The following is a 115,343-nucleotide window of genomic DNA, read 5'->3' on the forward strand; positions in this document are numbered from 1 at the left end:
CCGCCGTCTGCGCCTCGCCGCTGCTGCTCCTGCTGATTCCGCCGCCCGCGCCCGAAGCGCCGTCGGTGCCGCTGGAGATCCCGCAGCCGCCGGCCGCGCCGCGGGCGCCCGTCATGGTCGTCCCGGCAGCCGTGCCCGCACCAGCCCCGGAGGTCGCGCCCGCCGCGCCCCCGCCTCCGCCGCCACCCGCGCCGGCCCCCGCTCCCATACTGGCCCAGCCGAATCCGGATGTGAAGCCGACCTCGAACAACACCCCGCTGCCGCCGTGGAAGCCACTGTCGGTGATCGGCGGGCTGATCGCCATGGCGCTGGCGGGCACCGGCTCGGGCGCGGTCAGCTTCCAGAGCGCGTCCGCGGCCCAGGCGCGCGTCGACGCCGCCCGCGCGGCTTTCTTCGGACCGAGGGTATGAGAGGACCGCGATGACCGGGAGCAAGGCGCATAGCATCGGGTCCTACCGCCGGGTGGCCGCCGCGGTGGACGCGGTGTGCGCGGTAGCGGCCGATTTCGACGCCACCGATCTGGAGGAGGTGGTGCTCGCCATCTCGGCGGAGCGCCGCCGCCCCATCGAGATCGCCAGTGCCCAACTGGGTCCGGGCGTGTGCGGCCAGCGCCGCAGCTATCCGGACCGGGACGTGATCGTGCTGGCGCAGGCGCTGCCCAGTCGCGAGCACACCCTCGCGCACGAGCTGGGGCATATCGTCTTCGACCATCCGGGCGAGGCGGCGACCGAGGTGGTACTGGAGGCCAGCGACGATCTCATCGCCTACATGCTCAGCCAGCGCGCGCATCAGAAGGCCGTCGATCTGGGCGACGACGAGCAATGCGAGTGGGAGGCGGAGACTTTCGCGAGCATGCTCATGACCCGGCTGCGGGTCTTCAACAGCCGGGGCGCGGGCGTCTCGGTCCTTCGATTCGACGAGGCGCTGGGATGACCGGGGCAGGCCCCGGAGGCGTCGCTCCTCCTCCCCGCGCTTGCTCGCGTAACCACGTGGGGGCTCTCGGTTGTCCCCGAAAGGATGCAGCATGACCTTCTGGGTGGTGGCCATGCTGGTGTGGATGGCTTCGGGTGCACGGGTCGGGCGCGTGCTGGTGAAACCGGCGACGACCGCGCGGGTCGCGATCGTGATCGCGGTCGCCGCGGTGGCGCTGGCGGTGACCGTCGGCGTGCCGGAAATCGGTCTGGCCGTTGACCATCTGGTTCCCGGCGGGGTGCACGGCCAGTGGCTGGGAGACCGGGTGGTGACCGCGGCGTGGATCATGTTCGCCACCGCCACCTCGGTGGTGGCGGCCGCGGCGTGGCCGGTGGTGTCGCGCCGCAATCTGCGGCAGATCGGCATGATGATCTACGCCGGGGGCGCGATCGCCATGATCCTGACGCTGGCCTGGTCGATCACCTTCGGCTGGGCGATCGTGCTGCTGGAGTGTGTGTTCATCGTGATCACCGGTGTGCGCAACCTGGATTGGACCACCCTGGGCCGCGGCATCGCGCTCTACACCACCGGTACCGCGGTGGTCGGCGCGCTGGCGGCGATGTCCATGCGCAGAGCGATGAGCGACGAGCCGATGCCGAATCCGGGTGACGAGGGCTGGTTCTGGCCGATGTGGCAGCTCGCGGCCATGCTGATCGCGATCGGCGCGGTGTGGATCGTGATCGAGCTGTGGTGGCGAGCGCGGGTGCTGCTCAAACAGATTCGCACCCTGCACCGGGTCCTGATCTCACGGTTCCCGGAGGTGGTGGCGCACGAGCAGACCGGTTCGGGCACCCAGCTCAAGGCATCCGATCAGGTCGCGCAGATCATGGACGCGCTCTACCTGCAGTCCGGTGGCGGGGTGGAGCTGGCCGCTGCGGGTGCGCCGCCGGTCTCGGTGGCCGAGCGCGCGCAGCGGGTGGCCGAGTGGGCGCGGAATCCGTTCGGGGAGTTCATGATCGACGGCCGCTGGATCTCGCCGCCGGCGGGGGTCAGTCCGCGTGGCTGGGTACAGGCCATCGCTCGCGCCTACGACGCGACGGCCGCGTCGCCGAGCGCGATCCGGGGTTCCGCGCGACGGTAGTCATTACTCTTCCATTACTATTCGAGAGCGCGGCGCATTACCCGTCGGCAGGCTCCTGAGTTGATCACGCGGAGATCACCGACCCAATTGCGATCTTGTCGCAAATGCGCAAGTCCCGCACTGCGCGTGATTGCCAAGGGCGTGGCATTCCGGCGGGCCCTGCACGATGAGACTTCGTATCCGAGGTTTCGTCTCATCGAACCCGTCGTGCGTAGTACGGGACTTTGCTTGTCAGTCGATGTTGTCACTCTTGCTTGTCGCGCTAGGTGCTTTGAGGCGAAACGCGCACCTCGCACAAAACGACATAGTGCACAAAACAACTCATTAGACGGGCCGGCTGCACCCGGTCGGCGTAATGCCAGGTTTGTGCACAGTGCACCAGCGCAGGGGTCTACGCCACATGGCCTCAGCGGGCTGAGACCGGTGCAACATCCATCGCTCGAACCGAATGGTCCGACAGGACACCGGCACTGCCCTGCAAGCAGTGCCGGTGACCCGCCTATGTCGAGTCCGGAGCGGGCCCTGTAACAAACCAACACAGTGCGGCCTCCGAGCCAGCCGCACTGTGTTGCTCTGTGGCAGGGCCTATTCCGTGCCGTCCGGAGGAATTTCGGGCAGCCCTTCGCTGGCCCGCAACTTCTCCGCCATAGAGGTGAGGAGGTTCTGAGATTCTTCGGAGAGGTCGAACGCCCTACTCGACAGACGACGAAGTCCGTAGCCCTGCAGCTGGGACAGCAGCTCGAGATCGTGATCGATCTTCGCCGCATAGATGTCGTTGAAGAAGTAGTCCGGCTTGACCTTGAAGAACTTTGCCAACGCTGCCACCGTCTCATCCGACGGGTTCGTGCGCTGTCCCGACCGCAACTGCGACAGATACGGTTTCGAGATCGGATGGCCGGAGGCCGTCAAGGCAGCCGCCACCTCTGCGTTCGTGTGCGGCTTACGCCCCGGGGGATGCACGGTTTCGAACAGCTTGTTCAGCCGCGCCGCGAAATCAGCCATTGTGAGCCGCCCAATTCCCTTCGCTGTACTAACAGTCGTTATCTCGGATACGTATCATTGATATTAGCGGCTCAGTAACTGAAAACCTACGCCTGATTCGCGATTTCCTTGAAGCTTCTAGGCGGTGATCCGCTTCACCCCGTGTGGCTTGGGCGTTTGCGGGCTCGCCCCACGGCTCTTGCCGAGGGCTTAAGAGCCCCGGTTCTGGCCCGTCGCGAGGGTCTTCCTGGACGGGCCTCGGGTAGCCAGAAGATAGCTGACATCTCATCCTCTCGTCTGTACCGGTGATTGTGTGGCGTACGCCACGTTTCACGGCCGGACGGATGAACGTTCAACCTGGCCGAAAATCATTGAGGGACTAGATCCGTTCGATGATCGTGCCCGTCGCGAGGGCGCCGCCGCAGCACATCAGGACCATGGCGGTGCTCTTGTCCGAGCGCTCCAACTCGTGCAAAGCCGTTGTGATCAAGCGGGATCCGGTGCTGCCGACCGGATGGCCGAGCGCGATCGCGCCGCCATTGACATTCACTCGATCGAAATCCGGCTTGTGCACCGAGGCCCACGACAGCACCACGGACGCGAAAGCCTCGTTGATCTCGAACAAGTCGATGTCGGAGATGCTCATACCGCTGCGCTCGAGCAGTCGCTCGCAGGCCTGAACGGGACCGTCCAGATGGAATTCGGGCTCGCCACCCACCAGGCACTGCGCCACGATGCGGGCGCGCGGGCGCAATCCCTCACGCTGCGCGGCCTTTTCGTCCATCAGGAGCACCGCGGCCGCGCCATCGGAGATCTGCGAGGAGGTGCCGGCGGTGTGAATTCCGCCCTCCACCACCGGCTTCAGCTTCGCCAGGCCCTCGCGGGTGGTCTCGCGCAGACCCTGATCGCGGCTGATGTCGGCGAACTCGCCGGTGAGGTTGCCCTCCTTGTCGACCTGCGGCGCGTTCTTGATGGTGAGCACCTCGCGGTCGAAGCGGCCCTCGGCCCACGCCTGCGCGGCCAGTCGCTGCGAGCGCACGCCCAGCTCCTCGACATCGTCGCGAGTGATGCCGCGCCGCTTGGCGATTCGCTCGGCGGCCTCGAACTGGTTGGGCATGTCGATGTCCCAGGACGCGGGCCGGCGCGGGCCGGCGTGCGTTCCGACGTTGGCGCCCAACGGAACATGGCTCATGGACTCGATGCCGCAGGCCATGCCGACCTCGATGGCGCCGGTGGAGATGAGCCCGGCAACCAGGCCCGCGGCCTGCTGCGCGGAACCACACTGGTTGTCGATGGTGACCGCACCGGTCTGCCACGGCAGCCCGGCGTGCAGCCAGGCGGTGCGGGTGACGTTGTTGCCCTGTTCGCCGACCTGCATGACGCAGCCGCCGACGACCTGTTCGACCAGCGCCGGATTCAGTTCCGCGCGCTCGAGCACGCCCTGCTGTGCCGCACCGAGCAGCTCGGCGGCGTGCAGGCCGGCCAGCCAGCCATTGCGCTTGCCGATCGGCGTGCGAGCGGCCTCGACGATGACGGGAGTACCCATATCTTTCCTTCCGGATTAGAACTGCAACGAGTTCGCAACCAGTAACGTAAGCCTGTTCCGGACTAATACCTAGTCCCTTCTCTTGTTTTACCTCCTGTGCTTCAATAGCGGTAGAACGTGTTTCAGTTGGTCAAAGGAGACTGCTGGTGGTTGACACTGCAGCCCGGCCCGATGTGCCGGATGGATTCGATGTCACCGACCCGGAAATGTGGGCGCACCGGGTCCCGGTCGAAGAACTCGCCGAACTGCGCCGCAGCGCCCCCATCTGGTGGAACCCGAAGTCACCGGAGGTCGGCGGCTTCACCGACGACGGCTTCTGGGTGCTCAGCAAGCATGCCGACGTCAAGACCGTCTCGCGCCGCGACGACGTGTTCTCCACCTATGAGAACACCGCGATCCCGCGGTTCCAGGACGACATCACGCGCGAGCAGATCGATCTGCAGCGCTTCGTCCTGCTGAACAAGGACGCCCCGGAGCACACCAAGCTCCGCAAGATCATCTCCAAGGGCTTCACCCCGCGCGTCATCAACGGCCTGCGCGCCGAGCTGACCGCCCGGGCCGAGGCCATCGTGAAGGCCGCCGCCGCGGCCGGCACCGGCGACTTCGTGGAGCAGGTGGCGGCCGAGTTGCCGCTGCAGGCCATTGCCGAACTGATCGGCGTGCCGCAGGAAGACCGCATGAAGCTGTTCAAGTGGTCCAACGACATGACCAGCTACGACGATCCGGACAGCGACGCCGATCCGGTGGTCGCCTCCACCGAGATCCTCGGCTACTCGTACCAGATGGCCGAGGCCCGCCGGGCCTGCCCGGCCGACGACATCGTCACCCAGCTCATCAATGCCGACATGGACGGCGAGGCGCTGCTGCCCGAGGAATTCGGCTTCTTCGTCATGATGCTGGCCGTCGCGGGCAATGAGACCACCCGCAACGCCACCACGCACGGCATGATCGCCTTCATGGAGAACCCGGACCAGTGGGAGCTCTTCAAGAAGGAGCGGCCCAAGACCGCCGCCGACGAGATCATCCGCTGGGCCACCCCGGTCAGCTCCTTCCAGCGCACGGCGCTCGAGGACGTGGAAGTCGGCGGCGTGCAGATCAAGAAGGGGCAGCGGGTCGTGCTGTCCTACCGCTCGGCCAACTTCGACGAGGAGGTGTTCGAGGATCCGTACACCTTCAACATCCTGCGTGATCCGAACCCGCACCTGTCCTTCGGCGGCACCGGCGCGCACTTCTGCATCGGCGCGAACCTGGCCCGGCTCGAAATCGAGATCATCTTCAATGCCATCGCCGACCACATGCCCGACATCTCCAAGCTCGGGGATCCGCGACGGCTGCAATCCGGCTGGCTCAACGGCATCAAGGAATTCCAGGTCGACTACAAGACCTGCCCCGTGAAGCACTGAGCCACAGATGATTTGATCCGCCCCGTCCTTCCCTCTCACTCCTCGGGGCGGAGAGAAGAGAAGCGGGCGACTGGATAATCCAGTCGCCCGCTTCGTCTTTCAGTTCTTGCCCGACCGCCACTGGTGTCCCGCCTGCGACGCAGACGGGACACCAGTGTTTCAGCGAGGCTTCAGAGTCGACATCGCACGCTCGGTCTCCCAGAAGGCGCGCAGGGCCAGGATCTTCCCGTCCTCGTCCACCTTGTAGGTGAAAACGCCTTCCGCGTCGACGATGTGGCCGCCCATGGTGGTGCGGATGCGCCCGGTGTAGGCCACCTCGCGCCCGCAGGCGAAGGAGTCGTCGAAGAGGAACTCGATCGACTCGGTGCCGGCAATCGCCTTGTCCCAGAAGGCCGCGATGGCCTCGGCGCCACGGTGCCCGACGCCCTCGGGGTCGAAGAAGGACGGCCCGATGGGGTCCTCCACGATCCCGTCGGCGGCGAACAGCGCCACCCAGGCGTCCTTGTTCTTGGCGCGGACCGCGGCCTGCGACGCCGCGCCCGCCACCCGGGCCGGATGTTCGGTCGTGGTGGTCACGGCTGCTCGCTCCCGACGACCCACATCGAGAAGTACTGCGAGCCACCGCCGTACGCGTGGCCGTAGGCCTTGCGGGCGTTCTCCACCTGGTAGTCGCCGGCTCGGCCCATGACCTGCTTGGCGGCCTCGGCGAAGCGGATCATGCCGGAGGCGCCGATCGGGTTGGAGGAGAGCACGCCGCCCGACGGGTTGACCGGCAGCTTTCCTCCGATGGCGGTCTCGCCGGCGTCGGTGAGCTTCCAGCCCTCGCCCTCGGGCATGAAGCCCAGGTTCTCCAGCCACATGGGCTCGAACCACGAGAAGGGGACGTAGATCTCGGCCGCGTCGATCTCCTCGAGCGGGTTGGTGATCCCGGCCTGCTTCCACAGCGCCTTGGCGGCTTCCTGACCGGCCTGGGGATTCACCTGGTCGCGGCCGGCGTAGGCGAGCGGCTCGGTGCGCATGGCGGTGCCGTGCACCCACGCCACCTTCTTGCCCTGCGCCTCCACGGCCTTGCCGGACGCCTCGTCGCCGATCACGATGGCGCAGGCGCCGTCCGAGGACGGGCAGGTCTCATCGAAACGGATAGGGTCCCAAAGCATTTGGGACGCCATCACCGATTCCAGGGTGATGTCGGGCTGGTGCAGGTGCGCGAACGGATTGCGCGCGCCGTTGCGGCGGTCCTTCACCGCGACCATGGCGCCCACGTGCAGCGGCGCGTTGGAGCGGCGGATATAGGCGCGCACGTGCGGGGCGAAGTAGCCGCCCGCGCCCGCGCCGACCGGCATGGTGAACGGCACCGGATTCGACAGCGCCCACATGGCGTTGGACTCCGACTGCTTCTCCCAGGCGATGGCCAGCACCTTGCCGTACACACCGGCCTGCACCTGGTTGGCCGCCACGATGGCGGTCGAGCCGCCGACCGAACCGGCGGTGTGCACCCGGAGCAGCGGTTTTCCGGTGGCGCCCAGGGCATCCGCGAGGAACAGCTCCGGCATCATGGAGCCCTCGAAGAAGTCGGGGGCCTTGCCGACCACCACGGCGTCGATATCGGCCATGGTCAGGCCGGAGTCCACCAGGGCGCGGTCGATGGCCTCGCGGACCATGCCCGCCATGGATACATCCGACCGTTTGGTCACGTGATGGGTCTGTCCGGTGCCGAGCACCGCGGCGGGGAGTGTCATCGTGCCTCCATGGTGGCAACCAGGTTCTGCTGCAGCGCGGGGCCAGAACTGGCATGTGCCAGTGCGCGATTCGCGGTGCCGTTGATGATTTCGGTGGCGGCGAAGCCGATGCGCTCGAGGCCCGCGGCGAACATCGGATTGCCCGACAGCGGACCGCCGGACGGATTGATCCGGGTGCCGCCGTTCAGGCCGATGGCCTGCTTCAGGATCAGTTCCTCGTGGCTGAACTGCGCGTGCAGCTCGGCGACATCGAAGCCGGTCGCGTCACCGCCGGTGACGGCGTCGGCCGCCTTCTTGGCCGAGGCCGAGACCGTCAGGTCGCGCGCGCCCAGCACCGGGGTGTCGATGTAGTGGGCCATGCCGGTCAGCCAGGCCGGACGCTCGCACAGCTCGCGGGCGCGATCGCCCACGGCCAGCACGATGGCGGCCGCGCCGTCGGTGATGGGGGCGATGTCATGGGCGCGGAACGGATCGGCGACCTTCGGTGCGGCCAAAAGCTTTTCGGCATCCGCGCCGGTGCTGCGAGCGGCCACCGCGGCCATCTCGGCCTCGGTCCAGCGGCCCGCGTCCAGGCCCGCGCGGGCCTGCAGCCCAGCGATGGACACCGAGTCCGGCCACAGCGGCGCGACCAGGTACGGGTCGGTCTGCAGGGTGAGGATCTGCCGCAGGGTGCCGGCCGAGGACTTGCCGAAGCCGTACACCAGCGCCGTCTCCGCCTGCCCGGAGCGCAGTTTCACCCACGCCTCGTACAGCGCCCACGCCGCGTCCATCTCCACGTGCGACTCGTTGATCGGCGGCACCGCGCCGATGGAGTCGATGGCCGAGATGAACGAGAAGGCGCGTCCGGCAAGGTAATCCGAGGAACCGGAGCACCAGAAGCCGATATCGGAGACCCCGATGCCGAGCTTGCCGTAGAGCTCCTGGAAGCAGGGCGCGAGCATCTCGACGCCATTGGTGGTGCCGAAGGTCTCCGGCACGTGCGGCGCGTGCGCGAAGCCCACCACCGCGATGTCGGTTGCTGTGTTACTCAAGGTATTTCAGCGCCTCTCTAGAGATGGTGCGCGAAGCTGTCGTAGTCGGCATCCGGTTCGCCGGTCGGCCGGAAGTGGTCGATATTGGCCATGGACAGGCCCCACTCCTCGCGCGGCTTCCACACCGCCTCGACCCGCATGCCCATCCGGACCTCGCTCGCCTCGACGCCGAGCACCAGGTGCAGGAAGGGGATGTCGGCGCCGTCGAGCAGCACGTAGGCCGCCACGTACGGGGGCTTGAGACGCTGGCCCATGAAGGGCACGTTCACGATGCAGAAGGTGGTCACGATGCCCTTGTCGGACACCTCGACATAGTCGTCGGTCGGCGAGCCGTCGCGCGGGTCGGCGCCACGCGGCGGGAAATACACCTTGCCGTCCATCCGCGCACGGGCGCCGAGCAGGCGGCCCTCCATGAGCGCCTTCAGGAAGACGGCTTCCTGCGGGGCGGCGGTGTGCTTGATGGAGAAGTCGATCGGGGTCACGATGCCGGTCACCGGTTCGGCTTCGCTCGTGGCATCGGCCGGGGCGGCAGAGGTCTCGCCCGGTTCGAAGGCCGCGATGTCGTGGATGTCGCCGGTGCGCTCGGCGGCCCAGCGCGCCCGCACCCGCAGGCCGGTGCTGATGTCGGCCGGTGAGGCCACATCCACCGCGTGCAGAATGGCGGTGTCCGCGCCGTCCAGCTTGATGAGGGCATAGGCGAAGGGCCGGTCGAAGGGCTGACCGGGCAGCGGATCGGCCACCCAGGACCAGGTCTGGACGGTGCCGACGTCGGACACGTCGACGAACTCCGACAGCGCCTCGCCGGTGGCCGGATCGAATTCCGCGGGCGGCACGATCACGCGCCCATCGGAACCCCGCACCCCGACGACCTTGCCGGATCGCAGTTCCGTGAGGAAGCGACCGATGATCGGACCGGTGGAGCGGGTGTAGTCGAATTTCATCCGCAGCGGTGCGGACAGTATTTCGGTGTTCCCCAGAGTCACGAGATCGAGTAGAACAGGTTCTAGTGACGGTGGCAAGAGTACGGGCTGCGGCCCTGACGACCAGCCCCGGATGTTCTAGGAAGGACATGGAAATGCGCTTCGGGTTGCAATTGGGATATTGGGGCGCGCAGCCGCCCGCGAATCACCGGGAACTGGTGCTGGCCGCGGAGGAGAACGGCTTCGACGCCGTCTTCAGCGCCGAGTCCTGGGGATCGGACGCCTTCACACCACTGGCGTGGTACGGCTCCGACACCAGCCGGGTCCGGCTGGGCACCTCCGTCGTGCAGATGTCGGCGCGCACGCCCACGGCCACCGCCATGGCCGCGCTGACCCTCGACCACCTCAGCGGCGGCCGGCACATCCTCGGCCTCGGGGTCTCCGGCCCGCAGGTCGTGGAGGGCTGGTACGGGCAGCCGTTCGCCAAGCCGCTCGCGCGCACCCGCGAGTACGTCTCGATCGTCCGGCAGGTGCTGGCCCGCGAGGGCAAGGTGACCAATGCCGGCCCGCACTACCCGCTGCCCTACTCCGGGCCCGGCGCCACCGGATTCGGCAAGCCGCTCAAGGCGATCACCCATCCGCTGCGCTCGGACCTGCCGATCTGGCTCGGCGCGGAAGGCCCCAAGAACGTCGCGCTGACCGCCGAGATCGCGGACGGCTGGCTGGCCATCTACTACACGCCGCGGCTGGCCGACATGTACAACGAGTGGCTCGACGAGGGCTTCTCGCGCCCGGGCGCGCGGCGCTCGCGCGAGGACTTCGAGATCGCCGCCACCGCGCAGGTGATCCTGACCGACGACGTCAAGGCCGAACTGGATCGGCTGCGCCCGTTCATGGCGCTCTACATCGGCGGCATGGGCGCGGAGGAGCTCAACTTCCACGCCGAGGTGTACCGGCGCATGGGCTACGGCGAGCAGGTCGACGAGATCACCCGGCTGTTCCGCACCGGCCGCAAGGACGAGGCCGCGGCGGTGGTGCCCGACGAGATGATCCTGGACACCACCATCATCGGCAACGAGGCGCAGGTGCGTGAGCAGCTGAAGGTGTGGGAGCAGGCCGGAGTCACCATGATGCTCGTCGGCGTCCGCGACGTGGCGCAGTTCGAGGCGCTGCGCCCGATCATCGAGTCGTAGGGGGACCGGCTGGGCAGGGCGCGCCCCATCGGGTGGGTCGCGCCCTTTCGCGGCTGTTCCCAATCCGCGTAAGTCGCCGTAGGGTGTGACAGGGGGCACATCCGGTCACTGGAACAAAGCCGAATCTGTGGCTTGTCACACACAAGAACACGTTCTATTTTGAACCAGTGAGCTACAACATTGCGGACCTTGTCGAGCACACCATCGACCTCATGCCGGAACGTGTCGCGCTGGTTGATGACACTCGTTCGGTGACCTATGCCGAATTGGAGGACCGGGCCAACCGGCTGGCGCACTACCTGCAGGATCAGGGTGTGCAGCCGGGGGACAAGGTCGGCGTGTACTCGCGCAACACCATCGAGGCCGTCGAGGCCATGGTCGCCATCTTCAAGGCGCGGGCAGTCATGATCAACGTGAACTACCGCTACGTCGAGAACGAGTTGCAATACATCTTCGAGAACTCGGATATGGTCGCGCTCATTCACGAGCGGCGGTACAGCGACAAGGTGGCCAATGTGCTGCCGAACGTGCCGAAGATCAGGGCCGTCATCACCGTCGAGGACGGCACCGATCTGCCGCTGCCCCCGGCCGCCGTGGAATACGAAGCGGCACTGGCAGGCTCGCGCGGCGAGCGTGACTTCGGCGAGCGCTCCTCCGACGACATCATGATGATCTACACCGGCGGCACCACCGGCATGCCCAAGGGCGTCATGTGGCGGCAGGAGGACTGGTGGCGCGTCCTCGGCGGTGGCATCAACTTCTACACCGGTGAGTTCATCCAGGACGAGTGGGAGCAGTCCAAGGGCGGTGCCAGCGGCAACTCGCCGATGGTGCGCTACCCGATCCCGCCGCTGATCCACGGTGGCGCGTTCACCGCGACCCTGCACAGCCTGTTCGACGGCGGCAAGGCCGTCATGCTGCCCGAGTTCTCCGGACACGGTGTGTGGCAGGCGATTCAGCGCCACGGGGTCAACATGATCTTCATTACCGGCGACGCCATGGCCCGTCCGATGCTGGACGCGGTGGCCCAGGGCCACCCGGAAACCGGTGAGCCGTACGAGTATTCGACCCTGTGGGTGCTGGCCAGCAGCGCGGCGCTGTTCTCGCCCGCGCTCAAGGACGACTTCATCGAGCGGTTCCCGAACGCGCTCATCACCGACTCCATCGGCTCCTCGGAGACCGGCTTCGGCGGTCTGGCCGTGGCGGCCAAGGGCGCCACGCACACCGGCGGCCCGCGCGTGAAGATCGACGGCTCCACCAAGGTGATCGACGAGGAGGGCAACGAGGTCGAGCCCGGCTCCGGTCAGGTCGGCATGCTGGCGCGGACCGGCAACATCCCGCTCGGCTACTACAACGACCCGGTCAAGACCGCCGAAACCTTCAAGGTGTTCAACGGCGTTCGCTACTCCATCCCCGGCGACTACGCCCGGGTGGAGGAGGACGGCACCGTCACCATGCTGGGCCGCGGCTCGGTGTCGATCAACTCCGGTGGCGAGAAGATCTACCCCGAAGAGGTCGAGGGCGCGCTCAAGGCGCACCCGGAGATCTTCGACGCGCTCGTGGTCGGCGTGCCGGACGAGCGCTGGGGCCAGCGCGTGGTCGCGGTCGTCCAGTGCCGCGGTGGGGCCCGCCCGACGCTGGAAGAGCTGCGCCCGACCCTGGTCAAGGAGATCTCCTCCTACAAGATGCCGCGCAGCCTGTGGTTCGTGGACGAGATCAAGCGCTCGCCCGCGGGCAAGCCGGACTACAAGTGGGCCAAGGCGCAGACCGAGGCCCGCGAGGCCGACGACCACGCCCAGGCCTCCAGCGCCAAGTAAGCGGCTCGGCTCTTCGAGGCTCCCGGTGCCCGCCTGCGATCGCAGGCGGGCACCAACCTTTTCGCGGCTGTTTCTTGTCGGTGGCCTGTGCGACGCTGTCTGCCATGAGCGAGAAGGTGGGCGGCACCGTTTCGGACGAGGTACTCCGGTCTTTCGAGGGGCATCGGCGGGAGCTGTGCGCCTACGCGTATCGAATGCTCGGGTCCTCCTTCGAAGCCGAGGACGCCGTGCAGGAGACCTTCACGCGGGCATGGAAGTCCTACGACTCGTTCGAGGGCCGGTCCAGCCTGCGGTCCTGGCTGTACAAGATCGCCACCAATGTCTGTCTGGACATGCTGGATGGTCCGCAGCGCCGGGCCAGGCCGATGGATCTCAACGGTCCCTCGACGCCCGATTCGCAGCTGCCCGCGCCGGAGCCGGATTACGTATGGGTGGAACCGATTCCGAACGCGCTCGCCTTCGGCGCCGACCCCGCCGAGGCGGCCAGCGCCAAGGACACGCTGCGCCTGGCCTTCGTGGCGGCGGTGCAGCATTTGCCGGCCAGCCAGCGCGCCATCCTGATCATGCGCGAGGTACTGCGCTTCTCGGCGGGCGAGACCGCCGACATGCTCAATGTCTCCCCGGCCTCGGTGAACAGCGCCCTGCAGCGCGCCCGCGCCACCATGTCGAAGGTGCAGGCGACGGCCACCGTGTCGGACCCCTTCGATGAGAACAATGCGCAGCAGCGCAAACTCGTCGACGATTTCGTCAAGGCCTTCGAGGCCTATGACATGGACGCCCTCACCGATCTGCTGAAAGCCGATGTGGCCCTGTCCATGCCGCCGTTCTCGCTGTGGATCTCCGGCCCCGAGAACGTGGCCGCGTTCATGCTGGGCACCGGCCATGCCTGCCGCGACTCCCGCATGGTCCCGTTGGCCGGCGCCAACGGGCTACCCGCCTTCGGCCACTACAAGCCGGGTGATGAGCCCGGCCGCTGGATCCCGTGGTCCATCACCACCCTCGAGCTGGACGGTGACCGCATCTCCGGTCTCACCTTCTTCCTCGACACCGAGAAGCTCTTCCCGCTGTTCGGCCTGCCCATGGAGCTGGGCTCGAACTAGGGCGGGCTCGTCACCGTCTGTCGCCGTACCCCATTGGTGTTCCGCGGGCCGGTCGACCTCCGTCCATACCTCATATGACGGTGGACTCCGGCCCGCGGACCGGCTTGGCGCGCAACCTCCGTCGAAGGACGGAGGACATCGGTGGCCGTCGCTGATCGCCGTTGATCGGAGGCTCCGCACGAACTAGCCGGTTCCTCTACCCTCACGGTCGGCGCCGCTACCGGTCAAGATCGGCGACTCACCCGTTTTGTGTGACACCCAGGTTGGGCGGCAACAGATTTCGTGTCGCCGGCTCAGCCCGCTGGGCAGTGATCGAAATATGCTCTCCCGCGGGTGTTCACGAGAGGTACGTGATGACGGTAGAGCTGCACGCGGATGAACTGTGGGCGGAGAATCTGCGCCGCATGCTGGTGGGGGTGCGGCACGAGGCCGTCATGGCCATCGCCCGTCCCGTCCGGCCGGAGACCGAATACGGTTCCGAGGATACGGTTTTCCGGCAGCTGCACGCCGCCGGTAAACAGGTTCGGCTGCTGCTGTCAGCCGCTTATGTGGGCACGCGCGGACGGCAGGCGGTGCTGCGGCAGTTCGCGGTCGGCTCGCGGATCCGGGTCACCGACACCGACTTCTGCAATGTGCTGATCGTCGATCGCGAGCGGGCCGCGCTGTGGTCGGCCCCGCCCGGGCAGCAACCGCGCGGCCTGCTGGTGGCCGAACCGGCGTTGCTCGGCGTGGTGCACCAATACGCCGTCCGCACCTGGCATTCCGCGCGTCAGCTCCGCGATCACCTGGAGTTGGGGGAGCGCGGACTGGACGCGGTGGCGCTGGCCGTGGTCGAGCAGCTGTACGCCGGGGCGAAGGACGAGACGGCGGCGCGAGCGCTGGGGGTGTCGCTGCGCACGTACCGCCGCTATGTCGCGCAGCTCATGGCGCGTTTCGAGGTCAGCACCCGATTCCAGCTCGGGGTGCGGGTGCGTGACCTCGGGCTGCCGAGCTGACCGCGCACCTCGGCGGTCAGCGGGGCGCGCGCATCCCGTCGGCGTGCTCGGCCGCGTACCGCCTGGCGGCCGGATAGTCGGCCTTGCCGCTGGGCTGCCGCATGACCTCGTCGACCAGCCAGTACCCCCGGGGCGCTTTGTATCCCGCGACCTTGGTCCGCAGGTGGGCATCGAGCTCGCCGAGCGCGAGCGCGGCGCCCGGCCGGGGCTGCACCACCGCCGCCACGGCCTGTCCGAAGCGGTCGTGCGGCGCGCCGATCACCAGGGCGTCGAAGACCTCGGGATGGGATTTGAGCGCGGTCTCGACCTCTTCCGGAACACCTTCTCGCCGCCGGTATTGATGCATTCCGAGCCGCGCCCGAGCAGGGTGACGGTGCCGTCGGCCTCGTAACGCGCGTAATCGCCGGGCGCCACATAGCGTTTGCCGTCCACCTCGGTGAAGATCGAACGCGTCTTCTCGGGATCCTTGTAGTACCCCAGCGGCACGTGACCGGTCCGCGCCATCCGGCCTACCGCGCCCGGCCGGGGTGCAACCAGGTTGCCGTCGTCGTCGAGCAGGGCGGCCTGCGCGCCGAAGGTCACCCGTGGGCCCTGCGTGTGGTCGGAATCCTTGGTGATCACGGACAATCCGGTGCTGCCACTCTCCGAGGAGCCGATCACGTCGGTGATGAACAGGTTCGGGAAGGTGTCGAGGTACTGCTGTTTGAGCGAGTGTGAGAACAGCGCGGCGTGGCTGCTGAACGCCCACAGCGACGAAACGTCGTAGTGCCCTTCGCGATAGGCCTCCAGCAGCGGTTTGGCCATGGCGTCACCGATGACGGTGAGCACATTGACCCGGTGCCGCTCCACCACCCGCCAGACTTCGTGCGCGTCGAACTGTGGCACGAAAACCACGGTGCCACCGGAGTTCAACGCGAGGAACGCGGCCCACTGCGCGGCGCCGTGGATGAGCGGCGAGAGCGGAGCCATGACGATCCCGGTCGGCGCGGACTTCGCGTTCTCCGCCAATTCCCATTCGTCCGAGACGTATTCGCCGGTCACGTGATTGATGCCGCCGCCGAGCGCGCGCCAGACGTCCTCGTGCCGCCACATCACGCCCTTGGGCATGCCGGTGGTGCCGCCGGTGTAGAGGATGTACAGGTCGTCGCCGCTGCGCGGGCCGAAATCGCGGGCCGGGGACTGCGCGGCCAGCGCCGCGTCGTAGTCGGGTCCGATCGCCAGCACCTCGGTCAGCGACGGGACGGCAGCCCGGACCTCGGCGACGATGTCGCCGTACTGCGCTTCGTGGACAAGCGCTTTCAGGTCGGCGTTGCCGGCGATGTAGCGCACTTCCTCGGCCACGTAGCGATAGTTCACGCACACCGACACCGCCCGCAGCTTGTAGGTCGCGAGCATCGTTTCCAGCGCCTCGGCCGAATTGCGTGCGTACACGCCGACGTGATCCCCCGCGCCGATGCCGCGGGCGGCCAGGTGATGGGCGAGCCGGTTGGCTCGCTCATCCAGTTCGCGATAGGTGAATCGGCGGTCGGCGCAGGTCAGCGCGATCCGCTCCGGGACCGCGTCGACCGCGTGCTCGAACAGGTCCGCAACATTGAAAGCCATGGATTCACCCTGATTCGGACCCGGGTGAACCGACAGTTCATCGCATGGCAGGAAGCTGCCGTCCGGGTCAGGTGGGGTAGGCCATGTGGAAGGGCTCCCACTGGTGGCCGTCGGGGTCGAGGAAGGTGCGGCTGTACATGCCTACCTCGGCTTCCTGGGCTCGGCGGTCGGGGTTGGATTCTTCGGTGCCGCCGGCTCGGCGGGCCGCTTCGACGAGGGCGTCGACTTCCTGGGGGCTGGGGAGGGCGAGGGCATAGAGGGCGTTGACGGTGCCTCGGGTGTCGCCGAGCGGGCGGGGGCTGAAGGTGGTGAAGAAGTCGTGGGTCAGGAGCATGACGCAGATGTTGTCGTCGACCACGATGCAGGCGGCATTGCCGTCGGTGAAGTCCTGATCGACCTTCCAGCCGACGGCCTCGTAGAAGCGCTTGGACCGGTCCAGGTCGGCGACGGGCAGATTGATGAAGACCATCTTGCTCGGCATGGTGGTTCGACCCCTCTCATTACGTTGTACTGATGGGGACGAAGCGGGTGCGGAAAACTCATCGGTCGTGCAAGAGTGACTGAGGGAGGTGCCCGATGACAGACAGCTACCTGGTCGCCCTCACCGGCAGCGGCGAAACGGTTCCGCCGGAGCTGGGGGTGGTGCGGCGGCTGGTACGGCGTGGCCATCGGGTGACCGTGCTCGCGGAGGAATCGCTGGCCGGCCCGGTCACGGCGACGGGCGCACGGCTGCGCCCCCGCGCGGGGGCCGGATTCGCCCGCGACACCGCCGACGAAATCGATGCCGAGCGGCCCGATCTGGTGCTGGCCTCCTTCTTCGCCTTCGGGGCCATGGTCGCCGCCCAGGCCTGCGAGGTGCCCTTCTCGGTGCTCATCCCCGGCATCTACCCGCTACCGGTGGAGGGCGGGCCGCCGCCGGGATCCGGCTTCGGCAAGGCGCACGGGCCGCTCGGCCGCCTGCGCGACCGGGTGGTGGGCTCGCTGATGCAGCGGCGCTGGGACGAGGAACTGCTGCCCAAGCTGAATGCCCTGCGCGCGGATTTCGGGCTGGAACGGTTGGCCCACTATCAGGATCAGGCGCAGCTGGGCCGCCGGCAGCTGGTGCTGTCCAGTGCCGCTTTCGATTTCCCGGGCCAGGGACCGGACGGGGTGCGCTGGGTCGGGCCGATCCTCGACGAGCCGGACTGGGCAACGGACATCGCCTGGATCCCGCACGACGGCGGCGACCCGCTGGTCCTGGCGGCGCTGTCCACCACGTTCCAGCACCAGACCGACTGCCTGCAGCGGGTCGCCGAGGCGCTGGGCGCGCTCCCGGTGCGCGGTGTCATCACCACGGGCCCGGCCATCGACCCGGCGGAGATCCGCGCACCCCGGAATGTGACGGTGCTGCGGGCCGCCCCGCACAGCGAGATCATGCGCCACGCCAGCCTGGTCATCACCCACGGCGGTCACGGCACCCTGATGAAGGCCTTCGCCGCCGACCTGCCGGTGGTGGTGCTCCCGCACGGCCGCGACAGCGCCGACAACGCGGCCCGCGTCCGCGCGCACCGCGCCGGAGTCACGGTGCCGCGCACCGCGACTCCGCAGCGCATCGCCCGCGCGGTCCGCCATGCCATGCGCACCCCGGCCTACTACCGCGCCGCCGCCGAGCTGGGCCGGGCCATCCGCCACGACGCGCGCGGCGAGTCGCTGCTCTACGAACTCGAACCCGACCTCGACCACCCCGGCCCGGCCGGGGTCCGGATTCTCTCGGTGCGCGAACTGGAATCGTGAAGCGCGCCGGAGGCCGTCCCCGGTTACCGTGAGCCTCATGAATTTCCTGGCCATTTTGCGCGAGAAGCTGAGCGAGTTCGGGGAGCTGATCACGCCCGGGGCCGATCTGAGCACGCCCGTCCCGAGCTGCGGGGACTGGAGCCTCTACGACCTGATCGACCATGTCGGGCAGGGGAATCTGTGGGTGGCCATGGCCGTCGCCGAGGGCCGCGGCGACTTCCAGGGCGAGCCCGCGCCCGTGGATCCGGCCGAACTGCGGGCCTGGTACGACGGCACCGCGAAGGCGATCGTGGCGGCGCTGTCGGTGGATCCCGAGACGCCGGCGTGGACCTTCACCTCGCAGCTGCCGCGCACCGTCGGCTTCTGGCAGCGTCGGCGGGCGCAGGAGACGCTCATGCATCTCTGGGACGCGCAGGACGCGCTCGGCACCGCCGAGGCGTTCGATCCGGAGCTCGCGGGCGACGGCATCACCGAGGTCTTCGAGCTGTTCGCGCCGCGCATGATCAAGCGGGGCCTGGCCACCGAACCGGGGGTCGCCCTACGGGTGCGCGCCACCGATACCGGCCAGAACTGGACCTACGGCCCGGGCACCCCGGTGGCCGAAATCGCCGGTACCGCTTCGAATCTGCTGCTGACGCTGTGGCAGCGCAAGCCCGCCGAGGACGCCGCTCTCGCCTGGCAGGGCAACTGGGCGGCGGGGACGCGGGTGCTCGCTGGTCCGCTGGTGCCGTAAACCGTTCCCGGGCACAGAAAAACGGCGAGGTGATGGCCGGTATGGAAGCCACCGCCTCGCCGTCGGCCGCAGTGCAGGGTTCGGCCGAGTTTCCGAGAGCTGTTCTCTCCGAGCGTGATTACTGCGCAGCGTCGGTCAGCAACGACCCGAGTGCGCGCAGGTGATCGGTCGCGCCGCCGAGCGCGAATTCGTTGTGCTTGGCGGCGGTGAAGTACTGGTTCACGATGTGGTCGCGGTCGATGCCGACGCCACCGTGCACGTGCACCACGGTGTGGGCGACGCGGTGGCCGGCTTCGGCGGCCCAGAACTTGGCGGTGTGCACCTCGGCCGCCGCGGGCAGGCCCTCGGCCAGTCGCCAGGCCGCCTGCTGCACGGCCAGGCGCACGCCCTGCACATCGATGTAGGCGTCGGCGAGGCGCTGGGCGACGGCCTGGAAGCTGCCGATCTTGCGGTTGAACTGCTCGCGCTCGCGGGCGTAGTCGGCGACCAGTTCCAGGCCCTTCTCGACCACGCCCAGCTGGGTGGCGGCCAGGCCGAGCCAGGCCCGCTCCAGCAGCCAGGTCAGGATCTCGGCGCCCTGGTCGACGGTGCCCACCAATTCGGCGGGGGTACCGGCGAATTCGACCTCGGCCTCGGGGGAGCGGTCGGTGACGATCTGGTCCTCGACGCGCACCGAGGCGTGCGACGGGTCGACCAGGAAGACGGCGGGGACGCCGTCGACGCTGGCGGACACCAGGATTCGCGCCGCCTGGCGGGCGAAGGGCACGGTGGTCTTGAGACCGGTCAGCTGCCAGCCGTCGCCGGCCATCGCGGTGGTGACCGGGCTCGCGAGCTCCCAGTTGCGCTCCTCGCTCAGCGCGGCGGTGAGGATGACCTCGCCGGTAGCGGCCTGGGCGGCCAGCTCGCGCTGGGCCGTGGACCCGAACCGCGCGAGCGCGCCCGCGCCCAGCACGATCGACCACAGGTACGGCACCGGCGCGACGGACTTGCCGATCTCGCGCAGGATGGCGGTCTGCTCCAGCACGCCGAAGTCGCTGCCGCCCACCGTCTCCGGCAGGGCCGCGGCCAGCACGCCGGTCTCGGCGAGCGAGTTCCACAGCGATTCGTCGAAGCGCACGGTCGGGTTGCCGGCCGCGTCGGTGTTCTTGTCGAGCTCACGCAGCCGGTCGGCGGTGACGAGCTTGCCGGTGACCTCGGCGGTGAGGCGGGCCAGATCCTGCTGCGCCTCGGTAAGGGTGAAATCCATGATGGGTACCTTGGTTTCGGTTAGCGCGCGGCGGCGGGCTGCTTGAGGGCGGTCATGGCGATGATGTCGCGCTGCACCTCGTTGGTGCCACCGCCGAAGGTGAGGATCAGGCACGCCCGGTGCATGCGCTCGAGACGGCCCCGCAGCTGCGAGCCGGCCGAGTCCTGGCGCAGATAGGCCTGCGGGCCGAGGATCTCCATCAGCGCGCGGTAGGCCTCGGTGGCCAGCTCGGTGCCGTAGACCTTGGTGGCGGAGGCGTCCCACGGGCGCGGCGCGGCGTCGCCGCCCTGGTCGGCGCGCGAGGCGATCTCCCAGTTGGTCAGCTTCAGGTACTCGACCTTGGCGTGGATGCGCGCCAGGCTGATCTGCACCCATTCCTGGTCGATGACCCGGGAGCCGTTGGCGGTCTTGGTGTTGCGAGCCCATTCGGTGACCTGGGCGACGGCCAGCGCCAGCGGCGCCGACGAGGTCAGCGCGACCCGCTCGTGGTTGAGCTGGTTGGTGACCAGCGCCCAGCCGCCGTTCTCCGGGCCCACCATGTCGGAGTGCTTGACCCGCACGTCCTGGTAGTAGGTGGCGGAGGTGTCGGGCCCGGCCATGGTGTGCACCGGCGTCCAGGAGAAGCCCTCGGCCGTGGTGGGCATGATGAACATCGAGATGCCCTTGTGCTTCTTGGCGCTCGGGTCGGTGCGGGCCGCCAGCCACACGTAGTCGGCGTAGGCGATGAGGGAGGTCCACATCTTCTGGCCGTTGATGATCCAGTCGTCGCCGTCGCGGACCGCGGAGGTGCGCAGCGAGGCCAGGTCGGTGCCGGCGCCCGGCTCCGAGTAGCCGATGGCGAAGTGCAGCTGACCGGCGGCGATCCTGGGCAGGAAGAACTTCTTCTGCTCCTCGGTGCCGTAGTGCATGATCGTCGGCGCCACCGAGTTGATGGTCAGGAACGGCACCGGGGCGCCGGCGATGGCGGCCTCGTCGGTGAAGATCAGCTGATCCATGGTGGATCGGTCCTGGCCGCCGTACTCCTTGGGCCAGCCGAGGGCGAGCCAGCCGTCGCGGCCCATCTCCTCGACCACCTCGCGGTAGACATTGCCCTCGCCGTACTCTCCGGTCTGCGCCGAAAGCGCTTGCCGCCGTTCGGGAGTGATGAGGCGGGTGAAATAGTCACGCAGCTCGGCACGCAGCTGTTCCTGTTGCGGCGTGTAGGCGATACGCATAGCAGTCCGTATCCTTTCTGCCGCGCCTGCGGCGCGGCGGGTTCGCGGCCCTGGAGGTCTCGTTCTTCCCTCCCTCCGCTCCTCCGCTTCGCTCCCCCGCTCCGCTCAGTCCAGAACGAGACGGGCCGCGAACCTTCGGGTATGGCCCGATCATGGCATATGAACTGGAACTTGTTCCAGTATGGCCGCTTTTTCGGTCGATGATGGCTGTCGAATGGCAAGTCTGCTTGTTAGGCTCGGGCAGAACCTGCGGTTAAGGAGAGAACTATGAAGGTCATCGTCGATTTCGACCAGTGCGAAGCAAATGGAATCTGCGTCGGAATCGCCCCTGACGTCTTCGATCTCGATGACGACGACAACCTGCACGTCAACGAGGCCGAGGTCACCGAGGCGAATCGCCGTGATATCGAGTCGGCCGTGGCGCAGTGCCCCAAGGCGGCGCTGAAGCTGGTCTGACGCCATGCTTGCCCGGCGGGTGGAACACGTTCTAGAGTCGGCCCGGTGAGCGATTCTGATGTAAGTCTTTCCGGCCGGGTTGCCATCGTCACCGGCGCGGGCGCCGGGCTGGGCCGGGCCGAAGCCCTCGAGCTGGCCCGGGCCGGCGCGTCGGTCATCGTCAACGACCTTGCCGAGAACGACGCGGTGAGCGCAACCCTCGCCGACATCCGGGCGCTGGGCGTGAAGGCGGAGTTCGTGGGCGGCAGCATCGCCGAGCGCGCGACCGCCGACGCGCTGATCCGCACCGCAGAGGAGACCTTCGGCGGGCTGGACATCGTGGTGAACAATGCCGGGATCACCCGGGACAAGATGTTGTTCAACATGTCCGACGAGGATTTCGACGCGGTTGTCGCGGTGCACCTGCGCGGGCATTTCCTTTTGACCCGCAATGCGGCCGCCTACTGGCGCGGTAAGTACAAGGAGACGGGTGCTCCCGTTTATGGGCGCATCATCAACACCTCCTCGGAGGCCGGTCTGCTCGGCCCGGCCGGGCAGGCGAATTACGGTGCGGCCAAGGCCGGCATCACCGCGCTGACGCTGTCGGCCGCGCGGGCGCTGGAATCGGTCGGTGTGCGCGCCAACGCCATCGCGCCGCGCGCCCGCACGGCCATGACGGAGAACGTCTTCTCCGCCGCTCCCGATCAGGGTCCGGACCCGCTCTCGCCCGATCACGTGGCGCGGCTGGTGGCCTATCTGGCCTCGCCGGCGGCCGAGTCGATCAGCGGTCAGCTGTTCGTCGTCTACGGCCCGATGGTGGCGCTGATGGCGGCTCCGGTGGTGGAGCGGCGCTTCGACGCCGAGGGTGAGTGGACCCGCGAGGGTCTGGCCGCGACCCTGGGCGGCTATTTCTCCGAACGTGGTTCGGACGCTACGTTTTCCGCCTCCTCGCTGAAGGACCTGGGCTGAGGTAGCCCGCGGTGTCCCTGCCCGGGGGTCGTGCGTTCCTGAAGACACGGTCCGGCCCCCGGGGCCTGTGGTTGATCACGAGATCGATCATTGGTAAGAAAAGGGATCGACTCTGTGTGTCGCCTCACACTGCGGCATACCTGCGGCGGTTAGGGTGACGTGAACCTGTTCTCAAAACTGGACGCCAGTTCAGAAAGAAGACCTGTTCAAAACCGTCGAAACCTTCCCGAACCGTATGAGAACGTGTTCTAATCTTCGAGCGGGACCGAGATCACATTCAGATCTCGGTTGCTATAGCTAGGCAGGGGCAGGAGGAAAAGCGGGAATGAATGAAGTCCTTGCCGTACCGCTGCGGGCGGTCGGAGGGTTCTTCGAACTCGCCGGTGCGGTCGCTCGCGCCGCGGTACGGCCCCCGTTCCAGCGACGGGAATTCATCGATCAGTCCTGGTTCATAGCCCGGGTATCCATCTTCCCCACCCTGATGGTGGCAATTCCGTTCACCGTTCTGGTGAGCTTCACCCTCAACATCCTGCTGCGCGAGATCGGCGCGGCCGACCTCTCCGGCGCGGGCGCGGCCTTCGGCACCATCACCCAGATCGGCCCGATGGTCACCGTGCTCATCGTCGCCGGCGCCGGCGCGACCGCCATCTGCGCGGACCTCGGCGCCCGCACCATCCGCGAAGAGATCGACGCCATGAAGGTCCTCGGCATCGATCCCATTCAGCGCCTGGTGGTTCCGCGTGTGCTCGCCTCGATGTTCGTGGCCTTCCTGCTCAACGGCCTGGTGTCCACCATCGGCATCCTGGGCGGGTTCCTGTTCTCGGTCTACCTGCAGGGTGTGAACCCCGGCGCCTTCGTCAACGGCCTCACGCTGCTGACCCACCTGCCGGAACTCGTCATCTCCGAGGTGAAGGCCATGCTGTTCGGACTCGTCGCCGGACTCGTCGCCTGCTATCTCGGCCTGAATGTGAAGGGCGGCCCCAAGAGTGTCGGCGACGCCGTCAACCAGACCGTCGTGTTCGCCTTCATGGCGTTGTTCGTCATCAACGTCGTGGTAACCGCCGTTGGCATCAAGTTCACGGCAAGGTGATCAGATGGCGTTCGTGATCCAATCTCGTTTTCCCAAGGTGTCCAAGCGTTTTCAGCGCTTCACGGAGTCCTTGGATGCGGTCGGCAAGCACGCGGTGTTCTACGCGCGCTCGATCGGCTCGGTGCCCAAGGCATTGGTGCACTACCGGACCGAGACCATCCGGCTGATCGCCGAGATCTCGATGGGCACAGGCGCTCTGGCGGTCATCGGCGGCACCGTCGTGATCGTCGGCTTCCTGACCCTGGCCGCCGGTGGCACCATCGCCGTGCAGGGCTACAGCTCGCTCGGCAATATCGGTGTCGAGGCCCTGACCGGCTTCTTCGCCGCCTTCATCAACGTTCGCATTGCGGCCCCGGTGATTTCGGGTATCGGCCTGGCAGCGACGCTGGGCGCGGGTACCACGGCACAGTTGGGAGCCATGCGCGTCTCCGAAGAGATCGACGCCCTCGAGGTGATGGCCATCCGGCCGGTCCCCTTCCTGGTGGGCACTCGCATGCTGGCGGGCATCATCGCCATCATCCCGTTGTACTCACTCGCGGTCATCGCCTCGTTCATCGCCTCGCGCTTCGCGACCGTGGTGATCTACGGCCAGTCGGCCGGTGTGTACGACCACTACTTCTCGACCTTCCTGATCCCCAGCGACATCCTCTGGTCCTTCGCGCAGGCGATCTTCATGGCCATGGCGGTCATGCTGATCCACACCTACTACGGCTATCACGCCGCGGGCGGACCGGTCGGCGTCGGCGTGGCGGTAGGTAATGCGGTGCGGGCCTCGCTGATCGCGGTCGTCATGGTGACGCTGCTGATGTCGCTGGCCATCTACGGCACCTCCGGCAATTTCCATCTCTCCGGGTAGGGGCGGGACGACATACATGGTCCAACAACAGCGCGGAATGGAGAGCCCGATCGGCTCTCCGTTCGTCGAGAAACCGAAGCCGAAACGCTATCTCGAACAGGGGTGGGTCATTCGGCTGGCCGGCGTGGGCATGGTGCTCGGCCTGGCCTCCGCCGTCGCGATCTGCCTGGTGATGTTCGCGGGCGGGTTCGACGACACGGTCAAGGTCACGGTCACCTCGCCGCGGGCAGGCCTGGTCATGGACAAGGACGCCAAGGTCAAGATCCGCGGGGTCGAGATCGGGCGGGTGAGCGACATCGTCGATACCGCCGACGGCGCCAGGATCGAGCTGGCCCTCGACCCGGCCAAGCTGAAGATGGTGCCGGCCAACGCCGGCGTCGACATCAACTCGACGACTGTCTTCGGCGCGAAGTACATCAACTTCCTCGAACCGCAGAACCCGTCGGCCGACTCGCTCCAGCCGGGGTCGGTGGTGGACGCGAGTTCGGTGACGGTCGAGTTCAATACGCTGTTCCAGCATCTCAACGACGTGCTCGCCAAGGTTCAGCCCGAGAAGCTGAACGCGACGCTGACCGCATTGGGGCAGGCTCTGGACGGACGAGGTGACAAGATCGGGCAGTTGCTGGTCAACAGTGACGAGTATCTGAGGAGCATCAACCCGAGCCTGCCGGATCTGAAGCGTGATCTGCAGACCTCGGTCGGCGTGACCAATCTGTACGCAGACACCGCGCCGGATCTGTTGCGTACCACCGGGAATGCCGGTGTCACCAGCGGCACCATCGTCGATGAGAAGGCCAACTTCGATCGGGTGCTGCTGAACCTCATCGGGCTGGCCGACGAAACCGGCGGCGTGCTGAAGGACAACGAGAAGCCTCTGGTGACCGCACTGGAACTGTTGCGCCCCACCACGGAACTCCTCAACGAGTACAACCCGGCGCTCTACTGCCTTGTGGTCGGCTCGGCCGACGCGCTCCCGGTCGGCAACCGCATGTTCGGCGGTGACGCCCCGTGGGTGGCGCTGAATGCCAGCTTCATGGGCGGCGGTACGCCATACGAGTACCCGAAGGACTTGCCGAAGGTGAATGCCACCGGTGGCCCGCACTGCGAGAACATTCTCGATCGTGTGCCTGGCAGCCACTCCAACTATCTCGTCACCGACATCACTCAGGGCGAGGTGTTCACACCGACGACGTCGACACACCTCAACGGCCCCAAGGTGTTCCAGATGCTGTTCGCCGGACTGCCGGGGGTGCCCAACCCATGAGGATCAAACCACATGCCACCACGGTGAAACTGGCGATCTTCACGCTGGTCATGGTGCTGGTCCTCGCCGGGCTGGGAGTCATCTTCAGCCAGATGCGCTTTTCCCGCTCGACCGGCTACCACGCGATCTTCACGAGTTCGTCCGGCATGCTGCCGGGTTCGAAGGTGCGGATCGCCGGTGTGCCGGTGGGTTCGGTCTCGCGCGTGTACGTGGGCAAGGACCACCTCGCCCATGTTGATTTCGATATCGACCACGAGTACCGGATCTACGGCAGTACCCAGGCCGCGGTGCGCTACGAGAACCTCGTCGGCGACCGCTATCTGGAGCTGATGGACGGACCGGGCAATGCGCAGCCCCTGAGCAAGGGTGCGACGATCCACGTCGAGCAGACCAAGCCCGCGCTCGACCTCGACATGCTGCTTGGCGGATTCAAGCCACTGCTGCGGGGACTGAACCCGGAGCAGGTGAACGATCTGACCGGTGCGCTGCTGCAGGTATTCCAGGGGCAGGGTGGCACGCTGGTCGCGCTGCTGAACAGCGGCGGCTCCTTCAGCAAGACCCTCGCCGACCGGGATGCCCTGATCGGCAGCGTGATCGAGAACCTGAAGACGGTGCTGGCCACCATCGACGATCACAACTCGGACTTCGCGACGACGCTCAACGAATTGCAGCGCCTCGTCAGCGGTTTGGCCGCGGACAAGGATCCGATCGGCGACGCCCTGCCCCGATTGGCCGGAGCCACCGGTGATCTCACCTCGCTGTTGCAGCAGGTGCGCCCAGACCTGAAGGCGAACGTCGAACAGCTCGGTCGTGTGTCGGGGAACCTGGACGACAAGAAGGACGATGTGCAGTACGTGCTGAATCTGCTGCCCGAGACCTATAAGAAGCTGATCCGCATCGGTTCGTACGGTTCGTTCCTGAACATGTTCGTCTGTGGTGCGAACTTCCTCGTCGACGGACCCGACGGCAAGACGCAGCAGATCAACTTCGTCGGTGCGCAGCACACGGGGAGGTGTTCCGACAAATGAGTGAACAACGCCCCCTGCTTGTCAACGTCGGCGTGATCGGCATCGTGCTGGCGGTGACCGTCTGCCTGTCCGCGCTGCAGTTCGACCGGCTGCCGTTCGTACGGTCCGGCGCCGAGTTCAGCGCCCTGTTCGCCGACGCCGGCGGATTGGTGCCCGGTGATCCCGTGCAGGTTGCCGGTGTTCGCTCCGGCCGGGTCGAGGAGGTCGAGCTCGACGGCGCGAAGGTGAAGGTGCGGTTCAGCCTGGACGAGTCGATCGTGCTGGGCGGCCGGACCTCCGCGGCCATCAAGACCAACACCCTGCTGGGCCGCAAGTCCCTCGAGGTGCTCCCCGCCGGGGACGGCGCACTCCACCGGAACGATGTGATTCCGCTGGACCGCACGACCTCGCCGTATTCGCTCAATGACGCACTCGGCGATCTGGCGACCACGGTCAAGGGGCTCGACACCGATCAGGTCAACAAGACCCTGGACACACTGTCGGACGCGTTCACCGATACGCCCGGGCCGTTGCGGTCGGCGCTGGACGGCGTCACCCAGCTCTCGCGCAGTCTGAACAAGCGGGACAAGGCGCTCACCGATCTGCTGTCGCACGCCCAGAACGTCACGAAGGTGCTGGGTGATCGCGCGACGCAGATCAATGCGCTGCTCCTGGACGGCAATTCGCTGCTCGGTGAGCTCGATGCCCGCCGGGCCGCGCTGAGTCAGCTCATCGTGTACATCAACGGGCTGGCCCAGCAGCTGTCCGGTTTCGTGAACGACAACGAGGCGCAGCTGAAGCCGACTCTGGACAAGCTCAATTCGGTGCTCAAACTGCTCACGGACAACAAGGACAACCTGAGCAAGGCGCTCGACGAGCTCGGCCCCTTCGCGGCCGCGCTGGGTGAGCAGGTCGGCAGCGGACCGTATTTCCAGGCCTACCTGTCCAATATCGATTCGCCGATGCTTCAGGTGCTGGTCGACGCGATGGTGTGGCCGCAGCACCTGCCCGATGCGCTCAACGCTTATTTGAATCCGCCGCTGTCGATCCAGCCCGCCGGACAGGAGCCGACGCGATGAACGCAATTCGCACGGTGCCCCGCTGGGCGCGCCTGGTCGCCGCGGCGCTCGTGGTGGTCGTCGCGGGCTGGCTGGTCTACGGTCTCGTCTCCGATATCGGTAAGAAGCACATCACCGCGTACTTCCCCTCGACCACCGGTCTGTACGCCGGTGACGAGGTGCGGGTTCTCGGCGTGCGGGTCGGCAAGATCGATTCGATCGAACCCGGCAAGGACCGGGTGACGGTGAAGCTCACCGTCGACCGCGGCATCGACCTGCCCGCCGACGCCAAGGCCGTGGTCATCTCCCCGTCGCTGGTCTCGGCGCGCTTCATTCAGCTCGCCCCCGCCTACACCGGCGGGGCGAAGATGGGCGATGGCGCATCGATTCCGGTGGAGCACACTGCGATTCCGGTCGAGTGGGACGACATCAAGGCCGAGCTGACCAAGCTGTCCAAGGCGCTCGGCCCGATCGGCGAGGACAAGCAGGGCTCCTTCGGCCGGGCCATCAACACCGCCTCCGACAACCTCGGCAACGGCAATGCCCAGGCCTTCCGGGACACCCTGAAAGAGTTGTCCGCCACGCTGACCACGCTCTCCGACGGCCGAACCGATCTCTTCGGCACCATTCGTAACCTGCAGCAGTTCGTCGACGTGCTGTCGAAGTCCAATGATCAGATCGTGCAGTTCGGCGGGCGCTTGGCATCGGTGTCGTCGGTGCTCGCGAACGTGTCCACCGATCTGGGTACCGGACTCGACAATCTCGACACCGCGATCGCGGACGTGAAGCGGTTCCTGGACGAGCGCAGCGGCGACCTCACCGAGGGCGTGCAGCGGCTGGCCGACGCCACCCAGATCCTGGCCGACAAGAAGCCCGAACTGGAGCGGATCATGCATTCCGGCCCGACTGCGCTGGGCAACTTCTATCAGCTCTACAAGCCCGCTCAGGGCACGCTGACCGGCTCGCTGTCGTTCCCGAACTTCGCCAACCCGATCGCCTTCCTGTGCGGTGCGGTGGAGGCCGTGGGCGCCAACCAGTCCGACAAGAGTGCCGATCTCTGCAAGCAGTATCTGGGACCGGTGCTCAACTCCCTGATGATGAATTACCCGCCGCTGCTGGTGAATCCGTTGACCCAACAGAACGCGTTCCCGCAGCAGCTCGTCTACAGCACGCCCGAGCTGGCGAATCAGGCCCCGGCGGCGGATCCGGTATCCGCCCCGTCCCCGCAGTCCCTGTCGGACCTGCTCGTTCCTGGAGGTGGGCGATGATGAGCCGCCGGCGAATTCGCGTCGCGGGCGTGGCGATCGGCCTGGTCGCACTGCTCGGCGTGAGCGGGTGTGACTGGGACGGACTCAACTCGGTCCCGATGCCAGGTGCTGTCGGCACCGGCGAGGGTTCTTGGCAGGTCCGCATCGAAATGCCGAACGTCACGATGCTGACCCGCAATTCACCCGTGAAGGTCAATGACGTGACGGTCGGCACCGTCACCGGAATTCAGGTCGAGGGCTGGCACGCGCTGGTCACCGTCGGTCTCGACAAGGGATTGGTGCTGCCCGCCAACGCCATCGCGCGCATCGGGCAGACCAGTCTGCTGGGGAGCAATCACCTGGAGCTGGCCGCGCCGAAAGATGTACCCGCGCAGGGCAAGCTGAAGGACGGGGACGTGATCCCGCTGGACCGGGCGGGCGCGTTCCCCACGACCGAGCAGACTCTCTCGTCGTTGTCCGTGGTGCTCAACGGCGGCGGTATCTCTCAGGTGGAGACCATCACTCGCGAGCTGGATGCCACGTTCAAGGGTCGGACCGACGCGATTCGTGATCTGCTGCCGCAGTTGAACCAGCTGACCTCGACGCTCGATCAGCAGACCGGCGACATCATCGCGGCGATGAGCGGGCTCGACCGGTTCGCGGGAGTGCTGGCGCAGCAGAAGGACGACCTCACGGCCGCCATCACTACCATCCACCCGGCCCTGACCGTGCTTGCCGACCGACGCGAGAACATCACCAAAGCCATTACCTCCCTCGGGGATCTGAGCGATGTGGTGCAGCGGATCATCAACCAGGGTGGCGACAATCTGAAGGCCGACCTCGCCAATCTCGAGCCGGCGCTCAAGTCGCTGGCCGATACCGGTGGGAAGCTGGCCGATTCGCTGCAGTGGCTGCTGACCTTCCCGTTCCCGATCAAGAACATCGACAAGGTCATCAAGGGCGACTACATGAACCTGTGGATGACGGTGGATCTCACCGGCGCCCGCCTGGATTCGAACTTCCTGACCGGTACACCGCTCGGCGGTTCGCTCGGTGGCGCTCAGGCGACGCTCGGGTACGGGATCCCGCCGTCGGCCCAGGGGAAGGGCGATCCGCTGTCCGACCCGCTCAAGCCGCCGGCCACCGCGACGCCGACCCCGACACCGACCATTCCCGGGTTGCCGTCGATTCCGGGTCTGCCCGCGATTCCAGGACTTACCGTGCCCAATTCGCAGCAGGGGGGCGGCCGATGAAGCTCACGAAATTCGTCAAGGTCCAGCTGGCCATCTTCACGGTGCTGACCGTGATCGGTTTGACGGTCATGGGCGGCAACTACGTGAAGCTGCCCGCCATGTTCGGCATCGGGCGATACGGCGTGACAGTCCAATTGACGGCGACCGGCGGTCTCTACCAGTCGGCGAACGTGGCCTACCGGGGCACCAATGTCGGCAAGGTGGAGGAGGTCAAGCTCACCCCCGGCGGGGTCGACGCCAAGCTCTCCATCGACAGCGACTTCAAGATCCCGAGTGACGTCGATGCCTACGTGAGGAGCGTCTCGGCGATCGGCGAGCAATACGTCGACCTGGTGCCCGCGGATTCGCCGAAAGGCGGGAATCTGCACGATGGTTCGGTGATCCCGGTCGAACGCACCAAACTGCCGCAGGACGTCGGTGACATGCTCGATCAGGCAGATCGGCTGTTGTCGACCGTCGCCGACACCAAGCTGGCCGAGGTCATCAACGCGGCCTTCGTGGCGTTCAATGGCGCCGGGCCCGATCTGCAGCGGTTCCTCGACTCGGCCTCGCTGCTGGTCCAGGAGGCCAAGGACAACACCGAGCCGACCAAGGATCTGCTGGACAAGCTCGGCCCGCTGCTCGACACCCAGAACCAGTCCGCGGACGACATCCGGGGCTGGACCAAGGACCTCGCGGCCGTCACTGATCAGCTGCGCCAGCATGATCCTTCGCTGCGGTCGGTCCTCCAGCACACGCCGTCCACGGTCCAGCGGGTGAACCAGACCTTCCAGGACTTGAAGCCGACGCTGCCGATTCTGCTCGCCAACATGATCAGCGTCGGACAGGTCGCTGTCACCTATCACTCGGGGTTGGAGCAGATCCTCGTGATCTACCCGCCGTTGCTCTCGGCGCTGCTCACGTCGATTCGCGGGCCCGTCCAGTACGGCGCCCTGGTCGACTTCATGCTCGGTCTCAATGACCCGCCGGGGTGTACCACCGGCTTCCTGCCCGCGGACCAGCGGCGCTCGCCGGCCGATCTCAGCCCGGCGGATACTCCTGACAACCTGTATTGCAAGGTCGCGCAGAATGCCAAGGAGGCCGTGCGCGGTATTCGCAACACCCCGTGTGCGGAAGTGCCGGGCAAGCGGGCGCCGACACCGGAGCTGTGCCGCGATCCGAACGGCTATGTGCCCGAAGGCGATAATCCGCCCATCGGTCCACCCCGACCCGTTGACAACAACGGCCAGCCGACGGATAAGCTGCTCGGTAACCAGAAGGCCCCATTCATTGGGCATTTGGACCCTAGCAGCGACACTTTCGTCGGACCTGACGGGCACGTGTACCGTCAAGGGGGCGTCAATGCAGATGGCTCAACCAAGGTGCCGTCGAGCTGGCAGGACTTGCTTCAGGAGCCCCCGCGATGAGCGAAAACACAGCAAATCGAAACCGCGCTCGGCGGCGCGTTGTCCGGCAGGCGGGCCCGCCCGTCGAAGGAGACGGCGCGGGCATCGAGGTGCAGACGCCGGCTGCCGGTGTCGCGCCCCCGGCCTCGGCCGACGTCGAGGCCGAGGCCGAGGCCGAGGCGGTCGAGTCGATCTCTGCCGCGAGCGTGGATTCCGATGCCGTTCCGGCAGACGGCACGGTGGACGCGGCATCCGCCGGTGATGACGCCGTCGGCTCGGCGTCTGTCGCCGAGCCGGATGTCGCGAAGGCGCCAGCGGCCGAGGATGATTCGTCCCAGGTCAACGACGCGGTCGTAGCGGATGATGCCGCGGAGTCCGACGCCGAAAGCGAGCCGAAGTCGAAGCTCCGGCGGCTGACCGGTGGGCTCGGACGGGTCGGCACCATCGCCGCAGTTGTCGCGCTGATCTCGACGCTCGTCCTGATCGGCTCGGGCGGTGTGTTCTTCTACCATCAGCACCGGGCCGACGCGCTGAGCCAGCGGCGTGCCGAATACCTTCAGGTCGCCAAGCAGGCATACATCAATATGGCGACGGTCAACAACGCGACCGCGGGCCAGGACATCGACCGGCTGCTCTCGGTCGCCGGCGGCAGTCTCAAGGACGAGTACAAAGAGAACCGCGACGCGTATCAGAAGATCTTCGAACAGCTGAAGGTGCAGTCCTCGGGCAAGGTCATCGCGGCCGCGATCGAGAGCGATACCGCCGATACCGCCAGCGTGCTGTTGCTGGCGCAGCAGACGGTGTCCAACACCGCCACGAATGGGCCGATGCAGCGGGACTATCGCGTCCGAGTACACCTGACCCGCAGCGGTGATAGCGTGACCGCCTCGTCCGTGGAGTTCGTGCCGTGAAAATCGATAAACGTCATCTACTCGTCGGCGTCTCGGCGATGCTGTTCGTCGCGGCCGCTGTTGTCGCTTCGCTGACCGGATACCGATTCTGGTCCGATCGCCAGGCGGAGCAGAACCGCACCTCGGCCGTCGCGGTGGCGCAGGACACCGTCGAGGAGTTGTTCTCCTACGATTACAACTCTGCCGACAAGGCTCTGCCGAAGGCCGCCGACAAACTGACCAGCGGCTATCGCGACTCCTATATGAAGGTCATCCAGGACCAGGCCATTCCCGCGGCAAAGGAGAAGAAGCTCTCCGTTCAGACCACGGTCCAGGCGACCGGAGTGATCTCCACGGCCGCCGATCACGCCACGGTCCTCGTCATCGCGAATCAGCGCTTCTCGAGCGCGGATTCGCCCCAGGACACCCTCATGAGTGACCGTCTGCAGGTGGAGCTCACCAAGCAGAGCGACCGCTGGCTCATCTCCGACATCAAGCCGATCTAACCCCGGAACCTACGCCGAATCAAAGGGCGCACAGCGAAAAGCTGTGCGCCCTTTGCTATTTCGGCCGGGCTTCGGCGAGCGCTCCCAGGTCTGTCCGTAGTCGGCGGGAGAGAGCAGGTTTCGGCGCCAACCTCCAAGTCTCACAGAGTATTCCCGCTGCTGTAATGAATCCGGCCTCGGAGTGATCCGAGGTGAAAGCTTGCTTCCGGTGCACCAGTCTGATGATTCCACAGCGAGGCAGTGGACCCAGATCTGTTTAGCTAGAACGTGTTTCAGATCTGTGATAGCGTCGCTGGGGTAAGGGTTGGGGGCCAACTAATCTGATTCGGATTTCTCTTATCGAGGGTCCATGCGAGTTCAGCCGGAGGGAGTTCGGCTGAAGTTGTCTCCGTCGCTGTTGATTCCGCTACGTAGCGGTCCGGCGTGATTTGGTATGCAAATCTTGGGAGGGAAAATGACCGATCAGTCATTCAATTCCGAAACCGGCGTCGATGCCGGATCCATTGCCATTACCGGGATCGGCTGCCGATTTCCTGGCGCGCCCACGGCGGCAGATCTGTGGCGCTTGCTGGTGAATGGGGGAGATTCGATCTCCGAGGTGCCGCTGGATCGGTTCGACATCGATGCTTTCTACAGCCCGATCGCGGGTGTTCCCGGCACCATAACCACGCGGTTCGGTGGCTTTTTGCCCGACGTAGCGCGGTTCGACAACACGTTCTTCTCACTGTCCCCCCGCGAATCCGCGCGAATGGATCCGCAGCATCGCCTCCTGCTCGAAGTCGCTTGGGAGGCATTGGAAGACGCAGGTGAATCTCCTGGTGACGATAGAGCCGGGCGCAAGGGTGTGTACATCGGCCTGATCAACAATGACTACAAAGACCTGCTGCTGCGACGGCCCGAATTTCTTGACGCGCATGCCAGCGCCGGCGTCGCCAACGCTATGGCCTCCGGACGTGTGTCCTTCGCACTGGGCTTCGAAGGTCCGAGTGTCACAGTCGACACCGCTTGTTCTTCTTCTCTGGTAGCTGTGCACTCTGCGTGCACGGACCTACTCACGGGGACCAGCGATCTGGCGGTCGCGGGTGGTGTGAATATCGTCCTGACTCCCGAACCCAGCATTTGTTTCGCCCAGTCCGGGATGTTGGCGGTCGACGGGCGGTGCAAGTTCGGTGATGCGTCGGCCGACGGCTTCGTGCGTAGCGAAGGCTGCGGCGTTGTCGTGCTCGAACGACTCGAGGACGCGGTGGCCGCAGGCAAACATATCTACGCGGTGATCACTGGCAGCGCGGTCAACAATGACGGCCGCAGTGGCGGTGGACTTCAGATGACACCTAGCAGCGCCGGCCAGGCCGCGGTAATCCGGGCCGCGTGTGCGAAAGCCGGAGTTGCACCGTCAGACCTGCAATACATCGAGGCCCACGGCACCGGTACCGCGGTCGGGGACCCGATCGAGATCGAGACTTTGGGCCGGGTGGTTTCGGATGAGCGGCGCTCCGGCGAGCCATGTCTGCTCGGTAGCGTCAAGACCAATATCGGGCACACCGAATCCGCTGCCGGTATCGCGGGACTCATCAAGGTGGCTCTGTCGATCCACCACCGCACGCTGCCCGCAAGCCTGCACCTACGGACACCCAATCCCGGAATCGCCTGGGACGACTATCCGGTTGAAATCAATGGCGTGGTACGGGATTGGCCGGAGCGCGACGGGCGGCTGCTCGCAGGAGTGAACTCGTTCGGGCTGTCGGGTACCAACGCACACGTAGTTCTGGCCGGGCCGCCGTCGATGCCGACCGCGGCCCCGGTGGACGAGTCCGTGCGGCCGATGCTGCTGCCGGTGACCGCACCCACCACTTCGGGTCTGCGCCGACAGTCCGAGCGACTGGCGCAGTGGCTGAGGTCCGAGGACGGCACCGATGCACCGGGGCTGGCTCGAACGCTCTCGCGTTATCGGACACACCATCCGCATCGGGCCGCAGTTGTCGGGCGCTCTGTCGAAGACTTGTGCCATGGGCTCGATCTGGCAGCTACGCGAACCACCCGTCCGAACGTCGCGCTCGGTGTCGCGGCCAAGCCCGGCAAAGTCGTTTTCGTCTTTCCTGGGCAGGGTTCGCAATGGGCCGGTATGGGTGCCGAGCTGTGGCAGCGTGACGCCGCCTTCCGCACGGCGATCAAGCGGTGCGACCGAGTTCTGAGGTCGGTGGCCGGCTGGTCGTTGATCGACGAGCTCACCAAGGATCCGGCTCAGGGGCTTCCCGATCGTATCGACATCGTCCAGCCGATGCTGTTCGCAGTCCAGGTCGCTCTTGCCGAGACCTGGCGGGCCTGGGGCATCCAACCCGACGCGGTGATCGGGCACAGCATGGGTGAGGTGGCCGCGGCCTATGTCGCCGGTCGGCTGAGCCTCGAGGACGCCACGCAGGTCATCTGTTTGCGCAGTCGGCTTGCCGCCCGGATCGCGGGTCGCGGTGCTATGGCGACCGTCGAGCTGTCCCGGCAGCAGGCCGCTGAACTGGTTGCGACGTATCCGGATCGACTGGCTGTCGCGGTGTGCAACAGCCCATCTCAGACCGTCATCTCCGGCGAGGCAGGCGCGATCGACGAGGTCCTGTGCCGACTCGAGGAGCGCGGCCTCCAGGGGTGGCGCATCGATGTCGATTTCGCGTCCCACTGCCCGCAGATCGATGAATTCGAACCGGAATTCGCAGCACAGCTGGCCGGGATCACGCCGCTGCCCGGACGACTCCGGTTCTACTCCACGGTGCTGGGACGCGTACTCGGCGACGAACAACTCGATGCCGGCTACTGGTTCGCCAATATGCGCTCGACGGTCCTGTTCTGGGATGGCGTCGAGCAACTGGTGGCCGATGGTTTTCACACATTGTTGGAGATCAGCCCCCACCCCGCACTGCTGGGTGCGGTGCAGCCGGCGCTCGATGACGCCGAACTCCTTGTCCAGGTGCTGCCTTCGGGCCGACGGGAGCGGGAACTGGAGTCGATGCTGTCCTCGGCCGGCACGCTCTTCACACAGGGCTGGGAACTGGACTGGTCCCGGCTGCAGCAGCCGGGCGCGCCGCTTCCGTTGTTGCCGACCTACGCTTGGGAGCCGAACCGGCACTGGCTGCCCGATGACACCGGTGCCGACCGGCGGGCCAGGGTGCCCAGACGTCACTCGTGGGCCGATAAATTCTCTGCTACAACCACTCTCGCCACCATGCCGGACGTTCGCATCGCCGGTGCGATCGTCGATCTCGGGGAGCTGTCTTATCTGACCGACCACCGGGTCGGGGAATCCGCGGTGCTCCCGGCCACCTGCTACCTCACCGCGGTGCTCGGTGCGGGCGGACCCGGAACCGAGCTGGCCGACGTCGACATCGCGAAGGCGCTGTTCCTCAACGAGGACCGGCCAGTCGACATGCAACTGATGATCCGCCGCCGGACCCCGGAAACGTCCGAATTCAGCTTCTGCAGCACGGAATCCGGGCACACGCCGGGCACGGTGACCTGGACCGAGCACTGCACCGGTTCGCTGCGGACTGCGAAACCCGATGCGGCGCTACCGCATCCGGCCGATCTGGCGGCGATTCGAGCGCGGATCGCCGACCCGGTCGTCGTCGGCGAATTCTATGCCGAGCTGGGCGGTTACGGCCTGAATTATGGGCCTGGATTCCAGGGCGTGGTGTCGGTGTATCGCGGTGTCGGCGAGGCATTCGGGCGGATCGAGGCCCCGGCCGGGATCGCCGACCGCGGGGAGATCATCCACCCGGCCGTGTTCGACGCGTGCCTGCAGGTGGTCGGCGTTTGCGAGCTGAGCGGGCAGGCAACGTCCGGACAGGTCTTCCTGCCGGTCGGAGTCGAACAGCTGCGGTACTTCGGTGGCCGCCGGGACGTTCTGTACTGCCATGTCGTGCGCCGGGCCGATTCCATCGCAGACAGCCCACGGATGGATGTCCGGGTGTACGACGAGGCAGGCGAGCCGGTGCTCGAAGCACTCGGGCTGCGGTTGCGCGAAATCGGTGGAACTCAGCAAGGGGGAAGCTGGCGGGTCGAAGACAGTTTACTCGAACTCACTTGGGCACCAAGCGAAGCGGCGCCGGAACCTCCGGAGCGGATAACGGACGGGGCGTGGGTGTTACTGACCGACGCGTCGGGTGCCGGACGCGAGCTGGCGGATCGCCTGAACAACCTCGGCGCGGTGGTGGCGACCGTCGAGCGCGGGAACGGTTTCGAGGTTGTCGAGCCGGGGCGCTGGTACCGGGTAGGCCCGCATTCGACCGACGATCTTGCGTCTGTCATCGCTGATTTCGGTCAGGCGCGCGGCCGCCCCGTCACCGATTTGGTGCACCTGTGGAATCTCGATGTGCTCCCGCCGGCCGATCTCGATGCCGAGGCACTCTCGTCGGCGGAGACCCTCGGGCCGATCAGCATGCTGCATATGGTGCACGCGCTCGGTGAGACCGCCCGGACGCGCATCACTGTCGTGACGCAGGGCGCTCACGCTCTCGACACGGACGCTGCGGTGGCGGTAGCTCAGGCACCGGCCTGGGGCCTCGGCCGGGTGATCGCTCGCGAACGCCCGGAATTCGATTGCACACTGGTCGATCTCGCGGCCGGTGAGGCTCCGGTGAAACAATTGGACGCGCTGGTCGCGGAGTTGCTGACCCGTGATGGCGAGCGGGAGATTGCTCTTCGCGGACTTGGACGGCATGTCGCACGTCTGGACCGGACCGATGGGTCCGGCGACCTCGACGTCGCCCGGACCGCGATTCCCTCTTCCGAACCGTTCCGGCTGGAAAACCGGACGCCGGGCATCCTGGATGGTCTGGTGCTGCGCAGCACCGCGCGCCTGGATCCGCAGCCCGGATTCGTCGAGATCAATGTGCGGGCTGCTGCCCTGAACTTCATCGACATCATGTCGGCGATGGGCGTGCTGCCCAACTACGGCCGGTTCGAAGGCCCGCTCGGCATCGAATGCTCGGGCGTGGTCACCGCGGTCGGCGCGGGTGTCGAGGACTTCGCCGTCGGCGACGAGGTTGTCGCCATGGCGCCCAACAGCATTGCCTCCTACGTGGTGACCAATGCCTACTGCGTCGCGCACAAGCCCGCGCAGATGACCTTCACCGAGGGATCGACCATCCCGGTGGCCTTCCTCACCGCGTGGTATTCGCTGATCACTCTGGGCCGGCTGGCCCCGGGGGAGCGGGTGTTGATCCACTCGGCGGCCGGCGGTGTCGGCCTTGCCGCCATCGAGATCTGCCGGATGGTCGGCGCCGAGGTGCTCGCGACAGTCGGAACCGAGGAGAAGCGCGAGTTCCTCCGGGCCCGCGGTGTGCGGCACATCATGGACTCGCATTCGCTGGACTGGGCTGCCGAGACGATGCGCATCACCGATGGCGCCGGCGTCGATATCGTGCTCAATTCGCTGGCCGGAGAGGCTATTCCGCTCGGCATCGGGGTACTGGCTCCGTACGGGCGGTTCATCGAGATCGGTAAGCGCGACATCTACGACAACAAGGAGATCGGGCTGTACCCGTTCCGGGCCAACCTGAGCTTCTACGCTGTGGACCTGGACCGGATCACCCGCGAGCGTCCGGAGATCTGGGGCGGTGTGCAGCGCGAGATCATGCCCAAGTTCGCGGATGGCACCTTCTCCCTGCTGCCGTTCCGGCAGTACGACTCCGATGCCATCCACGACGCCTTCCGCTTCATGGCTCGTGGTCAGCACATCGGCAAGGTCGTCATCGACCTGGACTGCCCGGAAGTCATGGTGGCGGGCACCGCCCAGGGAGCGCTGCTACGCGCCGACGGCACGTACCTGATCACCGGCGGCCTCGGCGGACTGGGTTTGCTGACCGCCGAGTGGCTGGCCGAACGCGGTGTCGGACGCCTGGTGCTGATGGGTCGCAGTGCACCGTCTGAGCAGACGCGGGCCAAACTGCGGGAGATCGAGGTGATGGGAACGCAGGTCGAAGTGGCCCGCGTCGACGTCACGGTCGAAGCCGAGGTGATCGAACTGCTCGCCCGGATCCGGGAGACTGGGGCGCCGCTGCGCGGAATCCTGCACTGCGCCATGGTGCTCGACGACGGCGTGCTCGCCGAACTCGACGCGGACCGGATGCGCACCGCCATGGCGCCGAAGGTGCAGGGCATCTGGAACCTGCACACGCACACCGCGTCCGATCCGCTCGCGCTGTTCGTTCTGTTCTCCTCCGCGGCCTCGCTGCTGGGCTCGCCAGGTCAGGGTAACTATGCCGCCGGCAATGCCTTCCTCGATGCGCTGGCGCACCACCGGCGCTCTCTCGGTCTGCCGGCGACCAGTATCAACTGGGGTGCGTGGGCGGAGATCGGCCAGGCCGCTCAGGATGGCCGCGACAGCCGGCTGGGTAACCGCGGCATCGGGAGCATGACACCCGCGCAGGGCCTGGAAGCCCTCGAAGCGGTGATCATGGCCGATCCCGTGCAGGTCGCGGTGCTGAATCTCGACGTGGCGCGCTGGGCACAGCTGTATCCATCGGCGGCCACCTCGCCCTTCTACAGCCGATTGATGAACGACATGCCGCAGTCCGACGGCGACGGTACCGGCACGCTGATCCGCCGCGCCCTGCGGTCGGGAGACCGGGCCGAGGCCACCGCGGCGCTTGCGGAGTTCCTGCGCGAGGCCGTGGCGAGAGTCATCGGTATCCAGCCGGCCGAGCTGTCCGTGGACACCGAGCTCACCAGGCTCGGAATCGATTCCCTGATGGCGGTCGAACTGCGCAACAAGATCACCGCCGAATTGCGGGTAGAACTCCTGCCGACCGCACTGCTCAAGGGCCCCACCGTGGTTCAGCTGGAGCAACAGATCGTGGCGCTACTGGATCAGGAGATCGCGGACAGCGGCATGGCCGAGGTCATCGAGCCGGAGACTTCGCTCGACCCGGCACGGGCTCAGGATCTACTGGAACGTATCGACGAGCTGTCCGACACCGAAGTGGAGGCTCTGCTCGCCGATCTCGCCGCCGCGGGCGAGGCCACGGAATGACCGGCGCGCAGGCCGCCGATCCCGCGGCGATGCAACGAGAACGATTGCGGGAGTTGCTGACACAGCGCGCGCACACGGCATCGACCGGGCATCCACTCTCGGAAGGGCAGCGGGCGCTCTGGCTGCTGCACCAGCTGAACCCGAACGATCCGGCCTACAACGAGGTCACGATGGCCGAATTGGTGGCCGACCGCAGCGACGACGAGGTGTTGTCGGCCTACCGAATCCTGCTGGCCCGGCATGCCTGCCTGCGCACGACCTACGGTGAGAATGCCGGTGTGCCGACCCAGGTCGTGCGCCCGGTGGACGACTCGCTGACCTTCACCGTCCATCACCTCGGTGCGGCCTCCGATGCGGAGTGCACGCGTATCGCGCAGCGACTGGCCCGCGCTCCCTTCGCGCTCGGTGCGGGGCCGGTGGCCCGCGTCGATCTGCTACGCCGCGTGGGCGCACCCGCGATCTTCCTGTTCACCGCACACCACATCGCACTGGACGGGTGGTCGTTCATGATCCTGACCGAGGATCTGTGCGCCCTGCTGTCCGGCGCCGAACCACGCGCGCTATCACCGGTGGGCTATCTGGATCATTGTGTGGCGCAAGCCCGTTCCTTGAGCGGTCCGCGCGGTGTGCAGCTGCGTGACTACTGGCGGGGCAGGCTCGCGGATCTGCCGGAACCGCTGGACCTCGGCGCGACCGGATCGCGGGGGCCACTGGCTGCGGCACCCGCGGCGGTGCGCGAATTCCGGGTGGACGCGGCCCTCAACGAACGGGTGCGGGATTTCGCTGTCGCGGCCGGTGTCACGGTATCGACGGTGTTCATGACGACGTTCCAGGCCTTGCTGCGGTGGTATGCCCTCCGGGACGACATCGTGATCGGGACATTCGCCGGCGGGCGTCCTGCGAGCGTGTTCGAAACCGTGGTGGGGTACTTCGTCAATCCGGTCGTGCTGCGCGCCGATCTCTCGGACGATCCGACCTTCACCGAGCTGGTCCGCCGCGGTCACGCCACGCTCATCGACGCGCTCGACCATCAGGACTATCCGTTCCAGCGGATCGTCGCCGACCTGGCCGTGCCGCGTGACGTGAGCCGGAATCCGATCTTCGACGTGCTCTTCTCTTTTCAGAGTCAACGGCGGTTCAGCGGCCGCACCCTCGACGAGCTGGCATCGAAGCTCACGCTCGGCGACGGTGCCGGCGAACCGGCCGATGCGCCCCTGCGGTTCCTGATGTTCGAGCAGGAGTTCGCGAAATTCGATTTGATACTGGAGGTTTTCGAGGTCGGCACCGATCTCACCGTGTACCTGAAGTATCGGGCCGATCTGTTCGAGCCGGAGCTGATCGACCGCCTCGGCAACAGCTTCCGGACCTTGGCGCGGCGCGCGCTCGACGACCCCGGTGCCCGGATATCGCAGCTGTCGCCGCTGTCTCCTGCCGAGTTCGAGGAGGTCGTCGGTGAATACAACGGCACGGCCGAGGAATTCGACGCCGATCCGATCCCGCTGCACGCCATAGATGAGCAGATTCGGCGTACGCCCGAGATCATCGCATGTGTCAGTGGCGAGGAAAGCCTGACCTACGCGGAGCTCGGGTACTGGACCGACCAGTACGCCGGAGAGCTGGTGCGGGCAGGCGTGCGCCCCGGCGAGTTCGTTGGGGTCGCGCTGGAACGCTCCTGCGAGCTCATCGTTGCCATCCTGGCGGTCCTGCGGGCCGGTGCGGTGTATGTACCGCTGGATCCCGAACTTCCCGCCGACAGAATCGATTACGTGCTGCGCGATACCGGTGCTCGATTCGCGATCGGGGACGGCACCCGCGAGACGGGGCCGGTGCGCTGGCTGACCGTGAGCCGCCCCATGGATACGGCGGACACGCCGGTCGTGTTCACCCCGCCCGCCCCGGACGCGGTCGCTTACGCCATGTACACCTCCGGCTCGACCGGCTATCCGAAGGGCGTGCTGATCACCCATCGAGCCCTGGCCAACCGGCTCCACGACGGCGCCCGCCGGTTCGGGCTGAGTCCCGCCGACGCGATGCTGCAGCGGACCGCGCTCAGTTTCGACGTTTCGGTGGGGGAGCTGCTGTTGCCGTTGGTTTCCGGTGCGCGGCTGGTGTTCGCCAAGCCGGGCGGGCATCGCGATCCCGGATATCTGGCCGATCTCATTGCGCGCGAGGCCATTACCACCGCCTACTTCGTGCCATCCACCCTGCGCCTGTTCCTGACCGTGGCGGACGCCGACTCCTGCGCGTCGCTGCGCCGGGTGTTCTGCATCGGCGAGGAACTCACCGCCGAGCTGCGCGACCGGTTCTTCGAGCGGCTCGACTGCGAGCTGTACAACTTCTACGGTCCCACCGAAGCGACCATCGAGGCGACCGCGTGGCGGTGTGAAAACGACGATGACCGTCGCTATGTGCCGATCGGCACGCCCCTGGCGAACACCACCATCTACCTGCTCGACGATCGGCACCAGGCGGTGCCCGTGGGCGGTGTCGGGGAGATCTGCCTCGGCGGTGTCCAGGTCGCCCTCGGCTATCTGAACAAGCCCGGCCGCACCGCGGAGTCGTTCGTCGCCGACCCGTTCACGCACCGGCCCGGCGCACGGATGTACCGGACCGGTGATCTGGCGCGCCGACACATCGACGGGACAGTGCGCTACCTGGGCCGCAGAGACGGTCAGGCCAAGGTCCGCGGCGCTCGCATCGAGACCGCCGAGGTGGAATTCCAGCTGTCGGCGCATGCGGCGGTGGACGCGGCGGTGGTGTCCGTCGTCGATACCGACGCGGGCAATGATCTGGTCGCGCACCTGGTGGTGGCGGAGCCCGCGCCGTCGGTGGCCGAACTGCGCGAGCATTTGAGTGCGGTGCTGCCGCAGGCGATGATTCCGCATCGTTTCCACTACGTGGATGCCATTCCACTGACGCCCAGCGGTAAAGCCGATCGGCGCGGGCTGCTGCGCGATGCCGCCAACCGTGGCGTGTCGCGCACGGCTCCGCGTGGTCCTACCTCGGATCTCGAGATCGCCGTCGCCAAGGTATGGCAAGAAGTGCTGGGGGCCAACGAGATCGGGATCGACGACAATTTCTTCGATCTGGGTGGGGACAGCGTCCGGCTCGTCGCTGTGCATCGCGAATTGACCCGGATCGCGGCCCGGGAATTCCCGATGATCGAACTGTTCCGCTATCCGACAATCAGTTCGACAGCCGCCTATCTGGAGAACCCAGCCGTCGAGGATCGTGCCGAAACCGGTCGGCGGCGCGGGCAGGAGCGACAGGAATTCTTGCGCACGGCGCGACGGAGTGGTGGGCGGTCGGCGCGATGACGGACAACTCGGTACCCGCAGTCGCCATTATCGGCTGCGCCGGTCGCTTTCCGGGAGCGCGGAACCCGGAGGAATTCTGGGACAACATCGCACGCGGCATCGAATCGGTGACCGAACTGTCGGCGGAGGAATGCCGCCGCAATGAACTCGATCCCACGATCGTGGACGCCCCGTCCTATGTTCGCCGTGGCGCGCTGCTCGACGATGTCGAATACTTCGACGCCGAATTCTTCGGCTTCTCGCCAGGTGAGGCCGCCGCGACCGATCCACAACAGCGACTGTTCCTCGAATGCTGTTGGGAGGCACTCGAAGACGCGGGGATCGACCCGGATCGAGCGCCGGGACCCATCGCCGTCTTCGCCGGTGCGGGTACTTCCACCTACGCGGAAACCCAGCTGGCGCAGGCGCGCCGGCGCCCGGCCTTCGGCGAGCTGATGCCGTTGGTGATCGGCAACAACCGGGACTTCCTGGCCACCCGGGTGGCCTACAAATTCGGGCTCACCGGGCCGGCGCTCACTCTCCAGACCGCCTGTTCGACCTCGCTGGTGGCCGTGCACTACGCCTGCCAGAGCCTGTTGCTCGGCGAGAGCGATGTGGCGCTGGCCGGAGGAGTAGCGGTGCGGACACCGCTGCGGGTCGGGTATATCCATGAACCCGGCGGGATTCTGTCCGCGGACGGGCATTGCAGGGCCTTCGACCGCGAGTCCGACGGCACGGTGCCGGGCAATGGCGCCGGGGTGGTGGTGCTGCGACGCCTCGACGACGCGCTGCGCGCGGGTGACCGGGTACTGGCGGTGATTCGGGGCTCGGCGGTGAACAATGACGGCCGGGCCAAGGTCGGCTACACCGCCCCCGGCGCCGATGGTCAGGCGCGGGTGCTGGCCGAGGCGCTGGCCGTCGCCGATATCGAGCCGGACACCGTCTCGTACGTGGAGGCGCACGGAACGGGCACGCGGTTGGGCGATCCGATCGAATTCGCGGCGCTGCGTGAGGTTTACGGCAGCCGGTCGGTCGCTGGGCCACCGTGCTACGTCGGCACGGTCAAGTCCAACATCGGTCACCTGGATACGGCCGCGGGCATCGCAGGGCTGATCAAGGTGGTCGGTGCGCTGCGACAGGGCCTGATTCCGCCGACCATGAACTTCCGTGCTGCCAACCAGTTGCTGGGTCTCGGCGACGGGTCGGCGCTGGCGATCGCCGATCGCTCGAGGACCTGGGAGAGCGCCGGGCCGCGCCGGGCCGGGGTCAGCTCGTTCGGTCTAGGCGGCACGAATGTGCATGTGGTGCTGGAGCAAGCGCCCGCCACCCGGGTCGAACACTCCACCGAATCACAGTTGCTGGTGTTGTCTGCCGCCGATCCGCTCGCTTTGGACGAGATGGTGGCGGCACTGTTCGCGCACCTGGCGGCCCATCCCGAGCTGTCGATCCGGGATGTCGCCCATACGCTGCACACCGGACGAAAGGTTTTCGCGCACCGGTTTGCACAGGTGGTCGACAACAAAGGGCGACCACTGGGCGAGCCGATCCGAGGCAGCGCCTCCGGCGCCCGGGGCGCGGCACCAGCGGTGTCGATCTCTGATGCACCCTCGCCCGCCGAACGGGCCCAGCAGTTGGCGATAGCGGCCAGGGCGTGGGTCGACGGTGCCGAATGTGACTGGAAAGGACTATATTTCGGCCGACCAGCGCGCAAGGTGAAGCTTCCAGGCTATCGATTCCAGCGCAGCCGGCACTGGCTCGGGGCCACCCCGGAGCGGCCCACCGCCCGGTACGGTGCCGGACGGACACCGACCGAGTCGGCAGTGGCCGAGATCTGGGGTTCCATCCTTGGCTTGACGGACATCGAGCGCACCGAGAACTACTTCGGCCTCGGCGGTGATTCGCTGCGCGCCTTGCGTATGGCGCGGCGCGTCACCGAAACCTTCGGGGTGCCGGTCACCCTGCAAGACCTCGTCGCCGCACCCACGCTCGGCGAATTCTGTGCGTTCCTCGATCGCGCCGTGTCCGGCACCGGGCCGGTGCCGGACGGGACAGCCACGCCCTTGATCTACCTGAATCGGAACGGTTCCCGGCCGCCCATCGTCCTGGTGCACCCTGGCGGGGGATCCGCGCTGACCTACCTCCCGCTCGCTGCGGCCGTAGGCGCCGATCAGCCGCTGATCTGTATTCAGTCGCCGACATATCGGGGTGGTGTGGAGTCGGATTCGGTAGAAGATGCCGCCACCGTCTACCTGGCTGACCTGGCAGCGGCCGGAATCGAGTTCCGGGAGCTGTGCGGCTGGTCCTACGGCGGCAATGTGGCGTTCGAAATGGCGAGACGGGTACGGAAGGAGACGGGCCGCGTCGTCGGGGTGTACCTCATCGACAGCCTGCCGCCCGCCGCCTACCCCGACCGCCCGCCAAGCGAGACCGAGCTCTACGCGGCTTTCCCCGTGGTGCTGACACAATTCGGCCGCGCCGCGTCCGAAAATGGCACCGCTGCTGCGGATTCCGAGGTACCGGCCGACTTCGACGCGGCCGTCGCGGCGCTGCGCCGGGCGGGCGCGCTACCCGAATGGCTGCCCACCGACGCGGCACGCACGATGTTCGACGTCTGGCGCCGGCACATGGTCGCGGTATGCGGATACCGGCCCGGACCGGCAGTGACCGATATCGACATCACCCTGCTCCAGGCGACGGATCCGCAGCCGGACGCGCTGACCGAGCTGTTGCGCATCGACCCGGACCCGCTCGTGACGCGGACCGGCTGGGCCGAGCTCACGACCGGTCGATCCACGGTTCACCCGATTGCCGGAAACCATCACTCCCTGATACGGGAGGGCAATGTGGAAGTCCTCGCGGAGGTGCTGCTGCGCCTGATCATGCAATCAAGGGAACAGCCCGGGGAGGGGCAATGACATTGGCGGACAATAGAATGCCTTCGAGCCATCCGGCTCTGCGCCGGCCTGTCGGATTCCTCGGATCGGGGCTGTACGTGCCCGACCGGGTCGTGACCAACGCCGAGCTGGCCGCCACCCTGGACACCTCGGATGAGTGGATCACCTCCCGCACCGGCATCCGTGAGCGACGCTTTCTCGGAGACGGGCTGGCGACCTCCGATATGTGCCTGTCCGCCGCGCGGCAGGCGTTGCGGCGGGCCGGGCTCGCGCCGGAGGATCTCGACGCCATCATCGTCACTACGTCCACCCCGGATCAGCCGCTGCCCTCGACAGCGGTCACGGTCAAGGACGGGCTCGGCTCACGCCGCGCGATTCCCCTCGACATTGCCCAAACAGCTTGCGCCGGAGGCATTTACGCGCTCCTTGTCGCGGCGCATCTGCTCCAGGGCGAGATGTTCGAGCGGGTCCTGGTCATCGGCGCCGACACTGGTTCGCGGGCCACCGACCCCGCCGATCGGATCACCCGGGTGTTCTTCGGCGATGCCGCAGGAGCCGTCGTTCTGGGCCTGGTGCCGGACGGATTCGGCTTGTTGTCATGGGATTTCGGTGACCAGCTGTGCTTCGATGTGGCGATTCCGGCCGGCGGGTCACGTCTGCCCACCTCGCCCGAGACCGTCGAAGCCGGCGAGCATTACGTGCGGATGAACGGTCCCTCGGCGTGGAAGTACGCCACCGAGAATCTGCCGGCCAGCATTCGCGAGACGCTCGGACGCGCGGGCCTGACCGTCGGTGATATCGACCACTACCTGCTTCACCAGGCCAACCTGAACATCATCACGCATGCCATGACCACCCTCGGGGTTTCCATGGATCGCGCGCCGACCACTGTCGAACGCTTCGGAAACACCGCCGCCGCAAGCATTTTCACTGTCCTGCACGAAACGCTCATGGCCCGGCCCGAGACCGGCCGTCTGCTGGTGCTGGCCGGCATCGGCGCCGGCGTGCTGTGGGGGTCGATGTGCTTCCGGCACTACGCAGATTCCGGACACGACGTGAAGGGGCTGATCGAATGAACGGCCGATTGAGCGGAAAGACCGCCGTGATCACCGGTGGCACGGCGGGCTTGGGTCTCGGCATCGCCGAGGCGTTCGCCGACGAAGGCGCCGAGGTGGTGTGCGCGGCGCGGCGCGACCCGCGCACCGGCCCGACGTGGCCGGAGCAGTTGCACTATCACCCCGTGGACGTGACCGACGCGGATTCGGTGGTGAAGCTGATGGCCGGCGTCGCCGAACGCTGCGGCCACATCGATATCGTGGTCGCGAATGCCGGAATCAGCATCGACGGCCGGGTGACCCGGCTCGCACCCACGGACTGGTCCCGGGTCGTCGAGGTCAATCTCAACGGCGTCTTCCACACTGTCCAGGCGGCCGTGCCATACCTGACAGTGACGGCCGGGACCGTTATCACCGTGTCCTCGGCGCTGGGCAGCCGACCCGCGGTCGGCGCTGCGGCCTACTGCTCGACCAAAGCGGCCGTGGAGATGTTCACCAAGGTTTGCGCCGACGAACTGGGTGCCCGGAAGGTGACCGTCAACTGCTTGGCCCCCGGCATCGTGGACGGCGGCATGACCGCCGACTTCCAGCAGCAGAACCAGGCCGCGTGGGAAACCTACAGCTCCCGCCTGATCTCGGGCCGGGCCGCGAGTCTCTCCGAGATAGCCGCTGCGGCTGTATATCTGGCTGCCGATGCGGGATATGTCAATGGGCACGTGCTCGCCGTGGACGGGGGCTTGCGATGGACCTGATCCCGGAAGCGGTGCGGCTGATCGTATCCGACGGCATCGGGCACCTCGTGCTGGATCGACCGCCGGTCAACGCGCTCAACTTCGCCGCCCAGAACCGCCTGCTGGAGCTGGCCGACGAGATCACACACCGCACCGACATCCGTGCCGTGCTGATCACCGGAAACAACGGAAACTTCAGTGCCGGTGCGGATCTGAAGGAACTGCGGGACGTGGACCAGGCCGAGATGGCCATCCGTGCGCCGCGCATGCAGACTGCGCTGGCCCGGCTCGCCGCGATCGCGAAGCCGGTCGCGGTAGCCCTGGACGGCGTCGCGCTCGGCGGCGGCTGCGAGCTGGCATTGTGCGCGGATCGTCGTTTCGCGTCTCGGCGGTTGTCGATCGGGCTTACAGAGGTCGCGGTCGGGGTGATCCCAGGCGGCGGCGGCACCCGGCGGCTGGCCCGCCTGGTCGGCCACTCTGTGGCCAAGGACCTCATCTTCAACGCGACGACACTCGACGCCGGCGCCGCGCTGCGGATCGGACTCGTCGATGTGGTGACCGACGATCCGGCGGCCGCCGCCCAGGACTGGCTGGCCCGCTTGGCGGCGGGTCCGGCGCGGGCGCTGGCCGCCGCGAAGCGGTCAATCGACTTCCTCGCTGAGTCAGCGGACGCCGGACTCGCCTACGAGACGGCTGCCTTGATCGAAGTGTTCGGAACCGCCGACCGCGAGAGGGGAATCAATGCTTTTGTCGCGAAACGTCCGCCGAGCTTTCTCGGCCGCTGAGCTGAGCGCCGAAGGCCAGGGGGAGCGCCGGTGATCGACTCCCTGGCGGCCGCGGCGGTGCACGGGGCCTCCGCGGCGGAACTCCTCGCCGAACCCGTCCCCACCGAGTATCTCGCCGCTCACCTCAGACGGGACGACCAGACCCTGTTCGACGGTATCACCGACCGTGACGTGCGGCGGTCCATCCGGATCGGCCGGATCCCCATGCCAGATCTGGCGCCGGACGAGGTGCTGGTCGCGATGATGGCCAGCTCCATCAACTACAACACCGTGTGGTCGGCCACGTTCGAGCCGGTCTCCACCTTCCGCCTACTGAACGGCTTCGCGAGACAGGGCGGCTATGCCGGCCGCCACAACCGTGATCATCAGGTGATCGGCTCGGACGGCTCTGGTGTGGTGGTGCGCGCTGGCGTGGGCGTAAGGCATTGGCGGCCAGGCGATCACGTGGTGATCAGTCCGGCCTACGTCGACGACCAGGAGCCGGCCACGCACAGCGACGGTATGCTCGGCGATCTCCAGCGGGCCTGGGGATACGAAACGAACTTCGGCGGGCTGGCACACTATTCGGTGGTCCGTGCCTCCCAGCTGCTGCCCAAGCCCGCGCACCTGACCTGGGAGGAGGCGGCCAGCGTCACGCTGTGCGCGGGCACCGCCTACCGCATGCTGGTCGGCGCGCAGGGGGCCCGTATCAAACAGGGCGACATCGTGCTGATCTGGGGCGCCACCGGCGGCCTGGGGGCGTTCGCAGTCCAGCTCGTAAAAAACGGCGGCGGCATTCCGATCGGCATCGTGGGATCCGAGGAGAAGGTCGAGCTGGCCCGCCGAATGGGTTGCGACGTGGTCGTCAACCGGCAGCATTTCGGCATCCCCGATGATGACCAGGATCCCGTCGAACGGGCGGTGACGGTCGGCAAACGGCTCGGCAAGATCATCCGGGCCGAGGTGGGCGAGGATCCGCACGTGGCCTTCGACTACGTCGGCCAGGAGACCTTCGGTACCTCGGTATTCGTAGTGCGCCGCGGCGGCACGGTGGTGACCTGCGGCTCCAGCACCGGCTACCGGCACCAATTCGACAATCGCTATCTGTGGATGAATCTCAAGAAGATCATCGGGAGCCACGTCGCCAATTTGCAGGAGCAGTGGGAATGCAACCGGCTTTTCGCCATGGGCAGGCTGACGCCGGTGCTGTCACGGACCTATCCGCTCGCCGAGGTCGGCGCGGCCGCGCGGCTCGTGCAGTGCAATGAACATCTCGGGAAGATCGGGGTGTTGTGCCTGGCCCCGAGTACCGGTCTCGGCGTAACCGATCCCGAGACCAGACAACGACACGGTGAGGAACGAATGATGTTGTGGCGCCAAGCAGGACAAGCTCATGACCGCTGTTGAGCACAAGGTCGCCGAGGCCCCGGGTTCGCTGCCGTTGCTCGGCCACGCCGGCGCGTTCCAACGCGACCCGGCGCGGTTCCTCGCCGCATTGTCCCGTCACGGCGATCTGGTCCGCATCCGGATGGGCCCGATGCGCGTACTGGTGGTGTGCCACCCCGCGCTGCTGGACGAAATGCTGGTCCGGGACAAGATATTCGACCGCACCGGGCCGCTGTTCCAGCGCGCCCGTGACGTCGTGGGCAATGGCGTGGCCACCTGTCCGCACGCCGAGCACCGGCGGCAGCGTCGGCTGGTGCAGCCGGCCTTCCACAAGTCCCGGATGCCCGGCTACGCCGAGATCGCCAGTCGGCAGATCGCGGAACACATGGGCGCTTGGCGCGATGGGCACCCGATGAATGTCATCGCCGAGTTGAACCGGCTCACCTGCGCGGTGGTGGCGCGCACGCTGTTCTCGACCGAACTGGAAGCGACCGAACTCGCCCGGGTGGTTGCCGACATTCAGACGGTACTCGACGGGCTGACCCGCAGCGCCATGACACCGCCAGCGGTGGAGAACTTTCCGATCGTCGGAATTCGAGCCTTCCTGTGTGCGCGAGATCGGCTGCGGCAGGGAACTTTACGACTGGTATCGGATTATCGGCGTGTCGGCGGTGACCGCGGCGATCTGATTTCGATGCTGCTGCTGGCCGGTGACATCGAGGACGGCCGGCTCTCCGACGAGGAGATCTGCGACCAGATCCTCACCTTCACCATGGCGGGTACCGAAACCCTGGCGAACACCTTGGCCTGGGCGCTGCACCTGCTGGGACAGCATCCCGAGGTCGAACGCCGATTGCACGCCGAGGTCGACGCCGTATTGGACGGCCGCGTCGCGACTTTCGCCGACCTCGACCGGCTGGAGTACACCGGCCGGGTTATCGCCGAGACGCTACGGCTGCACTCGCCGGCCTTTTTGTTCCTGCGCCGGGTGAGCACCGACACCGAACTCGGCGGCACTCCGATCCCCGAGGGGGCGACCGTGCTGTGGAGCCCCCACACGATCCACTACCGTCGAGATCTGTACCCGGATCCGGAGCGATTCGACCCCGATCGGTGGTCCGGAGATATGCGGAAAACCCTGCCCCGCAGCTCATATGTGCCCTTCGGGGGCGGGCCGCGCAAGTGCGTCGGCGAGCACTTCGCGCTCACCGAAGGCACCATGGCACTGGCGAGCATCGTGGCCCGCTGGCGCTTGCGGCCGACCTCGAACCGGCCGGTCCGAGGGGTGTATCGCGCGACATTACGGCCGCAGTTGCTGCGCATGACCCCCGAACGTCGGTAGTGATGATTATGTCGAAACCAGTTGGGCACGTAGCAGTTCGATGGCGTGGTCGGCGATGCGGCCGGCCCGCGCCGCCGACACCACACCCTCGGCGAAGGTGAAGTTCCAGCGCAGCACACCGCCGCTGGTGACCGCACCGGCCACCATGTAGGAGATACACGAGACGCCGACTGCTCCCTGTAACCCGGAAAGCCGCCAGTTCCCGGCCCGATCAGGGAAGGCCGAAAGCCCGATATTGCTGACGAGCACGGTACGCGCCGCCCGCTGATTCACCAGATCCACGATCAACTTGCTCTTCGCGACAGATTTTGGGGTGACCACCCGCCAGGAAGCCAGCCCTGACAGATGCTGACGAAGTCGTAGCCGTCGGCGCACGATCCGATTGGATCGGCGCGCGGTGGTCCACAGATCGATATTCGGTCCGGCGAGCAGACAACCCGAAACACTGGAAGCATAAGGACCCAGCTCTTCCAGCCCGATCGGCGGTGAAAGTTCACCTCGACAATTCACCGGTGATCCAATCGGCACATGCCGGGAAGTATTCGGCGAAATTTCGTGAGCCACGGCCGTGGCCATGGCCGCCGTCAATGCGCCATGCACAGTGACGCCCTTACTCTTGCAGAGCGCCATCAAATCGGATGTATCGGATTTGGACAATTCGCGGCAAATAAGTCGTGTGCGGCGTTGAGCGGGTGGGACTTCGGCCTCGGGCGACAGTAGGACAGGTCGGCTCAGCACCGAGACAGCCTGGTCCAGCAGTAGGCCGAGGACCGCCCGGGTCAGGCTGCGGGAACCACGCGGGATCAATTCGTCGGCCGGCCGCAGCGGTGGCCGGGACACGATCGTCGCCGGATCTGGTCCGGGTTCCGCCGCGTATCGGACAACCTGCCCCAGCAGCGAAACCATCGACAGCGCATCGGAGATGACGTGCGCGATGGTGAGAATCAGATCGTGCGATTCGTCCGCGGTACCACCCCCGCGCACCACATCCACCAGCCGGACCAGCGGACCCGTTCGCCAGTCGAGAGGTTCGCGCAGTTCCACGACGTCGACCTCGGCGGCGACCGCCGCCTCGTCGTCGGCGGCCACCCGTACGGTGCGGATGCCCACCCGGGGATGGTCGGCCGGGGTGAACCGGGGGTGGGAGCCGTCCGGCCGGGCTTCGATGCGCACCCGCAACAGCGGATGCTCGGCGACCACGCGGGCGGCCGCACGCTCCAGTTGTGCCGTGGTCACCGTGCCGTCGATGTGGATCCACGCGGCACCGTTCATCGTCGAGATCTGATCGGCGATCCAGAACCATCGTTCCGAATTGCTGAGCGGACGGAAAACTTCGAGCAAATTTGTGTTCGGATGATCGGCAATCGTGGCCACGGTACCCCCGGTTTACATTGAAATGCGCCCTTCAATTGTGTAAGGAATCGGGTGAGGGCGCGGTTTTCGGCGCAATCTTGGCATGGCAATCAAGAAGAGGCAAGGGCCTTGTGCCGCTTCGGTTCTGCCGCTACGCTCGATGCGGGATTTGAAACGTGTTCTAGGTGGGGCTCTGGTCATTCATGCGTGTATTGTTCATTTCCGCTCCAGGAATGGGGCACATCTTTCCGATGATTCCGCTGGCATGGGCGCTACGCACGGCCGGTCACGAGGTCCTCGTCGCCACGGCCGGAGACGCCCTGGCCGCCAAGGACGCTGGGTTGCCGGTGGTGGATCTGGTGCCGGGCTTCGACGTCCAGGTTCTGTACAGCCAAGTGCTGCGCGATAATCCGGAACTCGCCAAGGAAATGGAGGCGGGCATGAAGGTTACCGACCTCCGTGAGCCCGCGATAATGTCGAGGTTGGCATTGGTTTCCATGATGTTGGCCGACGGTGCGGTCGCACTCGCCGAACAATGGCGGCCAGACGTCGTCGTCGAGTCCATGATTCTCGGCGCGGGCCAGGTCGTGGCCGGCAAGCTCGGAATCCCGCTGTTCGTCCATGGATTCGGCTTCGCCCGCGGTGACGGTCTCGCGCCGAAGTGGCGTGAGTACCTCGCGGCCCAGTTCGACCAGCACGGCGCCGAACTGCCGGAGCGCACCGGGTACATCGACATCGCCCCGCCCAGCATGCTGACCGAGCCGCCGACCGGATGGTCCATGCGCTTCGTGCCCTACAACGCCGGCGGAGTCCTGCCGGAATGGGCACGCCGCGCGCCACAACGGCGGCAGATCGTCGTCACCCTCGGGACGATCGCGCCGCTCATGAGCGGGCTCGGTCCGATCGAGCGACTACTCGCCGCCGCACCGGACATCGATGCCGACTTCGTGCTCGCGCTGGGCACGGCGGACACCAGCGGTCTGAGCGCGCTGCCCTCGAATGTCCGCATCGTGGACTGGATTCCACTCGACGCGCTCCTTCAGCACAGTCCGCTACTCATTCACCACGGCGGTGCGGGCACCACGTTGACCGCGCTGGCTCTGGGGGTGCCGCAGATCGCGGTACCGAGCGGTGCCGACCGGTACATCAATGCGATCGCCGTGCACGATTCGGGCACGGGGGTGTCCGTGGAAGAGGACGAGTTGGACGCGGCGCTGATCGATCGGGTGCTAGGCGACGAGAAGATCCGGCAGGAATCGGGACGGGTTCGAGACGAAATCGCCGGCATGCCCGCACCCAGTGCCGTGGCGGCTCAGCTGCTCGAATTTGTCGGCGGCTGAGCGGACGCACTGCTGCTCTATTCGCGACAGGCGCGCGGCGTCGGATTCATCCGGGGACGCGCGCTTTTCGTAGGGCGGTGTTGCGGAGTGCGCGGCCGGAAATCATCGAAGATCCCGAATACCAGCAGATCTGGGATGCGCTGACTGCCGACCGCGCGTTCTACCGCGACTATCAGTCCCGGACCGAGCGACGGATTCCGCTGGTGCGGCTGCGTGAACTGTGAGGGCCGCGTCGGCCGTGGCGTAGTGGCGGCCGTCGGCGCGGCTGCGGGGCGCGGAAGACCGGGTTAAGGTCGCAGGGTTGAGTGGAACGCGACCGGTCAGGATGCAGCACGTGGAGAACAAGAAGGCGCCGTGGACCGCCGCCGACATTCCGGATCTGAAGGGGCGCACCGCGATTGTGACGGGAGCCAGCGCCGGGCTGGGATTGGAGACGGCGCGGCGGCTCGCGGAACACGGGGCGCGGGTGGTCCTGGCGTGTCGTAATGCCGAGAAGGCCGCGGCCGCAGCGGAAGTCATCCGCCAGACCGTGCCGGGGGCCGAATTGCCGTTCCTGGAACTGGATCTGACGTCACTGAAGTCGATCCACTCGGCCGCGGCGCGGCTGCACGACGACTTCGAGCAGATCGACCTGCTGGTGAACAACGCGGGCACGCTGAGCCGGGAACGGACGGTCACCGAGGACGGGTTCGAAACCGTCTTCGCGACAAACCATCTCGGCCCCTTCGCGTTCACCGGGCTCACGCTCGATCTGCTGAACGCGGCCCCGCGAGCCCGGGTCGTCACCGTCACCAGCGGGCTGCCCGCGCAGAAGGGCACCTGGCTCGAACTCGACGACCTCACCTACGAGCGGCGCGCCTACAAGGCATACCCGGTCTACGCGCAGTCCAAGCAGGCCAACGCCAGCTTCGCCTTCGAACTGCAGCGGCAGCTGAACGGCACTGCGAGCCAACTGATCTCGGTGCTCGCGCACCCCGGCGCCGCCGAATCGGACTTCGCCCAGAACTTCGGGCCCGCGGTGGCCCTGCTGTCCCGGCCGGCCCTGCGCTGGGCCTTCCGGATCATCATGCAGACTGTCGAAATGGGCGCGCTGCCCAGCCTGCGCGCCGCCACCGACCCCGCCGTGCGCGGCGGTGACTTCTACGGCCCCACAGGCGCCACCAAGGGCTACCCGGTGCCGAACGAGGCGGGGGAGCAGACCCGCGACCCGGAACTGGCCGCGCGACTGTGGGCCGAATCCGAGCGGCTCACCGGCGTCACCTACCGGTTCGATCAACTCACCGACAGCGTCGCGAAGTAGGTTCGGCACGCCGAACGCCCCCTGGAATCTCCAGGGGGCGTTCGATTCTCGGCTGTCTCAGCGACTCTGATCCGGGTCCACATCGTCATCGGTCAGCAGCGCGCTGCCGGCGACACGATCGGTGGCCAGGGCGTCGAGGAAGGCGCGCGCCCACCGGTCGACGTCATGGCTGAGGACCTGGCGGCGCAGCGAACGCATCCGACGGCGACGGGTGTCGCGGTCATCGTCGATCGCACCGATCAGGGCGTCCTTCACACTGTCGAGATCGTGCGGATTGCAGAGATAAGCCTGCCGCAATTCCGCTGCGGCACCGGTGAATTCGCTCAGCACCAGAGCGCCGTTCAGGCTGCCCTGACACGCCACGTACTCCTTGGCGACCAGATTCATGCCGTCCCGCAGTGGCGTCACCACCATGACGTCGGCGGCCACGAAGAACGCGATGAGCTCGTCGCGCGGGATCGGGCGGTGCAGATAGTGCACCACCGGATAACCCACCCGGGAGAACTCGCCGTTGATCCGGCCCACCTGGCGTTCGATGTCGCCACGCATCTGCTTGTAGGACTCGACCCGCTCGCGGCTCGGCGTGGCCAGCTGCACCATCACCGTGTCCGCCGGATCGATCCGGCCGTCGTGCAGCAGCTCCTCCAGCGCGGCCAACCGGATGTCGATGCCCTTGGTGTAGTCCAGGCGGTCCACACCCAGCAGGATCGTCTTCGGATTGCCCAGCTCCGCACGGATCTTCGCGGCCCGCTCCCGCACCCCGCGCCGGCGCGAATACTCGTCCAGCTCGGTCGAGGTGATGGAGATCGGGAACGCGCCCACCCGCACGGTGCGGAAACCCACCTGCACCACACCGAGTTTCGAGCGCACGCCCACGGTGCCGCGCGACGTCGGCTGCCCCGCCAGCCTTCTGGCCAGATAGAGGAAGTTCTGCGCGCCGCCGGGCAGATGGAAACCGATCAGGTCGGCGCCCAGCAGGCCCTCGACGATCTCGGTGCGCCACGGCATCTGCATGAACAATTCCACCGGCGGGAACGGAATGTGCAGGAAGAAGCCGATGGTCAGATCCGGGCGCAGCATGCGGAGCATCTTCGGCACCAGCTGCAGCTGGTAGTCCTGCACCCACACCGTCGCGCCCTCGGCCGCCACCTTGGCGGTGTACTCGGCGAAGCGGCGGTTCACCTGCACGTACGCCTGCCACCACTGGCGGTCGTAGACCGGTCGCACGATCACATCGTGATACAGCGGCCACAGCGTCGCGTTGGAGAAACCCTCGTAGTAATCGGCGACCTCGTCGCCCGACAACGGCACCGGATGCAGTTCCAGACCGTCCTCGACGATCGGATCCAGATCCACATCCGGGACGCCGGCCCAGCCGACCCAGGCGCCCTTGTTATTGCGCAGTACCGGTTCCAGCGCGGTCACCAGGCCGCCGGGGCTGCGCTTCCAGCGGGTGGTCCCATCGGGTAGTCGCTCCAGGTCGACCGGAAGCCGGTTGGCGACGACGACGAAACCGGAGCCGGAGCTATCCGGGTGCACGGGTCATTCGCCTCGCGTCGGACCGATGCCCAACATGGACAGCAGCATGCGGCACTCGTCGGCGTCGGTCGCGTAGGCGGCCACCACGCGCTGGGCCTGTCGAGCGGTTTCGTCGGCGAGCGGTTCCAGATCGTCGTCCGCGATGTCGTTTGCGCCGGTCTTCGCGGCCATCTCATGTCCTCTCGGAGAAGTCTGCTCGGTGCGAGGAGTCCATGGTATCTGCCAGGAAAGTCACGGCCACTCGCTGCGTGCATTGCGAGCCCTAACCGCAATCGTCCGTATCAACGGGACCATCCGGTCGGAATTCATGCGACGCGCCGGTGGTAGCGCCGAGCGAAACGTTTCGAAGTCGGATACCTATACGGTGAACGAACCTAAGAATCGGACAAGTGGTAAGGGGTCGCAAGCATGCCGTTGGCGACGGTGAACGGAATCTCGCTGAACTACCAGGTCAAGGGAGACGCATCCCGGGGCACGGACGTGAAGGGCTCCGCACCGCTGGTCGTCATGATCATGGGCACCGGCAGCGGCGGCCGGGTCTGGGAACTGCACCAGGTCCCCGCGCTGATCTCCGCCGGATACCGGGTCTGCACCTTCGACAACCGCGGTATCGCACCGTCCTTCGAATCCGCGGACGGGATCACCATCGAGGACCTGGTGCGCGACACCGCCGCCCTCATCGAATTCCTCGACGAGGGACCGGCACTGGTGGTCGGCCAGTCCATGGGCGCGCGTGTCGCGCAGGAACTCGCGCTGGCCCGACCCGAACTGGTCCGCAAGGCCGTTTTCATGGCGGGACACGCCCGGCTGGATCAGTTTCAGCGCACGCTCTCGCTCGGCGAGCACGAACTCGACGACTCGAGCGTCCGGCTGCCCGCCAAATACGAGGCCGCCATGACCGCCATCATGAACCTCTCCCCGGCCACCATGGCCGACCCGCACGCCGCCCGCGACTGGCTCGACCTGTTCGAATTCACCGGCGGCCCGGCATCGCCCGGAGTGCGCGCGCAGCGGCGCATGGACCACGATTTCGACCGCACCCAGGCATACCGGGACATCACCGTGACCTGCCTGTCCATGGGCTTCGCGGACGACCGGATGATCCCGCCCTACCTTTCCCGCGAGGTCGCCGATATCATTCCGGGAGCCCGTTACCAGGAGGTTCCCGACGCCGGTCACTTCGGCTATCTGGAACAACCGGAGGCCGTCAACAAGATCCTGCTCGAATTCTTCGCGGCTTGAATGAAGTGCAGGTAACCGCCCAGCGGTAACGCCTGCCTTGCTAGGGTCGAATCAACGTCGGGGGCTCGTTCCATCACTGCGGTGGCTGGACGATCCGTCTACGTTCCCGTACACAGCGCCAGTATCCAGTGAGGTGAAATGAGCACCAATCCCTTCGATGACGAAGACGGCCGGTTCTTCGTCCTGGTCAACGATGAGGAACAGCACTCCCTGTGGCCCGCCTTCGCCGAGGTTCCGGCGGGTTGGCGAGTCGTTTTCGGCGAGGACAGCCGCGCCGCGTGCGTCGAGTACGTCGAGAAGAACTGGACGGATATGCGTCCGAAGAGCCTGCGTGACGCCATGGCGGCGGACGACGCGGCTCGTCAGGCGGCTCAGTCCTGACACCCTGCGGTTAGTCCGATACTGCGCGAACGGCTTCCGAACGCGGCCGGGCGACGTCACGAGCGTCCCCGGCCGCGCTCCGGTCTGTCCTGCAGCGTCGTTCCGACCGGGCAGCCGGCTTTTCCGCGCAGCCGGCCATCCCGGTTATGATGGCACCGCTTTCCGCCTCCTTAGCTCAGTGGTAGAGCACCGCTCTTGTAAAGCGAAGGTCGTCAGTTCAATCCTGACAGGGGGCTCGTAGGACGAGCGCCGGTCGCGACGCGACCGGCGTTCTCTCGTTTCCGCCCGCGACCGTGCCGGGATCCGGCGTTCGCAGGAAACTCCCAGGGAAGGGCCAGGTTCTTCGCGGGCGAAGCGCAGAATATGACCTCATGACAGGTGTGCCCGTTCAGTCGCGTGAACCGGAGGCGAGGGTGCTCGTCGTTGACGACGAGCCGATGATCGTCGAGCTACTGTCGGTGAGCCTGCGGTATCAGGGGTTCGAGGTCGCGAGTGCCGCCAGCGGCACCGAGGGGCTGGACAAGGCGAAGACCTTCCGGCCCGACGCGCTGATCATCGACGTGATGATGCCGGGGATGGACGGCTTCGGGCTGCTGCGGCGGCTGCGGGCCGACGGGATCGACGCGCCCGTGCTGTTCCTCACCGCGCGCGACGACGTGGACGACAAGATCACCGGGCTGACCCTCGGCGCCGACGATTACGTCACCAAGCCGTTCAGCCTGGAAGAGGTGGTCGCGCGGCTGCGGGTGATCCTGCGGCGGTCGGGGCGGTCGGCCCCGGAGACCAAGACGTCGCGGCTGCGGTTCGCCGATATCGAACTCGACGACGACACCCACGAGGTGTGGAAGGCGGGCGAGCCGGTCGCCCTGTCGCCCACCGAGTTCACGCTGCTGCGATATTTCCTGGTCAATGCCGGAACCGTGCTGAGCAAGCCGCGGATCCTCGACCACGTGTGGCGTTACGACTTCGGCGGTGAGGTCGGCGTGGTCGAAACCTACGTGTCCTACCTGCGCAAGAAGGTCGACACCGGACCGGATCGGCTGATTCACACGCTGCGCGGGGTCGGATACGTCATGCGCGAGCCGCGCGGAAAGACGGCCAACGCGTGAACGCCGCCGCGCCGGTCGACGGCGAAGGCGCGGCACCCCTCGAGGCGCGCCGCAGCCTCCGGCGGCGGATCGCGCACCGGCTCGCGGCCGTGCCGCTGCGCACCACCCTGATGCTGGCCCTGGTGTCCCTGGTCGGCTTCGGGCTGCTGGTCTCGGGTATCGCGGTCACCTCGCTCATGCGCAATGTCCTGGTCGAGCGGATCGACCGGCAGCTCTACGACGCGGCCCACAGCTGGGCCGCGCCCGGCGCGCAGCGACCCGAACCGCTGCCCACCGTGCGCGGGCGGGAACGGCCGCCGCACCTGTACTGGGTGCAGGTGCGGGACTCGGCGGGTCAGGTCACGCTGAGCTTGTCGGCCGGAGTGCAGCAGCCAGAGTTGCCCGCGGACCTGGGCAACCGGCCGCGGACCGTCGGCTCGGAGGGCGCGTCCACCGAGGAGTGGCGGGTGCTGCGGACCGTCAACGAGTACGGCACCAGCACCATCGCGCTGCGCATGGACGAGACGAACTCCCTGCTGGACAAGCTGATCGTGCTGCAGCTGGTTATCGGCGCGCTGGTGCTGGCCGCGCTGGCCGCGGTCGCCCGCATCGTGATCCGGCGCAGTCTGCGGCCGCTGCGGGAAGTGGAGAGGACCGCGGCCGCCATCGCGGGCGGTGATCTGCATCAGCGAGTTCCGGTGCGCGGCACCGACACCGAGGTCGATCACCTCTCACAGTCGCTGAACACCATGCTGACCCAGATCCAGCAGGCCTTCGCCGCCACCGAGGCCTCCGAGGAGGCGGCGCGGCGCTCCGAGGCCAAGATGCGGCGCTTCATCGCCGACGCCAGCCACGAACTGCGCACCCCGCTCACCACCATCAAGGGCTTCTCCGAGCTGTACCGGCAGGGCGCCATCACCGACCCGGACATGCTGATGGATCGCATCGAACGCGAGTCCAAGCGAATGGGGCTGCTGGTCGAGGACCTGCTCATGCTGGCCCGGCTGGACGCGCAGCGGCCCGTGGAACGGCGGCCGCTGGATCTGCTCATGATGGCCAGCGATGCCGTGCACAGCGCCCGCGCCCTGGCCGCGGCCCAGCACCCGGAGGGTCCCGAGCGCAAGATCGACCTCGAAATCCGGCCCGGGCCCGGCACTCTGGAGATGCTCGGCGACGAGACGCGGCTGCGGCAGGTGCTGGCCAACCTGCTCAACAACGCGCTCCAGCACACGCCGACCGAGGCGGAGGTGACGGTGCGGCTCACCCCGGCCGCCGACGAGGTGCTCATCGAGGTCGCCGACACCGGACCGGGACTGGAGGCCGAGCAGGCCGAGCGGGTCTTCGAACGCTTCTATCGCACCGACGTGTCCCGCAGCCGGGTCAGCGGCGGTACGGGACTGGGTCTTTCGATCGTGCAGGCGCTGGTCGACGCGCACAGCGGCACGGTGTCGGTGACCAGCGCGCCGGGGGAGGGCACCACTTTCACGGTGCGCCTGCCCCGCGAGCTGTCCCGCCTCTCCGGGCCTTCAGCGCCCGGCTGAGCGCCGCCGCAGGTCGTGCATGCGTGCCGCCGGTTGAGAGCCGTACCCATTCTGGGCGTACCCGATGAGTTACCCCGATCCTCACGAGATCAGTTGTTGCGTCCCGTGCCGCCGTCGGCCGGTCCAGGAACCTCGGGATACTCACTCACTCCGGGACGTTGGCACCGTAGCCGAGGTCGCGCAGGGCCTGCTTGATCTTGGCCTGCGCTTCATCGAGGGATTCCTTGCTGGGTTCCGGGTCTGCCCCGGTGATGTCGAAGTCACCCAGATGGAAGGCCGGGAAGACGTGGAGGTGCAGGTGCGGCACCTCGAGGCCGGCGATGAGCAGGCCCGCGCGCGGGGCGTCCCAGGCGGCCCGCACGGCCTGGCCGATCTTCTGGGTGACGGCGTTCAGGCGCGCGAAGGCGCCCGGGTCGATGTCCTGCCACTGATCGATCTCCTTGCGCGGCACGACCAGCGTGTGCCCCTGCGTCACCGGGGCGATCGTGAGGAAGGCGACGAATTCGTCGTCCTCCCAGACGAACCGGCCCGGCAGCTGACCGTCGATGATTGCGGAGAAAACAGAAGCCATGCCCCGGACATTACGCGGGGCGGGCCACCCGCGCGTGAACGCACAACGGACCGCTACCGATTGCGCGAGCCCAGCCCTCTAAGCTGTTCGCCGTGCGCGTACTCGTCATCGGCTCCGGAGCTCGTGAACATGCCCTCGTCCTGGCACTGCGGAAGGACCCGGCGGTGACCGCGGTGTACGCGGCGCCCGGAAACGCAGGTATCGCCCAGCACGCCGAAGTGCGTGCCGTGGACGCCACCTCCGGGGCGGAGGTGGCCGCGCTGGCCCGGGAGCTAGGGGTCGACCTCGTGGTGGTCGGGCCCGAGGTGCCGCTGGTGCTCGGCGTGGCCGACGCGGTGCGGGCCGCCGGGATCCCGGCCTTCGGCCCGTCCGCGGCCGCCGCGAAGATCGAGGGGTCGAAGGCCTTCGCCAAGGACGTCATGAACGCCGCCGGGGTGCGAACCGCGCACAGCGAGATCGTCGATCATCCGGGCGAATTGGATGCGGCGCTGGACCGTTTCGGGCCGACCTGGGTGGTCAAGGACGACGGCCTGGCCGCCGGCAAGGGCGTCGTGGTGACCCCGGACCGGTCGGTGGCCCGCGCGCACGGCGCCGAACTGCTCGAACAGGGCCACCCGGTGCTGCTGGAATCCTTCCTCGACGGCCCCGAGGTGTCGCTGTTCTGCCTGGTCGACGGCGAGACCGTGGTGCCGCTGCTGCCCGCCCAGGACCACAAGCGGGTCGGCGACGGCGACACTGGGCCGAACACCGGCGGCATGGGGGCGTACACGCCGCTGCCGTGGCTGCCGGCGGAGACCCTGCAGGCCATTGTCGACGATGTGGTGAAACCCGTTGCGGCCGAGATGGTTCGCCGCGGCGTGCCGTTCAGCGGCCTGCTGTACGCCGGTCTCGCCGTCGGGCAGGCCGGACCGGCCGTGGTCGAATTCAACTGCCGCTTCGGCGATCCCGAGACCCAGGCCGTGCTGGCCATGTTGGACAGCCCGCTGGGCGAGCTGCTGTACGCCACCGCCACCGGCACCCTCGACCAGGTGCCCGCGCCGCGCTGGAAGGACGGCGCCGCTGTCACCGTGGTGCTGGCCGCCGAGAACTACCCGGCCCGCCCGCGCAGCGGCGATATCATCAGCGGGGCCGAATCCACCGGCACCGGAACCGAATCCGAGGTGCTGCACGCCGGCACCGCGCAGCGGGAGGACGGCGCGCTGGTGTCCGCGGGCGGCCGTGTGCTCGCCATCGTCGGCCAGGGCGCGGATCTGGTCGAGGCGCGCAAGAACGCCTACGCGCGGCTGGCCGGAATCAAGCTGCCGGGCGGTCACTTCCGCACCGACATCGCGCTGGCCGCCACCGAGGGGCGCATCACGGTCCCGACCTCAGCCTGAAGTCAGACCCCGCCTGAAGTCCGAACGCTGGCCTCGAGCCTGAACGTCGGTCTCGGGGCTGAACGTTGGCCTCGGGGCCTGGACGCTGGACCTGAGCCTGGACCCTGGCCTCGAGCCTGAACGTTGGGCCTCGAGTCCGAACGTCGGATCAGGCTCCTGAGTCGGCCAGGACTTCCGGACCCGGCCTGAACTCCGAGCACCGGCTCGAGGTGGGTACCGGGCTGGGCGGCGACGAAGCGCTGGTGAATGCCGTCGATCTGATGAAGACCGGGGGCTACCGCAAGGTGCCGCCCATGACGGTGCCCATGGTCAGGATGCCAGCGCGACAAGTGATTTCGCATCGATCGGGGTAAATGCCCGGGCACCACCGAAATGGTTTCGGCTCCGAATCGCCGGCACGCGTCGCCAGCGGTCAACGGCCCCGAGCCGTGCGCCGACGTGCCGGGGAGGCGGGGGAGCAGGCTGAACGCTGGACTCGAGCCTGGACGCTGGCTTCGAGTCCGAACGTTGGCCTCGAGGCTGAACGCCGGATCAGGCTTGTAAGCCGGCCGGGACTTCCGGACTCGGCCTGAACTCCGAGCACCGGCTCCGAGGCGCGGATGCCAGCGCGACAAAGGATTCGCCTCGATCGGGGTAAATGCCCGGGTACCCTCGAAATGGTTTCGGCTCCGAACCGCTGGCACGCGTCGCCAGCGGTCAACGGCTCCCGAGCTGCGCCGACGTCCCGGGAGGCGGGGGAGCTCAGCCTACGATGATGCCGTGCTGGGCCAGCCACGGCTGTGGGTCCACGTGCTGCCCGTTGATGATGATCTCGAAGTGCAGGTGCGGCCCGGTCGAGTCGCCGCGGTTGCCGATGCGCGCGATCTGCAGGCCCGCCGGGACGCGCTCGCCGACCGACACCGAGAAGTCGTACATGTGCCCGTAGACGGAGATGGTGCCGTCGTCGTGGCGGATGCGCACCCAGAGGCCGAAGCCCTGGGCCGGGCCCGCGTCGATGACGGTGCCCGCCGCCACCGCGTAGATCGGTGAGCCCAGCGGCGCGGCGATGTCGATGCCCGCGTGGAAGGTGCCCCAGCGCGCCCCGAACCCGGAGGTGAACACGCCCTTCGCGGGCAGCGCGAACCCGCCCACGCCGGGAATCACGAAGCCGGGCGGCAGGGAGCTGTCCGGCGACGGCGTCATCCACGGCTGCGGCCGGCCGGCGACCGCCGCCGCGGCCTCGGCCTTGGCGCGTTCCAGGGTGGCGGCCGCGGCCGCCGAGACCACCGCCTGCTCGCGCAGATGCTCACCGTTGTTGATGGCGTCGAGGTATCGCTTGGAGGTCTCGGGGCTGGCCTGCACCTGCAGCGGATACTGGACCGGAACCCGCAGTGCCACACCGGGACCCACCTCGGCGTCGGTCTGCAGCAGGCCCAGCGTGCCGTCCGCGCTCGCGAACACCAGCACGGTGGTCATGCCGCCGAGCAAAACGCGGTGCCGAATGCTCCACGCCCGCACCACCGGCCACTGCCGGCGCCCCTCGGCCCGAGCCGCCCGGCCCATCGCGACGGCCTCGGCCCACGACCGCGGCCGGCGGGCACAGAGGTCGATCGCGTGCCTGCGCGCGATCGGCGTGTACACCCGTAGCCAGGCGATGGCCTGTCCCGCGCGGCGGATCGCCGCCCGCTTGGCCCATTCCGCCGCTTCCTGGCTCAGCGATGGTTCGTCCGCGAAGGCCGGCCGCCACCGCAAGCCCGGCGTATAGCTGTCCGTCCCGTCGGCGGTCCGAGGCCGCGGCGTGCGTCGCAGCCTGCGCAGTCCGGCCCGGCCACGCGCGGATTCGCGCCCGTCGGAGGACGCCGGTGCGGTGGATTCGGGTGGCTGTGTGTCGGCCTCCGGGCCAGTCCCGGTGGCTGCTGGTCCCCCCTGCAGAGCCGCCTCCTCAGGCATTCGGGTGGCCGTTCCCGGACAGGCGGGAACGCGGGTGCTCTACCGTCTGTCGAGTGCGTATCGAATCTCGCCGGTCGACCATTCCACCTTTTTACGTGATGGACGTCTGGAAAGCAGCAGCTGAACGGGCCCGGACACACGGAGATGTGCTGGTGCTGGCCGCGGGACAGCCCTCCACGCCCGCTCCGGAGGCGGTTTTGCGTGCCACCAAGGCGGCCATGGATTCCGAATTGCTGGGATATACCGAGACATTCGGGATGCTGGGGTTGCGGGAGGCCATCGCGGAGCATCACCGGAGCACCTACGGGGTGCGGGTGGACGCCGATGATGTCGTGGTGACGACCGGATCCTCCGGCGCGTTCACCCTCATCTTTCTGGCGGCCTTCGATCCCGGCGACACCGTGGTGGTGGCGCGGCCGGGCTATCCGGCGTACCGGAACACGCTGACCGCGCTGGGCTGCGAGGTGGTGGAGCTGGATTGCGGTCCGGAGACTCGGTTCCAGCCGACCGTGGCCATGCTGGAGGCGCTGCCGGAGCCGCCCGCGGGTCTGATCGTGGCGAGCCCGGCCAATCCCACCGGGACCATGATCGCGCCGCAGGAGCTGGCCGCGCTGGCCCGCTGGTGCGACGCGCACGGGACGCTGCTCATCTCCGACGAGATCTATCACGGCATCGTCTACGGCGACACGGAACCGACCTCGTCCGCCTGGGAGACCTCGCGCGAGTCGGTGGTCATCGGTTCGGTGTCCAAATACTTCTCGATGACCGGCTGGCGGCTGGGCTGGATGCTGGCGCCGGAATCGCTGCGCCCGGCGCTGCAGCGGCTGGCCTCCAACATGACCGTGTGCCCTCCGGCTATTTCTCAGTTTGCGGCCGTGCACGCGTTCGGTTCGGAGGCCAAAGCCGAACTGGACGGTCATGTCCGGCGTTATGCGGCGAATCGCCAGCTGCTGCTGTCGGGTCTGCCCAAGCTCGGCATCACCGACCTCGCCCCCGCCGACGGTGCGTTCTATGCCTACGCGGATATCGCTCACCTGACCGATGATTCGATGCGCTGGTGCACCGAGGTGCTCGACGCCACCGGTGTGGCACTGGCTCCGGGCATCGACTTCGACACCCGCAACGGCCTTCACACAGTTCGCTTCTCGTTCGCCGGAGCGGGTGCCGACATCGAAGAGGCACTCGACCGGTTGGAACGGTATTTGGCCTGATCTGCCAAGGAGATTGAGCGCGGTGGGCAAAATGAACACAGCGCCGGTGATGACTGGCACGATTGCACCGTGACCACTGCGACGACTCCGAAAGGCGAACGGCGTCGCCAAGCGCTGGTTTGTGCCGCCGCCGAGCTACTGCTCGAAGGCGGCTTCGAAGCGGTCCGGCACCGCTCGGTGGCGACCCGGGCGGATCTGCCGCTCGCGTCGACCACCTACTACTTCGAATCGCTCGAGGATCTGATCGCGCGCGCGGTCGAATTCTCCGGCAATGCCGAACTCGAGGCCATGCGCCGGCGCGTCGGCGAGGTGACGCACCGCCGGCGCGGGGCGGAGGCCACGGTGGAACTGGTGCTGGACCTGTTGGTGGGCCCGGAGATTCAGGATCTGGAAGCGCGGGGTCAGTTGATCGCCCGCTACGAACGCTCGGTCGCCTCCGCGCGCCACCCGGAACTACGAGAGGTCCAGCTGCGACTACGCGCGCAGCTGGACGAGCTGCTCACCGACGTGCTGCGCCGCAGCGACCGCGTGGTGCGCAGCGAGCAGACCCGCCGCCTGGTGGCGGTAGTCGATGGGGCGGTGGTGACCGCGCTCGGTGAACTCGATCCGCAGCCCCGCCGTATGGCCCGGGGCGCGCTGCTGGAGATCATCGACATCGTCGCCCCACCGACGTAGAAGTACCCGGTCCCGCGACTCTCTGGGGACCCGCTCCAAGGTTCGCGGCGCGTCTCGTTCAGGACTGACTGGAGCGGGGGAGCGAAGCGGAGGAGCGGAGGGAGGGAAGAACGAGACCTTCAGCGCCGCGAACCTGCCCGGAGCGAAGCGGAGGGCAGAAGATGCTGCCGGTAAACTGCGCAGACGTGAGTCTTGTGCCGAACGTCCTCGCCACCCGCTATGCCAGCCCGGAGCTGGTTCACCTCTGGTCGCCCGAGAACAAGATCGTGCTCGAGCGGCGGTTGTGGCTGGAGGTGTTGCGGGCCCAGGCCGAGTTGGGGGTCGATGTTCCGGCGGGGGTGGTCGAGGACTACGAGCGGGTCATCGATCAGGTGGATCTGGCGTCGATCGCCGAGCGTGAGCGGGTCACCCGCCACGATGTGAAGGCCCGGATCGAGGAGTTCAACGCTCTCGCGGGGCATGAGCACGTGCACAAGGGCATGACCTCGCGCGATCTCACCGAGAATGTGGAGCAGCTGCAGATCCGGCTGTCGCTCGAGCACGTGTATCGGCACGGCGTGGCCATCGCGGCCCGGCTGGCCGAGCGGGCCGCGCAGTACCAGACGCTGGTGATGGCGGGCCGCTCGCACAACGTGGCGGCGCAGGCCACCACCCTCGGCAAGCGATTCGCTTCCGCCGCAGACGAATTGCTCATCGCGCTGACCCGGCTGCGGGAGTTGATCGACCGATACCCGTTGCGCGGCATCAAGGGCCCGATGGGCACCGCCCAGGACATGCTGGACCTGCTCGGCGGTGACGCGGCCAAGCTGGCGCAGCTGGAGCAGAAGGTGTCCCGGCACCTGGGTTTCGCCAATGTCTTCACCAGCGTGGGCCAGATCTATCCGCGCTCACTGGATCACGATGTGCTCTCCGCCCTGGTGCAGGTGGGCGCGGGCCCGTCCTCGTTCGCCCACACCATTCGCCTGATGGCCGGCCACGAGCTGGTCACCGAGGGCTTCCAGCCCGGCCAGGTCGGTTCCTCGGCCATGCCGCACAAGATGAACACCCGCTCCTGCGAGCGCGTCAACGGCCTGCAGGTGGTGCTGCGCGGCTACGCCTCGATGGCGGCCGAGCTGGCGGGCGCGCAGTGGAACGAGGGTGACGTGTTCTGCTCGGTGGTGCGCCGGGTCGCGCTACCGGACGCCTTCTTCGCCATCGACGGCATGATGGAGACCTTCCTGACCGTGCTGGCCGAGTTCGGCGCGTACCCGGCCGTGGTCGACCGCGAGCTCAACCGCTACCTGCCGTTCCTGGCCACCACCCGCATCCTGATGGCGGCGGTGCGCGCGGGCGTGGGTCGCGAGACCGCGCACGAGGTCATCAAGGAGCACGCGGTGGCGGTGGCGCTGGCCATGCGCGAGCAGGGCCGCGAACCCGATCTGCTGGACCGCCTGGCCGCCGACGACCGGATGCCGCTGGACCGGGCCGCCCTGGACGCGGCGCTGGCCGACCGGTCCGCCTTCATCGGCGCGGCCGAAGCGCAGACCGCCGAGGTGATCGCCCTGGTGCAGAAGCTGGTCGACGCCGACCCGGAGGCGGCCCGCTACACGCCGTCGCCGATTCTGTAGCGAGCGAACGAGTCTCGATAACCGCCCCGGTTCCGCAGTGGAGCCGGGGCGGGTGCGTTGTGCCCCGGCACGAGGACGCGGCGCCCCGGTTCTAGGCTGCGGGCATGAATCCCTACACGATCTTCTCCGACATCATCGCCGGTCGGGCGCCGTCCTCGCAGGTGTACGAGGACGAGGATGTGCTGGCGTTCATGGACATTCGGCCGGTGACGCCCGGGCATGTGCTGGTCATACCGAAGACCCCGGCCCGGAGTCTGGCGGAGCTGGATCCGGCGTTGGGCGGCAAGCTGTTTCAGGTGGGGCAGCGCATCGCAGCGGGTCTGCGCGAATCCGAGGTGGGTTGTGACGGCGTGAATTTCTTCCTGGCGGACGGGGTGACGGCGGGCCAGGAGGTGTTCCATGTGCATCTGCACGTGATTCCCCGCACCCCGGGTGACGGGTTCGGGCTGCGGGCGCGGCCGACGAGTCCGGCGCGCGCGGACCTGGATTACCTGGCGGGATCGATTCGGGGCGCATTGTCCCGAATCGCCGCCGAGTCATAGCGGACCGGCATTACCATATCGGAACCGTCTGGTTTGCCACCGACGCGCCAAAACCGCATTTCCATGTGTCGCAATAGTCACTCGAGTTACGTTTGATGGTGATTGTGGTGGGCTGATGGAGGTGGGGACATGCGTCGAAGACTCGTTGCCGCAGCTGTTTTGGCGATCGCGGTTGGTTTGCTGTATCCGGTGGCCGTGCCGTCGGCGATCGCGCGCGCGGCCCAGGTGGTCCGCGTCGACGAGCTGAGCGCCACCCGCTCCGCGCTGTTCATCGACTCCCCGGCCATGGGCCGCACCATCCAGGTGCAGGTGCTGCATCCGGCCGGCGGCGGTGATCGCCCCGGCTACTACCTCCTCGACGGCCTGGATCCCGGTGCGACCCAGAGCACCTGGACCAATGCCACCGACGCCGAGCCCTTCTTCCAGGGCAAGGACGTGAATGTGGTGCTGCCCCTGGGCGGCCAGGCCGGCTACTACACCGACTGGGCGTCCGACGACCCGCGCTTCGGTCGCTACAAGTGGGAAACCTTTCTGACACAGGAACTTCCGCCGATCGTCGACGGCTACTTCGACGGTAACGGGGTGAACGCCATCGGGGGGCTCTCGATGGGCGGTATCGCGGCCTTCGTGCTGGCGGTGCGGCATCCGGAGCTGTACCGGGCGGTGGCGGGTTACAGCGCCTGCCCGGACACCGCGATCGCCCAGGGCGCCATGATGTTCTCGGTGGCCAATCGCGGCGGCAATCCGCTGAACATGTGGGGCGCGCCGGGCAGTCCGGCGTGGACCGAGCACAATCCGGCGGTGCTGGCCGAGGCGCTGCGCGGCAAGACCATCTTCCTGTCCACCGGGACCGGCCTGCCGGGTCCGCACGAGCTGGAGATAAAGCCGCAGCTGCCGGAGAACATCTTCTTCGGCGGCCCCATCGAGTTCGGGGTGGACGCCTGCGTCACCGCGTTCGAGCAGCGGCTGCGCGCGATGAACATTGCGGCGCGAGTGGAGCATTCGCCGGTGGGCACGCATTCGTGGTCGTACTGGCAGGACACCCTCCACGAGTCGTGGCCGATCATCGGCGCGGCGATCGGGGCCTGAGCGGCGCAAGCGGCCTGAACAGCGTGGTGCCCGGCTCGTTTCGAGCCGGGCACACCCGAATCAGGCTCCGGGCCGGTTGAATTCGCCGTCTTTGGCCCCGGCCACGAAGGCTTCCCATTCGCCGGGGGTGAAGATCAGTACTGGCCCGTCCGGATTGCGCGAGTCCCGCAATCCGATGTTCCCACTGGCCAGAAAGGCGATCTCGACGCCGTCGGCGGTGTCGTCTCCGCGCCGCCACACCGCATCGGCCTCGATGACGCGGTTCTTCGCTTCCACTGTCGGCCTCCCCTGTGCGCACCAGCAGTACTGGTCGGTGATGTAGATCGCACTCATAATGCCAGGGTTTGTGAGGGGTTCGGATCGGATATTCCATCTTCTGTCAGTGGAAGGAGGTATGTGGTGCGCACGCCATGGTCCCCGCAACGAGCTGCCCCGGTCTCCGACAGCTGTGCGGTGGTTCCCGAACGCTTCACGGTGGAATTGGCCCACAGCATTCTGCGGATCCACCGGAGTTGCCCGACCGATCAATGTGCCCGTCGCAAGGCCGCCGTCTTCTATCTCTACGAGCAGCATCAGCACGCCGGTGGGACCCGGCAGCGACGGCTGCGTTGACGGCTACCGTGCGGCTCTTGCGCTCGGGCGGCGCAGGAGCCCCAGCACGACGATGAGGGCCCGGCGCCGGTTCCCGCCGAGGGGCCGCGCCCAGCACTGCGAAACCCGCCGGAGGTCCGGGACCGCCGGGTCGGGGGTGTGCGGTGTGGGATCGCTACTAACGTGGTCCCCATGGCTTTGGACAGTGGTAGCGCGATCTCAGTTGACGGCGCGGTAGTGGCGCCGATCGCCAAGCGGGTGCCGGCGGAGCGCGTGCACCACGGGGACGTCTTCATCGACGAGTACGAGTGGCTGCGGGAGAAGCAGGATCCCGAGGTCATCGCGTATCTGGAGGCGGAGAACGCCTATACCGACGCGCAGACCGCGAAGCTGGGCCCGCTGCGGGAGAAGATCTTCGAGGAGATCAAGTCGCGGATTCAGGAGACGGATCTGACGCTGCCGACCCGGATGGGCGAGTTCTGGTACTACTCGCGCACCTTCGAGGGCAAGCAGCACGGTGTGCACTGCCGCTGCCCGCTCGCCGGCCCGGACGACTGGACCCCGCCCAACCTGGAGGCCGCGGCCACCATGCCGGGCGAGGTGGTCCTGCTGGACTCCAACGAGCTGGCCGAGGGGCACGACTACTTCCAGCTCGGCGCGTTCTCCCTCACTCACGCCGGCGACATGCTGGCCTACTCGGAGGACACCACCGGTGACGAGCGCTATGTCCTGCGCTTCAAGAACCTGACCACCGGCGAGCTGCTGCCGGACGAGATCACCGGTGTCACCCAGGGCGCGACCTGGTCGCTCGACGGCAAGTTCGTCTTCTACTCGACCTACGACGATGCGTGGCGGTCCGACACCGTGTGGCGGCACAGGCTGGGCACGCCGATGTCGGACGACGTCAAGATTCTGCACGAGCCGGACGCGCACTTCTCGGTGGGCGTGACGGCGACCAATTCGGAGAAATACCTGCTGCTCTACGTCGAATCCAAGATCACCACCGAGAACTGGATCCTGGAGGCCGACAACCCCGAGGGCGAGTTCCGGCTCATCATGCCGCGGCGCGAGGGTGTCGAGTACTCGGTGGATCACGCCGTGGTGGGCGGCGAGGACAAGCTGCTCATCCTGCACAACGATGTGGTCGACGGGATCAAGGCGGAGAACTTCGTGCTGGCCGAGGCGCCGCTGCACGATCCGACCGATCAGACCATCCTGATTCCGCACCGCGACGATGTCCGCCTCAACGGCCTGGAGTCGTTCTCCGACAAGCTGGCGGTCAGCTATCGGCGCGACGCGATGCAGCGGGCCGCGGTCTGGCCGCTGACCGACACCGGGTACGGCGAACTGCACGAGATCGATTTCGGTCTCGAACTGTTCGACTCCGGCTTCGGCGCCAATCCGGAGTGGGAGCAGCCGATGCTGCGGGTCGGGGTCACCTCCTACATCACCCCGATGAAGATCTTCGACTACGTGCCCGACACCGACGAGCTGCTGCTGCGCAAGGAGCTGGTGGTGCTCGGCGATTACAACGCCGATGACTATGTGCAGCACCGGGATTGGGCGGTGGCCGCGGACGGCACCCGGGTGCCGATCTCGGTCGTCATGCGCAAGGACGCCCCGGCGGGCCCGAAGCCGTTGCTGCTCTACGGGTACGGCTCGTACGAGGCGCCGATGGACCCGTACTTCTCGGTCGGGCGGTTGTCGCTGCTGGACCGCGGCATGGTGTACGCGGTCGCGCACGTCCGCGGCGGCGGCGAGATGGGCCGGCGCTGGTACGAGGAGGGCAAGAAGCTCGCGAAGAAGAACACCTTCACCGACTTCATCGCCTGCGCACGGCATCTGGTGGATTCCGGTGTCACCGCGCCGGACCGCATGCTCGCGGAGGGCGGCAGCGCGGGCGGGCTGCTGATGGGCGCGGTCGCGAACATGGCGCCCGAGCTGTTCACGGGCATCCTGACCAATGTGCCGTTCGTGGACCCGCTGACGTCCATCCTGGACGAGTCGCTGCCGCTGACCGTCACCGAATGGGACGAGTGGGGTAATCCGTTGGCGGACAAGGACGTCTACGAGTACATGAAGTCCTACGCCCCCTACGAGAACGTCGAGGCGAAGGACTATCCGGCGATCCTGGCCATCACCGGGCTCAATGACACCCGCGTACTGTATGTGGAGCCGGCCAAGTGGGTGGCCAAACTGCGCGCCACCAAGACCGGCGACGCGCAGCTGCTGCTCAAGACGGAGATGAGCGCGGGCCACGGCGGTGTCAGCGGCCGCTACGAGAAGTGGAAGGAAGCGGCGTTCGAGCTGGCCTGGCTCCTCGACACCGTGGGCCTGGCCGACAAGTAGGCCCCGAGACCGTAATGCGAAGTGGCGGTGGGAAACTCCCACCGCCACTTCGCGTTCCGCCTACTTCTTGCCGGGCTCGGCCCTGCCGGCCTCGGTGGCCGTCTTCGCGCTGTCCTTCTTGCCGCCGGCCTTGGCCCGCACCGGCTTCGCCTGCGGCGTCGGCACCACCGCGCGCGCGTTGTGCGGGAAGCCGCCCGCCTCCTCGCGGGTGAGCGAGGTCTTCATCGGATGCTTGTCGAGCACCTTCATGCTGCGGCGCAGGTCGGCGAGTAGCAGGTCGGCCATGTCGACGGTGAAGCCGTGGCGGAGCACGGCGCGCATGATGGTCTCGTCCTCGCGGTCGGCCGGCAGCGGGTAGGCGGCGATGAGCCAGCCGCGGGTGCGCAATCGGTCGGACAGGTCGTAGAGGTTGAACGATTCCTGGCCGGGCAGCCGCCACGACACCGCGGTGATGCCCTTCCACGGGTCGCAGCTGTGGATGAGTTCGAAGGGCCCGGCCTCGGCGATGCCCTTGGCCAGATGCTGGCCCGCGGTGTAGATGGCGGACTGGACGTTGCGATAGCCGGTGCGGCCCAGCCGGATGAACTCGTAGTACTGGGTGACCGCCTGCCCGCCCGGCCGGGAGAAGTTCAGGTTGAAGGTGGGCATATTGCCGCCCAGGTAGTCGACGCTGAAGATGAGCTCCTCGGGCAGATCCTCCTTGGTTCGCCAGATCGCCCAGCCTGCGCCCAGCGGTGCGAGACCGGTCTTGTGCCCGGAGGCGTTGATGGACTTGACCCGCGGAAGCCGGAAATCCCAACGGATTTCGGGTGCGCAGAACGGGGCGAGGAAGCCGCCGCTGGCCGCGTCGACATGGATGGGGATGTCGAGCCCGGTGTCGGTCTGCAACCGGTCGAGCGCCTTGCTGATGCCCTCGACGTCCTCGAACAGGCCGGTGAAGGTCTGGCCGAAGGTGGGCACCACCACGATGGTGTTCTCGTCGCAGTAGGCGGCGATGTCGTCGGGGTGCATGGTGTAGCGGTCGCCGCGCAGCGGGATCTGCCGGATCTCCACGTCGAAGTAGCGCGCGAACTTCTCCCAGCACACCTGGACCGGGCCGCACACGAAGTTGGGGACGCCGGTGCCGCCGCGCGTGCGCCAGCGGAACTTGGCGGCCAGGCCGCCCAGCATGGCGGCCTCGCTGGACCCGGTGGTGGAGGTGCCCAGCGTGTGCTGTGGTTCGGGGGAGTTCCACAGGTCGGCGAGCATGCGCACGCAGCGCTGCTCGAGTTCGGCGGTCTGCGGGTACTCGTCCTTGTCGACGATGTTCTTGTCGAGACACTCGCCCATCAGCCGCCGGGCCTCGTCGTCGACCCAGGTGGTGCAGAAGGTGGCCAGGTTCATCCGGGAGACGCCGTCGAGCATCAGTTCGTCGTGCACGATCTGGTATGCGACCTGCGGGAAGATCTCGTGTTCCGGGAAACCGTGGTGCGGGGCGGAGTGTCGGATGCCGGGCATCGCGAAGACGTCATCGGGTTCCAGGGCGCCGGTCATGTGGCCTCCGATCGAAATTCGGCACGGGTTGCCGAGGTGATGGTAGCCAGCCATTCATGATCGAAACTGGTTCAGCGAGCTACCGTTTCGTAATCAAGAGAAAGTTGCTGACAGGTTACTATGATGCCGGCGCTGATGGCCACCAGTCCGGTGGCCGGTCTGCGCGCCGCGCCGACCATGGCGGTCTGCGGTCTGGCCTGCGTGTTCCGCTACCCGCTGCCGGCGCGCTGCCGGCCGCGTTCGTGGCCGCCGAGCCGGCCCCGGGCGGGGCGGGCGGGGTGTACAAGTGGGTGGGCGAGGGCATCTCGCGGCCGATGGGCTTCCTGGCGGTGTGGTGCCGATTCGCCATGACGATCTTCTACCACCCGAGCCTGTCGGCCCATACCGCCGAGTGATCAGGAGGAATTCATGACCACAACCGCAGGGGCGCAGGAGGATTCGAGGGTGGCCGCGCTGCGCGCCGCCGTCAAGGAACTCATGCCGCGTGCGAAAAGCGACCTCGCGCAGCTCGTTTCGTTCAAGTCCGTATATGACGCCCGCCAGTTCCCGATCGAGGAGTGCGAGCGGGCCGCGCGGTGGGTGGCGGACGCCTTCGAGGCCGAGGGGCTCACCGAGGTGGGCCTGCACGAGACCCCCGACGGCAGCACCACGGTCGTGGCCCGCAGCCGGGCGCCGCAGGGCGCGCCGACCATCATGCTGTACTGCCACTACGACGTGCAGCCGCCGCTGGACGAAGGCGCCTGGAAGACCCCGGTCTGGCAGCTCACCGAGCAGGACGGTCGCTGGTACGGGCGCGGCGCGGCCGACTGCAAGGGCAATATCGTCATGCACCTGACCGCGCTGCGGGCGCTGCGCAAGGTGTACGGCGACGACTATCCGGTCGGGCTGGTGCTGGTCTCGGAGGGCTCGGAGGAGCAGGGGACCGGCGGCCTGGAGGAGTTCGTGCCCGGCAATGCCGACCTGCTGCGCGCCGACACCCTGCTCATCGGCGACTGCGGCAATTTCGCGGTCGGCGTGCCCACCTTCACCCAGACCCTGCGCGGCAATGTGAATGTCGTCGTCACCGTCGAAACCCTTTCCGGCCCCCTGCATTCCGGCATGTTCGGCGGTCCCGCCCCCGACGCGCTGGCCGCCATGATCAAGCTGCTGGGCACCCTGCGCGACGCCGACGGCAACACCACCGTAGAGGGCCTGCGCAACGACCAGGTCTGGGCGGGGCACGAGTACCCGGTGAACCAATTCCGTTCCGACGCTGGCGTTCTCGACGGCGTCGGCCTGCTCGGCAGCGGCGCGGTGGCCGACATGCTGTGGGCCCGTCCGGCGCTCACCGTGCTCGGGATGGACGTCCCGCCCGTGGTCGGCTCCGCGGCGGCCATCCAGCCCAAGACGCGGGCTCGCCTCAACCTGCGCATTCCGCCGGGCACCGAGCCTGAGGAGGCGCTGAAAGCCCTGACCGCGCACCTGGAGTCGCACGCGCCGTGGAATGCCGAGGTGACCGTCGAGACCGAGGCCACGGGCTCGCCGTTCGTCGGCAGCACGGACGGCCCGGCCCGGCAGGCCATGTCGGCGGCCCTGGAGGCGGCCTACGGCCGTCCCGCCACCACCGAGGGGCAGGGCGGGTCCATTCCACTGTGCAATGTCTTTGCCGACACCTACCCGCAGGCGGAGATCATGCTCATGGGCGTGGAGGAACCGAAATGCCTGATCCACGCGCCCAATGAGAGCGTCGACCCGACGGAGATCGAGAACATGGCGCTGGCCGTAGCGCTGTTCCTGGCCTCCTGCCGGTAGTCGCCGGTGCGGCGGGTTCGGCACGAATCCGCTTCGGCCGCAGTGGGTTACACACTTCGCGCCGCCGGGCGGCGGCCGCTCCCGCCCGGTGGCGCGGGGTCAGAATTCCGCGTGATCCCCGGGTTCGATGATCTTGAATTCGGTATTGGCGGGACTCATTTCGACCAGCCGGCCGAAATAGATGCCCTGCGCTTCGGGGGTGATGATGCCGTAGTGGATGGGGAACGCGACGCGCGGATTTACCGCTCGCAGGTAATCCACGGTCTCGCTGATGCGCATCCACGGCGCCACCGCCGGAATGGCGAGAACACCGACCGGCGTCGAGGGAACCCAGAGTGAATCACCGGGATGGACGAGTTGTGCGGGATCGTCCGGAGTGCCGAGTTGGAAGACGGTGTTGTCGATAACCGGGATGTCCGGATGGATCACCGCGTGCCGGCCGCCACCGCCGGTAATTCGGACACCGCCGACCTCGAGCACATTTCCGGCGTACACCGCCTCCCATGGCTCACCCCGCAGCAAAGCCGTCTGTGGATCCGACAGTAGCCTGGCCTGCGGATTCGCCTCGATCAGCGCCTCGATCCGATTCGGGCAGAGGTGGTCGGGATGCTGATGCGTCACCGCAATCGCATCCAATCCGGTGAGGCCTTCGAATCCATGCGAGAAATTCCCCGGATCGAACAGGATCCTCGCGCCATTGAACTCCACAAGAATGCAGGAATGTCCGAAATGGGCTATGCGCATGGCTCAACGGTAGCCCTCGGGGCTGTGGCGCAGACCACCCGTCGCACTGTGGCGCCCGCCACGGACGGCACGACCCGGCGGGATGTCCGCCACCCCGGCCAACTACGCTGATCAGCGATACCCCCGCCCGGCAGCATGGATGCCGGGCGCCGCCCCACCAGCTGAGGAGCAACGCGTGGCACGTGTCGTGGTCGAGGTGATGCCGAAGGCCGAGATCCTGGATCCGCAGGGACAAGCCATTGTCGGCGCGCTGGGGCGTCTCGGACACCCCGGCATCTCGGATGTGCGGCAGGGCAAGCGATTCGAGCTCGATGTCGATGACAATGTCACCGACGCCGACCTGGAGCAGATCGCCGAATCGCTGCTGGCCAATGTCGTGATCGAGGACTGGAAGGTCGTCCGGCTGTGAGCGCCCGCATCGGTGTCATCACCTTCCCGGGCACACTCGACGACGTCGATGCCGCCCGGGCGGTGAAACTGGCCGGATCCGAGCCCGTTTCGCTGTGGCACGCCGATGCCGACCTGAAGCAGGTCGACGCGGTCGTCGTCCCCGGCGGCTTCTCCTACGGCGACTACCTGCGCGCCGGCGCCATCGCCTCCATGGCCCCGGTCATGGGCGCGGTCATCAAGGCCGCCGAGCAGGGCATGCCGATTCTCGGCATCTGCAACGGTTTCCAGATCCTCTGCGAGGCGGGCCTGCTGCCGGGCGCGCTGACCCGCAACGAGGGTCTGCACTTCGTCTGCCGCGACCAGTGGCTGACCGTCGAGCAGACCGACACCGCCTGGACCTCCCGCTACGAGCCGGGCGCCCAGATCCTCATCCCCGTCAAGAACGCCGAGGGCCGCTACCAGGCCTCCACGGCCGTGCTCGACGAGCTCGAGGGCGAGGGCCGGGTCGTGTTCCGCTACGTGGGCGGCAACCCGAACGGCTCGCAGCGCGACATCGCCGGCATCACTTCGGCCAATCGCCGGGTCGTCGGCCTGATGCCGCACCCCGAGCACGCCACCGAGCCGCTCACCGGCCCGAGCGACGACGGCCTCGGCCTGTTCCTCTCGGTGCTGGACAGCCTGGTCAAGGCCTGATCGAACTAGATCCCGTCCAGGATCTCGAAGTCGACTCCGCCCGCCCTGGCCAGCCAGGTCGGGCGGATCGCCTGTATCCCCTCGAAACCGATCTCGCCCCACGGGGTTTCGACGGCCCGCCGCTCCGCCACCGCGGCCTGGACGCGCCGCACCTCGAGGGATCCGGCCAGTTCGGCCATGCCGCGCAGGGTGTGGATGGCCTCGTAGCTGGTATTGCTGAAATTGGTGAGTGAGGGCGCGAACCAGCCGTGCAGCCGGTGATAGCGGTCCAGCCGCTCCCGATCGTGCGGCCCGTTCACGAAGAAGCCCGACGGCACGAACAGATTGTGGTTGGCGCCGCCGCCCGCGGCCAGCAGCACGTTCTCGTCGACGGCCGGGCTCACCCGCACCTGCTGATCGGATCGCCCGGTCCGGGAGAACTGCAGGTTGAAGCGGGCGACATCAGCGCCCACCAGCAGCACGATGATCCCGTCGGCCCGGTCGAGCCGCGGATCATCGAGGAACCCGCGGAAGTCCCGGGTGCCCATGGGCACGAACATCTCCAGCGGAATCAGCTCCGGATCCAGCAGGGCCGCGCGCACGGCCTGCGCGGTGCGCCGCGGCCACACGTAGTCGTTGCCGACGATGGCCCAGCGCCGCGCCTCGAAGCACCGTCGCAGCCAGTCCAGCGCGGGCACGATCTGATGTTCGGGATCCGCCCCGATCATGAACAGCCCGTCCGGGGCCGACCTCACACCCTCGTGATCGGTGGCGAACAGGTACGGCACCCGCCCGGCCGTCACCCGCTCCACCGCGCGGCGCACCGCCGAGGTGTGCCAGCCCGTCACCGCGTGCACCATGCCGGTGGACAGCAGCGCCGCCACCTCCGCGGCCACCACGGCCGGCTCGCGCCCGCCGTCAATGTGGGTGACGCGCAATTCTCTTCCCAGAATTCCGGAGGCCGAGTTGATTTCTTCCGACGCCAGAGAAATGGCCGCCTCACAGGAAGGCGCGAAGATACCGCCGGGACCCTGCTGTGGAACTATGTTGATGATCTCGAGGGTGTTCTCGGGATTCCCGCCGAACGGGGACATCGGTTACCCTTCCCCTCGTTCAAGCGGGTTTCTGACGGGCGGGAAATATGGCGACAATTCTAGGTGGATATTCCACCTTGCATGGAGCCCTCCGAGCGGCCGAGCGGAGTTGGCTTCGTCACCTGGACGCCGCGCTGTGTGCCAGGCGGCTGACCGCCGACCAGTGGTGCATGCTCACCAATCTGTCCGCTGACATCGGCATCACCATGAGTGAGCTGGCGTCGCGGGCCCAGTTGCCGCCGTCGTCGGCCACCCGGCACGCCGACCATCTGGCCGAGCGCGGGCTCATCTTCCGGGTCGCCGCGGCCGACGACCGTCGCCGCATCCTGATCGGGCTGAGCCGCCGCGGCGAGGAACTGGTCGACGAGGTGCGCGCCGAAGAGGCGCGCGCCGAGGCCGAAATGCGCCGCAGTCTCGGAAGTGACGACTATCTGGAGCTGGTGCGGCTGCTGGGCCGCATCGCCGAGGCGCCGCGACCCGAATAGGTTGATCATGGTTGCCTAGGATCGAGGCCATGCCAGTTGCCGAGACCACCGCGACCGCCGCAGGCCTGTGCGCGTTCATCGATGCCTCCCCGTCGCCGTTCCACGTCTGCCGAACTGCCGCAGCCGAACTCGACGAGCACGGCTTCACCCGGCTGTCCGAATCGGCGCCCTGGCCGGCCGGCGGTACGGGCCGCTACTACGTGGTGCGCGCCGGTTCCCTGGTGGCCTGGGCCGACGGCGGCCCGGGCGCGCCCACCGGTTTCGGCGCCGGGCGGACCGGCCCGTTCCGGGTGGTCGGCGCCCACACCGACAGCCCCAATCTGCGGGTCAAGCAGCATCCGGACCTGGCCGTGGCGGGCTGGCAGCTGGTCGGGCTGGAGCCTTACGGCGGCGCCTGGCTGAACTCGTGGCTGGACCGCGATCTCGGTGTCTCCGGGCGGCTGTCGGTCCGTGACGGAAATGCGGTGCGGGAGCGGCTGATTCGCATCGACGAACCGATCCTGCGGGTCCCGCAGCTGGCCATCCACCTCTCCGACGACCGGCGCGGGGTGCAGCTGGACCCGCAGCGGCACGTGAACGGGGTGTGGGGGATCGGCGGCGAGCCGCGCTCGTTCCTGAGCTTCGTCGCCGAACACGCCGGCATCGATCCGGGCGCGGTGCTGGGCTGGGAACTGATGACCCACGATCTGGTGCCGTCCCGCCTGATCGGGCGCGACCTGGACCTGATCAGCGCGCCCCGGCTGGACAATCAGGGCACCTGCTACGCCGGGCTGCGCGCTTTCCTGGCCGCCGTCGAGGCGCCCGGCGCGGCGGTGCCGGTGCTGGCCATGTTCGACCACGAGGAGGTCGGCAGCCAGTCCGACCGCGGCGCCCAGTCCGGGCTGCTGCCCACGGTGCTGGAGCGCATCGTGCTCGCCCGCGGCGGCGGTCGCGCGGAATACCTGGCGGCCCTGGCAGATTCGGTGTGCGCCTCCGGCGACATGGCGCACGCGACGCACCCCAACTACCCGGACCGGCACGAGCCCTCGCACCGCATCGAGGTGAACGGCGGGCCGGTGCTCAAGGTCAACCAGAACCTGCGCTACGCCACCGACGCGGCCGGCGCGGGCGCTTTCGCCCTGGCCTGCGCGCAGGCGAGCGTGCCGTTGCAGCGCTACGTGCACCGGGCCGATCTGCCGTGCGGCTCGACCATCGGGCCGATGACCGCGGCCCGCACCGGCATGTCCACCGTGGATGTCGGCGCGGCCCAGCTGGCCATGCACTCGGCGCGCGAAATGATGGGCGCGGCAGACGTTCCCGCGTACGCGGCCGCGCTCGCGGCCTTCCTCACGCCCGAAGCGACTCGCTGAAAGCGCTGAAAGACAAGGGGTCCGGGGCTCGGCCCCGGACCCCTTCGCTTTCGCGGTGAGCGCCTACGCGTTGAGCAGCGCGGCTTTCTCCGGGTCGGGCTTCGGGTGGTAGGTCAACGCCGCCACCACGAAGATGGCGAAGGTGAACAGGACGTAGCTGTTGCCGACGAGCTGCTGCCACCAGTTCCAGGTGAGTTCGCGATCGTGGTCGTGGGGGAGCAGCCACATCGGCCCGACGGCGAACATGACCACCGCCAGGCCGGCCGCGCCCAGGAACCACGGGTTGCGGCGGCCCCGGGCGACGGCGTCGGCGGCCACGAACAGCGCGGGCGCGATCCACACCCAGTGGTGCGACCAGGAGACCGGGGAAACCAGCAGCACCGCAGCCGCGTTCACCATCAGGGCCGCGACTGTCGCGCCGACATCCAGGAGCCGCTTCATCCACAGCGCGGCCAGGGCCACCGCGGCCACCGACAGCACCAGCCAGAGCAGCGTCGAGATCGAGGTGGAGTAGCCGAGCCGGAACACGAAGCCCTTGATGGACTGGTTGCCCGCGTACCAGGGCGGGCCGATGCGGCCGGTGTCGGACAGCGTGTGGAACCAGTACTGCGGCGAATCGTGCGGGAAGAGCACGAAACCCACGGCCACCGCGCCGATGGCGGACAGCACCAGGGTGATGGCGCCCTTCCAGTCCTTGCGCAGCAGGAAGTAGAGGAGATAGCCGCCGGGGGTCAGCTTCACCGACACCGCGATGCCGATCAGCATGCCGCGCGGCCAGAAGGGCTTGCGCACCAGGCAGTCCAGCGCGACCGCGGCCATCAGCACCAGATTGATCTGCCCGAACCCGTAGGTCTGGCGGATCGGTTCCAGCAGCTGCAGCACCCCGACCGCGCCGACCACGACGGCCAGCCGGGTCTGCCAGGCCAGGCTCGGCCGGATCCGGTCCAGCACCACCCACAGCGTCGCGCCCAGCGAGGCGATGGAGACGGCGAGTACCGCCCACTCCGCGATCCCCAGCGGCATCAGCGCCAGCGGCGCGAAGAACAGCGCGGCCAGCGGCGGATACGTGAAGGGCAGCCCGAGTCCGTACACCGGCGGCATCGGGCCGTACAGATCCTTGCCGTCGAGCCAGGCCCGCGCGCCGTTCCGATACACCTGCAAGTCGATGTACCCGTGCCAGAGTTGGGCCTGATAACTGATCACCGCGGATACCGCGAAGAGCGCGACCGCGATCGCCAGCAGCTGTCCCTGCCGCCGCGTCAGCCCTCCAGGCGTGGCCACGGGCTTTTCGGTCGGATCCGCGACCCCGGATCGATCGTTCACCGCCACAGAGTAGCGGGTGGAGGGCCCGTACTCGGGCGGTGGCCCGAGACGTATGTGACTGCCGGCACGCGTTCACGACCGCGACGGCACCTGAGCTGCGCGCTGGAGTCCCGGGGAGGCGGGGGAGCAGACGAGATTGCCAGGCAATTAGACTCGGTTCGTATCTCGCCGACATCCAGCAACGCCGGCTTTCGCTTCCGACCTGCCCGGCCGAAAGGACTCTGGTATTCCCGTGACCAGCCACGTCGATACCGTCAGCAACGCCGCGGCCACCTCGGACCACCCGCAGCCCTACAAGGAACTCGGCCTCAAAGATGACGAGTACGCCCGGATCAAGGAGATCCTGGGCCGGCGTCCCACCGACGCCGAGCTCGCCATGTACTCGGTGATGTGGTCGGAGCACTGCTCGTACAAGTCCTCCAAGGTGCACCTGCGCTACTTCGGTGAGACCACCACGGAGGAGATGAAGAAGTCGATGCTCGCGGGCATCGGCGAGAACGCGGGTGTGGTGGACATCGGCGGCGGCTGGGCGGTGACCTTCAAGGTCGAGTCCCACAACCACCCCTCGTATGTGGAGCCCTATCAGGGCGCGGCCACCGGCGTCGGCGGCATCGTGCGCGACATCATGGCGATGGGCGCGCGCCCGATCGCGGTGATGGACCAGCTGCGCTTCGGCGCGGCCGATCACCCGGACACCCGGCGCGTGGTCGACGGCGTGGTGCGCGGCGTCGGCGGTTACGGCAACTCGCTGGGCCTGCCGAATGTGGGCGGCGAGACCGTGTTCGATTCGTCCTACCAGGGCAACCCGCTCGTCAACGCGCTGTGCGCGGGCGTCATGCGGGTCGAGGACCTGCACCTGGCCTTCGCCTCCGGTGAGGGCAACAAGATCATCCTGTTCGGCGCGCGGACCGGTCTCGACGGCATCGGCGGCGTGTCCGTGCTGGCCTCGGACACCTTCTCCGGCGACGAATCCGGTTCCGGCCGTAAGAAACTCCCGAGCGTGCAGGTCGGCGACCCGTTCGCCGAGAAGGTCCTCATCGAGTGCTGTCTCGAGCTGTACCACGCCGGGCTCGTGGTCGGCATCCAGGACCTCGGCGGCGCCGGACTGTCCTGCGCCACCTCCGAACTCGCGGCGGCCGGCGACGGCGGCATGCACATCGAGCTGGACCAGGTGCCGCTGCGCGCCGCCAATATGACTCCCGCCGAGATCCTTTCGAGCGAGTCGCAGGAGCGCATGTGCGCGGTCGTCACCCCCGAGAATGTGGACGCCTTCATGGAGGTCTGCAAGAAGTGGGATGTCACCGCCACCGTCATCGGTGAGGTCACCGACGGCGAGCGGCTGATCATCACCTGGCACGGCGAGACCGTGGTGGACGTGCCGCCGCGCACCGTCGCCCACCAGGGCCCGGTCTACGAGCGCCCGGTCGAGCGGCCCGCGGATCAGGATGCGCTGAACGCGGATTCGGCCGCGCGCCTGAACCGGCCCAAGACCGGCGACGAACTGCGCGACACCCTGCTGAAGATGCTGGCCAGCCCGCAGCTGTGCTCGCGCAAGTGGATCACCGAGCAGTACGACCGCTACGTGCGCGGCAACACCGTGCTCGCCGAGCACGCCGACGCCGGTGTCATCCGCATCGACGAGGAGACCGGCCGCGGCATCGCGCTGGCCACCGACGCCTCGGGCCGCTACACCAAGCTGGACCCGTACACCGGCGCGCAGCTGGCGCTGGCCGAGGCCTTCCGCAATGTCGCCGTCACCGGCGCCACCCCCAAGGCCGTCACCAACTGCCTCAACTTCGGTTCGCCGGAGGACCCGGGCGTCATGTGGCAGTTCCAGCAGGCCGTGCGCGGTCTCGCGGACGGCTGTGCGGCCCTGGGCATTCCGGTCACCGGCGGCAACGTGTCCTTCTACAACCAGACCGGCCAGACCGCCATCCTGCCGACCCCGGTGGTGGGCGTGCTCGGCGTCATCGACGACGTGCACCGCCGCATCCCGACCGGGCTGGGCACCGAGCCGGGCGAGACCCTCATCCTGCTCGGCGAGACCCGCGACGAGCTGGACGGCTCCATCTGGGCGCAGGTCGAGCACGACCACCTCGGCGGCCTGCCGCCCCAGGTCGACCTGGCCCGCGAGCAGCTGATCTCCGAGATCCTGGTCTCGGGCTCCCGTGACGGCATGGTCTCCGCCGCCCACGACCTCTCCGAGGGTGGCCTGATCCAGACCGTCGTGGAGGCCGCGCTGGCCGGCGAAACCGCCTGCCGCATCATCATTCCCGAGGGCGCCGACCCGTTCGTCACCCTCTTCTCCGAGTCCGCGGGCCGAGTCCTGGTGGCCGTGCCGCGCTCGGAGGAGACCCGCTTCACCAAGATGTGCGATGCCCGCGGCCTGCCGTGGGTCCGCATCGGCGTGGTCGACGACGGTTCGGACTCGGTCGAGGTGCAGGGCCAGTTCAGCGTGAAGCTGGACGACCTGCGCGCCGCCCACGAGGGCACCCTGCCCGCACTGTTCGGCAACTCCGAGCACTGATCCGGCGGCTCACCGGACACCACGACGCCCGCCGAATCCGCTACTGCTCGTATCGGATTCGGCGGGCGTTTTCGTTCTCGGTGCCGGGGGCTACCGGAACAGGCTGCTCAGCAGTGGGCCGATCACCGGAATCGAGTTCGCGCTCCCCGTTCCGCCGGTGGGCGGGGTCGGCGTGCAACTGGCTCCAGCGGGAGCGCTCTGCACGACGTTGATGTTGGTCAGCATGTCATCGATGGCGGCATTGGGACCGAGCGTCGGGTCGTAGGCGTACGCCACGAGGGTTGTGGCTCCTACGTAGGTAGGCGTCCATTTCACGGTCATACCTTGGCCGGCGGTGTACGGCAGAGTAGCGATCTCGGTGTTGAATCCCTGCGGATACGGAGCCCATTGGAACGTGATGTCCTGGTAGTTCGATGCCTGGGCCATGAGTGCGGTGGCATCGGCGGCGGCCAGCGTGATCGTGTAGGTGGTGCCGACGCAGTAGGCCTGCGAGGCCTGAAGCTGCAGGGTCGAAACCACCGTCGCGGATGCGGTCGTGGCTGTCACGCGCCGGGGAACCTTCAGTCGGCGAATGGGCAGTCGTTTCCTGCACTGGCGCAGTGATTTTCGCTCTGATTGCGCGCGGCGCGTGGACATGATGAGAGCCCGCCGAACTGCTCGTGCCGGCGGGCTCTCGTCGTTCCCGTGCGGGACGCTCAGTTGATCTTGAACGGATCGTGCTCGGCCATCAGCTTTTCCATCCGGGCCTCATCGATGCGGTGGTGCACCTTCGAGGACTCGTGCTGATCGCGAATCACCTTCGCGAGAGTGAAGCAGCTGCTCACCAGGAACAGCGTTGCCATCAGCAGGAATCCGCGCTGCCAGATGTCGAGGGGCAGGTAGACGATGCCGATGACCAAGGCGGAGAAGCTGATTCCGAAGGCGATCATGGCCTGAGCCAGAAACGCGGTGGTGCTCTTGTGCTGTGCGCTCGGGGTGCTCATGGTCTTCGAGTCTGTCGGGGCCCGCGCCGGATCGAACGGGTACATCTACTCGAGTGCGCCGAGTAGATGCCGCGCCCGACACGCCGGTGCGATGGTCCCTCTCACATGCGGGTGTCCCCGGATTCGGGCCGGTTGCGTCCATACTTGACGGGTGCTGGACTCCGCCGACGCCCTGAACCGGCTGCGTTCGCGCGCCGCGATGGTGTATCGGCGAGGCGGACCGGTGCACCGCCGGGGCGCGGTGGTCGCGCGGAAGGTCGAGGACATCATCGACCTCAACCACACCGGGCTGGTGGTGGCTACCCTCTTCTTCGCCTGGTCGGTGACGCCGTCGCTGGTGCCGCGCGACTGGCTGTTCCAGGGTCTGATCTCCGGCCTCAACGCCGCCATCGGATACGGCGTGGGATGCCTGCTGCAGTGGTTGTTCCGCACGTGGATTCGGCCGCGGATCAAGATCGCGACACCGCCGGAGTGGGCGCGTTACGTGATCAAGGTCGTGATCGTGGTCGCCTGCATTCTGGTGGCGGGCTACATGCTGGTGCTGTCCGCCGACTGGCAGCGCGAGATCACCACCCTCATGGGTATGGAGGGCACCACCCGGGCCGCGTACCTGCGCACGGGCGCGCTGAGTTTCGCGGTCGGCGCGCTGGTGGTGGCGGTCTACCGCACCCTGCGCGAGATCGTGCGGTTCCTGGCGCGGCTGCTCAGCCGCTGGGTGAAGGTGCCGCCCGCGCTCGCGCCCGCCACCGGCGCGCTGCTGCTCACCGTGCTCATCGTGACGCTGTTCAACGGTGTCGCCACCCGCGCCTTCTTCGCGGTCGCCAACTCGGCGTTCAGCGTGCGCAACGACAAGGTGACCCAATACGCGGTGCAGCCGACCGAACCGGAGCGGTCGGGCAGCCCTGCCTCCCTGGCCGCCTGGGAGACCCTCGGGTCGGAGGGCCGCTGGTTCGTCTCGCACGGACCCGATCCCCTGCTGATCAGCGCGGTCACGGGAAAGCCCGCACGCGAACCGATCCGGGTGTACGTCGGGTTGCGGTCGGCGGGCAAGGACACCACCGAGGAGGATCTGGCGGTCGCCGAACTCGAGCGCACCGGGGCCTTCGACCGCAAGGTGCTGGTGCTGGCCACCACCACCGGCACCGGCTGGGTGAACGGGGAGGCCGCGGCCGCGCTCGAATACATGTGGGGTGGCGACACCGCCATCGTGGCCTCGCAGTACTCGTATCTGCCGAGCGTGCTGTCGTTCCTGGCGGACCGGCAGAAGGTCGCCATCAACGGGAAGAAGATGTTCGACGCGGTGTATCGGCACTGGTCGCAGCGGCCGCCCGAGCGCCGGCCCAAGCTGCTGGTGTACGGGGAGAGCCTGGGCTCGCAGGGCTCCGAATCCGCATTCGACGGGCTGGCCGACCTGCGTTCCAAGGTGGACGGTGCGCTGTGGGTCGGCCCGCCGAACTCGAATCGCCTATGGCAGCAGTTCGTTCAGCGCCGTGATCCGGGCACCCGCGAGGTGGATCCCATTTATGCCGACGGCCTGGTGGTCCGATTCGCCGCCACCGCCGCCGATTTGAACAAGCCCTCGCCGGACTGGCGCAAGCCGCGCATCGCCTACCTGCAGCATCCATCCGACCCCATCGTCTGGTGGTCCTCGGATCTCGTATTCTCCCAACCGGATTGGCTGTCGGAGCCGCGTGGCGCGGACGTCTCGTCGCAGATGCGCTGGTGGCCGTTCGTCACCTTCTGGCAGGTCGTCGCCGACCTCACCAATGCCCAGGGCGTCAGCGACGGCCACGGCCACAACTACGGCTCCCTGGTACTCGACGGCTGGGCCGCCGTCGCCGCCCCGCCGGACTGGGACCAGGACCTCGGCGAACGCATCCGCACCCAGATCGAACTCGCGGAGGCGTACGAGCGGGCGGTGAAGTAGCCGTGCGGGCGGTGCGATAGCCATGCTCGCCACCGCCCGCGCGCTGCTGCGCCCGAAAGTCCTGGCCGCCGTGGCCCTGCCGCTGATCTGGAGCAATCAGCTGCTCCCGGCCCTGCGACTGGAGGTGCGCGGCCGCACCGCCGCCAATACCGGCTTCGCCGCCGCGTATGCCCTGGCCTTCCGGGGCGATCCGAACTGGTTGTCCGCCCGCGGTTTCCGGGTGGGCGCGGCCATCGCCGCCACCGTCCTCTCCGGTTATGCCGTGGCCCTGGCCATTCCGTCCGGTCGCCGCCGGCTGGCCGAACTCGCCGACCGCGGCCCCGCGGTCGGTACCGGGGAATGGGCGGGCGTGCACATTCCCTTCGGCACGGTCCTCGCCGAGGAACTCGTGTACCGCGCCACGCTCACCCCACTGCTGGAACGGGCCGCCGGTGACTCCGGAACCGGTTCGGGCGCATTGACCTTCGGTCTCTCCCACATCCAACCAGCCCGCGCCGCAGGCGATCCCGTCCCGGCGACCGTCGCCGTCACCACCGCGGGCGGCCTGGTCTTCGACTTCCTGCGCCGTCGCACCGGCAGCGCCACCGCCCCCGCGCTGCTGCACGTCGCACTCAATGCGGGCGGCGCGCTGGCCCCGCGTCTGGCCCGCCGCCTCGCCCGGAGGGGTGTCGGCGACTAGCGGTAGCGTCGGCGAAATGGCGCGACGAGGAGCGGTGGATCCGGCGGAGGTACGGACCGCGGTAGCGGTGGTGGCGGAGTGGCTGCGGGACGAGTCCGTCGCGCCTCCGGCCCGCACCGAGCTCGCGGCGGCGGTACGGGGGACCGCACGCGCGATGGCGGCGGACGCGCCGGGACATTCGGTCGAGGTGCGGGTGCCGCCGTTCGTGGCGGTGCAGTGCGTCGAGGGACCGCGGCATACGCGGGGGACGCCGCCGAATGTCGTCGAAACCGATGCGCGCACTTGGCTTCTGCTCGCGACCGGGCTGCTCGGCTTCGAGGCGGCACTCGAGTCGGGGGCGCTGACCGCGTCCGGTAGCCGGGCGGGCGAGGTCGCCCGATGGCTGCCGGTCGTCCCACTCTGACGCGGCGCGAGCCCGGCCGCGGCGGTCAGGCGTCGGCGGGTTTGGCGTGCTTGCCGGTGCCGGCCGTCTCCACGGGCTTGCGCTCCAAGCCCTTCCGGTCGTAGTAGCGGGTGATGACGAGACCGAAGACCAGGCCGATGGCCAGGCCGAGGGCGGCCATCCAGAAGCCGCGGGTCAGACCCGCCTGGCCGTTGCCGTTGAAGTAGAGGATGGAACGGGTGCCCAGGAAGACCTGGTGCATGGGCTCGAATTTCGCCAGCCAGCCGAAGTACTTGGGAGTGGCCTCGATCGGGATGGTGCCGCCCGAGGAGGGCAGGCCCAGGATGATGAAGACGATCAGGTTGATGATCAGACCGGCGGTGCCGACCGCGGCCAGGGTGGCGGTGCAGGTGAAACCGACGGCGATGATCACGAACGCGCCGTAGAGGAACAGCAGCAGCGGCTTGTCGATCGGCATGCCGAGAACGGCTCCGATGCCCTCCAGCGCACCCGACACCACCACGGCCATCACCACGACCGCGGACCACTTGATGAGCAGCGTCTTCACCCGCGAGATCGACGCGCGCGGATAGTGCACGTACCAGGGACCCCACTCGGTCGGCAGGAAGCCGAGGGCCGAATCGATGAGCTGGTGGATGATCATCGCGCCGACCATGCCGACCAGCAGGAGCAGCAGGCTGTAGAAGAAGGCGGTCAGCCCCTCCCCGGAACCGCCCGGCAGCGGCCGGAATTGGTCCACCACGATGTTCAGCGGCTGGGCCAATACGAGGCGGGTCGCCGCGGACAGTTCGGTCGGGGGTGCGCCGGGCGCCGGCGTGAGCTGCTTGTTCACCTGCTCGGTCAGCTGCTGTCCGACCAGATCGTTGACCTGCGTGAGCGCCTGCGCGCCGAACTTCTGCACCACCGCGGTGGCGAACGCGCCGGTGCGCGGATTGGTCTGCAGGGTCAGCACGGGTTTGGCGATATCGCCCGGCACCACACTGCCGACACCGAGGATGCCGAGCCGCTTGGAGAAGTCGCTCGGAATGATGATGGCGCCGTACACCTGCGCCGATTGCATCTGCAGCTGCGCCTCGTTGATGCCGAGCACCCGCAGATCGATCTGGTCCGACGGCACCGCCTGCCGCAGTCCGTCCGCGACCTGCTTGCCGAAGTCGACGTGCTGCACCTGATCGCCGGTCTTGATGTCGTCGCCGACATCCTGATTCACCAGGGCGATCGGGAAGTCGTGCAGATTCTTCTCCGGATCGACCACGTAATCGAGGTACATCACGCCCAGCAGCGAGGCCAGCAGAGTGACCACCACAATGGGAAACGCCCACCTGATCGGGCTCAGATGCCTGCGTCGCGGAGCGGTTTCCGCACTGCCGGTGCTGTCCGTGGTCGCCACGGTCGAACGCTAACAGCAAACCGCCTGCCATCTCTGTTATCCCAACGGTGGGTTGCCTTGCGGTTACCCGTAGAATGGCTCACGCCCCCCGCCCGCCGAACAGGGAGCAAACGGTGAATCTCCCCTCCGCCGCCACCACCTCCGACCAGGACGAGAACGAACCGCGCGAAGAGTGCGGTGTGTTCGGTGTCTGGGCACCGGGCGAAGATGTGGCAAAGCTCACGTATTACGGACTTTACGCATTGCAGCACCGCGGTCAGGAGGCGGCGGGCATCGCTGTCGCCGACGGCTCGCAGGTGCTGGTATTCAAGGATCTCGGCCTGGTCAGCCAGGTCTTCGACGAACAGACCCTGGCCGCCATGCCCGGCCACGTGGCAGTCGGCCACTGTCGTTACTCCACTACGGGTTCCACCACCTGGGAGAACGCACAGCCCATCTTCCGCACCACCGCGGTCGGTACCGGAATCGCGCTGGGCCACAACGGAAATCTGGTCAATACCGCCGAATTGAGTACGCGGGCCCGGGAACTCGGGCTGGTCACCGGCCGGCTGGCGGGCACCGTGGCCGCCACCTCCGACTCCGACGTGATGACCGCGCTGCTCGCGCACGCCGCCGCCGACAAGAGCATCGAGCAGGCTGCCATGGAGTTGCTGCCGACGCTGCAGGGCGCCTTCTGCCTCACCTTCATGGACGAGCACACCCTCTATGCCGCCCGCGACCCGCACGGAGTGCGGCCGCTGTGCCTGGGCCGGCTGGACCGTGGCTGGGTGGTTGCCAGCGAGACCGCCGCCCTCGACATCGTGGGCGCGTCCTTCGTGCGCGAGATCGAGCCGGGCGAACTGCTCGCCATCGACGCCGACGGTGTCCGCTCGCTGCGCTTCGCCAACCCGACGCCCAAGGGCTGCGTCTTCGAATTCGTGTACCTGGCTCGGCCCGACTCCACCATCTCGGGCCGCTCGGTGCACGCCACCCGCGTCGAGATCGGCCGCCGCCTGGCCGCCGAGCACCCGATCGAGGCGGACCTGGTCATCCCGGTGCCGGAGTCCGGCACCCCGGCCGCGGTCGGCTACGCGCAGGGTTCCGGCGTCCCCTACGGCCAGGGCCTGATGAAGAACGCCTACGTGGGGCGCACCTTCATCCAGCCCAGTCAGACCATCCGGCAGCTCGGAATCCGGTTGAAGCTCAATCCGCTACGCGAGGTGATCCGCGGCAAGCGGCTCATCGTGGTGGACGACTCCATCGTGCGCGGCAACACCCAGCGGGCCCTGATCCGCATGCTTCGTGAGGCGGGCGCGCTGGAGATCCACGTGCGGATCGCCTCCCCGCCGGTCAAGTGGCCCTGCTTCTACGGCATCGACTTCGCCTCGCGCGCGGAGCTGATCGCCAATGGCGCGGGCCCCGACGGCATCGAGGGCGAGAGCCTCGACGACATGGTGGAGGGCGTGCGCCGTTCCATCGGCGCGGACAGCCTGGGCTACATCTCGCTCGAGGGCATGGTCGCCGCCACCGAGCAGCCGCGCTCGCGGCTGTGCTGCGCCTGCTTCGACGGCGACTACCCGATCGCGCTGCCGGCGGAGACCTCCATCGGCAAGAACGTGCTCGAGGGCATGCTGTCCGGCGCGACCGAGACCGAGCTGCTGGCGGATAATGTCAATGCCTCGGCGCTGAGCCGCCCGTAATCGCAAGCAATTCCGGTGCCCGTTCGCGTAATCGCGAACGGGCACCGTGCTTTTCCCGCCCGAACTCGGGAAATTCGCTGGCGCAGTTGTGACATGGGCGTCTCCGCGCGGATGGCCCGAATTGTGCACCGATTGTCCGGAAACGCAACACGCCGGTTATAACCGGTCGATACTGTGCCCAGCCAAAGGATGTCCACCGCGGCGCGGCGGGCCCGTGACCCGGCCGCTGCGCTGCGCTTCGAGAGCAGGGCAGTATGCGCGCGAGAAGAGTTGCGGCAGTGGGGTTTGCGGGACTGACGGTGCTGGCGGTCGCCGGCTGCGGTTCGGGAAAGACATCGGACAGCGGCGGCGCCGGAATCCTGGTCGGCACCACCGACAAGGTCACCTCACTGGATCCCGCCAAGGCCTACGACAACGGTTCACTGCTGGCGGAGACACAGGTCTACCAGTTCCTGTTGAACTTCCCCGCCGGCGAGGCCGTCCCGAAACCCGATGCGGCCGAGAAGTGCGAGTTCACCTCGCCGACCGTCTACACCTGCACGCTCAAGCCGGGACTGAAGTTCGTCAACGGTGATCCGCTCACCGCGCAGAGCGTGAAATTCTCCTTCGACCGCATGGTGCGGATCGACGACCCGCAGGGCCCGAAGGCGCTGCTGGACAACCTCGATCACACCGACGCCCCCGACGACCGGACCGTCGCCTTCACCCTCAAGAAGGGCAACGACCAGACCTTCCCGGCCATCCTGCCCACCCAGGCGGCCGCCATCGTCGACGAGAAGGTCTTCCCGCCCGACAAGGTGCTCGCCGACGAGGACATCGTGAAGGCGAAACCGTTCTCCGGGCCGTACACCATCACCAGCTACGACAAGAACAAGCTGGTCGAATTCAAGTCCAACCCGGACTACAGCGGACTGTTCGGTAAACCCGAGACCGACACCGTGACGGTCAAGTACTACGCCGAGGCCGCCAACCTGAAACTCGATGTGCAGCAGGGCAATATCGACGTCGCCTGGCACACCCTCACCCCGACCGACCTGGACTCGCTGAAGAACAGCGACAGGGTGACCGTGCACCAGTCGCCCGGCGGCGACACCCGCTACATCGTGTTCAACCTGAACACCCAGCCCGGCGGCACTCCCGCCCAGAAGCTGGCCGTGCGCAAGGCCGTCGCCGTCTCCATCGACCGCGAGGCCCTGGCGACCAGCGTCTTCAAGGGCACCTGGGCCCCGCTGTATTCACCGGTGCCCAAGGATGTTCCGGGCGGCACCGAGGCGCTGAAGGACATCTACGGCGCGCTGCCGAACAAGGACGCGGCCGCCAGATTCCTCGCCGACGCGGGCGTCACCACACCGGTCGAGCTGAACCTGCAGTACACCACCGAGCACTACGGGACGGTCAGCTCCGAGGAGTACGCCGCTATCAAGAGCCAGCTCGAGGCCACCGGGCTGTTCAAGGTGAATCTGCAGTCCACCGAATGGGTCGCCTACCAGAAGGCGCGCTCCACCGACGGCTACCCGGTGTTCCAGTTCGGCTGGTTCCCCGACTACCCGGACGCCGACGACTACCTGCGCCCCTTCTTCACCGAGGACAACTTCCTGCGCAACCACTTCGGCGATCCGAAGATCACCGCGGAACTGAACGCCGAACTGACCGAACCGGATCCCGCCAAGCGGGCCACCGCGCTGGCCACCGTGCAGCACGACCTGATGGCGGATTACCTGCCCATCGTGCCGCTGCTGACGGGTAACCAGATCGCGGTGGCGGGCAAGAACATCCAGGGCGTCGACAACACCCTGGACCCGTCCTCCAAGTTCCGCTTCGGCGTGCTCAGCAAGTAATCGGATGGTGACGACCATCGAACCCGAGGGCGGGCCGGCGATCCCGGGCCGCCCGGCGGGCAAGCGAAAGCGCGGCGGCGAAACCCGTTACGGCGCACTGGCGCGCTACCTGGGCATGCGCGCCCTGCTCATCATTCCCACCACCTGGATCCTGGTGACCCTGGTGTTCTTCCTGATGCGGGTGATCGGCGATCCCATCACCGCCGCACAGGGCGGGCGGCTCACCCCCGAGGAACTGCAGCGGCGCAAGGAGGCGGCGGGGCTCACCCGGCCCATCCTCACCCAGTACCGGGACTACCTGTCGGGGCTGCTGCACGGGGATTTCGGCCGCTCCCAGGACAATCGGGCCATCAGTGACGTCATCGTCACCTACGGCGCGGCCACCCTGGAACTCGTGTGCTGGGCGCTCATCGTGGCCTTCGCGGTGGGCGTGCCGCTCGGCAGATACGCCGCCACCAAACGGGATTCGGCCGCCGACGTGAGCCTGCGGCTGTTCGCGATCCTGGTGTACGCGGCCCCGGTGTTCTTCGTCGGGTTGCTGCTGAAACTGATCTTCGCGGTCAAGCTCGGCTGGCTGCCGGTCGCCGGGCGGGCCAGTACGAATGTGGAGCTGCAGCTGCAGCACGTCTCGCCCAAGACCAACATCATGATCGTCGACGCCATCCTCTACGGCGACACCGGGAACATCGTCGACGTCCTGAAACACGCTGTGCTGCCCGCGATCGCGCTGGGACTGCTCACCGCGGGCGTCTTCCTGCGGCTGGTGCGGATCAACCTGATCCAGACCCTGCGCTCCGGATACGTGGAGGCAGCCCGGGCGCGCGGGCTGTCCGATCGCGTGGTCACCGGGCGGCACGCCTTCCGCAACGCCCTCATCCCGGTGGTCACCGTCATGGGCATGCAGATCGCCATGATGCTCGGCGGCGCGGTGCTCACCGAAACCACCTTCGAATGGAAGGGACTGGGCTACCAGCTCGCCACGTACCTGCAGGCGCGCGACTTCGTGGCGGTGCAGGGCATCGTCGCGTTCATCGCCATCGTGGTCGCCGTCATGAGCTTCCTGGTGGACCTGATCGTGGCACTCATCGACCCGAGGGTGAGGTTCTGATGACCGTCGTCGAAACCGGCGTGCGGGCACCCATCCCGCCGAGCCGCGCGCGGCTGCGGATACCCGGTACGGCCCTGGTGCGCATGACGTCCGGACTGCAGCGGGCCACGCTGCTACTCGGGCTCGCACTGGTCTCGGGGTTCATCCTGGTGGCTCTCTTCGCGCCCCTGCTCGCGCCCTACGGGTTCGCGCAGAACGCCTCCGGCGGCGTCGATTTCGCGCGCCAGCAGGCGCCCTCGGCCGCGCACTGGTTCGGCACCTCGGTACGCGGGGAGGACGTGCTCTCCCGCGTCCTCTTCGGGGCGCGCACGGCGCTGTCGGTGATCGCGGTGTCGCTGGTGCTGTCCGTGATCGTCGGCGTGCCGCTGGGGCTGGTGTCCGGATATCTCGGACGCTGGGTCGACCGGGTGCTGGTGCTGTTCATGGACGCCATGTACGCGTTCCCGTCACTGCTGCTGGCCATCGTGGTCTCGATCGTGGTGTCCGGCGGGCAGTCCAGCAGCTTCGGCGGCATCCTGTCGGCGGCCATCGCCATCACCGTCATCTTCGTGCCGCAGTACTTCCGGGTGGTGCGCAATGCCACCATCTCGGTGAAACAGGAACCGTACGTGGACGCCGCGCGCGTCACCGGCGCCTCCACGGCGCGAATCCTGTTCCGGCACATCCTCGCCAACGTCACCCAGTCACTGCCGGTGCTCATCACGCTCAACGGCGCCGAGGCCATCCTCACGCTGGCCGGACTCGGATTCCTCGGCTTCGGCATCGAACCCACCCAGGCCGCCGAATGGGGCTACGACCTCAACAAGGCGCTCGCCGACGTCTCCAACGGCATCTGGTGGACCGGGGTGTTCCCCGGCGCCGCCATCGTGACCGTGGTGCTCGGCATGACGCTGGTCGGCGAGAGCCTCAACGAGGTGCTCAACCCGCTGCTCCGCACCCGTCGCGCCGCCACCGGGACCGAGTCGGAGTCCGAGATCGACTCCGCGGCAACCGAATCCCCGCAGGAGGCGGCCGATGCCTGAACCCGTCCTGTCCTTCGATTCCCTCACCGTCACCTTCGCCACCGACACCGGCGCGGTCGCCGCCGTGAAAAACGTGTCCTACCAGGTGTATCCGGGTGAGGTGCTGGCCGTGGTCGGCGAATCCGGCTCCGGCAAATCGGTGAGCTCCCGTACCGCCATGGGACTGCTGCCGCCCACCGCGAGCGTGCGCGGGCACGTACTGCTGGGCGACAAAGCGATCACCGGAATGAGTGAGAAGGAACTCACCGCGATCCGTGGCGGCGCCGTCTCCATGATCTTCCAGGAACCCGGCGCCGCCCTCGACCCGCTGTTCACCATCGGCTTCCAGATCGGCGAGGCGCTGCGGGCGCACTCGGGCATGAAACGGAAACCGGCCCGCGCCAGGGCGATCGACCTGCTGCGCGCAGTCGGCCTGCCCGACCCCGAGACCCGCGTCGACTACTATCCGCACCAGCTCTCCGGCGGCCAGAAACAGCGCGTAGTGATCGCCATCGCCATCGCCTGCGAGCCGCGCGTGATCATCGCCGACGAGCCCACCACCGCCCTCGATGTCACCGTGCAGGCCGAAATCCTGGCACTGCTCCGCGATCTGCGCGATCGGATCGGCGCGGCCATCGTGCTCATCACCCACAATATGGGCGTCGTCGCCGACCTCGCCGACCGCGTGGTGGTAATGCGTGAGGGGCGCATTGTCGAAGAGGCGCCGGTGGAAAAGCTCTTCGCCGAACCCGAACACGAATACACCCGCGCCCTCCTGGCCGCGGTGCCGAAACTCCATGTGCTGCCGAATAACTGGGAAGCAGCGGAGTATCCCGGTGACAGCGCACCGGCCGATGGGGCCGACGTCCGAGCCGACTCCACACCGGTGGCGGGGGCGGCACTGGCCGGAACGATTGTCCGCGAGCCCATCCCGGCCGACGCCGCCACCGTGCTGGAGGTCTCCGGTCTGGTGGTGGAGTTCCCGGCCCCGCTCGGCCGCCCGTCCTTCCGAGCCGTGAACGAGGTCGGTCTCACCCTGCGCCGCGGCGAAACCCTCGGACTGGTAGGCGAATCCGGCTCCGGCAAGTCCACCATCGGCCGCTGCGTGGCCGGTCTGCAGCGGCCCACCGCGGGCAGCGTGCGGGTGCTCGGCACCGATATCGCGGGCCTCTCCGAACGCCGGCTGCGGCCCCTCCGCCGCCGCTTCGGCTTCGTCTTCCAGGACCCGGCCACCTCCCTCAACCCGCGCCTCACCATCGGCGACTGCGTGGCCGAACCGCTGCTGGTGCACAAGCAGGCCAGGGGCGCCGCCGCCCGCGACCGCGTCCGCCGCCTCCTCGACGACGTACAGCTCCCGGCCGGGGTGGAAAAGCGCTATCCGCACGAGCTTTCCGGCGGCCAGCGCCAGCGGGTCAGCCTGGCCCGGGCCCTGGTGCTCAATCCGGACCTGCTGGTCGCCGACGAACCCACCAGCGCCCTGGACGTCTCCGTCCAGGCCCGGGTGCTCGAGCTGTTCGCCGGCCTCCAGCGTGAGTTCGGCTGGGCCTGCCTGTTCATCAGCCACGACCTCGCCGTGGTGGATCAGCTGGCCGACCGGATGGTGGTGCTGCGCAACGGGACCGTCATCGAACAGGGCAGCAACGACGATATCCTGCGCGATCCACGCGAGGACTACACCCGCCGCCTGGTCGCCGCAGTCCCAGTCCCCGACCCGGTGGAGCAACGGCGTCGACATCGTTACGAAACGTGACAACAGATCTCTTGGCGCTATGGGTAACTCACCGGGTACGTCCAAAATGGATTCGGCACCCAACCGGCGGCACGGGTGCCGAGCCCGACGGCTCTATGCCCCCCGCTGCATTCTCGGGGAGGCGGGTGAGCCCGCTGAATTCCCGGGGAGACGGGTGAGTCCGCTGAGGTCTCAGGGGAGGCGGGTGAGCCCGCTGAATTCTCGGAGAGCGGGTGAGCCCGCTGAGTTCTCGGGGAGGCGGGTGAGCTAGCGTGATCAGGCATCTATCCATCGATTCGGCTTGGAGCTTTCTCCGACAATGACTGAACAGATCCCCAGCGGTGCTGGTGCCTCGTACGCGGCGGCCGGCGTCGACATCGAAGCCGGCGACCGTGCAGTCGAGCTGTTCGCTCCCCTGGCCAAGAAGGCCAGCCGCCCCGAGGTACAGGGCGGACTCGGCGGCTTCGCAGGACTGTTCGCACTGAAGGGCGGCTACAAGGAGCCCCTGCTCGCCGCCTCCACCGACGGCGTCGGCACCAAGATCGCGGTCGCCCAGGCCCTCGACAAGCACGACACCGTCGGCCTCGACCTGGTCGCCATGGTCGTCGACGACCTCGTGGTCTGCGGCGCCGAACCGCTGTTCCTGCAGGACTACATCGCCGTCGGCAAGGTGGTCCCGGAACGCGTCGCGCAGATCGTCTCCGGCATCGCCGAAGGCTGCGTCATCGCCGGCTGCGCCCTGCTGGGCGGCGAGACCGCCGAACACCCCGGCCTCATGGGCGTCGACGACTACGACCTGTCGGCCACCGGCGTCGGCGTGGTCGAGGCCGATGCCGTGCTCGGCCCGGACCGCGTCCGCCCGGGCGACGTGGTGATCGGCATGGGCGCCTCCGGCCTGCACTCCAACGGCTACTCGCTGGCCCGCAAGGTGCTGCTCGACATCGACCGCATGTCCCTCACCGGGCACGTGGAGGAATTCGGCCGCACCCTCGGCGAGGAACTCCTCGAGCCGACCAAGATCTACGCCAAGGACTGCCTGGCCCTGATCGCCGAGACCGACGTGCGCACCTTCTGCCACGTGACCGGCGGCGGCCTGGCCGCCAACCTGGCCCGCGTGCTCCCCGCCGGCCTCGTCGCCGAGCTGGATCGCGGCACCTGGAATCCGGCCCCGGTCTTCAAGATGATCGCCCAGCGCGGCCGCGTCGAGCGCGCCGAGATGGAGAAGACCTTCAACATGGGCGTCGGCATGGTCGCCGTCGTCGCCCCCGAGGACGCCGACCGCGCCCTCGCAGTCCTCACCGCCCGCCACATCAACTGCTGGACCCTCGGCACGGTGAAGAAGGCCAAGGACGCCGACGCCGCCCGCGCGGTGCTCGTTGGAGACCACCCGCGCTTCTGAACGTCAACAACGAAGGGCCCCAGCCACTCTGGAGAGTGGCTGGGGCCCTTCGCTATGTCCGGCAGCGGTTTCGCCGTGAGCTGGAGACCTATCGTCTCTCAACGCGACGACTGATTTCGTGCCGACGTGGGTAACTCATCGGGTACGTCCAAAATCGGATTGGCACCCAACCGGCGGCACGCATGCGGGACTGACTGCGGCTCCCCAGCCGTGCGCCGAAGGCGCGGGGAGGCGGGGGAGACGTGCTAAAGGGGGAAGCCCGTCGGCCTCCCCCTGCAGTACGTCGAAAATCCGAGTCAGCGACGCCAGTCGTCGTAGCTGTCTTCTTCTTCCCAGCTCGACCGCGATTCGCTCGCGTCATGCTCTTCGGAAAGCACACCACTCCGCTGTGTGTCGGAGGCACTCCCCGACAGCTCGCGCTGAAGGCTCGTGAAGTCGGTCGACGGCGAGCTGTACTTGAGCTCCCGTGCAACCTTGGTCTGCTTTGCCTTAGCCCGGCCACGGCCCATGGCTGACCCCCTCGCGTCACTGCGGGGCGGCCTGGGGTGGGTTTGGCGGCCCCGTTCGAATTAATACTCTTCCTGACGAACACTTTAGCGTGTGTCCGGCGGTCGCGCTTCCAGGAGTGGGGGATAAAGGTCCCGGGGCCGGGCCCAGCGATCTCCGGGCCCGTGCGAAAAGGTTGCCGACCGGGGGCTAGAGCGCCCCGGGAATCGCTCGGATGATGCCCACCCGGGCTCCGCCGCCGAGCACCGCGGGGGCTGCCAGCTCAGCGTGCTCGTCGGTCCACGGAACACCCATACGCTGGAGAATGGCCAGCGTCAGGGGAAGTCGCGCGCGATCGGCGCCGTCATCGATCTTGTAGGCGAAGGCCGAACCGTCCGGCAGCGCGCCGGCGTGCACCCCGTCCGCGCCGATCTTGCACACCAGACCGGGTGTCGCGGTCATCACCCGGAAATCGGGGCCTTCCGTGCCGGAAATCACTCGCGGATGCGCGCGAATCGCGTCCGCGACGCGGCGTTCCGGGCTATCGGCGGGCGCGGTGGCGAATACCGCGTAGGCGCGCGCCAGATTCACCAGTGACACCGGCACGATCGGCAGGCCGCAGCCGTCGATGCCCAGATCGGTCTCGGGCTCGCCGGTCACGTCGGCGATCGTCGCCAGCACGGCCTGCTGCAGCGGATGCCCGATTTCCAGATAGCCGCGGGTGGGCCAGTCGTTGATCTTGCAGGTGGCGAGCATGGCGGCGTGCTTGCCGGAGCAGTTCATGTAGACGCGGCGGGCTGCCTTCGCCCGGTCGCGGCCGGCCAGCGCCTGCGCCCGGGCCTGCTCCTCGAAGGGCAGATCGGGCGGGCACTCGAGGTCGTCCTCGCCGAAGCCGAAGCGGTCCAGCAGCCGCTGCACCAGCTCGACGTGATCGGCCTCGCCGAAGTGCGAGGCGGTGGCGATGGCCAGCTCGGCCGCGTCCACCGGGTCGAAGCCGTTGCGCAGCAGGGCCAGTGCCTGCAACGGCTTGTTGGTGGAGCGCGGGAAGATCGGGCCGTGCACCGCACCCACCTCGACCAGCGGTTCGCCGTCGGGGCGCAGCACCACCGCCGAGCCGCGGTGCACGCACTCCCGGAACCCGGACCGCACCACCTCGACCAGATCGACGCTCATGCGGGGCTCCCCTCGGAAGTAGGTCTCATCGGCCGGTGACCCCGGCGTGACGGCGGCGGTGCCGGTCGATCTGCATCCGAACGTCGTCGGAGATGGTGGGTTCGGCCTCGGCCAGCAGATCCAGGCGGGCCGGGTCGGCGCCGGTGAACAGGTCGCGGACGGTGACGCCGTGCTCGGGCACGTGCACCACCCGCACCTCGTCGCCCGCGCCGATCGTGCCCTCGGTGAGCACGCGCAGATAAGCGCCCGTATTCGCTTGTGCGGTGAAGCGTTTCACCCACTGCGGTTCGCCGGTGCGCCACTGGAAGGTGGCGCACGGGACGCGCGGGGCGGACACCTCGAGCAGGGTGTCGCCGGCGGTCCAGCGTTCGCCGATGACCGCGTCGCTGACGGGCAGGCCGGTCAGGCGCAGGTTCTCACCGAACCAGCCCGCGCGGAGATCCCGGCCGAGCTCGGTCGCCCAGCGCCGCGCGTCCTCCTCGGCGTAGGCGTAGACGGCCTGGTGCGGGCCGCCGTGATGCTTGGTGTCGCACACGTGGTCGCCGTCCAGGCCCAGCGGCCGGACCGGAACCCGGTGCGGCACAGGACGTTTGTCGATGGCGGTGCGGCCCACCTTGGAGGACCGGGCGGGTACCTCGAGTTCGGCGTGCACGACGCAGACGGCCAGCACCCGGCCGGCCGGAGCGGCGGCGTTCACCGGCCGCGCAGCTTCTCGACCGCGAGCCGGCCGGCCTGCGGCTCGTCGTGGGCGGGTATCGAATCCGGGTCGATGGCCGCCGCGCACGGGCCCGCCACCAGGGCGGTGTCGGCCGGGATGGCGCGTTTGACCAGGGCGAGCGCGATCGGGCCGAGTTCGAAGTGGTCGATCACGGTGCCCAGGACGCCGACCGCCCGGCCGCCCGCGGTCACCGGCTCGCCGGGCTCGGGGCGGGAATCCGCGGACCCGTCCAGGTGCAGCAGCACCAGGTGCCGGGGCGGCTTGCCCAGATTGTGCACCCGGGCGACCGTCTCCTGACCGCGGTAGCAGCCCTTGTTCAGGTGCACCGCACCGTGTTCGGCGGGGCCGCCGATCCAGTTCACCTCGTGCGGGATGGTGCGGTCGTCGGTGTCGATGCCCAGGCGCGGGCGCAACGCGGCCACCCGCAGCGCCTCGAACGCCCACAGGCCGGCGGCCGTCGCGCCCGCGTCGCGCAGTCGCGTCCACCAGGCGGCGAGCTCGGCGCGCGGGACGATCAGGTCGAAGGAGTCGGCGGTCGGCCAGGGCATGCGGCGCAGGAAGCCGCCGCCGGGCAGCGGCACCGCGCGATAGGTCTCGGGAAGGGCTGTGACGCCGAGGGTTTCGACAAGTCCGGCCGCACCGGGGCCCAGCAGGCTCAGCACCGCATGGTCGTTCGCTTCGACCGGTTTGGCGTCGGCCCAGAACACCATCTTCTGCAGGAAACTCAGCAGTTCGGGGCCGCGCGCGCCCTCGGTGTCGATCCACACCGTGCCGTCCAGATCGGTGAGCACGAAGTGGTTCAGCACCCGGCCGTTCAGATCCAGGTCGAGGTTCTCCGCGGACTCGCCGTCGCCCAGATCGGCGACCGCCTGACTGGAGATGGTGTGCAGCCAGCTCAGCCGTTCCTTGCCGGTGATCGACAGCACGAATCGGTGGGAGCGATCCACCACCGCGACCTCTTGTACCGCCGCGCGCTGCTCGCCGAAGGGATCGCCGTAATGCCACGCGACAGCGGCATCCGGTGACTCCGGCAGCCCCGCGACAGCCCCTGGAACCTGCAGAATCGGACTGGGTGCAACCGAGGAGGACACCACTCCACATTAACCCGCCTCCCCGGGCCTTCAGCGCACGGCCGGGAGCCGCAGCAGGTTTCGCACGCGTGCCGGCGGTTGGCAGCCGGACCAATTTCGGACGTACCCGGGGAGTTACCCACGTCGTCGCGAAATCAGTTCTCACCTTGGCATACGAGCCCCGGCGGCGGCGTGCCGCGCCGGTGAACGACAGGCCGGTTGACGAGGCCGGAGGCGCGGTAAGCCACACCGTATCGCGGCATCTGTCATAGGGTCGATCGCATGGTGGAACGGGTCCTGGTGACACTCGACGGCGCGATCCGGGATCCGGACGCGCCGTTGTTGTATGCGGACGACATCGGTGTGCTGCGGGGTGACGGCATCTTCGAGACGGTGCTGGTACGCGGGGGCGTGGCGTGTGCGCTGGAATTGCATCTGGCGCGGCTACGGCGCTCGGCGGAGGCGCTCGAGTTGCCGGCGCCGGACCTGGAGGCGTGGCGGTTCGCGGTGGAGCTGGCCGCCGAGGAGTGGGGGAGCGAGCGCGAGGGGACGCTGCGCATGGTGCTCACCCGGGGACGTGACAGCGACCACGGCGCCGGTGACGAACGCATGGCGAACAAGGGCGGGGACCTGGCCGGCGCCCAACCGGCAACCACCGGTTACGTTCTCGTGGTCCCGGTCCCCGAGCGCGTGAAAAAGGCGCGCACCGAGGGTGTTTCGGTGATCACGCTCTCGAGGGGCATCTCCGTCGATCTGGCGCAGAACGCGCCGTGGCTGCTGCTCGGCGCGAAAACCCTGTCCTATGCCACCAATATGTCCGCGCTGCGCTTCGCCCAGCGGATGGGCGCCGACGATGTGATCTTCACCAGCACCGAGCACCGGGTGCTGGAAGGCCCGCGCTCGACGGTCGTGGTGCAGCGCGACAACAAGCTCATCACCCCGCCCGCGAAGAACGGCGTGCTGCCCGGCACCACCCAGCGCGCGCTGTTCGCGCAGGCGGAGAAGGCGGGCTGGGAGTGCCTGTACGAGCCGCTGTTCACCGCCGATCTGATCACCGCCGACGCGATCTGGCTGCTGTCCTCGGTGACGCTGATCGCCCGGGTCAACTCGCTGGACGGGCTGCGCATGTCGGCGCCGGAGAACGCGGACGAGATCGTCGAGATGGTGAATCGCGGCATCGCGTTGCCCGGGAGCCTCGCCGACTGGTGATCGGCCCCGGTTTCCCTGACGGTCACCAGGTTCCGGCGGTGACCGGTGGGATTTGTCGCGGTGTGTCCATCACATTCCGGCAAATATCTGGCACGCTGTGGTGGGGCATACGTTGATCTGAGCTCCCATGGGCGTAGTGTCTGTTACTACGTCATGTCGTAGATCGGCAGGGAGGTCGGATGAGCGTCGTAGATCTGGCGCGCTGGCAGTTCGGAATTACCACCGTCTATCACTTCATCCTGGTGCCACTCACCATCGGCCTCGCACCGCTCGTCGCGGGCATGCAGACCGCCTGGGTGATCACCGGTAAGGAGCACTGGCTCAGGCTCACAAAGTTTTTCGGCAAGCTGTTCCTGATCAACTTCGCCCTCGGCGTCGCCACCGGCATCGTGCAGGAATTCCAGTTCGGCATGGGCTGGAGCGAATACTCCCGCTTCGTCGGCGACGTGTTCGGCGCCCCGCTGGCCATGGAGGCGCTGGTCGCCTTCTTCATGGAATCGACCTTCCTGGGCCTGTGGATCTTCGGCTGGACCCGGCTGCCGCAGAAGCTGCACCTGGCCTGCATCTGGCTGGTCGCCATCGGCACCAACGCGTCGGCGTACTTCATCATCGCGGCGAACTCGTTCATGCAGCACCCGGTCGGCGCGACGTTCAACCCCGCGACCGGTCGCGCCGAGTTGCACAGCATCTGGTCGGTGCTGACCAACAACACCACCCTCGCCGCCTTCCCGCACGTGCTCGCCGGATCCTTCCTCACCGCAGGCACTTTCGTGGCCGGCGTCGCCGGCTGGTGGATGGTGCGCAACGCGCGCAAGGCCAAGGCCGAGGGCAGTGAGGCGCCGCTCGAGGACGCCCGCAGCATGTGGCGGCCCAGCGCGCGGCTGGGCCTGTACGTGATCCTGGTCGCCTCGGTGGCGCTCATCTTCACCGGTGACATCCAGGGCAAGCTCATGTTCAAGCAGCAGCCCATGAAGATGGCCTCCGCGGAATCGTTGTGCCACACCCAGACCGACCCCGACTTCTCGGTGCTGACCGTCGGCACCCACAACAACTGCGACAGCGTCGACCACCTCATCGAGGTGCCCTACGTGCTGCCGTGGCTGGCCACCGGCGACTTCACCGGCGTCACCCTCAAAGGCGTCAAGGACCTGCAGGTCGAGTACAACCAGAAGTACGGCATCGGCGACTACCGGCCGAACCTGTTCGTCACCTACTGGTCCTTCCGCGCCATGATCGGCTTCATGGCGGGCCCGATCCTGTTGGCGCTGGCCGGTTTCTGGGTCACCCGCCGCGGCCGGATACCGGATCAGGCCTGGTTCAAGTGGCTGTCGCTGCTCGCCATCGCCACCCCGTATCTCGGCAATATCTCCGGCTGGGTGTTCACCGAGATGGGCCGCCAGCCCTGGGTCGTCGCCCCCAATCCGACCGGTGATCAGCACATCCGGATGACGGTGCAGCAGGGCGTCTCCGGGGTCACGGCGGGCACGGTGCTCACCTCGCTGATCGTGTTCACCGTGCTCTATGGACTGCTGGCCATCGGATGGTTCTATCTGATGCGCCGGTACGTGGTCGCCGGACCCGAGAAGCCGTCCACCGAGTCGGGCGCCCCGAAGATGACCGGGGAGTCCGTCGAGAAGCTTTCCTTCGCCTACTAGGAGCCGAGGATGAGTCTCCCAGAATTCTGGTTTCTCCTGATCGCGGTGCTGTTCACCGGCTACTTCGTGCTGGAGGGCTTCGACTTCGGCGTCGGCATGCTGATGCCCATCATCGGGCGTGGCGACGAGCAGAAGAAGCGGGCCGTGCTCAACACCATCGGCCCGGTGTGGGACGGCAACGAGGTGTGGCTGCTCACCGGCGGCGGCGCCATGTTCGCAGCCTTCCCGGAGTGGTACGCCAGCCTGTTCTCCGGGTTCTACCTGGCGCTGCTGCTCATCCTGGTCGGGCTGATCGCGCGGGCCTGCGCCATCGAATGGCGCGGCAAGATCAACGATCCGCGCTGGCGCACCTGGTGCGACATCGGCATCGCGCTCGGGTCCTGGATCCCGGCGCTGGCCTGGGGTCTGGCCTTCGCGAACATCGTGCACGGCGTGAAGCTCAACGAGCGCCGGCACATCGAGGGCACGCTGCTCGATCTGCTGAACCCGTACGGCCTGCTCGGCGGGCTGACCACGCTGCTGCTGTTCCTGCTGCACGGCGCGATGTTCATCGGCCTGAAGACCGGCAACGAGGTGCGCGACGATGCCCAGCGCATCATCCGGCTGCTCTTCGTGCCCACCGTGGTCGTGGTGGTGGCCTTCGGCCTCTGGACCCAGCTCGCCCACGGCAAGGGCTGGACCTGGATTCCGTTGGTGCTGGCCGTGATCGGCCTGGTGCTGGCGGGCCTCGCGGCCACCCAGGACCGGGACGGCTGGGGCTTCGCCGGTACCGCGCTCACCATCGCGTCGGCGACGGTGCTGCTGTTCGGGTCGCTGTTCCCGCATGTGCTGCCGTCCACCATCAATGACGCGTTCAGCCTCACCGTCGACGGCCGCGGCGGCACCGTGGCCGCGTCGTCGACCCACTACACGCTGGTGGTGATGAGCTGGGTCGCGGTGGCCATGGTCCCGATCGTGCTGATGTACCAGGCCTGGACGTACTGGGTGTTCCGCAAGCGGCTCACCGCCGAGCAGATCCCGGAATCGATCGGGCTGCCCATGGAATCCGCGCGGACCTGAACGGCGCGGGCGCGCCGGCCGTGACATCGACGAGCCCGGCGCGCCCGTTCGCAGAGGAGATCGACCATGGCACGACCGGTGGACCCGCGACTGTGGCGGCACGCCCGCTCCGCCCGCGGATATCTCGGAGTGAGTGTGGGGCTGTCGCTGGTCACCACCGCGTGCATCGTCGTCGCGGCGCTCGCGCTGGCGCGGGTACTCGCCGGCGTCATCACCGAGCCGGACCAGCGCCGGATCGGTGCCTGGACAGCCGAACTGGTGGTCTTCGCGGCCGCCGTCGGATGCCGGGCAGCCGCCACCTGGTGGCAGTCCCGGCTCGCGCACCGGGCCGGGGCGCAGGTGGTCGCCGAACTCGAGACCGCCGCCCTGGCGGCCGGAGCCCAGCTCCCGCCCCGCGAATTGGAAAGCCGCCGTACCGAACTCGCGGTCGTGGTGGGCTCCGGATTGAGCGGACTGCGCGCCTACCTCGCGGGCTACCTGCCCGCCCTGCTGCTGGCCGCGCTCGTGCCGCCGGTGGTGCTGGCCGTGATCGCCGTCCACGACTGGGTCTCCGGGCTGATCATCTTCGTCACGCTACCGCTGATCCCGATCTTCATGATCCTCATCGGCCTGCTCACCCAGGGGAAATCCGCCGGCACCCTGGCCGCCACGACCCGGCTGTCGGATCAGCTCCTCGACCTGTTCGCGGGCATGCCGACCCTCCGCGCGCTCGGCCGCGAGACGGGACGCGGCGGTGGGGGAGCGGCTGATTCGCCGCATAGCATGGCGGGCCGGGTGCGCGAACTCGGCGACGTCCTGCACCGCCGGACCATGTCGGCACTGCGCCTGGCGTTCCTGTCCTCCATGGTCCTGGAGATGCTCGCCACCCTGTGCGTGGCCCTGGTCGCGGTGTCCATCGGCATGCGCCTGGTCTTCGGCCACATGGGGCTGCACGCGGGCCTGCTGGCCCTCATCCTCGCCCCCGAGGTCTACCTCCCGCTGCGCGCCGTCGGCGAGCGCTTCCACGCCGCCCAGGACGGAATGGCCGCCGCCGACAAGGCTTTCGCCGTCCTCGACCCCGAGACCGACCGGGCCGCCGAGCCCGCACCGCGCCAGGTTCGAGCGGACCACCGAAACCTGCACGGCCACCTCGACATCCGCGATCTCACGGTGCGGGCACGCGACGGATACGCACCCGACCATTTGAGCGCCACCCTCGACCCCGGGACGGTCACCGTGCTCACCGGTCCCAACGGCTGCGGCAAATCGACCGCCCTGCAAGCCATTCTGGGCCTGCTCACCCCCGACTCCGGCACCGTGCTGGTGGACGGCGTCCCCGTCCCCGACCTGGACCCCGACCTCTGGTGGTCGCAGATCGCGTGGCTGCCCCAGCGTCCCGTCCTCGTCCCCGGCACGCTCCGCGCCAACCTCGAACTCCTGGGCCCGCCGTCCGGTCCGGACCAGGTCGAGGCCGCCTGCGCCGCAACCGGTTTCGACGCGGTCCTCGACACCCTCCCGGACCGGTGGGACACCGTGCTCGGCAGCGGCGGTATCGGCTTGTCCCTCGGTCAGCGCCAGCGCCTGGCCCTCACCAGGACTCTGGCCGCCCCGCGTTCGATCCTGCTCCTGGACGAGCCCACCGCCCACCTCGACGATGCCTCCGAGGCGACGGTTCTCGCGGCCCTGGTCGCCCGCGCTCGGGCCGGAGCCACGGTCATCGTGGTCGCCCACCGCCCCTCCGTCCTGGCCGTCGCCGACCACGTCGTCGACGTCCGGTCGACCGGCAGCCCGGCGGATGAGGCTCCAGGCGCATCGAATCCGGTTCTCGCCGAGCCGGAAATGGAGGTGTCGTCGCGATGAAAGCGGTACTGGCCGATTTCCGGCGGACTCGGGAACTGCTCGAGCTGTCGCGGGCGCGGATGGCGGTGTCGGTGGGGTGGGGTGTGCTCGCCCTCGGCAGCGGGCTCGGGCTGGCCGCCCTGGCGGCGTGGCTGATCGCGCGGGCCTGGCAGATGCCGCCCGTGCTGGATCTGAGCATCGCCGTGGTGACCGTTCGGGCGCTGGGCATTTCGCGCGGGCTGTGCCGGTATCTGGAGCGACTGGCCACGCACGATGTGGCGCTGCGATCCATGAGCACGGCGCGGACCACCACCTATCGGACGCTGGCGGGGGCGGATATCTGGCGGTTGCGGCGCACCGGTGGCAGCGACCCGGCCGATGGCGAAGGGCGGGACGGGGATCCGACCGCGCTGCGCCGGGGCGAGCTGCTCGGGCGGGTGATGAGCGATATCGACGATCTCGGGGCGGTCGTGGTGCGCGCCTTCGTGCCGATCGCGGTGGCGCTGATCCTGTCGCTGCTCGCGGTCGGGCTGCTGGCGAGCATCTCGGTGCCCGCGGCCGTGATTCTGGCCGTGGCGCTGGCGGTTTCGGGGATCGTCGCGCCGTGGCTGTCCGCGCGGGCCGCCCGGGAAGCCGAGCTGGCGGTGCGAGCTGATCGCACCGAGTTCACCGCGGAGGCGCTCACCGTGCTCGACCACGCATCCGAATTGCGGGTGGCGGGCAGGCTTTCCGAGGCGGTCGCCACGGCCACCGCGGCGGGGCGGCGGGCGGTCGCGGCCGAGGATCGCGCGGCATCGCGCAGCGCTTGGGCCGCGGCAGTCCTGCCGCTGTCCATCGGGGCCGGTGTGCTGGGCGCGCTGCTCATCGGAATCGTGCTGTACGGCAGCGGTACTCCCATCCCCACCGCGGGCTTCCAGACCGTCCCGCCGGGCGGCATCACGCCGATGGCGTTCACCGTGCTGGTCCTGGTGCCCCTGTCCGCGTTCGAGGCCGTGGCGGTGCTCCCGGCCGCCGCGCAGGCCCTCACCACGGGCCGGGCCGCCCTACGCCGCCTCGATCGTCTCGAGCACGGCGAATCCGTGGCGTCAGCACCGAATCTCCCCGCGCTGCCGCCGGGCCGCCGCATCGCCGTGGTCGGCCCGAGCGGCGCGGGCAAGACCACACTGCTCATGTCGTGGGCGGGGCTCTTCGAGACGCCGCGCCCGGGCGTCACCTTCTTCGCCGAGGACGCGCACCTGTTCGGCACCACCGTGCTGGAGAACCTGCGCGTGGCCCGCGGCGACATCACCGCGCCCGAGGCCGAATCCGCCCTGCGCGCAGTCGGAGCCGGCGACTGGCTCGACTCCCTGCCCGACGGCGTCGAAACGGATCTGGTCGGCGGCGCGGCCGCGGTCTCGGGCGGTCAGCGCCGACGCCTCCTGCTGGCCCGCGCCCTGCTCTCCCCGGCCCGCGTGCTGCTGCTCGACGAACCCACCGAGCATCTGGAAGCCGAAGCCGGCGCCGAGCTGCTGCGCCGCCTGCTGGACGTATCGAGCGGCCTGGTGGAACGCGACCGCACCGTGGTCGTCGTCACCCATCAGCTGCCGCCGGACGCCAAGGCGGACACCATCGTTCGCGTCGAGCCGGGCGGAACCGTCGACGTCGATCGATTTATTCCCACGGCGACGGCCTGAACTGCGATTTCGCAATCCGAGAAAATACGTTGCCGCCTCTGTCCCGGCCGACTAATTTCGTCGGTACACAGGAAGGAGGTGGTTCGAGAATGATTTCTAGGACGCGTGAGGTGGCTGCCAGCTAGGCGCTACCGCTGCAATCGGATTCCGATCGCGCGAGCCCTCGCGAATCCAAGGCAGTCACCCGGCCCCCGAGTTACGGTCCGTCCGACCGGATCCACGTGAAAGTTGCATCCGTGGATACAACTCGGGGGCCGTACCTGTTTCGTACCAAGCCGACCGGCTGAGGTGCGCACAGTTTCGCGACTCGGCAACTGATCGTGAGGACCGGGGCAACTCGTGGGGTAGCCCGAAATCGGTTCGGTACTCAACGCAGGCACGGAAACCCGACGGCTCCCGGCCGTCCGCTGAAGTCTCGGGGAGGCTGGCTAGCCGATGTACCGCTGCAACCGTGCCGAGAGCCGCGGCTCCAGGGCGCCGTCCGCCGCGATGCGCTCCTCGACGTAGCCCAGATCGCCGCCCTCGACAATGCCGTAGAGCCGCTTCGCGCCGCCGACCACGATGCCGGACTGGCTGCGGATCACCACGTCGGTGGCCAGCTCCCACGAGGACTGGGTGAGCGCCTGGCCGTAGAACAGCTCGACGATGCCGGTGGAGTGGGTGAGCAGCAGCTCCAGCACCTCGTCGTCACCGTCGATGCCGACCCGCCAGAAACCGCTCTCACGCAGATCGGGGCCCGCGTACTCGCCCTGGGCGTCGAGCTTCCAGGAGCGCGCCTCCCAGGTCAGGTAGTCGCCGCCGTCGTGCGAGACGATGATCTGCTGACCGAAGCGATAGTCGCCGGTCTCGAAGTCATTGCCCTCGCCCTCGCCGCGCCACACGCCGACCAGCGGCAGCAGCGCGAGCATGGAGGAACTCAGATCCGGGCCCAGCCGCAGGTTCGCGGTATCGATGGGCAACGGCAGATCGGGGAACGTCGGAACGTTCAGCGACCCGGTCGACTTGGCGCGCTCGGCCGCCTCCGCGACCGCCTGGTCGCCGCTGCGCCGCGCGGCGGCGGCATCAGCGGGCTTCGCGCCCTCGCCGTGGCCAACGCCCGGCGTCGACGACGAACCGTTGGCCACTCCGTTTTCGATGTTCTCGTGGGCCGGATCTGTCACGACTCGGTGAACAGCCGGTAGAGGACGTACAGACCGAACCAGGCGATCAGCACGGAGACGAGAACCAGCAGAATCTCGAAGGTAAGCACCACGTGTCGGAGTCTAATCGCACCGGCCAGGTCAGGTGAAAACGACCCCGGGAAAATCCGCCGCACATCCCGGAACGCCCTGCGGTGAGGACGAGAACGGCCCCGGGATCATGAATCCCGGGGCCGTTCTTGGTGTTTCGTCTAGTTCGACACCGTGTCCTACTTGGCGACGGTGACGTCCACGTTGTGGATGCCGGCGCCCTCCGGCGACACCTCGACGGTGCCGTTGCCGGACGCGGACAGCGCGCGGAGGGTCCACGTGCCCGGCGCCGCGAAGAAGCGGAAGTCGCCGGTGCCCGAGGCCACGACCTCGGCGGTGAAGTCGCCGTTGCCGTCCAGCAGGCGGACGAACGCGCCACCGACGGTCTGGCCGTCAGCGGTCAGGACGCGGCCGGTGATGACCGTCTCCTTCTCGACGTCGACATTGGCGGGCAGGGCCTGGCCCTGGGTAGGTGCTGCACACATAGGTAATTACGCTCCCAACTCGATCGGTGCACCGACGAGGGACCCGTACTCGGTCCAGGACCCGTCGTAGTTCTTGACGTTCTGGTGGCCCAGCAGCTCCTGCAGCACGAACCAGGTGTGCGAGGAACGCTCACCGATGCGGCAGTAGGCGATGGTCAGCTTGTCGCCGTCCAGCCCGGCCTCCTTGTAGATCTCCGCCAGCTCGGCGTCGCTCTTGAAGGTGCCGTCCTCGTTCGCGGCCTTGGACCACGGCACGTTGATGGCGGTCGGGATGTGGCCGGGACGCTGCGACTGCTCCTGCGGCAGGTGCGCGGGAGCCAGGATCTTGCCCGAGAATTCGTCGGGGGAACGCACGTCGACCAGGTTCTTGGTGCCGATGGCGTCGATGACCTCGTCGCGGAAGGCGCGGATGGACAGGTCCTGCGCGGACGCCTTGTACTCGGTGGCGGCGCGGTCCTTGACCTCCTTGGTCAGCTCACGGCCGTCCAGCTCCCACTTCTTGCGGCCGCCGTCGAGCAGCTTCACGTCCTGGTGGCCGTACAGCTTGAAGTACCAGTAGGCGTAGGCCGCGAACCAGTTGTTGTTGCCGCCGTACAGCACCACGGTGTCGTCGTTGGCGATGCCGCGCTCGGACAGCAGCGCCGAGAACTGCTCCTGGTTCACGAAGTCGCGGCGGACCTGGTCCTGCAGGTCCTTCTTCCAGTCGAGACGCACGGCGCCCTCGATGTGCCCCAGCTCGTAGGCCGAGGTGTCCTCGTCGACCTCGACCAGGACGACGCCCGGGGTGTTCAGGTTCTCTTCGACCCAGTCTGCGGAGACCAGGACATCGGAGCGAGCCATGTTTTTCCTTTCGATGCGGTGCCGGTTCGGCGTTGCGTTCGTGTGGTTGAGGGATAGGAGACGGTCGGGGGGCTATACGGAGGTCTTCACCGAGCCGGTCGAGGTCGGCGCGGTACTGCCCGAGGACGTGCGGAACCGCGCGACCAGCGGATAGATCTGGCAGCCCAGGCAGATTCCGAAGGCCGCGTTGAGGAAGGCCGCGAACAGCGCGAAACCGGTGAAGATCGCGCCCAGCACGGTGCTGCCGGCCGCGAAGCCCGCCACACCCAGCACCGCGAAGACCAGGCCGACCAGCTGCGCGAACCGCAGCGGCGCAACGGGTTCCAGCTCGGTGGGCGCGCCGATGCGCGGAGCGACCGCCGCCGCGTAGAGACGGCCGTAGGGGCTGCGGCGCGGACCCAGGGCCGCGCCCAGGCCGAACACGACGGCCTGCAGCGCCAGCAGCGCGGTGGCGGCGGGCACGGAGACGGCGGCGAGGATCAATACGAGGGCGAGCACCGCGGTGGTGATCCAGGCGGCGAAGCGGGGGCCGCGGACATCCACCTGACCGGCGGGCGAGGTATTCGGAAGCGGGTTCGACATGGGAGTACTCCTGCGCAGAAGGTGTATTGGCCAGATCGCCGGAGGATCGAAGTGATCTCTCGACAGCGGGACAAATCCGGTCGGCGACAGGGGAATACGAAAGGCCGACCGGCTAGCGGCACAGGCAGCAACAACCACCGAGCCGGCACAGGTCCACTGTGCGGCGTCGGGTGAGCATCAGCTCGAGGTTGGATTGCACGAGAGGGAGTTTACCCAATTTTCGGGGGAAATTGGACCCGGGGTCCGTAATGCTGATCACTCGGCGGAGCCGGAGACCGTTAAAGGCGTCAATGACGTGCGCAGATCCGCCGCCTTCGGAACGCCTGAGATCCGGAAGCGTTCCAATCCTCGAGAATCCAAACCGAAACTGGTGGGCAGCGAGAGCACGTTCAGCTCGCGCGCCAGCTCCGGATACGCGTCGATGTCGACCTCGAGGTCCAGCGGCGGCAGCTCGGCCGACGCCAGCTCGCCGACCACCGACGCCACCACCCGGCGCACCGCCGCACACGGACCGCACCAGTCGGCCGAGAAGTGCAGCAGGGTGGGCCGTCCCGGAAGCACGCCGGCCGCGGCCAGCAGCGCGGCCCGATTCGATTCGGGCTCCGGCGGATTCGCCGCGGCGCTGGTCCGCACGCGACCCTCGTTGCGGCGCACCAGGATTCCCACGCCGGACGCCAGGACCAGCATGACCACGAGGATGTAGACGGCGATCACGGCTTCTGCAACCGATCCAGATCGACGGTCGCGTTGCGGCCGTCGCCCTCCACCACGATCTGCCCGCCACTGGCCTCGACCCGGGTCGGGGCGATGCCGAACGGCATGTTCCGGGTGTCGATGGTGTGGGTGAAACGGGCCAGGATGATGGGCCGGTCCTGTTCGGAGATGACGATCCGCTCCTGGTCGGGCAGTACCGAATCGGTGTCGGACTGCAGATCGCGGCCGGAGATGGCGGTGGCGGTGATCCGGATCTGGTCACCGTCCAGTCGGAGATCGGCCAGCACGTGCACCTTCTTCTTTGTGATCTTCTCGCCGTTGTCGCCGCGGGTATCGGTGACTGCCGACAGGTCGGCGTCCGTGCCGATCGGGACGGTGCCCTCGAGAATGATGGTGCCGCCGTTGGTCTTTCCGGTGCTGCCGGTACCGCCGGAGGCGTCGGACTTGTCGGTGGGCGGGCCGAAGACCTGCAGATCCGGAATCTTGAACAGCCGGCCCAGTTCGGTCGGCTCGATGCGCATGCGAGCCTGCACCTCGTCCACCGGGACCTGGCCCACCTTACCGTCGATGAGATTGGGCATCGACAGGTGCACGCCCTTCAGGTTGGCCTCGACCGTGATCCGGCCGGGAATGTCCGGGCGCATGGCGCGGGCGCGGATGTCGATGTTTCCGTACTGTCCGTCCAGTGCCTGGGCGACGAACGGGTGCCGCAGCGACTCGTGGATGGTGATCTCCGGATCGGCGCTCAGATCGGAGGCGGTCCGCAGGAGTCGCGAAACCCGGTACTCCGAATACGCCGCCACCCCGAAATCGAGTAGGACGGCCAGCCCTGCCAGGCAGAGCAGTCCGATGAGCAGCCTCCGGAAACGCATAGCTGCACCCTAGTAGGGAGGTATGCGGTTGCCACCCGTCGACGTCCGGCTCGGGCAGGTCGCGGTGCGGTGAACGGTGGGTGAGTGGTGCGGTGATGGGAGGCGAATCGGAACCGAACCGGACCAAACGGTTGCGCCGGTCGGCCGGAATACGAGGGTGTCGGCCGGGACACGCTAATGTAGGCAGCGATTACCTGTGA

97 protein-coding genes, 1 tRNA gene and 2 pseudogenes are annotated in these 115,343 nt (G+C 67.8%); 67 read left to right on the forward strand and 33 right to left on the reverse strand.

Going from position 1 to position 115,343, the window contains the following annotated elements; genetic code table 11:
* The 3 genes and pseudogenes from ON33_RS42615 to ON33_RS02985 form a co-directional block, all read left to right on the forward strand.
* Positions 1 to 410 (forward strand): annotated as a pseudogene (locus ON33_RS42615) (hypothetical protein); the annotation flags it as partial.
* Between the two features lie 10 nt (positions 411 to 420).
* On the forward strand, positions 421 to 933 hold the full coding sequence (locus ON33_RS02980) for an ImmA/IrrE family metallo-endopeptidase (RefSeq protein ID WP_051151578.1): 513 nt from the start codon (positions 421 to 423) through the stop codon (positions 931 to 933).
* A 91-nt stretch (positions 934 to 1,024) separates the two neighbouring features.
* A complete protein-coding gene (locus ON33_RS02985; protein WP_040854716.1) occupies positions 1,025 to 2,053 on the forward strand; it encodes a hypothetical protein in 1,029 nt (342 codons plus the stop codon).
* Between the two features lie 585 nt (positions 2,054 to 2,638).
* Here ON33_RS02985 and ON33_RS02990 read toward each other — a convergent pair.
* Together ON33_RS02990 and ON33_RS02995 are read right to left on the reverse strand one after the other, a co-directional pair.
* Complete coding sequence (locus ON33_RS02990) at positions 2,639 to 3,055, reverse strand: helix-turn-helix domain-containing protein (protein ID WP_011207048.1); 417 nt, start codon at positions 3,053 to 3,055, stop codon at positions 2,639 to 2,641.
* Between the two features lie 358 nt (positions 3,056 to 3,413).
* Positions 3,414 to 4,580: a steroid 3-ketoacyl-CoA thiolase gene (locus tag ON33_RS02995; protein WP_040854719.1), complete on the reverse strand. Its 1,167-nt coding sequence runs from the start codon at positions 4,578 to 4,580 to the stop codon at positions 3,414 to 3,416.
* Between the two features lie 206 nt (positions 4,581 to 4,786).
* Here ON33_RS02995 and ON33_RS03000 point away from each other — a divergent pair, with 206 nt between their 5' ends.
* A complete protein-coding gene (locus ON33_RS03000) occupies positions 4,787 to 5,983 on the forward strand; it encodes a cytochrome P450 (protein WP_051151595.1) in 1,197 nt (398 codons plus the stop codon).
* A 159-nt stretch (positions 5,984 to 6,142) separates the two neighbouring features.
* Here the strand turns inward: ON33_RS03000 and ON33_RS03005 are convergent, their stop codons facing one another.
* From ON33_RS03005 to ON33_RS03020, 4 genes are read right to left on the reverse strand one after another with little or no spacing between them, the layout of a single operon-like run.
* Positions 6,143 to 6,559: a nuclear transport factor 2 family protein gene (locus ON33_RS03005; protein WP_040854725.1), complete on the reverse strand. Its 417-nt coding sequence runs from the start codon at positions 6,557 to 6,559 to the stop codon at positions 6,143 to 6,145.
* Positions 6,556 to 7,722 carry a thiolase family protein gene (locus ON33_RS03010; protein WP_040854728.1) on the reverse strand — a complete coding sequence of 389 codons (1,167 nt, stop codon included), beginning with the start codon at positions 7,720 to 7,722 and terminating at the stop codon, positions 6,556 to 6,558. Before ON33_RS03010 ends, ON33_RS03005 begins: the two co-directional genes overlap by 4 nt.
* On the reverse strand, positions 7,719 to 8,753 hold the full coding sequence (locus ON33_RS03015) for a thiolase family protein (protein ID WP_040854732.1): 1,035 nt from the start codon (positions 8,751 to 8,753) through the stop codon (positions 7,719 to 7,721). Before ON33_RS03015 ends, ON33_RS03010 begins: the two co-directional genes overlap by 4 nt.
* 17 nt (positions 8,754 to 8,770) lie before the next feature.
* Entirely contained in the window at positions 8,771 to 9,694 is a 924-nt protein-coding gene (locus ON33_RS03020) for a Zn-ribbon domain-containing OB-fold protein (protein ID WP_174391471.1), read from the reverse strand.
* Between the two features lie 134 nt (positions 9,695 to 9,828).
* Between ON33_RS03020 and ON33_RS03025 the strand changes: the two genes are divergently transcribed.
* The 4 genes from ON33_RS03025 to ON33_RS03040 all read left to right on the forward strand — a co-directional run bounded on the left by ON33_RS03025 (position 9,829) and on the right by ON33_RS03040 (position 14,778).
* Positions 9,829 to 10,866 (forward strand): LLM class F420-dependent oxidoreductase, encoded by a 1,038-nt coding sequence (locus ON33_RS03025; RefSeq protein WP_040854897.1) that lies wholly within the window; start codon positions 9,829 to 9,831, stop codon positions 10,864 to 10,866.
* Between the two features lie 167 nt (positions 10,867 to 11,033).
* On the forward strand, positions 11,034 to 12,683 hold the full coding sequence (locus ON33_RS03030) for an acyl-CoA synthetase (RefSeq protein WP_040854738.1): 1,650 nt from the start codon (positions 11,034 to 11,036) through the stop codon (positions 12,681 to 12,683).
* Between the two features lie 104 nt (positions 12,684 to 12,787).
* Positions 12,788 to 13,783 carry a sigma-70 family RNA polymerase sigma factor gene (locus ON33_RS03035; protein ID WP_040854741.1) on the forward strand — a complete coding sequence of 332 codons (996 nt, stop codon included), beginning with the start codon at positions 12,788 to 12,790 and terminating at the stop codon, positions 13,781 to 13,783.
* Positions 13,784 to 14,136: 353 nt separating this feature from the next.
* Positions 14,137 to 14,778: a hypothetical protein gene (locus tag ON33_RS03040; protein ID WP_218001361.1), complete on the forward strand. Its 642-nt coding sequence runs from the start codon at positions 14,137 to 14,139 to the stop codon at positions 14,776 to 14,778.
* A gap of 16 nt (positions 14,779 to 14,794) precedes the next feature.
* Here ON33_RS03040 and ON33_RS03045 read toward each other — a convergent pair.
* Together ON33_RS03045 and ON33_RS03050 are read right to left on the reverse strand one after the other, a co-directional pair.
* Positions 14,795 to 16,380: pseudogene (locus ON33_RS03045) on the reverse strand (acyl-CoA synthetase).
* Between the two features lie 67 nt (positions 16,381 to 16,447).
* Positions 16,448 to 16,861 carry a VOC family protein gene (locus tag ON33_RS03050; RefSeq protein ID WP_040854744.1) on the reverse strand — a complete coding sequence of 138 codons (414 nt, stop codon included), beginning with the start codon at positions 16,859 to 16,861 and terminating at the stop codon, positions 16,448 to 16,450.
* A 95-nt stretch (positions 16,862 to 16,956) separates the two neighbouring features.
* On the opposite strand from ON33_RS03050, the gene ON33_RS03055 reads away from it, so the two are divergent.
* Together ON33_RS03055 and ON33_RS03060 are read left to right on the forward strand one after the other, a co-directional pair.
* Positions 16,957 to 18,153: a glycosyltransferase gene (locus ON33_RS03055; RefSeq protein WP_051151580.1), complete on the forward strand. Its 1,197-nt coding sequence runs from the start codon at positions 16,957 to 16,959 to the stop codon at positions 18,151 to 18,153.
* A gap of 37 nt (positions 18,154 to 18,190) precedes the next feature.
* Complete coding sequence (locus ON33_RS03060; RefSeq protein ID WP_040854747.1) at positions 18,191 to 18,886, forward strand: maleylpyruvate isomerase family mycothiol-dependent enzyme; 696 nt, start codon at positions 18,191 to 18,193, stop codon at positions 18,884 to 18,886.
* Positions 18,887 to 19,004: 118 nt separating this feature from the next.
* On the opposite strand, the gene ON33_RS03065 is transcribed toward ON33_RS03060, so the two are convergent.
* A complete protein-coding gene (locus tag ON33_RS03065) occupies positions 19,005 to 20,132 on the reverse strand; it encodes an acyl-CoA dehydrogenase family protein (protein ID WP_040854749.1) in 1,128 nt (375 codons plus the stop codon).
* A 20-nt stretch (positions 20,133 to 20,152) separates the two neighbouring features.
* Positions 20,153 to 21,346: an acyl-CoA dehydrogenase family protein gene (locus ON33_RS03070; protein ID WP_040854751.1), complete on the reverse strand. Its 1,194-nt coding sequence runs from the start codon at positions 21,344 to 21,346 to the stop codon at positions 20,153 to 20,155.
* 267 nt (positions 21,347 to 21,613) lie between these two features.
* On the opposite strand from ON33_RS03070, the gene ON33_RS03075 reads away from it, so the two are divergent.
* From ON33_RS03075 to ON33_RS03170, 20 genes are all read left to right on the forward strand, one after another.
* Positions 21,614 to 21,802: a ferredoxin gene (locus ON33_RS03075; RefSeq protein WP_040854753.1), complete on the forward strand. Its 189-nt coding sequence runs from the start codon at positions 21,614 to 21,616 to the stop codon at positions 21,800 to 21,802.
* Positions 21,803 to 21,847: 45 nt separating this feature from the next.
* Positions 21,848 to 22,750: a 3-oxoacyl-ACP reductase gene (locus tag ON33_RS03080; protein ID WP_040854755.1), complete on the forward strand. Its 903-nt coding sequence runs from the start codon at positions 21,848 to 21,850 to the stop codon at positions 22,748 to 22,750.
* Between the two features lie 325 nt (positions 22,751 to 23,075).
* On the forward strand, positions 23,076 to 23,840 hold the full coding sequence (locus ON33_RS03085; RefSeq protein ID WP_040854757.1) for an MlaE family ABC transporter permease: 765 nt from the start codon (positions 23,076 to 23,078) through the stop codon (positions 23,838 to 23,840).
* Positions 23,841 to 23,844: 4 nt separating this feature from the next.
* Positions 23,845 to 24,696, forward strand: coding sequence for an MlaE family ABC transporter permease (locus ON33_RS03090; RefSeq protein WP_040854758.1), 852 nt, complete (start codon positions 23,845 to 23,847; stop codon positions 24,694 to 24,696).
* A 130-nt stretch (positions 24,697 to 24,826) separates the two neighbouring features.
* The gene (locus ON33_RS03095; RefSeq protein ID WP_051151596.1) at positions 24,827 to 25,960 is read left to right on the forward strand and encodes an MCE family protein; all 1,134 of its coding nucleotides are present in this window, start codon (positions 24,827 to 24,829) and stop codon (positions 25,958 to 25,960) included.
* Positions 25,957 to 26,988, forward strand: coding sequence for an MCE family protein (locus ON33_RS03100; protein WP_040854760.1), 1,032 nt, complete (start codon positions 25,957 to 25,959; stop codon positions 26,986 to 26,988). The genes ON33_RS03095 and ON33_RS03100 overlap by 4 nt, the downstream gene beginning before the upstream one ends.
* A complete protein-coding gene (locus tag ON33_RS03105; RefSeq protein ID WP_040854763.1) occupies positions 26,985 to 28,046 on the forward strand; it encodes an MCE family protein in 1,062 nt (353 codons plus the stop codon). The genes ON33_RS03100 and ON33_RS03105 overlap by 4 nt, the downstream gene beginning before the upstream one ends.
* Positions 28,043 to 29,293, forward strand: a complete 1,251-nt coding sequence (locus ON33_RS03110) for an MCE family protein (protein ID WP_040854764.1) — start codon at positions 28,043 to 28,045, stop codon at positions 29,291 to 29,293. Before ON33_RS03105 ends, ON33_RS03110 begins: the two co-directional genes overlap by 4 nt.
* Entirely contained in the window at positions 29,290 to 30,525 is a 1,236-nt protein-coding gene (locus tag ON33_RS03115) for an MCE family protein (protein ID WP_040854767.1), read from the forward strand. Before ON33_RS03110 ends, ON33_RS03115 begins: the two co-directional genes overlap by 4 nt.
* On the forward strand, positions 30,522 to 31,931 hold the full coding sequence (locus tag ON33_RS03120) for an MCE family protein (protein ID WP_040854770.1): 1,410 nt from the start codon (positions 30,522 to 30,524) through the stop codon (positions 31,929 to 31,931). Before ON33_RS03115 ends, ON33_RS03120 begins: the two co-directional genes overlap by 4 nt.
* Positions 31,928 to 32,821 (forward strand): Rv1363c family protein, encoded by an 894-nt coding sequence (locus tag ON33_RS03125; protein WP_157184383.1) that lies wholly within the window; start codon positions 31,928 to 31,930, stop codon positions 32,819 to 32,821. Before ON33_RS03120 ends, ON33_RS03125 begins: the two co-directional genes overlap by 4 nt.
* Positions 32,818 to 33,306: an Rv1363c family protein gene (locus ON33_RS03130; protein WP_040854774.1), complete on the forward strand. Its 489-nt coding sequence runs from the start codon at positions 32,818 to 32,820 to the stop codon at positions 33,304 to 33,306. The genes ON33_RS03125 and ON33_RS03130 overlap by 4 nt, the downstream gene beginning before the upstream one ends.
* 454 nt (positions 33,307 to 33,760) lie before the next feature.
* Positions 33,761 to 40,324 carry a type I polyketide synthase gene (locus ON33_RS03135; protein ID WP_051151582.1) on the forward strand — a complete coding sequence of 2,188 codons (6,564 nt, stop codon included), beginning with the start codon at positions 33,761 to 33,763 and terminating at the stop codon, positions 40,322 to 40,324.
* Entirely contained in the window at positions 40,321 to 43,641 is a 3,321-nt protein-coding gene (locus tag ON33_RS03140; RefSeq protein WP_051151583.1) for a non-ribosomal peptide synthetase, read from the forward strand. Before ON33_RS03135 ends, ON33_RS03140 begins: the two co-directional genes overlap by 4 nt.
* Complete coding sequence (locus ON33_RS37885; RefSeq protein WP_051151584.1) at positions 43,638 to 46,535, forward strand: beta-ketoacyl synthase N-terminal-like domain-containing protein; 2,898 nt, start codon at positions 43,638 to 43,640, stop codon at positions 46,533 to 46,535. Before ON33_RS03140 ends, ON33_RS37885 begins: the two co-directional genes overlap by 4 nt.
* On the forward strand, positions 46,532 to 47,590 hold the full coding sequence (locus ON33_RS03150; RefSeq protein ID WP_218001362.1) for a 3-oxoacyl-ACP synthase III family protein: 1,059 nt from the start codon (positions 46,532 to 46,534) through the stop codon (positions 47,588 to 47,590). The genes ON33_RS37885 and ON33_RS03150 overlap by 4 nt, the downstream gene beginning before the upstream one ends.
* Positions 47,587 to 48,321, forward strand: a complete 735-nt coding sequence (locus ON33_RS03155) for an SDR family NAD(P)-dependent oxidoreductase (RefSeq protein ID WP_040854778.1) — start codon at positions 47,587 to 47,589, stop codon at positions 48,319 to 48,321. Before ON33_RS03150 ends, ON33_RS03155 begins: the two co-directional genes overlap by 4 nt.
* Positions 48,312 to 49,085 (forward strand): enoyl-CoA hydratase/isomerase family protein, encoded by a 774-nt coding sequence (locus ON33_RS03160; RefSeq protein ID WP_040854780.1) that lies wholly within the window; start codon positions 48,312 to 48,314, stop codon positions 49,083 to 49,085. Before ON33_RS03155 ends, ON33_RS03160 begins: the two co-directional genes overlap by 10 nt.
* Before the next feature lie 30 nt (positions 49,086 to 49,115).
* Complete coding sequence (gene ccrA, locus ON33_RS03165; protein ID WP_218001363.1) at positions 49,116 to 50,471, forward strand: crotonyl-CoA carboxylase/reductase; 1,356 nt, start codon at positions 49,116 to 49,118, stop codon at positions 50,469 to 50,471.
* A complete protein-coding gene (locus ON33_RS03170) occupies positions 50,458 to 51,792 on the forward strand; it encodes a cytochrome P450 (protein WP_051151585.1) in 1,335 nt (444 codons plus the stop codon). Before ccrA ends, ON33_RS03170 begins: the two co-directional genes overlap by 14 nt.
* 6 nt (positions 51,793 to 51,798) lie before the next feature.
* On the opposite strand, the gene ON33_RS03175 is transcribed toward ON33_RS03170, so the two are convergent.
* Positions 51,799 to 53,064 (reverse strand): phthiocerol/phthiodiolone dimycocerosyl transferase family protein, encoded by a 1,266-nt coding sequence (locus tag ON33_RS03175; RefSeq protein WP_157184384.1) that lies wholly within the window; start codon positions 53,062 to 53,064, stop codon positions 51,799 to 51,801.
* A gap of 314 nt (positions 53,065 to 53,378) precedes the next feature.
* Here ON33_RS03175 and ON33_RS03180 point away from each other — a divergent pair, with 314 nt between their 5' ends.
* The 3 genes from ON33_RS03180 (at position 53,379) to ON33_RS03185 (ending at position 55,785) form a co-directional block, all read left to right on the forward strand.
* The gene (locus tag ON33_RS03180; protein WP_051151587.1) at positions 53,379 to 54,485 is read left to right on the forward strand and encodes a nucleotide disphospho-sugar-binding domain-containing protein; all 1,107 of its coding nucleotides are present in this window, start codon (positions 53,379 to 53,381) and stop codon (positions 54,483 to 54,485) included.
* Between the two features lie 77 nt (positions 54,486 to 54,562).
* Positions 54,563 to 54,709 (forward strand): nitroreductase/quinone reductase family protein, encoded by a 147-nt coding sequence (locus ON33_RS40880; protein ID WP_157184385.1) that lies wholly within the window; start codon positions 54,563 to 54,565, stop codon positions 54,707 to 54,709.
* Between the two features lie 110 nt (positions 54,710 to 54,819).
* Positions 54,820 to 55,785: an oxidoreductase gene (locus ON33_RS03185; RefSeq protein ID WP_245550277.1), complete on the forward strand. Its 966-nt coding sequence runs from the start codon at positions 54,820 to 54,822 to the stop codon at positions 55,783 to 55,785.
* Between the two features lie 57 nt (positions 55,786 to 55,842).
* Here the strand turns inward: ON33_RS03185 and ON33_RS03190 are convergent, their stop codons facing one another.
* The gene (locus ON33_RS03190) at positions 55,843 to 57,324 is read right to left on the reverse strand and encodes an alpha,alpha-trehalose-phosphate synthase (UDP-forming) (protein ID WP_051151589.1); all 1,482 of its coding nucleotides are present in this window, start codon (positions 57,322 to 57,324) and stop codon (positions 55,843 to 55,845) included.
* Positions 57,325 to 57,327: 3 nt separating this feature from the next.
* Entirely contained in the window at positions 57,328 to 57,495 is a 168-nt protein-coding gene (locus ON33_RS42185; protein ID WP_162958162.1) for a hypothetical protein, read from the reverse strand.
* 237 nt (positions 57,496 to 57,732) lie between these two features.
* On the opposite strand from ON33_RS42185, the gene ON33_RS03195 reads away from it, so the two are divergent.
* The 5 genes from ON33_RS03195 (at position 57,733) to ON33_RS03215 (ending at position 61,576) form a co-directional block, all read left to right on the forward strand.
* Positions 57,733 to 58,566 carry an alpha/beta fold hydrolase gene (locus ON33_RS03195; protein ID WP_040854784.1) on the forward strand — a complete coding sequence of 278 codons (834 nt, stop codon included), beginning with the start codon at positions 57,733 to 57,735 and terminating at the stop codon, positions 58,564 to 58,566.
* Between the two features lie 138 nt (positions 58,567 to 58,704).
* Positions 58,705 to 58,947, forward strand: a complete 243-nt coding sequence (locus ON33_RS03200) for an MbtH family protein (protein ID WP_019931522.1) — start codon at positions 58,705 to 58,707, stop codon at positions 58,945 to 58,947.
* Positions 58,948 to 59,111: 164 nt separating this feature from the next.
* A tRNA-Thr gene (locus ON33_RS03205) sits at positions 59,112 to 59,183 on the forward strand.
* Positions 59,184 to 59,318: 135 nt separating this feature from the next.
* Complete coding sequence (locus ON33_RS03210) at positions 59,319 to 60,056, forward strand: response regulator transcription factor (protein ID WP_083868550.1); 738 nt, start codon at positions 59,319 to 59,321, stop codon at positions 60,054 to 60,056.
* 110 nt (positions 60,057 to 60,166) lie between these two features.
* Complete coding sequence (locus tag ON33_RS03215) at positions 60,167 to 61,576, forward strand: sensor histidine kinase (RefSeq protein WP_169336772.1); 1,410 nt, start codon at positions 60,167 to 60,169, stop codon at positions 61,574 to 61,576.
* A gap of 145 nt (positions 61,577 to 61,721) precedes the next feature.
* Here ON33_RS03215 and ON33_RS03220 read toward each other — a convergent pair whose 3' ends face one another.
* Entirely contained in the window at positions 61,722 to 62,147 is a 426-nt protein-coding gene (locus ON33_RS03220; RefSeq protein WP_040854789.1) for an HIT family protein, read from the reverse strand.
* A 92-nt stretch (positions 62,148 to 62,239) separates the two neighbouring features.
* On the opposite strand from ON33_RS03220, the gene purD reads away from it, so the two are divergent.
* A complete protein-coding gene (gene purD / locus ON33_RS03225) occupies positions 62,240 to 63,523 on the forward strand; it encodes a phosphoribosylamine--glycine ligase (RefSeq protein WP_040854792.1) in 1,284 nt (427 codons plus the stop codon).
* Positions 63,524 to 64,264: 741 nt separating this feature from the next.
* On the opposite strand, the gene ON33_RS39280 is transcribed toward purD, so the two are convergent.
* Positions 64,265 to 65,452 carry a M23 family metallopeptidase gene (locus ON33_RS39280; protein WP_373281013.1) on the reverse strand — a complete coding sequence of 396 codons (1,188 nt, stop codon included), beginning with the start codon at positions 65,450 to 65,452 and terminating at the stop codon, positions 64,265 to 64,267.
* Positions 65,453 to 65,505: 53 nt separating this feature from the next.
* On the opposite strand from ON33_RS39280, the gene ON33_RS03235 reads away from it, so the two are divergent.
* From ON33_RS03235 to ON33_RS03255, 5 genes are all read left to right on the forward strand, one after another.
* A complete protein-coding gene (locus ON33_RS03235; RefSeq protein WP_040854796.1) occupies positions 65,506 to 66,663 on the forward strand; it encodes a pyridoxal phosphate-dependent aminotransferase in 1,158 nt (385 codons plus the stop codon).
* Between the two features lie 69 nt (positions 66,664 to 66,732).
* Positions 66,733 to 67,338 (forward strand): TetR/AcrR family transcriptional regulator, encoded by a 606-nt coding sequence (locus ON33_RS03240; RefSeq protein ID WP_040854799.1) that lies wholly within the window; start codon positions 66,733 to 66,735, stop codon positions 67,336 to 67,338.
* 185 nt (positions 67,339 to 67,523) lie between these two features.
* Positions 67,524 to 68,945, forward strand: a complete 1,422-nt coding sequence (gene purB, locus ON33_RS03245; protein ID WP_040854804.1) for an adenylosuccinate lyase — start codon at positions 67,524 to 67,526, stop codon at positions 68,943 to 68,945.
* A gap of 104 nt (positions 68,946 to 69,049) precedes the next feature.
* Entirely contained in the window at positions 69,050 to 69,487 is a 438-nt protein-coding gene (locus ON33_RS03250; protein WP_040854807.1) for an HIT family protein, read from the forward strand.
* A 129-nt stretch (positions 69,488 to 69,616) separates the two neighbouring features.
* On the forward strand, positions 69,617 to 70,576 hold the full coding sequence (locus ON33_RS03255) for an alpha/beta hydrolase (RefSeq protein ID WP_040854811.1): 960 nt from the start codon (positions 69,617 to 69,619) through the stop codon (positions 70,574 to 70,576).
* Between the two features lie 60 nt (positions 70,577 to 70,636).
* Here the strand turns inward: ON33_RS03255 and ON33_RS03260 are convergent, their stop codons facing one another.
* Complete coding sequence (locus ON33_RS03260; protein WP_083868551.1) at positions 70,637 to 70,909, reverse strand: DUF397 domain-containing protein; 273 nt, start codon at positions 70,907 to 70,909, stop codon at positions 70,637 to 70,639.
* Positions 70,910 to 70,975: 66 nt separating this feature from the next.
* Here ON33_RS03260 and ON33_RS40885 point away from each other — a divergent pair, with 66 nt between their 5' ends.
* Together ON33_RS40885 and ON33_RS03265 are read left to right on the forward strand one after the other, a co-directional pair.
* The gene (locus ON33_RS40885) at positions 70,976 to 71,188 is read left to right on the forward strand and encodes a hypothetical protein (RefSeq protein ID WP_157184386.1); all 213 of its coding nucleotides are present in this window, start codon (positions 70,976 to 70,978) and stop codon (positions 71,186 to 71,188) included.
* Positions 71,189 to 71,359: 171 nt separating this feature from the next.
* Complete coding sequence (locus ON33_RS03265) at positions 71,360 to 73,516, forward strand: S9 family peptidase (RefSeq protein WP_083868552.1); 2,157 nt, start codon at positions 71,360 to 71,362, stop codon at positions 73,514 to 73,516.
* A 60-nt stretch (positions 73,517 to 73,576) separates the two neighbouring features.
* Here ON33_RS03265 and gad read toward each other — a convergent pair whose 3' ends face one another.
* The gene (gad, locus tag ON33_RS03270) at positions 73,577 to 75,049 is read right to left on the reverse strand and encodes a glutamate decarboxylase (protein ID WP_083868553.1); all 1,473 of its coding nucleotides are present in this window, start codon (positions 75,047 to 75,049) and stop codon (positions 73,577 to 73,579) included.
* Positions 75,050 to 75,105: 56 nt separating this feature from the next.
* Between gad and ON33_RS03275 the strand changes: the two genes are divergently transcribed.
* Entirely contained in the window at positions 75,106 to 75,444 is a 339-nt protein-coding gene (locus ON33_RS03275) for a hypothetical protein (RefSeq protein ID WP_040854814.1), read from the forward strand.
* A gap of 13 nt (positions 75,445 to 75,457) precedes the next feature.
* Complete coding sequence (locus tag ON33_RS03280) at positions 75,458 to 76,840, forward strand: dipeptidase (RefSeq protein WP_040854817.1); 1,383 nt, start codon at positions 75,458 to 75,460, stop codon at positions 76,838 to 76,840.
* A 99-nt stretch (positions 76,841 to 76,939) separates the two neighbouring features.
* Here the strand turns inward: ON33_RS03280 and ON33_RS03285 are convergent, their stop codons facing one another.
* Entirely contained in the window at positions 76,940 to 77,584 is a 645-nt protein-coding gene (locus ON33_RS03285; RefSeq protein WP_040854820.1) for an MBL fold metallo-hydrolase, read from the reverse strand.
* Between the two features lie 175 nt (positions 77,585 to 77,759).
* Here ON33_RS03285 and purS point away from each other — a divergent pair, with 175 nt between their 5' ends.
* Positions 77,760 to 77,993 (forward strand): phosphoribosylformylglycinamidine synthase subunit PurS, encoded by a 234-nt coding sequence (gene purS, locus ON33_RS03290; RefSeq protein ID WP_040803258.1) that lies wholly within the window; start codon positions 77,760 to 77,762, stop codon positions 77,991 to 77,993.
* A complete protein-coding gene (purQ, locus tag ON33_RS03295) occupies positions 77,990 to 78,667 on the forward strand; it encodes a phosphoribosylformylglycinamidine synthase subunit PurQ (protein WP_040854823.1) in 678 nt (225 codons plus the stop codon). Before purS ends, purQ begins: the two co-directional genes overlap by 4 nt.
* 5 nt (positions 78,668 to 78,672) lie before the next feature.
* Here the strand turns inward: purQ and ON33_RS03300 are convergent, their stop codons facing one another.
* On the reverse strand, positions 78,673 to 79,740 hold the full coding sequence (locus tag ON33_RS03300; RefSeq protein WP_040854826.1) for a substrate-binding domain-containing protein: 1,068 nt from the start codon (positions 79,738 to 79,740) through the stop codon (positions 78,673 to 78,675).
* A gap of 77 nt (positions 79,741 to 79,817) precedes the next feature.
* On the opposite strand from ON33_RS03300, the gene ON33_RS03305 reads away from it, so the two are divergent.
* Positions 79,818 to 80,225: a MarR family winged helix-turn-helix transcriptional regulator gene (locus ON33_RS03305; protein WP_245550278.1), complete on the forward strand. Its 408-nt coding sequence runs from the start codon at positions 79,818 to 79,820 to the stop codon at positions 80,223 to 80,225.
* Between the two features lie 29 nt (positions 80,226 to 80,254).
* On the forward strand, positions 80,255 to 81,574 hold the full coding sequence (locus ON33_RS03310) for a M18 family aminopeptidase (RefSeq protein WP_040854831.1): 1,320 nt from the start codon (positions 80,255 to 80,257) through the stop codon (positions 81,572 to 81,574).
* Between the two features lie 63 nt (positions 81,575 to 81,637).
* Here the strand turns inward: ON33_RS03310 and ON33_RS03315 are convergent, their stop codons facing one another.
* Positions 81,638 to 82,897 (reverse strand): glycosyltransferase 87 family protein, encoded by a 1,260-nt coding sequence (locus ON33_RS03315; RefSeq protein ID WP_083868557.1) that lies wholly within the window; start codon positions 82,895 to 82,897, stop codon positions 81,638 to 81,640.
* 232 nt (positions 82,898 to 83,129) lie between these two features.
* On the opposite strand from ON33_RS03315, the gene purL reads away from it, so the two are divergent.
* On the forward strand, positions 83,130 to 85,424 hold the full coding sequence (gene purL, locus ON33_RS03320; RefSeq protein WP_040854834.1) for a phosphoribosylformylglycinamidine synthase subunit PurL: 2,295 nt from the start codon (positions 83,130 to 83,132) through the stop codon (positions 85,422 to 85,424).
* Between the two features lie 90 nt (positions 85,425 to 85,514).
* Here purL and ON33_RS03325 read toward each other — a convergent pair whose 3' ends face one another.
* A complete protein-coding gene (locus ON33_RS03325; protein WP_040854838.1) occupies positions 85,515 to 85,970 on the reverse strand; it encodes a hypothetical protein in 456 nt (151 codons plus the stop codon).
* A gap of 149 nt (positions 85,971 to 86,119) precedes the next feature.
* Complete coding sequence (locus ON33_RS03330; protein WP_040854937.1) at positions 86,120 to 86,407, reverse strand: YiaA/YiaB family inner membrane protein; 288 nt, start codon at positions 86,405 to 86,407, stop codon at positions 86,120 to 86,122.
* Between the two features lie 151 nt (positions 86,408 to 86,558).
* Between ON33_RS03330 and ON33_RS03335 the strand changes: the two genes are divergently transcribed.
* The 3 genes from ON33_RS03335 to ON33_RS03345 are packed head-to-tail and all read left to right on the forward strand — an operon-like array spanning position 86,559 to position 89,416.
* Positions 86,559 to 88,334 carry an alpha/beta hydrolase gene (locus tag ON33_RS03335; RefSeq protein ID WP_306307501.1) on the forward strand — a complete coding sequence of 592 codons (1,776 nt, stop codon included), beginning with the start codon at positions 86,559 to 86,561 and terminating at the stop codon, positions 88,332 to 88,334.
* A gap of 22 nt (positions 88,335 to 88,356) precedes the next feature.
* The gene (locus ON33_RS03340; protein WP_040854840.1) at positions 88,357 to 89,013 is read left to right on the forward strand and encodes a type II CAAX endopeptidase family protein; all 657 of its coding nucleotides are present in this window, start codon (positions 88,357 to 88,359) and stop codon (positions 89,011 to 89,013) included.
* A gap of 16 nt (positions 89,014 to 89,029) precedes the next feature.
* Positions 89,030 to 89,416: a sterol carrier family protein gene (locus ON33_RS03345; protein WP_040854842.1), complete on the forward strand. Its 387-nt coding sequence runs from the start codon at positions 89,030 to 89,032 to the stop codon at positions 89,414 to 89,416.
* A 25-nt stretch (positions 89,417 to 89,441) separates the two neighbouring features.
* Here the strand turns inward: ON33_RS03345 and ON33_RS03350 are convergent, their stop codons facing one another.
* Positions 89,442 to 90,806 carry a YhgE/Pip domain-containing protein gene (locus tag ON33_RS03350; RefSeq protein ID WP_373281014.1) on the reverse strand — a complete coding sequence of 455 codons (1,365 nt, stop codon included), beginning with the start codon at positions 90,804 to 90,806 and terminating at the stop codon, positions 89,442 to 89,444.
* Between the two features lie 113 nt (positions 90,807 to 90,919).
* On the opposite strand from ON33_RS03350, the gene purF reads away from it, so the two are divergent.
* From purF to purM, 6 genes are all read left to right on the forward strand, one after another.
* A complete protein-coding gene (gene purF, locus ON33_RS03355) occupies positions 90,920 to 92,485 on the forward strand; it encodes an amidophosphoribosyltransferase (RefSeq protein ID WP_085996662.1) in 1,566 nt (521 codons plus the stop codon).
* Between the two features lie 254 nt (positions 92,486 to 92,739).
* Positions 92,740 to 94,323, forward strand: a complete 1,584-nt coding sequence (locus ON33_RS03360; RefSeq protein WP_040854846.1) for an ABC transporter substrate-binding protein — start codon at positions 92,740 to 92,742, stop codon at positions 94,321 to 94,323.
* A 115-nt stretch (positions 94,324 to 94,438) separates the two neighbouring features.
* The gene (locus tag ON33_RS03365; RefSeq protein ID WP_040854948.1) at positions 94,439 to 95,431 is read left to right on the forward strand and encodes an ABC transporter permease; all 993 of its coding nucleotides are present in this window, start codon (positions 94,439 to 94,441) and stop codon (positions 95,429 to 95,431) included.
* Positions 95,431 to 96,453 carry an ABC transporter permease gene (locus tag ON33_RS03370; protein WP_051151591.1) on the forward strand — a complete coding sequence of 341 codons (1,023 nt, stop codon included), beginning with the start codon at positions 95,431 to 95,433 and terminating at the stop codon, positions 96,451 to 96,453. The genes ON33_RS03365 and ON33_RS03370 overlap by 1 nt, the downstream gene beginning before the upstream one ends.
* The gene (locus tag ON33_RS03375) at positions 96,446 to 98,182 is read left to right on the forward strand and encodes an ABC transporter ATP-binding protein (protein ID WP_040854848.1); all 1,737 of its coding nucleotides are present in this window, start codon (positions 96,446 to 96,448) and stop codon (positions 98,180 to 98,182) included. Before ON33_RS03370 ends, ON33_RS03375 begins: the two co-directional genes overlap by 8 nt.
* Before the next feature lie 298 nt (positions 98,183 to 98,480).
* Positions 98,481 to 99,560 (forward strand): phosphoribosylformylglycinamidine cyclo-ligase, encoded by a 1,080-nt coding sequence (gene purM / locus ON33_RS03380; protein ID WP_040854852.1) that lies wholly within the window; start codon positions 98,481 to 98,483, stop codon positions 99,558 to 99,560.
* Positions 99,561 to 99,856: 296 nt separating this feature from the next.
* Here purM and ON33_RS39285 read toward each other — a convergent pair whose 3' ends face one another.
* The 4 genes from ON33_RS39285 to ygfZ form a co-directional block, all read right to left on the reverse strand.
* Entirely contained in the window at positions 99,857 to 100,069 is a 213-nt protein-coding gene (locus ON33_RS39285) for a DUF3073 domain-containing protein (protein ID WP_083868555.1), read from the reverse strand.
* A gap of 187 nt (positions 100,070 to 100,256) precedes the next feature.
* Positions 100,257 to 101,219, reverse strand: a complete 963-nt coding sequence (locus ON33_RS03385; protein ID WP_040854855.1) for an asparaginase — start codon at positions 101,217 to 101,219, stop codon at positions 100,257 to 100,259.
* 25 nt (positions 101,220 to 101,244) lie between these two features.
* Positions 101,245 to 101,916: an MOSC domain-containing protein gene (locus ON33_RS03390; RefSeq protein ID WP_040854857.1), complete on the reverse strand. Its 672-nt coding sequence runs from the start codon at positions 101,914 to 101,916 to the stop codon at positions 101,245 to 101,247.
* The gene (gene ygfZ / locus ON33_RS03395) at positions 101,913 to 103,028 is read right to left on the reverse strand and encodes a CAF17-like 4Fe-4S cluster assembly/insertion protein YgfZ (protein WP_040854953.1); all 1,116 of its coding nucleotides are present in this window, start codon (positions 103,026 to 103,028) and stop codon (positions 101,913 to 101,915) included. Before ygfZ ends, ON33_RS03390 begins: the two co-directional genes overlap by 4 nt.
* A 261-nt stretch (positions 103,029 to 103,289) precedes the next feature.
* Between ygfZ and ON33_RS03400 the strand changes: the two genes are divergently transcribed.
* From ON33_RS03400 to ON33_RS03420, 5 genes are all read left to right on the forward strand, one after another.
* On the forward strand, positions 103,290 to 104,216 hold the full coding sequence (locus ON33_RS03400; protein WP_040854860.1) for an aminodeoxychorismate lyase: 927 nt from the start codon (positions 103,290 to 103,292) through the stop codon (positions 104,214 to 104,216).
* Between the two features lie 179 nt (positions 104,217 to 104,395).
* Complete coding sequence (locus tag ON33_RS03405) at positions 104,396 to 105,871, forward strand: cytochrome ubiquinol oxidase subunit I (protein WP_040854862.1); 1,476 nt, start codon at positions 104,396 to 104,398, stop codon at positions 105,869 to 105,871.
* A gap of 9 nt (positions 105,872 to 105,880) precedes the next feature.
* Positions 105,881 to 106,930, forward strand: a complete 1,050-nt coding sequence (gene cydB, locus ON33_RS03410) for a cytochrome d ubiquinol oxidase subunit II (RefSeq protein WP_040854864.1) — start codon at positions 105,881 to 105,883, stop codon at positions 106,928 to 106,930.
* Positions 106,931 to 106,996: 66 nt separating this feature from the next.
* Positions 106,997 to 108,769 carry a thiol reductant ABC exporter subunit CydD gene (cydD, locus tag ON33_RS03415; RefSeq protein ID WP_051151592.1) on the forward strand — a complete coding sequence of 591 codons (1,773 nt, stop codon included), beginning with the start codon at positions 106,997 to 106,999 and terminating at the stop codon, positions 108,767 to 108,769.
* Complete coding sequence (locus ON33_RS03420; protein WP_040854867.1) at positions 108,766 to 110,421, forward strand: ATP-binding cassette domain-containing protein; 1,656 nt, start codon at positions 108,766 to 108,768, stop codon at positions 110,419 to 110,421. The genes cydD and ON33_RS03420 overlap by 4 nt, the downstream gene beginning before the upstream one ends.
* 428 nt (positions 110,422 to 110,849) lie before the next feature.
* Here ON33_RS03420 and ON33_RS03425 read toward each other — a convergent pair whose 3' ends face one another.
* The 6 genes from ON33_RS03425 to ON33_RS03455 all read right to left on the reverse strand — a co-directional run bounded on the left by ON33_RS03425 (position 110,850) and on the right by ON33_RS03455 (position 115,143).
* Complete coding sequence (locus ON33_RS03425) at positions 110,850 to 111,545, reverse strand: heme-binding beta-barrel domain-containing protein (protein WP_040854957.1); 696 nt, start codon at positions 111,543 to 111,545, stop codon at positions 110,850 to 110,852.
* A gap of 284 nt (positions 111,546 to 111,829) precedes the next feature.
* On the reverse strand, positions 111,830 to 112,135 hold the full coding sequence (locus ON33_RS03435; RefSeq protein WP_040854871.1) for a DUF1416 domain-containing protein: 306 nt from the start codon (positions 112,133 to 112,135) through the stop codon (positions 111,830 to 111,832).
* 6 nt (positions 112,136 to 112,141) lie between these two features.
* Complete coding sequence (locus ON33_RS03440) at positions 112,142 to 112,975, reverse strand: sulfurtransferase (RefSeq protein WP_040854873.1); 834 nt, start codon at positions 112,973 to 112,975, stop codon at positions 112,142 to 112,144.
* A 72-nt stretch (positions 112,976 to 113,047) separates the two neighbouring features.
* Positions 113,048 to 113,557, reverse strand: a complete 510-nt coding sequence (locus ON33_RS03445; RefSeq protein ID WP_051151593.1) for a DUF4395 domain-containing protein — start codon at positions 113,555 to 113,557, stop codon at positions 113,048 to 113,050.
* Positions 113,558 to 113,812: 255 nt separating this feature from the next.
* The gene (locus ON33_RS03450) at positions 113,813 to 114,271 is read right to left on the reverse strand and encodes a thioredoxin family protein (protein ID WP_040854876.1); all 459 of its coding nucleotides are present in this window, start codon (positions 114,269 to 114,271) and stop codon (positions 113,813 to 113,815) included.
* Positions 114,268 to 115,143 carry an LmeA family phospholipid-binding protein gene (locus ON33_RS03455; RefSeq protein ID WP_040854879.1) on the reverse strand — a complete coding sequence of 292 codons (876 nt, stop codon included), beginning with the start codon at positions 115,141 to 115,143 and terminating at the stop codon, positions 114,268 to 114,270. The genes ON33_RS03450 and ON33_RS03455 overlap by 4 nt, the downstream gene beginning before the upstream one ends.
* Positions 115,144 to 115,343: the final 200 nt, after the last annotated feature.

The sequence above is a fragment of the Nocardia niigatensis NBRC 100131 genome (assembly GCF_000308655.1).
GTDB lineage: Bacteria > Actinomycetota > Actinomycetes > Mycobacteriales > Mycobacteriaceae > Nocardia > Nocardia niigatensis.

What these genes read in the sequence shown, in the direction of transcription:
- ON33_RS02995 (WP_040854719.1), bottom strand. Translation starts at nt 4,580, where the DNA reads ATGGGTACTCCCGTCATCGTCGAGGCCGCTCGCACGCCGATCGGCAAG.
- ON33_RS03050 (WP_040854744.1), bottom strand. Translation starts at nt 16,861, where the DNA reads ATGCCGAGCAAGATGGTCTTCATCAATCTGCCCGTCGCCGACCTGGAC.
- ON33_RS03370 (WP_051151591.1), top strand. Translation starts at nt 95,431, where the DNA reads ATGACCGTCGTCGAAACCGGCGTGCGGGCACCCATCCCGCCGAGCCGC.
- ON33_RS03440 (WP_040854873.1), bottom strand. Translation starts at nt 112,975, where the DNA reads ATGGCTCGCTCCGATGTCCTGGTCTCCGCAGACTGGGTCGAAGAGAAC.
- ON33_RS03025 (WP_040854897.1), top strand. Translation starts at nt 9,829, where the DNA reads ATGCGCTTCGGGTTGCAATTGGGATATTGGGGCGCGCAGCCGCCCGCG.
- ON33_RS03285 (WP_040854820.1), bottom strand. Translation starts at nt 77,584, where the DNA reads ATGCGCATAGCCCATTTCGGACATTCCTGCATTCTTGTGGAGTTCAAT.
- ON33_RS42185 (WP_162958162.1), bottom strand. Translation starts at nt 57,495, where the DNA reads ATGGCCGCGAAGACCGGCGCAAACGACATCGCGGACGACGATCTGGAA.
- ON33_RS03360 (WP_040854846.1), top strand. Translation starts at nt 92,740, where the DNA reads ATGCGCGCGAGAAGAGTTGCGGCAGTGGGGTTTGCGGGACTGACGGTG.
- ON33_RS03155 (WP_040854778.1), top strand. Translation starts at nt 47,587, where the DNA reads ATGAACGGCCGATTGAGCGGAAAGACCGCCGTGATCACCGGTGGCACG.
- ON33_RS03110 (WP_040854764.1), top strand. Translation starts at nt 28,043, where the DNA reads ATGAACGCAATTCGCACGGTGCCCCGCTGGGCGCGCCTGGTCGCCGCG.
- ON33_RS03175 (WP_157184384.1), bottom strand. Translation starts at nt 53,064, where the DNA reads ATGAACGGTGCCGCGTGGATCCACATCGACGGCACGGTGACCACGGCA.
- ON33_RS03255 (WP_040854811.1), top strand. Translation starts at nt 69,617, where the DNA reads ATGCGTCGAAGACTCGTTGCCGCAGCTGTTTTGGCGATCGCGGTTGGT.
- ON33_RS03405 (WP_040854862.1), top strand. Translation starts at nt 104,396, where the DNA reads ATGAGCGTCGTAGATCTGGCGCGCTGGCAGTTCGGAATTACCACCGTC.
- ON33_RS03075 (WP_040854753.1), top strand. Translation starts at nt 21,614, where the DNA reads ATGAAGGTCATCGTCGATTTCGACCAGTGCGAAGCAAATGGAATCTGC.
- ON33_RS03060 (WP_040854747.1), top strand. Translation starts at nt 18,191, where the DNA reads ATGAATTTCCTGGCCATTTTGCGCGAGAAGCTGAGCGAGTTCGGGGAG.
- ON33_RS03385 (WP_040854855.1), bottom strand. Translation starts at nt 101,219, where the DNA reads ATGAGCGTCGATCTGGTCGAGGTGGTGCGGTCCGGGTTCCGGGAGTGC.
- ON33_RS03200 (WP_019931522.1), top strand. Translation starts at nt 58,705, where the DNA reads ATGAGCACCAATCCCTTCGATGACGAAGACGGCCGGTTCTTCGTCCTG.
- ON33_RS03375 (WP_040854848.1), top strand. Translation starts at nt 96,446, where the DNA reads ATGCCTGAACCCGTCCTGTCCTTCGATTCCCTCACCGTCACCTTCGCC.
- ON33_RS03035 (WP_040854741.1), top strand. Translation starts at nt 12,788, where the DNA reads ATGAGCGAGAAGGTGGGCGGCACCGTTTCGGACGAGGTACTCCGGTCT.
- ON33_RS03300 (WP_040854826.1), bottom strand. Translation starts at nt 79,740, where the DNA reads ATGTCCCCGTTCGGCGGGAATCCCGAGAACACCCTCGAGATCATCAAC.
- ON33_RS03140 (WP_051151583.1), top strand. Translation starts at nt 40,321, where the DNA reads ATGACCGGCGCGCAGGCCGCCGATCCCGCGGCGATGCAACGAGAACGA.
- ON33_RS03065 (WP_040854749.1), bottom strand. Translation starts at nt 20,132, where the DNA reads ATGGATTTCACCCTTACCGAGGCGCAGCAGGATCTGGCCCGCCTCACC.
- ON33_RS37885 (WP_051151584.1), top strand. Translation starts at nt 43,638, where the DNA reads ATGACGGACAACTCGGTACCCGCAGTCGCCATTATCGGCTGCGCCGGT.
- ON33_RS03280 (WP_040854817.1), top strand. Translation starts at nt 75,458, where the DNA reads ATGACCACAACCGCAGGGGCGCAGGAGGATTCGAGGGTGGCCGCGCTG.
- ON33_RS03215 (WP_169336772.1), top strand. Translation starts at nt 60,167, where the DNA reads ATGCTGGCCCTGGTGTCCCTGGTCGGCTTCGGGCTGCTGGTCTCGGGT.
- ON33_RS03090 (WP_040854758.1), top strand. Translation starts at nt 23,845, where the DNA reads ATGGCGTTCGTGATCCAATCTCGTTTTCCCAAGGTGTCCAAGCGTTTT.
- ON33_RS03055 (WP_051151580.1), top strand. Translation starts at nt 16,957, where the DNA reads ATGACAGACAGCTACCTGGTCGCCCTCACCGGCAGCGGCGAAACGGTT.
- ON33_RS03445 (WP_051151593.1), bottom strand. Translation starts at nt 113,557, where the DNA reads ATGTCGAACCCGCTTCCGAATACCTCGCCCGCCGGTCAGGTGGATGTC.
- cydD (WP_051151592.1), top strand. Translation starts at nt 106,997, where the DNA reads ATGGCACGACCGGTGGACCCGCGACTGTGGCGGCACGCCCGCTCCGCC.
- gad (WP_083868553.1), bottom strand. Translation starts at nt 75,049, where the DNA reads ATGACCGGCGCCCTGGAACCCGATGACGTCTTCGCGATGCCCGGCATC.
- cydB (WP_040854864.1), top strand. Translation starts at nt 105,881, where the DNA reads ATGAGTCTCCCAGAATTCTGGTTTCTCCTGATCGCGGTGCTGTTCACC.
- ON33_RS03420 (WP_040854867.1), top strand. Translation starts at nt 108,766, where the DNA reads ATGAAAGCGGTACTGGCCGATTTCCGGCGGACTCGGGAACTGCTCGAG.
- ON33_RS03125 (WP_157184383.1), top strand. Translation starts at nt 31,928, where the DNA reads ATGAGCGAAAACACAGCAAATCGAAACCGCGCTCGGCGGCGCGTTGTC.
- ON33_RS03095 (WP_051151596.1), top strand. Translation starts at nt 24,827, where the DNA reads ATGGTGCTCGGCCTGGCCTCCGCCGTCGCGATCTGCCTGGTGATGTTC.
- ON33_RS02985 (WP_040854716.1), top strand. Translation starts at nt 1,025, where the DNA reads ATGACCTTCTGGGTGGTGGCCATGCTGGTGTGGATGGCTTCGGGTGCA.
- ON33_RS03400 (WP_040854860.1), top strand. Translation starts at nt 103,290, where the DNA reads ATGGTGGAACGGGTCCTGGTGACACTCGACGGCGCGATCCGGGATCCG.
- ON33_RS03010 (WP_040854728.1), bottom strand. Translation starts at nt 7,722, where the DNA reads ATGACACTCCCCGCCGCGGTGCTCGGCACCGGACAGACCCATCACGTG.
- ON33_RS03170 (WP_051151585.1), top strand. Translation starts at nt 50,458, where the DNA reads ATGACCGCTGTTGAGCACAAGGTCGCCGAGGCCCCGGGTTCGCTGCCG.
- ON33_RS03265 (WP_083868552.1), top strand. Translation starts at nt 71,360, where the DNA reads ATGGCTTTGGACAGTGGTAGCGCGATCTCAGTTGACGGCGCGGTAGTG.
- ON33_RS03105 (WP_040854763.1), top strand. Translation starts at nt 26,985, where the DNA reads ATGAGTGAACAACGCCCCCTGCTTGTCAACGTCGGCGTGATCGGCATC.
- ON33_RS03085 (WP_040854757.1), top strand. Translation starts at nt 23,076, where the DNA reads ATGAATGAAGTCCTTGCCGTACCGCTGCGGGCGGTCGGAGGGTTCTTC.
- ON33_RS02980 (WP_051151578.1), top strand. Translation starts at nt 421, where the DNA reads ATGACCGGGAGCAAGGCGCATAGCATCGGGTCCTACCGCCGGGTGGCC.
- ON33_RS03345 (WP_040854842.1), top strand. Translation starts at nt 89,030, where the DNA reads ATGGCGCGACGAGGAGCGGTGGATCCGGCGGAGGTACGGACCGCGGTA.
- ON33_RS03000 (WP_051151595.1), top strand. Translation starts at nt 4,787, where the DNA reads ATGTGGGCGCACCGGGTCCCGGTCGAAGAACTCGCCGAACTGCGCCGC.
- ON33_RS03135 (WP_051151582.1), top strand. Translation starts at nt 33,761, where the DNA reads ATGACCGATCAGTCATTCAATTCCGAAACCGGCGTCGATGCCGGATCC.
- ON33_RS03195 (WP_040854784.1), top strand. Translation starts at nt 57,733, where the DNA reads ATGCCGTTGGCGACGGTGAACGGAATCTCGCTGAACTACCAGGTCAAG.
- ON33_RS03250 (WP_040854807.1), top strand. Translation starts at nt 69,050, where the DNA reads ATGAATCCCTACACGATCTTCTCCGACATCATCGCCGGTCGGGCGCCG.
- ON33_RS39280 (WP_373281013.1), bottom strand. Translation starts at nt 65,452, where the DNA reads ATGCCTGAGGAGGCGGCTCTGCAGGGGGGACCAGCAGCCACCGGGACT.
- ON33_RS03260 (WP_083868551.1), bottom strand. Translation starts at nt 70,909, where the DNA reads ATGAGTGCGATCTACATCACCGACCAGTACTGCTGGTGCGCACAGGGG.
- ON33_RS03115 (WP_040854767.1), top strand. Translation starts at nt 29,290, where the DNA reads ATGATGAGCCGCCGGCGAATTCGCGTCGCGGGCGTGGCGATCGGCCTG.
- ON33_RS03365 (WP_040854948.1), top strand. Translation starts at nt 94,439, where the DNA reads ATGCGCGCCCTGCTCATCATTCCCACCACCTGGATCCTGGTGACCCTG.
- ON33_RS03150 (WP_218001362.1), top strand. Translation starts at nt 46,532, where the DNA reads ATGACATTGGCGGACAATAGAATGCCTTCGAGCCATCCGGCTCTGCGC.
- ON33_RS03455 (WP_040854879.1), bottom strand. Translation starts at nt 115,143, where the DNA reads ATGCGTTTCCGGAGGCTGCTCATCGGACTGCTCTGCCTGGCAGGGCTG.
- ON33_RS03275 (WP_040854814.1), top strand. Translation starts at nt 75,106, where the DNA reads ATGATCGAAACTGGTTCAGCGAGCTACCGTTTCGTAATCAAGAGAAAG.
- ON33_RS03160 (WP_040854780.1), top strand. Translation starts at nt 48,312, where the DNA reads ATGGACCTGATCCCGGAAGCGGTGCGGCTGATCGTATCCGACGGCATC.
- ON33_RS39285 (WP_083868555.1), bottom strand. Translation starts at nt 100,069, where the DNA reads ATGGGCCGTGGCCGGGCTAAGGCAAAGCAGACCAAGGTTGCACGGGAG.
- purM (WP_040854852.1), top strand. Translation starts at nt 98,481, where the DNA reads ATGACTGAACAGATCCCCAGCGGTGCTGGTGCCTCGTACGCGGCGGCC.
- ON33_RS03180 (WP_051151587.1), top strand. Translation starts at nt 53,379, where the DNA reads ATGGGGCACATCTTTCCGATGATTCCGCTGGCATGGGCGCTACGCACG.
- ON33_RS03100 (WP_040854760.1), top strand. Translation starts at nt 25,957, where the DNA reads ATGAGGATCAAACCACATGCCACCACGGTGAAACTGGCGATCTTCACG.
- ON33_RS03120 (WP_040854770.1), top strand. Translation starts at nt 30,522, where the DNA reads ATGAAGCTCACGAAATTCGTCAAGGTCCAGCTGGCCATCTTCACGGTG.
- ON33_RS03070 (WP_040854751.1), bottom strand. Translation starts at nt 21,346, where the DNA reads ATGCGTATCGCCTACACGCCGCAACAGGAACAGCTGCGTGCCGAGCTG.
- ON33_RS03210 (WP_083868550.1), top strand. Translation starts at nt 59,319, where the DNA reads ATGACAGGTGTGCCCGTTCAGTCGCGTGAACCGGAGGCGAGGGTGCTC.
- ON33_RS03040 (WP_218001361.1), top strand. Translation starts at nt 14,137, where the DNA reads ATGACGGTAGAGCTGCACGCGGATGAACTGTGGGCGGAGAATCTGCGC.
- ON33_RS03435 (WP_040854871.1), bottom strand. Translation starts at nt 112,135, where the DNA reads ATGTGTGCAGCACCTACCCAGGGCCAGGCCCTGCCCGCCAATGTCGAC.
- ON33_RS03020 (WP_174391471.1), bottom strand. Translation starts at nt 9,694, where the DNA reads ATGAAATTCGACTACACCCGCTCCACCGGTCCGATCATCGGTCGCTTC.
- ON33_RS03340 (WP_040854840.1), top strand. Translation starts at nt 88,357, where the DNA reads ATGCTCGCCACCGCCCGCGCGCTGCTGCGCCCGAAAGTCCTGGCCGCC.
- ON33_RS03310 (WP_040854831.1), top strand. Translation starts at nt 80,255, where the DNA reads ATGCCAGTTGCCGAGACCACCGCGACCGCCGCAGGCCTGTGCGCGTTC.
- ON33_RS03220 (WP_040854789.1), bottom strand. Translation starts at nt 62,147, where the DNA reads ATGGCTTCTGTTTTCTCCGCAATCATCGACGGTCAGCTGCCGGGCCGG.
- ON33_RS02990 (WP_011207048.1), bottom strand. Translation starts at nt 3,055, where the DNA reads ATGGCTGATTTCGCGGCGCGGCTGAACAAGCTGTTCGAAACCGTGCAT.
- ON33_RS03330 (WP_040854937.1), bottom strand. Translation starts at nt 86,407, where the DNA reads ATGAGCACCCCGAGCGCACAGCACAAGAGCACCACCGCGTTTCTGGCT.